The sequence below is a fragment of the Bradyrhizobium sp. CCBAU 11430 genome (assembly GCF_028128855.1).
Classification (GTDB): domain Bacteria; phylum Pseudomonadota; class Alphaproteobacteria; order Rhizobiales; family Xanthobacteraceae; genus Bradyrhizobium; species Bradyrhizobium ottawaense.
Genome location: NZ_LBJV01000007.1, coordinates 543,868 through 655,372, shown reverse-complemented (window position 1 = coordinate 655,372; position 111,505 = coordinate 543,868). Strand labels below are relative to the sequence as shown.

The 111,505-nt window shown below is 64.8% G+C and carries 110 protein-coding genes and 2 pseudogenes (2 of these 112 running past the window's edge); 40 read left to right on the top strand and 72 right to left on the bottom strand.

Annotated elements, in window-relative coordinates; translation table 11 throughout:
• Positions 1-769, bottom strand: the 5' portion of a protein-coding gene (locus XI04_RS07830; protein WP_038946486.1) for a peptide chain release factor 3. Its footprint begins 854 nt before the window's first position; the window shows 769 of its 1,623 coding nt (coding positions 1-769); it begins with the start codon at positions 767-769; its stop codon lies beyond the left edge, outside the window.
• Positions 770-943: 174 nt separating this feature from the next.
• Between XI04_RS07830 and sugE the strand changes: the two genes are divergently transcribed.
• Entirely contained in the window at positions 944-1,258 is a 315-nt protein-coding gene (sugE, locus tag XI04_RS07825) for a quaternary ammonium compound efflux SMR transporter SugE (protein WP_028145062.1), read from the top strand.
• Here the strand turns inward: sugE and XI04_RS07820 are convergent.
• The 7 genes from XI04_RS07820 to XI04_RS07790 all read right to left on the bottom strand — a co-directional run bounded on the left by XI04_RS07820 (position 1,251) and on the right by XI04_RS07790 (position 7,730).
• Positions 1,251-2,258, bottom strand: a complete 1,008-nt coding sequence (locus tag XI04_RS07820; protein ID WP_271608170.1) for an inorganic phosphate transporter — start codon at positions 2,256-2,258, stop codon at positions 1,251-1,253. The two genes, sugE and XI04_RS07820, sit on opposite strands and share 8 nt — an antisense overlap.
• Positions 2,259-2,269: 11 nt before the next feature.
• Positions 2,270-2,914 (bottom strand): DUF47 domain-containing protein, encoded by a 645-nt coding sequence (locus tag XI04_RS07815; RefSeq protein ID WP_018317614.1) that lies wholly within the window; start codon positions 2,912-2,914, stop codon positions 2,270-2,272.
• Positions 2,915-3,070: 156 nt separating this feature from the next.
• Positions 3,071-4,039: a branched-chain amino acid ABC transporter permease gene (locus XI04_RS07810; protein ID WP_028145064.1), complete on the bottom strand. Its 969-nt coding sequence runs from the start codon at positions 4,037-4,039 to the stop codon at positions 3,071-3,073.
• 1 nt (position 4,040) lies between these two features.
• A complete protein-coding gene (locus XI04_RS07805; RefSeq protein WP_018317616.1) occupies positions 4,041-4,904 on the bottom strand; it encodes a branched-chain amino acid ABC transporter permease in 864 nt (287 codons plus the stop codon).
• A gap of 72 nt (positions 4,905-4,976) precedes the next feature.
• Positions 4,977-6,200, bottom strand: a complete 1,224-nt coding sequence (locus tag XI04_RS07800) for an ABC transporter substrate-binding protein (RefSeq protein WP_028145065.1) — start codon at positions 6,198-6,200, stop codon at positions 4,977-4,979.
• Positions 6,201-6,235: 35 nt separating this feature from the next.
• Positions 6,236-6,982: an ABC transporter ATP-binding protein gene (locus XI04_RS07795; protein WP_271608171.1), complete on the bottom strand. Its 747-nt coding sequence runs from the start codon at positions 6,980-6,982 to the stop codon at positions 6,236-6,238.
• A complete protein-coding gene (locus tag XI04_RS07790; RefSeq protein ID WP_038946482.1) occupies positions 6,975-7,730 on the bottom strand; it encodes an ABC transporter ATP-binding protein in 756 nt (251 codons plus the stop codon). Before XI04_RS07790 ends, XI04_RS07795 begins: the two co-directional genes overlap by 8 nt.
• A 355-nt stretch (positions 7,731-8,085) precedes the next feature.
• Here XI04_RS07790 and XI04_RS07785 point away from each other — a divergent pair.
• Positions 8,086-8,732: pseudogene (locus tag XI04_RS07785) on the top strand (hypothetical protein).
• A gap of 3 nt (positions 8,733-8,735) precedes the next feature.
• Here the strand turns inward: XI04_RS07785 and XI04_RS07780 are convergent.
• On the bottom strand, positions 8,736-9,095 hold the full coding sequence (locus XI04_RS07780) for an ArsC family reductase (RefSeq protein WP_038946481.1): 360 nt from the start codon (positions 9,093-9,095) through the stop codon (positions 8,736-8,738).
• Between the two features lie 103 nt (positions 9,096-9,198).
• Between XI04_RS07780 and XI04_RS07775 the strand changes: the two genes are divergently transcribed.
• From XI04_RS07775 to XI04_RS07765, 3 genes are all read left to right on the top strand, one after another.
• Entirely contained in the window at positions 9,199-9,570 is a 372-nt protein-coding gene (locus tag XI04_RS07775; protein WP_038946480.1) for a tRNA-binding protein, read from the top strand.
• Between the two features lie 215 nt (positions 9,571-9,785).
• On the top strand, positions 9,786-10,418 hold the full coding sequence (locus tag XI04_RS07770; RefSeq protein ID WP_028145070.1) for a TetR/AcrR family transcriptional regulator: 633 nt from the start codon (positions 9,786-9,788) through the stop codon (positions 10,416-10,418).
• A 3-nt stretch (positions 10,419-10,421) separates the two neighbouring features.
• On the top strand, positions 10,422-11,204 hold the full coding sequence (locus XI04_RS07765) for a sulfite exporter TauE/SafE family protein (RefSeq protein ID WP_271608173.1): 783 nt from the start codon (positions 10,422-10,424) through the stop codon (positions 11,202-11,204).
• Between the two features lie 2 nt (positions 11,205-11,206).
• Here XI04_RS07765 and XI04_RS07760 read toward each other — a convergent pair whose 3' ends face one another.
• The 9 genes from XI04_RS07760 to XI04_RS07720 all read right to left on the bottom strand — a co-directional run bounded on the left by XI04_RS07760 (position 11,207) and on the right by XI04_RS07720 (position 18,020).
• The gene (locus XI04_RS07760; RefSeq protein ID WP_271608174.1) at positions 11,207-11,911 is read right to left on the bottom strand and encodes a glutathione S-transferase family protein; all 705 of its coding nucleotides are present in this window, start codon (positions 11,909-11,911) and stop codon (positions 11,207-11,209) included.
• A gap of 99 nt (positions 11,912-12,010) precedes the next feature.
• On the bottom strand, positions 12,011-12,238 hold the full coding sequence (locus XI04_RS07755; protein WP_271608175.1) for a hypothetical protein: 228 nt from the start codon (positions 12,236-12,238) through the stop codon (positions 12,011-12,013).
• Between the two features lie 34 nt (positions 12,239-12,272).
• Entirely contained in the window at positions 12,273-12,938 is a 666-nt protein-coding gene (locus XI04_RS07750; protein ID WP_271608176.1) for a DUF429 domain-containing protein, read from the bottom strand.
• A gap of 76 nt (positions 12,939-13,014) precedes the next feature.
• On the bottom strand, positions 13,015-13,536 hold the full coding sequence (locus XI04_RS07745; protein ID WP_028145074.1) for an RNA polymerase sigma factor: 522 nt from the start codon (positions 13,534-13,536) through the stop codon (positions 13,015-13,017).
• The gene (locus XI04_RS07740; protein ID WP_271593475.1) at positions 13,533-13,742 is read right to left on the bottom strand and encodes a YgaP family membrane protein; all 210 of its coding nucleotides are present in this window, start codon (positions 13,740-13,742) and stop codon (positions 13,533-13,535) included. Before XI04_RS07740 ends, XI04_RS07745 begins: the two co-directional genes overlap by 4 nt.
• 96 nt (positions 13,743-13,838) lie before the next feature.
• On the bottom strand, positions 13,839-15,023 hold the full coding sequence (locus tag XI04_RS07735) for a serine hydrolase domain-containing protein (protein WP_271623545.1): 1,185 nt from the start codon (positions 15,021-15,023) through the stop codon (positions 13,839-13,841).
• 74 nt (positions 15,024-15,097) lie between these two features.
• Complete coding sequence (locus tag XI04_RS07730; protein ID WP_271608179.1) at positions 15,098-15,790, bottom strand: GNAT family N-acetyltransferase; 693 nt, start codon at positions 15,788-15,790, stop codon at positions 15,098-15,100.
• A gap of 4 nt (positions 15,791-15,794) precedes the next feature.
• Complete coding sequence (locus tag XI04_RS07725; RefSeq protein WP_026201886.1) at positions 15,795-16,142, bottom strand: Lin0512 family protein; 348 nt, start codon at positions 16,140-16,142, stop codon at positions 15,795-15,797.
• 213 nt (positions 16,143-16,355) lie between these two features.
• A complete protein-coding gene (locus XI04_RS07720; RefSeq protein WP_271608180.1) occupies positions 16,356-18,020 on the bottom strand; it encodes an acetolactate synthase large subunit in 1,665 nt (554 codons plus the stop codon).
• Positions 18,021-18,224: 204 nt separating this feature from the next.
• Between XI04_RS07720 and XI04_RS07715 the strand changes: the two genes are divergently transcribed.
• The 7 genes from XI04_RS07715 to XI04_RS07685 all read left to right on the top strand — a co-directional run bounded on the left by XI04_RS07715 (position 18,225) and on the right by XI04_RS07685 (position 26,929).
• Positions 18,225-18,593, top strand: coding sequence for an MmcQ/YjbR family DNA-binding protein (locus XI04_RS07715; protein ID WP_271593472.1), 369 nt, complete (start codon positions 18,225-18,227; stop codon positions 18,591-18,593).
• 98 nt (positions 18,594-18,691) lie between these two features.
• Positions 18,692-20,080: an SWIM zinc finger family protein gene (locus XI04_RS07710; protein ID WP_271608181.1), complete on the top strand. Its 1,389-nt coding sequence runs from the start codon at positions 18,692-18,694 to the stop codon at positions 20,078-20,080.
• Entirely contained in the window at positions 20,073-21,500 is a 1,428-nt protein-coding gene (locus tag XI04_RS07705) for a DUF5691 domain-containing protein (RefSeq protein WP_271608182.1), read from the top strand. Before XI04_RS07710 ends, XI04_RS07705 begins: the two co-directional genes overlap by 8 nt.
• Positions 21,497-22,573, top strand: a complete 1,077-nt coding sequence (locus tag XI04_RS07700) for an ATP-binding protein (protein WP_038946470.1) — start codon at positions 21,497-21,499, stop codon at positions 22,571-22,573. Before XI04_RS07705 ends, XI04_RS07700 begins: the two co-directional genes overlap by 4 nt.
• A 16-nt stretch (positions 22,574-22,589) precedes the next feature.
• Complete coding sequence (locus XI04_RS07695) at positions 22,590-24,815, top strand: DUF5682 family protein (RefSeq protein WP_271608183.1); 2,226 nt, start codon at positions 22,590-22,592, stop codon at positions 24,813-24,815.
• Complete coding sequence (locus XI04_RS07690) at positions 24,812-25,993, top strand: VWA domain-containing protein (protein WP_271608184.1); 1,182 nt, start codon at positions 24,812-24,814, stop codon at positions 25,991-25,993. The genes XI04_RS07695 and XI04_RS07690 overlap by 4 nt, the downstream gene beginning before the upstream one ends.
• Before the next feature lie 63 nt (positions 25,994-26,056).
• Positions 26,057-26,929: a bifunctional helix-turn-helix transcriptional regulator/GNAT family N-acetyltransferase gene (locus XI04_RS07685; RefSeq protein WP_271608185.1), complete on the top strand. Its 873-nt coding sequence runs from the start codon at positions 26,057-26,059 to the stop codon at positions 26,927-26,929.
• 15 nt (positions 26,930-26,944) lie between these two features.
• Here the strand turns inward: XI04_RS07685 and XI04_RS07680 are convergent, their stop codons facing one another.
• Positions 26,945-27,670: an SDR family oxidoreductase gene (locus XI04_RS07680; RefSeq protein WP_028145085.1), complete on the bottom strand. Its 726-nt coding sequence runs from the start codon at positions 27,668-27,670 to the stop codon at positions 26,945-26,947.
• Between the two features lie 105 nt (positions 27,671-27,775).
• On the opposite strand from XI04_RS07680, the gene XI04_RS07675 reads away from it, so the two are divergent.
• The gene (locus XI04_RS07675; protein ID WP_028145086.1) at positions 27,776-28,666 is read left to right on the top strand and encodes a LysR family transcriptional regulator; all 891 of its coding nucleotides are present in this window, start codon (positions 27,776-27,778) and stop codon (positions 28,664-28,666) included.
• A 16-nt stretch (positions 28,667-28,682) separates the two neighbouring features.
• Positions 28,683-29,069: an ester cyclase gene (locus XI04_RS07670; protein ID WP_028145087.1), complete on the top strand. Its 387-nt coding sequence runs from the start codon at positions 28,683-28,685 to the stop codon at positions 29,067-29,069.
• Positions 29,070-29,090: 21 nt separating this feature from the next.
• Here XI04_RS07670 and XI04_RS07665 read toward each other — a convergent pair whose 3' ends face one another.
• On the bottom strand, positions 29,091-30,311 hold the full coding sequence (locus XI04_RS07665; protein ID WP_152103076.1) for an MFS transporter: 1,221 nt from the start codon (positions 30,309-30,311) through the stop codon (positions 29,091-29,093).
• A 241-nt stretch (positions 30,312-30,552) separates the two neighbouring features.
• Between XI04_RS07665 and XI04_RS07660 the strand changes: the two genes are divergently transcribed.
• A complete protein-coding gene (locus tag XI04_RS07660; protein WP_271608186.1) occupies positions 30,553-31,011 on the top strand; it encodes a cupin domain-containing protein in 459 nt (152 codons plus the stop codon).
• Between the two features lie 4 nt (positions 31,012-31,015).
• On the opposite strand, the gene XI04_RS07655 is transcribed toward XI04_RS07660, so the two are convergent.
• A complete protein-coding gene (locus XI04_RS07655) occupies positions 31,016-31,594 on the bottom strand; it encodes a DUF308 domain-containing protein (RefSeq protein ID WP_249162597.1) in 579 nt (192 codons plus the stop codon).
• Positions 31,595-31,678: 84 nt separating this feature from the next.
• Entirely contained in the window at positions 31,679-32,263 is a 585-nt protein-coding gene (locus tag XI04_RS07650) for a TetR/AcrR family transcriptional regulator (RefSeq protein ID WP_271608187.1), read from the bottom strand.
• A gap of 78 nt (positions 32,264-32,341) precedes the next feature.
• Here XI04_RS07650 and XI04_RS07645 point away from each other — a divergent pair, with 78 nt between their 5' ends.
• Positions 32,342-32,842: a peptide deformylase gene (locus XI04_RS07645; protein ID WP_028145091.1), complete on the top strand. Its 501-nt coding sequence runs from the start codon at positions 32,342-32,344 to the stop codon at positions 32,840-32,842.
• Positions 32,843-32,899: 57 nt separating this feature from the next.
• Here the strand turns inward: XI04_RS07645 and XI04_RS07640 are convergent, their stop codons facing one another.
• From XI04_RS07640 to XI04_RS07630, 3 genes are all read right to left on the bottom strand, one after another.
• On the bottom strand, positions 32,900-33,778 hold the full coding sequence (locus tag XI04_RS07640) for an AraC family transcriptional regulator (RefSeq protein ID WP_271608188.1): 879 nt from the start codon (positions 33,776-33,778) through the stop codon (positions 32,900-32,902).
• 180 nt (positions 33,779-33,958) lie between these two features.
• Positions 33,959-35,215, bottom strand: coding sequence for a serine hydrolase domain-containing protein (locus XI04_RS07635; protein ID WP_271608189.1), 1,257 nt, complete (start codon positions 35,213-35,215; stop codon positions 33,959-33,961).
• A 118-nt stretch (positions 35,216-35,333) separates the two neighbouring features.
• On the bottom strand, positions 35,334-37,337 hold the full coding sequence (locus XI04_RS07630; RefSeq protein WP_212436791.1) for a TonB-dependent siderophore receptor: 2,004 nt from the start codon (positions 37,335-37,337) through the stop codon (positions 35,334-35,336).
• Between the two features lie 524 nt (positions 37,338-37,861).
• Between XI04_RS07630 and XI04_RS07625 the strand changes: the two genes are divergently transcribed.
• Positions 37,862-38,212, top strand: a complete 351-nt coding sequence (locus XI04_RS07625; RefSeq protein ID WP_028145095.1) for an AraC family ligand binding domain-containing protein — start codon at positions 37,862-37,864, stop codon at positions 38,210-38,212.
• Positions 38,213-38,236: 24 nt separating this feature from the next.
• On the opposite strand, the gene XI04_RS07620 is transcribed toward XI04_RS07625, so the two are convergent.
• Both XI04_RS07620 and XI04_RS07615 read right to left on the bottom strand, forming a co-directional pair.
• Complete coding sequence (locus tag XI04_RS07620) at positions 38,237-38,599, bottom strand: ArsR/SmtB family transcription factor (RefSeq protein WP_028145096.1); 363 nt, start codon at positions 38,597-38,599, stop codon at positions 38,237-38,239.
• Entirely contained in the window at positions 38,599-39,261 is a 663-nt protein-coding gene (locus tag XI04_RS07615) for an SRPBCC family protein (protein ID WP_018317656.1), read from the bottom strand. Before XI04_RS07615 ends, XI04_RS07620 begins: the two co-directional genes overlap by 1 nt.
• A 297-nt stretch (positions 39,262-39,558) precedes the next feature.
• On the opposite strand from XI04_RS07615, the gene XI04_RS07610 reads away from it, so the two are divergent.
• A complete protein-coding gene (locus tag XI04_RS07610; RefSeq protein WP_271608190.1) occupies positions 39,559-39,906 on the top strand; it encodes a hypothetical protein in 348 nt (115 codons plus the stop codon).
• A 92-nt stretch (positions 39,907-39,998) separates the two neighbouring features.
• Here XI04_RS07610 and XI04_RS07605 read toward each other — a convergent pair whose 3' ends face one another.
• From XI04_RS07605 to guaA, 4 genes and pseudogenes are all read right to left on the bottom strand, one after another.
• On the bottom strand, positions 39,999-40,436 hold the full coding sequence (locus tag XI04_RS07605; protein WP_097668177.1) for a type II toxin-antitoxin system VapC family toxin: 438 nt from the start codon (positions 40,434-40,436) through the stop codon (positions 39,999-40,001).
• A gap of 3 nt (positions 40,437-40,439) precedes the next feature.
• The gene (locus XI04_RS07600) at positions 40,440-40,682 is read right to left on the bottom strand and encodes a type II toxin-antitoxin system Phd/YefM family antitoxin (RefSeq protein WP_097668176.1); all 243 of its coding nucleotides are present in this window, start codon (positions 40,680-40,682) and stop codon (positions 40,440-40,442) included.
• Between the two features lie 202 nt (positions 40,683-40,884).
• Positions 40,885-41,594, bottom strand: a pseudogene (locus XI04_RS07595) (HNH endonuclease); the annotation flags it as partial.
• Positions 41,595-41,645: 51 nt separating this feature from the next.
• Positions 41,646-43,244 (bottom strand): glutamine-hydrolyzing GMP synthase, encoded by a 1,599-nt coding sequence (guaA, locus tag XI04_RS07590; RefSeq protein WP_028145099.1) that lies wholly within the window; start codon positions 43,242-43,244, stop codon positions 41,646-41,648.
• A 150-nt stretch (positions 43,245-43,394) separates the two neighbouring features.
• On the opposite strand from guaA, the gene XI04_RS07585 reads away from it, so the two are divergent.
• The 3 genes from XI04_RS07585 to XI04_RS07575 all read left to right on the top strand — a co-directional run bounded on the left by XI04_RS07585 (position 43,395) and on the right by XI04_RS07575 (position 44,728).
• Positions 43,395-43,766 (top strand): nuclear transport factor 2 family protein, encoded by a 372-nt coding sequence (locus XI04_RS07585; protein ID WP_271608191.1) that lies wholly within the window; start codon positions 43,395-43,397, stop codon positions 43,764-43,766.
• Between the two features lie 153 nt (positions 43,767-43,919).
• Entirely contained in the window at positions 43,920-44,252 is a 333-nt protein-coding gene (locus tag XI04_RS07580; protein WP_028145101.1) for a DHCW motif cupin fold protein, read from the top strand.
• Positions 44,253-44,518: 266 nt separating this feature from the next.
• Entirely contained in the window at positions 44,519-44,728 is a 210-nt protein-coding gene (locus tag XI04_RS07575) for a cold-shock protein (protein WP_008141931.1), read from the top strand.
• A 216-nt stretch (positions 44,729-44,944) separates the two neighbouring features.
• Here XI04_RS07575 and XI04_RS07570 read toward each other — a convergent pair whose 3' ends face one another.
• Both XI04_RS07570 and XI04_RS07565 read right to left on the bottom strand, forming a co-directional pair.
• The gene (locus tag XI04_RS07570; protein ID WP_038972528.1) at positions 44,945-46,246 is read right to left on the bottom strand and encodes an RsmB/NOP family class I SAM-dependent RNA methyltransferase; all 1,302 of its coding nucleotides are present in this window, start codon (positions 46,244-46,246) and stop codon (positions 44,945-44,947) included.
• Between the two features lie 33 nt (positions 46,247-46,279).
• Positions 46,280-46,702 carry an MAPEG family protein gene (locus XI04_RS07565; protein WP_038972529.1) on the bottom strand — a complete coding sequence of 141 codons (423 nt, stop codon included), beginning with the start codon at positions 46,700-46,702 and terminating at the stop codon, positions 46,280-46,282.
• Positions 46,703-46,873: 171 nt separating this feature from the next.
• Between XI04_RS07565 and XI04_RS07560 the strand changes: the two genes are divergently transcribed.
• Both XI04_RS07560 and XI04_RS07555 read left to right on the top strand, forming a co-directional pair.
• A complete protein-coding gene (locus XI04_RS07560) occupies positions 46,874-47,488 on the top strand; it encodes an acriflavin resistance protein (RefSeq protein ID WP_271608192.1) in 615 nt (204 codons plus the stop codon).
• Between the two features lie 69 nt (positions 47,489-47,557).
• Positions 47,558-48,400, top strand: coding sequence for a metallophosphoesterase family protein (locus tag XI04_RS07555; protein ID WP_038946449.1), 843 nt, complete (start codon positions 47,558-47,560; stop codon positions 48,398-48,400).
• Between the two features lie 15 nt (positions 48,401-48,415).
• Here XI04_RS07555 and XI04_RS07550 read toward each other — a convergent pair whose 3' ends face one another.
• The 3 genes from XI04_RS07550 to guaB form a co-directional block, all read right to left on the bottom strand.
• Complete coding sequence (locus XI04_RS07550) at positions 48,416-48,715, bottom strand: hypothetical protein (RefSeq protein WP_028145106.1); 300 nt, start codon at positions 48,713-48,715, stop codon at positions 48,416-48,418.
• 170 nt (positions 48,716-48,885) lie between these two features.
• Complete coding sequence (locus tag XI04_RS07545) at positions 48,886-49,908, bottom strand: NADP-dependent oxidoreductase (protein WP_028145107.1); 1,023 nt, start codon at positions 49,906-49,908, stop codon at positions 48,886-48,888.
• A 243-nt stretch (positions 49,909-50,151) separates the two neighbouring features.
• Complete coding sequence (gene guaB / locus XI04_RS07540) at positions 50,152-51,642, bottom strand: IMP dehydrogenase (protein WP_028145108.1); 1,491 nt, start codon at positions 51,640-51,642, stop codon at positions 50,152-50,154.
• 474 nt (positions 51,643-52,116) lie between these two features.
• Here guaB and XI04_RS07535 point away from each other — a divergent pair, with 474 nt between their 5' ends.
• A complete protein-coding gene (locus XI04_RS07535) occupies positions 52,117-53,607 on the top strand; it encodes a DHA2 family efflux MFS transporter permease subunit (protein ID WP_028145109.1) in 1,491 nt (496 codons plus the stop codon).
• Between the two features lie 208 nt (positions 53,608-53,815).
• Here XI04_RS07535 and XI04_RS07530 read toward each other — a convergent pair whose 3' ends face one another.
• Both XI04_RS07530 and XI04_RS07525 read right to left on the bottom strand, forming a co-directional pair.
• Positions 53,816-54,511 (bottom strand): RlmE family RNA methyltransferase, encoded by a 696-nt coding sequence (locus tag XI04_RS07530; RefSeq protein ID WP_271593453.1) that lies wholly within the window; start codon positions 54,509-54,511, stop codon positions 53,816-53,818.
• Between the two features lies 1 nt (position 54,512).
• The gene (locus XI04_RS07525) at positions 54,513-55,586 is read right to left on the bottom strand and encodes a Ppx/GppA phosphatase family protein (RefSeq protein ID WP_095425957.1); all 1,074 of its coding nucleotides are present in this window, start codon (positions 55,584-55,586) and stop codon (positions 54,513-54,515) included.
• 209 nt (positions 55,587-55,795) lie between these two features.
• Between XI04_RS07525 and XI04_RS07520 the strand changes: the two genes are divergently transcribed.
• Complete coding sequence (locus tag XI04_RS07520; protein ID WP_271608193.1) at positions 55,796-58,168, top strand: xanthine dehydrogenase family protein molybdopterin-binding subunit; 2,373 nt, start codon at positions 55,796-55,798, stop codon at positions 58,166-58,168.
• A gap of 82 nt (positions 58,169-58,250) precedes the next feature.
• On the opposite strand, the gene XI04_RS07515 is transcribed toward XI04_RS07520, so the two are convergent.
• Positions 58,251-59,048, bottom strand: coding sequence for a hypothetical protein (locus XI04_RS07515; protein ID WP_212476948.1), 798 nt, complete (start codon positions 59,046-59,048; stop codon positions 58,251-58,253).
• Between the two features lie 104 nt (positions 59,049-59,152).
• On the opposite strand from XI04_RS07515, the gene XI04_RS07510 reads away from it, so the two are divergent.
• The 3 genes from XI04_RS07510 (at position 59,153) to XI04_RS07500 (ending at position 62,613) form a co-directional block, all read left to right on the top strand.
• The gene (locus XI04_RS07510) at positions 59,153-59,656 is read left to right on the top strand and encodes a YaiI/YqxD family protein (RefSeq protein ID WP_038972538.1); all 504 of its coding nucleotides are present in this window, start codon (positions 59,153-59,155) and stop codon (positions 59,654-59,656) included.
• Position 59,657: 1 nt separating this feature from the next.
• Positions 59,658-61,469, top strand: coding sequence for an ABC-F family ATP-binding cassette domain-containing protein (locus XI04_RS07505; protein WP_212476950.1), 1,812 nt, complete (start codon positions 59,658-59,660; stop codon positions 61,467-61,469).
• 64 nt (positions 61,470-61,533) lie between these two features.
• Entirely contained in the window at positions 61,534-62,613 is a 1,080-nt protein-coding gene (locus XI04_RS07500) for a D-TA family PLP-dependent enzyme (RefSeq protein ID WP_212476952.1), read from the top strand.
• 95 nt (positions 62,614-62,708) lie between these two features.
• On the opposite strand, the gene XI04_RS07495 is transcribed toward XI04_RS07500, so the two are convergent.
• The 8 genes from XI04_RS07495 to XI04_RS07460 all read right to left on the bottom strand — a co-directional run bounded on the left by XI04_RS07495 (position 62,709) and on the right by XI04_RS07460 (position 72,180).
• On the bottom strand, positions 62,709-63,929 hold the full coding sequence (locus XI04_RS07495; protein WP_038946441.1) for an NAD(P)/FAD-dependent oxidoreductase: 1,221 nt from the start codon (positions 63,927-63,929) through the stop codon (positions 62,709-62,711).
• Positions 63,926-64,843, bottom strand: coding sequence for an SDR family NAD(P)-dependent oxidoreductase (locus tag XI04_RS07490; protein ID WP_028145118.1), 918 nt, complete (start codon positions 64,841-64,843; stop codon positions 63,926-63,928). The genes XI04_RS07495 and XI04_RS07490 overlap by 4 nt, the downstream gene beginning before the upstream one ends.
• A 106-nt stretch (positions 64,844-64,949) precedes the next feature.
• Positions 64,950-65,429: a MaoC family dehydratase gene (locus XI04_RS07485; protein WP_028145119.1), complete on the bottom strand. Its 480-nt coding sequence runs from the start codon at positions 65,427-65,429 to the stop codon at positions 64,950-64,952.
• A gap of 129 nt (positions 65,430-65,558) precedes the next feature.
• Positions 65,559-67,274 carry an AMP-binding protein gene (locus tag XI04_RS07480; RefSeq protein WP_212476954.1) on the bottom strand — a complete coding sequence of 572 codons (1,716 nt, stop codon included), beginning with the start codon at positions 67,272-67,274 and terminating at the stop codon, positions 65,559-65,561.
• 128 nt (positions 67,275-67,402) lie between these two features.
• Positions 67,403-68,311 (bottom strand): 3-hydroxyisobutyrate dehydrogenase, encoded by a 909-nt coding sequence (gene mmsB, locus XI04_RS07475; RefSeq protein WP_312015367.1) that lies wholly within the window; start codon positions 68,309-68,311, stop codon positions 67,403-67,405.
• 6 nt (positions 68,312-68,317) lie between these two features.
• The gene (locus XI04_RS07470) at positions 68,318-69,385 is read right to left on the bottom strand and encodes an enoyl-CoA hydratase/isomerase family protein (RefSeq protein WP_212476958.1); all 1,068 of its coding nucleotides are present in this window, start codon (positions 69,383-69,385) and stop codon (positions 68,318-68,320) included.
• Positions 69,382-70,527, bottom strand: a complete 1,146-nt coding sequence (locus XI04_RS07465; protein WP_212476960.1) for an isobutyryl-CoA dehydrogenase — start codon at positions 70,525-70,527, stop codon at positions 69,382-69,384. Before XI04_RS07465 ends, XI04_RS07470 begins: the two co-directional genes overlap by 4 nt.
• Positions 70,528-70,683: 156 nt before the next feature.
• Positions 70,684-72,180 (bottom strand): CoA-acylating methylmalonate-semialdehyde dehydrogenase, encoded by a 1,497-nt coding sequence (locus XI04_RS07460; protein ID WP_038946438.1) that lies wholly within the window; start codon positions 72,178-72,180, stop codon positions 70,684-70,686.
• A 102-nt stretch (positions 72,181-72,282) separates the two neighbouring features.
• Between XI04_RS07460 and XI04_RS07455 the strand changes: the two genes are divergently transcribed.
• The gene (locus tag XI04_RS07455) at positions 72,283-73,197 is read left to right on the top strand and encodes a LysR family transcriptional regulator (RefSeq protein WP_028145124.1); all 915 of its coding nucleotides are present in this window, start codon (positions 72,283-72,285) and stop codon (positions 73,195-73,197) included.
• A gap of 103 nt (positions 73,198-73,300) precedes the next feature.
• On the opposite strand, the gene XI04_RS07450 is transcribed toward XI04_RS07455, so the two are convergent.
• Together XI04_RS07450 and XI04_RS07445 are read right to left on the bottom strand one after the other, a co-directional pair.
• Positions 73,301-73,918 carry a TetR/AcrR family transcriptional regulator gene (locus XI04_RS07450; protein ID WP_028145125.1) on the bottom strand — a complete coding sequence of 206 codons (618 nt, stop codon included), beginning with the start codon at positions 73,916-73,918 and terminating at the stop codon, positions 73,301-73,303.
• Between the two features lie 64 nt (positions 73,919-73,982).
• Positions 73,983-74,516: a PaaI family thioesterase gene (locus XI04_RS07445; protein ID WP_271608194.1), complete on the bottom strand. Its 534-nt coding sequence runs from the start codon at positions 74,514-74,516 to the stop codon at positions 73,983-73,985.
• Positions 74,517-74,668: 152 nt separating this feature from the next.
• Here XI04_RS07445 and XI04_RS07440 point away from each other — a divergent pair, with 152 nt between their 5' ends.
• The 3 genes from XI04_RS07440 to XI04_RS07430 all read left to right on the top strand — a co-directional run bounded on the left by XI04_RS07440 (position 74,669) and on the right by XI04_RS07430 (position 78,321).
• Positions 74,669-75,439, top strand: a complete 771-nt coding sequence (locus tag XI04_RS07440) for an enoyl-CoA hydratase (RefSeq protein WP_038946434.1) — start codon at positions 74,669-74,671, stop codon at positions 75,437-75,439.
• A gap of 277 nt (positions 75,440-75,716) precedes the next feature.
• On the top strand, positions 75,717-76,913 hold the full coding sequence (locus tag XI04_RS07435; protein WP_271608195.1) for an acetyl-CoA C-acyltransferase: 1,197 nt from the start codon (positions 75,717-75,719) through the stop codon (positions 76,911-76,913).
• A gap of 112 nt (positions 76,914-77,025) precedes the next feature.
• Complete coding sequence (locus XI04_RS07430; RefSeq protein WP_152103091.1) at positions 77,026-78,321, top strand: MFS transporter; 1,296 nt, start codon at positions 77,026-77,028, stop codon at positions 78,319-78,321.
• Here XI04_RS07430 and XI04_RS07425 read toward each other — a convergent pair.
• From XI04_RS07425 to XI04_RS07415, 3 genes are all read right to left on the bottom strand, one after another.
• Positions 78,318-79,688, bottom strand: a complete 1,371-nt coding sequence (locus tag XI04_RS07425; protein ID WP_370157315.1) for a carbohydrate porin — start codon at positions 79,686-79,688, stop codon at positions 78,318-78,320. The genes XI04_RS07430 and XI04_RS07425 overlap by 4 nt on opposite strands.
• 30 nt (positions 79,689-79,718) lie before the next feature.
• Positions 79,719-80,735: a transporter gene (locus XI04_RS07420; RefSeq protein ID WP_028145131.1), complete on the bottom strand. Its 1,017-nt coding sequence runs from the start codon at positions 80,733-80,735 to the stop codon at positions 79,719-79,721.
• 111 nt (positions 80,736-80,846) lie between these two features.
• Positions 80,847-81,626 (bottom strand): acetoacetate decarboxylase, encoded by a 780-nt coding sequence (locus XI04_RS07415; RefSeq protein WP_028145132.1) that lies wholly within the window; start codon positions 81,624-81,626, stop codon positions 80,847-80,849.
• 198 nt (positions 81,627-81,824) lie between these two features.
• On the opposite strand from XI04_RS07415, the gene XI04_RS07410 reads away from it, so the two are divergent.
• Positions 81,825-83,000, top strand: coding sequence for a patatin-like phospholipase family protein (locus XI04_RS07410; protein WP_271611568.1), 1,176 nt, complete (start codon positions 81,825-81,827; stop codon positions 82,998-83,000).
• Between the two features lie 1,426 nt (positions 83,001-84,426).
• On the opposite strand, the gene XI04_RS07405 is transcribed toward XI04_RS07410, so the two are convergent.
• A complete protein-coding gene (locus XI04_RS07405) occupies positions 84,427-85,221 on the bottom strand; it encodes a hypothetical protein (protein ID WP_271608197.1) in 795 nt (264 codons plus the stop codon).
• 185 nt (positions 85,222-85,406) lie between these two features.
• Between XI04_RS07405 and XI04_RS07400 the strand changes: the two genes are divergently transcribed.
• Positions 85,407-85,832, top strand: coding sequence for a YybH family protein (locus XI04_RS07400; RefSeq protein WP_028145136.1), 426 nt, complete (start codon positions 85,407-85,409; stop codon positions 85,830-85,832).
• 156 nt (positions 85,833-85,988) lie between these two features.
• On the top strand, positions 85,989-86,264 hold the full coding sequence (locus XI04_RS07395; RefSeq protein ID WP_018319867.1) for a DUF3303 domain-containing protein: 276 nt from the start codon (positions 85,989-85,991) through the stop codon (positions 86,262-86,264).
• Between the two features lie 193 nt (positions 86,265-86,457).
• Here XI04_RS07395 and XI04_RS07390 read toward each other — a convergent pair whose 3' ends face one another.
• The 5 genes from XI04_RS07390 to acuR form a co-directional block, all read right to left on the bottom strand.
• Positions 86,458-86,952 (bottom strand): hypothetical protein, encoded by a 495-nt coding sequence (locus XI04_RS07390; protein WP_271608198.1) that lies wholly within the window; start codon positions 86,950-86,952, stop codon positions 86,458-86,460.
• Between the two features lie 402 nt (positions 86,953-87,354).
• Complete coding sequence (locus tag XI04_RS07385) at positions 87,355-88,101, bottom strand: CoA-transferase (protein WP_271608199.1); 747 nt, start codon at positions 88,099-88,101, stop codon at positions 87,355-87,357.
• Positions 88,098-88,904: a CoA transferase subunit A gene (locus XI04_RS07380; RefSeq protein ID WP_271608200.1), complete on the bottom strand. Its 807-nt coding sequence runs from the start codon at positions 88,902-88,904 to the stop codon at positions 88,098-88,100. Before XI04_RS07380 ends, XI04_RS07385 begins: the two co-directional genes overlap by 4 nt.
• A gap of 111 nt (positions 88,905-89,015) precedes the next feature.
• Positions 89,016-89,591, bottom strand: coding sequence for a peroxidase-related enzyme (locus XI04_RS07375; RefSeq protein ID WP_038946427.1), 576 nt, complete (start codon positions 89,589-89,591; stop codon positions 89,016-89,018).
• A 7-nt stretch (positions 89,592-89,598) separates the two neighbouring features.
• Positions 89,599-90,285, bottom strand: a complete 687-nt coding sequence (acuR, locus tag XI04_RS07370; protein WP_440264955.1) for an acrylate utilization transcriptional regulator AcuR — start codon at positions 90,283-90,285, stop codon at positions 89,599-89,601.
• 193 nt (positions 90,286-90,478) lie between these two features.
• Here acuR and XI04_RS07365 point away from each other — a divergent pair, with 193 nt between their 5' ends.
• On the top strand, positions 90,479-91,954 hold the full coding sequence (locus tag XI04_RS07365) for an FAD-binding oxidoreductase (RefSeq protein WP_271608202.1): 1,476 nt from the start codon (positions 90,479-90,481) through the stop codon (positions 91,952-91,954).
• A gap of 98 nt (positions 91,955-92,052) precedes the next feature.
• On the opposite strand, the gene XI04_RS07360 is transcribed toward XI04_RS07365, so the two are convergent.
• The 4 genes from XI04_RS07360 to XI04_RS07345 all read right to left on the bottom strand — a co-directional run bounded on the left by XI04_RS07360 (position 92,053) and on the right by XI04_RS07345 (position 97,364).
• Positions 92,053-92,646: a hypothetical protein gene (locus tag XI04_RS07360; RefSeq protein WP_271608203.1), complete on the bottom strand. Its 594-nt coding sequence runs from the start codon at positions 92,644-92,646 to the stop codon at positions 92,053-92,055.
• Positions 92,647-92,933: 287 nt separating this feature from the next.
• Positions 92,934-94,631, bottom strand: coding sequence for a GMC family oxidoreductase (locus XI04_RS07355; RefSeq protein ID WP_028145142.1), 1,698 nt, complete (start codon positions 94,629-94,631; stop codon positions 92,934-92,936).
• 269 nt (positions 94,632-94,900) lie between these two features.
• The gene (locus tag XI04_RS07350) at positions 94,901-96,460 is read right to left on the bottom strand and encodes an acyl-CoA carboxylase subunit beta (RefSeq protein ID WP_028145143.1); all 1,560 of its coding nucleotides are present in this window, start codon (positions 96,458-96,460) and stop codon (positions 94,901-94,903) included.
• The gene (locus tag XI04_RS07345) at positions 96,390-97,364 is read right to left on the bottom strand and encodes an IclR family transcriptional regulator (RefSeq protein WP_028145144.1); all 975 of its coding nucleotides are present in this window, start codon (positions 97,362-97,364) and stop codon (positions 96,390-96,392) included. The genes XI04_RS07350 and XI04_RS07345 overlap by 71 nt, the downstream gene beginning before the upstream one ends.
• Positions 97,365-97,458: 94 nt before the next feature.
• Between XI04_RS07345 and XI04_RS07340 the strand changes: the two genes are divergently transcribed.
• The 4 genes from XI04_RS07340 (at position 97,459) to glsA (ending at position 103,260) form a co-directional block, all read left to right on the top strand.
• Positions 97,459-97,680: an acetyl-CoA carboxylase biotin carboxyl carrier protein subunit gene (locus tag XI04_RS07340; RefSeq protein ID WP_028145145.1), complete on the top strand. Its 222-nt coding sequence runs from the start codon at positions 97,459-97,461 to the stop codon at positions 97,678-97,680.
• Between the two features lie 317 nt (positions 97,681-97,997).
• Entirely contained in the window at positions 97,998-99,164 is a 1,167-nt protein-coding gene (locus XI04_RS07335; RefSeq protein WP_271608205.1) for a TAXI family TRAP transporter solute-binding subunit, read from the top strand.
• 150 nt (positions 99,165-99,314) lie between these two features.
• Entirely contained in the window at positions 99,315-101,390 is a 2,076-nt protein-coding gene (locus XI04_RS07330) for a TRAP transporter permease (RefSeq protein ID WP_271608206.1), read from the top strand.
• A gap of 22 nt (positions 101,391-101,412) precedes the next feature.
• Positions 101,413-103,260, top strand: coding sequence for a glutaminase A (glsA, locus tag XI04_RS07325; protein WP_271608207.1), 1,848 nt, complete (start codon positions 101,413-101,415; stop codon positions 103,258-103,260).
• A 136-nt stretch (positions 103,261-103,396) separates the two neighbouring features.
• On the opposite strand, the gene XI04_RS07320 is transcribed toward glsA, so the two are convergent.
• From XI04_RS07320 to denD, 10 genes are all read right to left on the bottom strand, one after another.
• The gene (locus tag XI04_RS07320; RefSeq protein ID WP_028145149.1) at positions 103,397-103,699 is read right to left on the bottom strand and encodes a nucleoside triphosphate pyrophosphohydrolase family protein; all 303 of its coding nucleotides are present in this window, start codon (positions 103,697-103,699) and stop codon (positions 103,397-103,399) included.
• Positions 103,700-103,725: 26 nt separating this feature from the next.
• A complete protein-coding gene (locus XI04_RS07315) occupies positions 103,726-104,253 on the bottom strand; it encodes a carboxymuconolactone decarboxylase family protein (RefSeq protein ID WP_028145150.1) in 528 nt (175 codons plus the stop codon).
• A gap of 481 nt (positions 104,254-104,734) precedes the next feature.
• Entirely contained in the window at positions 104,735-105,094 is a 360-nt protein-coding gene (locus XI04_RS07310; protein ID WP_038970916.1) for a Zn-ribbon domain-containing OB-fold protein, read from the bottom strand.
• A complete protein-coding gene (locus XI04_RS07305) occupies positions 105,091-106,227 on the bottom strand; it encodes a thiolase family protein (protein WP_038946419.1) in 1,137 nt (378 codons plus the stop codon). Before XI04_RS07305 ends, XI04_RS07310 begins: the two co-directional genes overlap by 4 nt.
• A 145-nt stretch (positions 106,228-106,372) precedes the next feature.
• Positions 106,373-107,572: a CaiB/BaiF CoA transferase family protein gene (locus tag XI04_RS07300; RefSeq protein WP_271608295.1), complete on the bottom strand. Its 1,200-nt coding sequence runs from the start codon at positions 107,570-107,572 to the stop codon at positions 106,373-106,375.
• 129 nt (positions 107,573-107,701) lie between these two features.
• Entirely contained in the window at positions 107,702-107,908 is a 207-nt protein-coding gene (locus XI04_RS07295) for a hypothetical protein (protein ID WP_028145154.1), read from the bottom strand.
• A gap of 122 nt (positions 107,909-108,030) precedes the next feature.
• Positions 108,031-109,200 (bottom strand): acetyl-CoA acetyltransferase, encoded by a 1,170-nt coding sequence (locus XI04_RS07290; RefSeq protein WP_028145155.1) that lies wholly within the window; start codon positions 109,198-109,200, stop codon positions 108,031-108,033.
• A 61-nt stretch (positions 109,201-109,261) separates the two neighbouring features.
• Positions 109,262-109,912 carry a bifunctional 4-hydroxy-2-oxoglutarate aldolase/2-dehydro-3-deoxy-phosphogluconate aldolase gene (gene eda, locus XI04_RS07285; protein WP_271608208.1) on the bottom strand — a complete coding sequence of 217 codons (651 nt, stop codon included), beginning with the start codon at positions 109,910-109,912 and terminating at the stop codon, positions 109,262-109,264.
• 13 nt (positions 109,913-109,925) lie between these two features.
• Positions 109,926-110,900 (bottom strand): sugar kinase, encoded by a 975-nt coding sequence (locus tag XI04_RS07280; RefSeq protein WP_271608209.1) that lies wholly within the window; start codon positions 110,898-110,900, stop codon positions 109,926-109,928.
• Between the two features lie 24 nt (positions 110,901-110,924).
• On the bottom strand, positions 110,925-111,505 hold the 3' portion of the coding sequence (gene denD, locus XI04_RS07275; RefSeq protein WP_028145158.1) for a D-erythronate dehydrogenase. Its footprint extends 406 nt past the window's final position; the window shows 581 of its 987 coding nt (coding positions 407-987); the start codon falls outside the window, past its right edge; the stop codon is at positions 110,925-110,927.

Below are 111,505 nucleotides of genomic sequence, written 5' to 3'. Positions count from 1 at the left end.
GGCCCTCGCGGAACGCGTCGAGCTCGAACGGTTTTGACGCTTCGGTGACGAGCTCGAGCTCGTCCTTGACCGCGGAGACGTCGAGATTGGCGTTGAGCTTGGCGAGCTCGGCGATCTCGATCTGCTGCGCCGCGCCGGTCTTGGCGCCGCCGCCTTCGAGCAGGCGCACGCCGCCATTGACGACGTCGTAGGTGCCGAGGAAGTCGCGGCCGCGTCCGACCGGCCAAGTCATCGGCGTGGTGTCGAGCGCCAGCGTCTTCTCGATCTCGTCGAGCAGCTCGAACACGTCGCGGCTCTCGCGATCCATCTTGTTGATGAAGGTGATGATCGGGATATCCCGAAGACGACACACCTCGAACAGCTTTCGGGTGCGCGCCTCGATGCCCTTGGCGGCGTCGATCACCATCACGGCGGAATCGACCGCCGTGAGGGTGCGATAGGTATCTTCCGAAAAGTCCTCGTGGCCCGGCGTGTCCAGGAGGTTGAACACGAGGCCCTCGAACTCGAAGGTCATCACCGAGGTCACGACCGAGATGCCGCGCTCGCGCTCGATCTTCATCCAGTCCGATCGCGTGTTGCGCCGCTCGCCCTTGGCCTTGACCTGGCCGGCGAGATTGATGGCGCCGCCGAACAGCAGCAGCTTTTCGGTCAGCGTGGTCTTGCCGGCGTCGGGATGGGAGATGATCGCAAACGTGCGCCGCCGCGCCACTTCGGCGGCAAGCGGGGAACGGGCCGGCGATTCGGCTGTGGTGATGGCGATGTCGGACATGGCGGGAGCGTGTGGCAGGGAAAACGGGCCTGATCAAGCCTCATTTGGTGATTGCGGAGCCCCCCGGCCAGCCCCATATCGGCCTTGGCCATACTGGCCTTGGGGGAGGACGGCCTCCCCAGCCCATCAGCACGTTAGCCGCGGGGACGACCCTGCCTTGAATGGAGGGTCGTCATGGCCTGGAGCATCCTGTTCGTCGCGGGCCTTCTCGAGATCACCTGGGCGATCGGCCTGAAATACACCGAGGGCTTTACCAGGCTTGTTCCGTCCGTCGTCACGCTCGTGGCCATGGCCGGCAGCGTCATCCTGCTCGGGCTCGCGCTCAAATCCCTGCCCGTTGGAACCGCCTATGCGGTCTGGACCGGCATCGGCGCGGTCGGCACCGCAACACTGGGCATCATCCTGTTCGGCGAGCCGGCCACGGCCCTCCGTCTTGCCAGCATCGGGCTGATCGTCGCCGGGATCGTCGGGCTGAAGCTCGTTACTTGACGAAGACCTTGACCGCCCACCAGGTCAGCGCCGCCACGATGGCCGAGGCCGGGATCGTGATCACCCAGGCGTAGACGATCGAGCTGGCAACGTTCCAGCGCACCGCCGAGACGCGGCGGGCGGCACCGACGCCGACGATGGCGCCGGTGATGGTGTGCGTGGTGGAGACGGGAACCCCGAGATAGGTTGCCATGAACAAAGTCGCGGCCCCGCCGGTCTCGGCGCAAAAGCCCTGCATCGGGGTCAATTTGGTGATGCGCAGGCCCATGGTGCGGACGATGCGCCAGCCGCCCATCAGGGTGCCCAGCGCCATCGCCGCCTGGCAGGACAGCACCACCCAGAACGGCACCGAGAAGTCGCTGCCCAGATGGCCCTGCGAATAGAGCAGCACCGCGATGATGCCCATGGTCTTCTGCGCATCGTTACCGCCATGGCCGAGCGAATAGAGCGAGGCGGAGGCGAATTGCAGGATACGGAAGGCGCGATCGACCGCGAAAGGCGTCGAGCGCACCGAGGCCCAGGACACGATCGCCACCAGCATCATCGCGAGCAGGAAGCCGATCAGCGGCGACAGCACGATCGCCAGCACCGTCTTGGTCAATCCGCTCCACACCGCAGCCGAGATCCCGGCCTTGGCCATGCCGCCGCCGACGAGCCCGCCGATCAGCGCATGCGACGACGAGGACGGGATGCCGAGCGCCCAGGTCACGAGGTTCCAGACGATGGCGCCGACCAGGGCCGCGAAGATCACCTGGGCATCGACGATCGAGGGATCGATGATGCCGGTGCCGATGGTCTGGGCAACGTGCAGGCCGAACACCATGAAGGCGACGAAATTGAAGAACGCGGCCCAGAATACCGCGAATTGCGGTCGCAGCACGCGGGTCGAGACAATGGTCGCGATCGAATTGGCGGCATCGTGCAGGCCGTTCAGGAAATCGAACAGCAGCGCGACGGCGATCAAGCCGACCAGGACGGGAAGACCCAACGCGGCATCCACAGCGGCCTGTCCTAAACTTGCTCGATGACGATGCTGTTGATCTCGTTCGCAACGTCGTCGAAGCGATCCGCCACCTTCTCGAGGTGGTCGTAGATCTCGACGCCGACGATGAAGTCCATCGCATTGCCGTCGCGATGCTTGAGGAACAGCTCCTTCAAGCCGATGTCGTGGAGATCGTCGACGCGGCCCTCGAGCTTGCCGAGCTCCTCCGTGATCGCGGTCAGCATGGCGACATTCGGGCCGATCGACTGCATCAGCGGCAGCGCGCGGCCGACCAGATTGGCGCATTCGATCAGAAGCCCGCCGATCTCGCGCATGGGCGGCTCGAAGGTGCGGACCTCGAACAGCATCACCGCCTTGGCCGTCTGCTGCATCTGGTCGATGGCGTCGTCCATCGACGTGATCAGGTTCTTGATGTCGCCGCGGTCGAACGGGGTGATGAAGGTGCGGCGCACCGCCGTCAGCACCTCTCGGGTGATGTTGTCGGCATCATTCTCGAACTGGTTGACGCGCTGGCAATAGACCGGCGTCTCCTCGCCCCCGTTCAGCATACCCTGGAGCGCGATGGAGCCCTGGATCACCGTCTGGGCATGCCGGTCGAACAGGTCAAAGAACCGTTCTTCCTTGGGAAGGAAAGCACGAAACCATCGCATCATGGGGGTAGGCTACCGGTTGGAAATGGCCCGGCCCTGTCGGGCCGTCATGAAACTGTCATAGACCATTTTCGATCCGCGCGCGTGTCATCTCACGCCCGCGGAGCCGGATCATCCACCGCTTTCAGGCGGGCAGTAAAACACTTTTGAATCAGCTACTTAGAGCGATCGCCGGAAGTAATGCGCGATTTCGCCGATGACGCCGCGGCGGAAGGTGAGCACGCAGATTACGAAGATCGAGCCCTGGATTACCGTCACCCACTGGCCGAAGCCGGCGAGATATTGCTGCATGGCGATGATCGCGAACGCACCGACCACGGGGCCGAAGATGGTTCCAAGGCCGCCAACCAGCGTCATCAGCACGACCTCGCCCGACATCGACCAATGGACGTCGGTGAGCGAGGCGTTCTGCGCCACGAACACCTTCAGCGCACCGGCAAAACCGGCTAGGGTTCCCGACAGCACGAAGGCCAGGAACTTGTACTGGTCGGTCCGGTAGCCGAGCGAAATCGCCCGCGGTTCATTCTCCCGGATCGCCTTCAGCACCTCGCCGAACGGCGAGTTGATGACACGGAAGATCAGCAGGAAGCCGGCGAGGAACCCCACCAGCACGACGTAATAAAGCACCGTCGGCTTGGACAGATCGAACACGCCGAACATGTGTCCCTGTGGGATGCCCTGGATGCCGTCCTCGCCGTGGGTGAACGGGGCCTGGAGGTAGATGAAGTACAGCAGCTGCGACAGCGCCAGCGTGATCATCGAGAAATAGATGCCCTGGCGGCGGATCGAGATGTAGCCGGTGATGAGCGAGAGCACGAAAGCCGCGGCGATGCCGACGAGGATGCCGAGCTCGGGCGGCAGCGCCCACACTTTCAGCGCATGCGCGCAGCAATAGCCGGCGGTACCCAGGAACATGGCGTGGCCGAACGACAACAGGCCGCCATAGCCGATCAGCAGATTGAAGGCGCAGGCGAGCAGCGCAAAGCACAGCGCCTGCATCACGAAGAACGGGTAGACGCCCGTGAATGGCACCGACGCCAGCAGCAGCGCCATCACGACGAAAGCGATCATCTCGTCGCGCATCGCGCGAGGGGTCACCGGCAGCGTGTCGTCCGTCAGGGTTGTCATATCAGGCCGCCCTTCCCGTCAATCCCGTTGGCTTCACCAAGAGCACCAGCACCATCAGCACGAACACGACGGTGTTGGAGGCCTCGGGATAGAAATACTTGGTCAGACCCTCGATCACGCCCAGCGCGAAGCCGGTGATGATGGAGCCCATGATCGAACCCATGCCGCCGATCACGACCACCGCGAACACGACGATGATGAGGTCGGCGCCCATCAGCGGCCGCACCTGGTTGATCGGCGCCGAGAGCACGCCCGCGAGCGCGGCAAGGCCGACGCCGAGACCATAGGTCAGCGTGATCATGCGCGGCACGTTGATGCCGAAGGCGCGCACCAACGTCGGATTTTCGGTGGCGGCGCGCAGGTAAGCGCCGAGCTGGGTCTTCTCGATCAGGAACCAGGTCGCCAGACACACGACCAGCGAGAACACGACCACCCAGCCGCGATAGATCGGCAAGAACATGAAGCCCAGATTCATGCCGCCCTTGAGCTGGTCCGGAATGGCGTAAGGCAGACCGGAGGAGCCGAAATAGTTCTGGAACACGCCCTGCACGATCAGCGCGATGCCGAAGGTCAGGAGCAGGCCGTAGAGATGGTCGAGCCCGGTCAGCCATTGCAGCATGGTCCTTTCCAGGATCATGCCGAAGATGCCGACGATCACGGGTGCGATCAGCAGCGCCCACCAGTAGTTGATGCCGCCGAGGCTCAACAGGAAATAAGCAACGAAGGCGCCCATCATGTAGAGCGCGCCATGGGCGAAATTGATGATGTTGAGCATGCCGAAAATCACGGCAAGCCCGAGACTGAGCAGCGCGTAGAACGAGCCGTTGATCAGTCCCACCAGTAGCTGAGCGTATAGAGCCTGCATCGATCCCGCACCCGGTCCCTTCGGCGTTCCCTGAAAGTCGCCCGCGGGCCTGATGGCCTGCGGGCGGTTATCTTACTTCTTCAAGAGCGCGCACTTGCTCTCGGACAGCGGCGTGAAAGCCTGATCGCCCGGCACCGTGCCGACCAGCTTGTAGAAGTCCCACGGCCCCTTGGATTCGGAGGGCTTCTTCACCTCGAACAGATAGGCGTTGTGGATGGTGCGGCCGTTGGGCTGGATCTCGCCCTTGCCGAACAGATCGTCCTCCGTCGGCATCGACTTCATCTTCTCGACGACCTTGACGCCGTCATGGGGATTGCCGCCGAGCGCTTCCAGCGCCTTGAGATAGTGACGCACGCCCGAATAGACGCCGGCCTGCACCATGGTGGGCGGTGCGTTGTTCTTCATCCTGTCAGCGAAGCGCTTCGAGAACGCCCGGGTCTGGTCGTTCATGTCCCAGTAGAAAGTCTCGGTGAAGTTGAGGCCCTGCGCCGTCTCCAGCCCGATCGCCTTGACGTCGGTGAGGAAGAGCAGCAGCGCCGCGAGCTTCTGGCCGCCCTTGCCGATGCCGAACTCGGCAGCCTGCTTGATCGTGTTGGTGGTGTCGCCGCCGGCATTGGCAAGACCGATGATCTTTGCCTTGGATGACTGCGCCTGGAGCAGGAATGACGAGAAGTCGGGCGTGTTCAGCGGATGCTTGACGCCGCCGACCACCTTGCCGCCGTTGGCGGTGACGACCGCCGTGGTGTCGCGCTCGAGCGCCGCACCAAAGGCATAGTCGGCGGTCAGGAAGAACCAGGTGTCGCCGCCGGCCTTCACCAGCGCCTGGCCGGTGGTATGGGCCAGCATGTAGGTATCGTAGGTCCAATGCACGGTGTTGGGGGAGCACTGCGCGTTGCTGAGATCCGAGGTCGCCGCGCCCGAATTGATGTAGACGCCGTTCTTTTCCTTGATGACGTTGTTGACGGCGAGCGCCACGCCGGAATTCGGCACGTCCACGATGATGTCGACCTTGTCGACGTCGAACCACTGCCGCGCGATCGCGGTGCCGATGTCGGGTTTGTTCTGGTGATCGCCGGAGATGATGTCGATCTTCCAGCCCTTCGCCGCCAGGCCGGAATCCTCAACGGCCATCTGTGCGGCAAGCGTCGAGCCGGGACCGCCGAGGTCGGCGTAGAGGCCGGACTGATCGGACAGCGCGCCGATCTTGACGGTCTTGTCCTGCGCGGAGGCGACGCCTGTTACGGCGAAGGTGAGCGCGGTGGTCAGCAGCAATGATGCAATCGACTTCGTCTTCATGCAACTTTCCTTTTTGAATTTTCTCGTTGGCAGTTCTAGACACCCAAATAGGTGTGGAGCTTGTCCATGTTCGCGGCAAGATCCGCATTGGAAAATCCGTCAATGATCTTGCCGTGCTCGACCACGTAGTAGCGGTCGGCGACGGTGGATGCGAAGCGGAAATTCTGCTCGACCAGGAGGATCGTGAACCCCTCCTTCTTGAGCCGCGCGATGGTGTGGCCGATCTGCTGGATGATGACCGGCGCCAGGCCCTCGGTCGGCTCGTCCAGCATCAGGAAGCTCGCGCCGGTGCGCAGGATGCGCGCGATCGCGAGCATCTGCTGCTCGCCACCGGACAGCTTGGTGCCCTGGCTGTTGAGCCGCTCCTTCAGGTTCGGGAACAGATCGAAGATCTGATCGAGCGGCAGCCCGCCTGCGCGGACCACCGGCGGCAGCATCAAATTCTCCCGCACATCGAGACTGGAGAATATGCCCCGCTCTTCCGGGCAGAATGCGATGCCCATGCGCGCGATCTTGTCGGAGGTCGCGCGGATGATCTCCTGGTTGTTGAACTTCACCGAGCCGTTACGCTTGCCGATGATGCCCATGATCGACTTCAGCGTGGTCGTCTTACCGGCGCCGTTACGCCCGAGCAGGGTGACGACCTCGCCCGCGTTCACGTCGAAGTTGATCCCGTGCAGGATGTGAGACTCGCCGTACCAGGCTTCCAGGTTGCGGATTTGAAGGATGTTTCCGCCGGTCGCAGCCTTGGCCGGAGCCTCGGCGATCGCAGTGTCAGGCATGACCGGCTCCCAGATAGGCTTCCTTGACGCGCTCGTCCTTGGTGAGCTCCGAGTAATGGCCCTGCGCGAGCACCTGGCCGCGCGTCAGCACGGTGATGATGTCGGACAGGTTGGCCACGACGCTTAAGTTATGCTCCACCATCAGGATGGTGTATTTCGCCGAGATGCGCTTGATCAGCGCCGCGATCTTGTCGATGTCCTCGTGGCCCATGCCCGCCATCGGCTCGTCCAGCAGCATCATCTCCGGGTCGAGCGCGAGCGTGGTTGCGATCTCCAGTGCACGCTTGCGTCCATAGGGCATCTCGACCGCGGGAGTGTTGGCAAACTCGTTCAGGCCGACATCGTTCAACAATTCGCGCGCGCGATCGTTGAAGCGGTTGAGCACCGACTTGGAGCGCCAGAAATCGAACGAAGAGCCGTGCTGACGCTGAAGCGCGACACGGACGTTCTCCAGCGCCGTGAGATGCGGAAACACCGCCGAAATCTGGAACGAACGGACCAGCCCCATGCGGGCCACGTCGGCCGGCGCCATCGCGGTGATGTCCTGCCCCTTGTAGAGGATTTTTCCTGCGGACGGTTTCAGGAACTTGGTCAGAAGATTGAAGCAGGTCGTCTTGCCGGCCCCGTTCGGGCCGATCAACGCATGAATGCTCCCACGGCGAACCCTGAGCGCAACGTCACGGACGGCGAAGAAGCCCGCGAACTCCTTGGTCAAGCCTTCCGTTTCGAGAATAAACTCATCGGCCAAACAGATTTCCCCCTGCCCGCGCGAGCCGCGTGGCTATCCTTGTTGCTTCGGCTTTCCGGGGGCCTTGGAGCCTATCCTTGGAGCCCATCCGGAACGCCGTCTCCGGGCGCGGAATATGCCGGAGGTGACGGGGGTTAGGCAAGGCGGAAAGCTGAGCAGATCAGGTCTCCGGCTGGGATACAAATGCTCCCTTAGTCGGAGATGTTTTGATGTCGTGCCTGCCCGGCCTCCCGGTTCGCAAGACACCGGTCATCAAGCCGTCGTTAACGGTCTTTCGTCCGGCGCGCCAGCCTTCATAGAAAATTTTCCCGCAGGAGACATCATGTGCTGGTTTTGACGTTCCGGGATTATTGTTTTGGATTTCGCAAGCGCCGCTCCGTCCGTCGTCAAGTCGATCAGGCAGCGTGATCTCCTGAACACGTGGCTGCGACTTTATGCGCGCCAGCAGATCGCGCCGGCGGTCTGGGAATATCAGCCTGCGCGGCTCGAGGAAGAGCTGTCCGATCTCATCTATTATACGGTGGACGTTTCGACGCCGGCGCCGCGCCTCACCATCCAGAGCGAAAACACGCGCATCTCCCGCGCCTATGGACATACCGGCAAGGGCGTTCTGCTCGACGATTATCTCGGGCCGCGGCTCGCCCCCTTCGTGATGCCGGTTTACTATGAATGCGTGGCACGCGGGCTGCCCGTCTACAGCGTTGCCGATGTCGACGACATCTACGGACGCATCGTCGCGTATGAACGGCTGCTGCTACCTTTCCAGACGGGCGGCCAAGTCTGCCACGTCATCGCCTCGGTCAAGACCTTCTGCGAGGACGGCGGCTTCGAGATCAAGAATCTGATGCGCGGAAATGACGCGCTGCCGCGCCCGAAACTGCGCGCCGTGATCGATCGCGATCTCTTCCATCGCGCGCCTGGCCGCATCGCAACGGCCGACGTCGTCGAGTTCGCGGACCAGCCGGCTCCCGCGTCACCAACGAGATCATCGAGCTGAACTAGACTCTAACGCGTCCTGGCTCCGACTTCCTTGGCATAGATGTCCGGCTTGAAGCCGACCAGCAGCTTGCCGCCGATCTCGAGCACCGGCCGCTTGATCATCGATGGTTGCGCTAGCATCAGCGCCAGCGCCTTCTTCTCGGTGACGCCATCCTTGTCGGAATCGGGCAGCTTCCTGAACGTCGTGCCGGCGCGATTGAGCAGAGTCTCCCAGCCGACCTTGTCGCTCCAGTGCTTGAGCTTGTCCTTGTCCACGCCCGCTGTCTTGTAGTCGTGAAATTCATATGCGACGCCATGGGAGTCGAGCCAGGCGCGCGCCTTCTTCATGGTGTCGCAGTTCTTGATGCCGTAGATGGTGTTGGGCAAGATGTTCCTCGCGCATGGCGTACGTGATGTTCGCAGCGTTGTACGAAACTCCGCCTCGCGCGACAATATTGCGAACGACGCCAACTCGCCGAACGGACATCCCATGCACGTCACCCACGATCCCGCAGCCGCCGCCACGCCGACCATCGACTTCAACAGCTTCCTCGCGGTCGATATACGCGTCGGCACCATCGTCGATGCGAAACCGTTTCCAGAGGCGCGCAAGCCGGCCTTTCGGCTGTGGATCGACTTCGGCCCGGTGATCGGCGTGCGCAAGAGCTCGGCGCAGATCACCGAGAACCATCCGCTCGAGACGCTGGTGGGACAACAGGTCGCGGCCGTCGTCAATTTCCCGCCGCGCCAGATCGGACCCGTCATCTCCGAGGTGCTGACGCTCGGCTTCCCCGATGCCGACGGCAAGGTCGTGCTGGTGCAGCCCAGCAGGCCGGTGCCGAACGGCGGACGGCTGTTCTAGCCGCGCGCGATCGAGTGCAGCGTCGCCTCTGTCGACGCATTCGCAACGACATCATCCTTCTCCTGCCAGGCCCCCAGACCAGCCAGACTTGACCAAAATCCTCTTCTGCATTAAAAATGACTGACTGATCGTTTTTTATTACGGTCCACTTATGTTCTGCCCAATTGGGATCAACGGTAAAACGATCGACCTGTCAGTTATTTAAGGACGGCGAGATGCCCAAGATCAGCGACAAGCAGCGCGAAAGTCGGCGGCAGCAAATTCTCGAAGCTGCCCTCGCCTGCTTCTCCGAAGACGGTTTTCACCAGACCGGCATGGCCGACATCGTGAAACGCTCCGGACTGAGCCACGGCGCGGTTTATCTCTACTTCCAGAGCAAGGACGATCTGATCGAGGCACTCGCCGACGACCGGCATCGGCGCGAAGCCGTGCTCAATTCGGTCGCGCAAGGATCCGGCGATCCGATCGAAGGGCTTCACGCGCTGATCCGCGTCTACGCGCAATGGCTGACCGACCCCGCCGGCGAACCGCGCCGCCGTGTCGGCATCCACGGCTGGGCCGAAGCCCTGCGCAACCGCCGCGTCCGCACCAGCGTCGTCGAAGGCATCGACATGCCGCGCGCGCTGATCGTGGCGCTGGTCGAGCGCGGCCAGCATGACGGCCTGATCAGGCGCGACCTCGGTGCCGAAGCGATCGCACGCGTGCTGATCGCGATCTTCCAGGGTTTTGTGCTGCAAAAATGCTGGGGCGAGGATTTCGACGTCGAGGCCTGCATGGCGGCGGTGGCCGGGGTGATCGACGGCTGTCGCACGACCAGGCCTGACATCAAGCGGCGAACCAGGACGTAAGCGATGTCAGGAATCCACGACCTGCTCGCTGGCGCCGGCGTCGGCCTGGTCAGCGGATTGACGTCGGGCTTGATGGGAACGAGCCCGGGTGGCGGGCTCGTGATCTTCAGCGTGCTGCTGTTTGGGGCCGAACAACACGTCGCGCAGGGCACCTCGCTGATCACCCAGATTCCGCCGACGGGCCTCGCCGGCGCGCGCCGCTATTGGCGGAGCGGCAATCGCAGCCCCTGGCCGTGGATCGTCTGGATCGGCATCGGATTTCTCGTCGGCGGTGCCGGCGGCGGTTACGCCGCGGCGGCGGTTTCCGACCGGGTCTTGCAATGGACTTATGTCATCTATCTCGCCGCGCTGATCGCCCTGCTGATCCTGCGCCGCGATCGCAAGGACGGCGGCCGTGAGGCCGACGACCAGGACCAGCAGCCCCGGCTACCCCTGCTGCTCATCGGCCTGCTCGCCGGATTTTCCTCCGGCTTCATGGGCATCGGCGGGGGCCTGGCCATCACGGTCGGCCTTGCTGCGGGCCTGCGCGTGCCGCAGCATCAGGCGCAGCTCGTCAGCCTCGTTTTCTCGGTCATCCCGACCAACCTGCCGGCGGCCTGGATCTACTGGAGCAAGGGCCTGATGGTCGGCTGGCCGGCCATCACAGGTATTCTGGCCGGCCTCTGGATCGGCACCGATCTCGGCGCACGCCTGGCCAATGGCGTCAGCAAATCGGTGCTGCGCCGGGTCATGATCGCCTTCGTCTCGCTGATGGCGCTCTACATGACGTACAAGGCGCTGACCTGATCTTACGGCCGCGGCGGAATGTTCAGCCCGCGCTGCACCGCCGGACGCGCGAGGCCCCGTTCGAGCCAGGCACCGACCGATTTGAACTGGGTGAATTCGACGAGCTCGCCGGCACCGTAGAAGCCGATGAGATTGCGCACCCAGCCGAGCATGGAGATGTCGGCGATGGTGTAGTCGTCATCCATGAACCATTGCCGTCCCGAAAGATGCGTCTCCATCACGCCGAGCAGGCGCTTGGCTTCGGCGACGTAGCGGTCAAGGGGCCGCTTGTCCTCAAAATCCTTGCCGGCGAATTTGTGGAAGAAGCCGACCTGGCCGAACATCGGCCCGATGCCGCCCATCTGGAAGTGCACCCACTGGATGGTCTGGTAGCGGCGCGCGGCATCCTCCGGCAGAAGCTTGCCGGTCTTCTCGGCGAGGTATTGCAGGATCGCCCCGGACTCGAACAGCGGCAGCGGCCTGCCTCCGGGACCGTTGGGGTCGAGGATCGCCGGGATCTTGCCATTCGGATTGAGCGAGAGAAATTCAGTCGTCTTCTGGTCGTCCTTGCCGAAATCGACGAGATGGACCTCGTACGGAAGTCCGATCTCCTCCAGCATGATCGAGACCTTGACGCCGTTCGGCGTCGGCAGCGAATAGAGCTGGAGCAACTCGGGATGTTTGGCCGGCCAGCGTTTGGTTACGGGAAAGGCGGACAGATCAGACATCGGGACTCCAGCTTCGCTCATGCGATGCCGCCTAATCTAGGCGAGCGGACGAACGACGCAAGGTCGAGCGGTCACATCATTTCCCGCACGGGGATGAGGTCACAAGGGCCGCAGCAAATGACTGGTGGCGTAAATCACATCGCGCTGGGCGCGCTGCTTGATGAAGAGCTGCCCGGTGACGAGCAGTGCGCCGGTGAAGACGAGCGCAAGCATCGCGGTCGCGAATTGACTGACATCCCTCATCGCACGAGCTTCTCTGTCATCGGTCCACACGGGGAACGCGGACCCGCCATCGACAGTTCCTGCATAGGTCAAATAAATTGCCACTTTTTCCCGATTTCCATCTCATGGGCTGGCAGCCTCAATAATTGATCTCCATACGCAGTCCGCGCGGATCGGTCTCCTCCCAGCCGACACGTTGCGTGCTGTCGCGCGCCGCGATGGCGCAGGCACAGGCGTCGATGAGATCGTCGCGGCCGATGCCGGTGCCATGTCGCTGCGTCAGCCATTTCGGCAAGCGCGTAAAGCCGCGTTGCGCCAGCAGCGCGACGCGCTGCTTGCGGCCGAGCGCGGATGCCTTCTTCGCAAGCCGGACTCGCCCTGCGAGATTCCAGAACACCAATTCCGGATGCGCTTCGCCGGTCGTTGCCTGCCGCGCCGGAGTCATGATCTCGTCGACCTCCCTGATCTTGTCCCTGATATTCCAGAGCTGCGCTGACACGCCCCTGCCCTTGCCTTCATGCGCCCAGTAGTAACGGTTGGCCTCGGCCATGTCGGTGAACGTCCAGAGATCGCGGCGCGCACCGAGAAACACGGCGGGGCCAATCAGCTCGCGCGCGCGCAGGTCGCACAGGCGATAGCCGGCCGGATTCAATCCGATCGGCATGTCGATCATCGCACGCACATGCGGCAACGCGAGCAAACGCGTCAGGCCCGGCGAATAGTCGAAGCCATGATCGCCGCGCTCGCCGATCCAGGCCGCGACCCAGCCGAAACGAAATCCGTCGATGCCGAGATAGTTATTCACGCGCGCGACGCCGCCGCTGCCGAAGTTCGTTCACCCCAAGCTGCCACCTCGATGTTGCAGGAACAGCGCTCACGTTTCATCTCGTCAGATATTCGCGCATCAGGGCGCGAGCGCGGTGCAGCCGGGCCTTTACGGTCTGCCGGGACGCGCCGAGCGCGACGGCGATTTCCTCGATGGTCATTTCCTTGACGTCGCGCATCAGCGCGACGTCGCGATAATGCGGCGGCAGTGCCTCGAAGGCCGCAGCCACGTCGAGTCGCAGATCGGCTTCAGGGCGCGTCAGCAGCAGCGCTTCCGCCTCGCTCTCATCGATAGGCCGCGCGAGGCCTGCTTTGCGCGCCAACCGCAGGCATTCGCGGCGGACCACGCTGAACAGCCAGGCCGAAAACGCCAGCAGCGAGCGGATCGTGCCGACGTGGCGGAACAGGATCCACAGCGCCTCCTGCGCCGCATCCTCGGCATCCGCCGAGCTGCGGCAGGTCGCGCGGGCGTAGCGGCGGATATCCGGCTGCGCCGTCTCGAGCAGCGAGGCGATCGCGTGGGGATCGCCGAGCCGCGCCGCTTCGAACAGGTTCGGCGAGATCGCCGCCGCACTCACGACACCCCTCCTCGCCCGATCCCCGCCATCGCGCACATCGGGCAATAGCCGACAAGGCCGGTCAGCGCGAAGCCGGCGCCACCCAGCGCGACCAGCCACGCCGTCGGGCCGGCCAGATAAACGGATGCCGCAACCACCACCGCGACTCCCGAGGCGATCCGCACTGTCTGGTGCAAGCCGCCGATGTTCTTCCTGTAAAATGCCATCGCATCCTCCGAGTTGAGCCGAGGCAAATTGCCTCGACCATCAAGAGGGCGCGCCGGCCGGAAAGGATTCGCGGGGCGCGTAATTTTTTTCGCGGGTCAGCCTCCGACGGCCTGATAGGCCAGGCGCTTGAACTCGAAGAAGAACGGATTCCAGAAGCCCATGTAACGTTGGGCCATCAGGACCCCCGCGGTATTGGCCTGCGGACAGATCCACCAATGCGTGCCGGCAAGCCCGCCCCACTGGAATTCCCCGGTCGAGTTCCGCGGATCAAACGGCGTCGGCGCGAAGGTAACCGCGCCGCCGAGGCCAAAGCCCTTGCCGGGGATCGGGCCGAGATTGGCGAAGCGGATGGTCTGCCCTGCCGGGAGCTGGTTCGTCATCATCAGCCGCAGCGTCTCCGGCTTCAGCAGCGCATCCGAACCGGGCAGCAGCGCGCGGACCAGCGCGAGCATGTCGGGCAGGGTCGAGACCAGACCGCCGCCGCCCGAGAGCCGCGGGAACGGCCGCCGATAGGCTTGCGGAAACGGCAGATTGTCGGCCCGCGTGAGGCCGGGCTTCATGGGGTCGAGCACATCAGCGCCATTGTAGAGCGCAACCAGCCTGCCCTGCTGCGCTTCCGGAACATGGAAGCCGGTGTCGGTCATGCCGAGCGGGTCGAAGATGCGCGCCTTCAGAAAGGCGTCGAGCGCTTTGCCGGAGACGACCTCCACGACACGGCCGAGCACGTCGGTGGCGACCGAATATTCCCAGCTCGTGCCGGGATGATAAGACAGCGGCAGATCGGCGAGTTGGTCGATCATGTCGGCGAGTGGCGTCAGCGGATTGAGTACGCGCGCCTCGTTGTAGGCCTTGAACAGCACCGTGCCGGGATCGAAGATGCCGTAGCTGAGGCCGGAGGTGTGGGTCAGGAGCTGGCGGATCGTGATCGGGTTCTTCGCCGGCTCGACATCGGCAAGGCTCGAGGCGCCCGGCTTCAGCACCTTGCGACCGGCGAGCTGCGGCAGGAATGTCTCGATCGGGTCATCGAGGCCGATGCGGCCTTCCTCGACCAGCAGCATGATCGCGCAAGTGATGAATATCTTGGTGTTGGAGAACGCGCGGAAGATATGGTCGGGACGAAGCGCGGTCTTAGCTTCGCGGTCGGCAAAACCGACGCATTGCTGGTCGACCACCTCGCCCCCGCGCAGCACGGCCCAGGATGCACCCGGAATGATCTCCTGATCGACGTAGCGCTGCATCGCCGTCCGTGCGGCGGAAAAATCGGTCGTTCTGGCGTCCATGGACTTCCCCCAAATTGTGGTTGGGACGGATATAGCGAAAATCGGCAGGAAATGAAGGCCGCCCCCGAGGGCGCCTATTCTTCCCTCATGAACGCTGTGACGTGCAGGCAACGGCGGATGCGCATGCCCTGTCGCTGGTACAGCGCGATCGCCGACGCGTTGCTCGAAAACACGTGGAGGAACGGAATTTCCCCGCGCGCCTCGATCCCGCGCGCGACGGCCGCAAGCAGCGCTTGCGCATAGCCGCGGCCGCGATAGTCGGGATGCACGCACACGGCCGTCATCTCGGTGAACTTGCCCGGCTTCATGCGCTCCCCGGTCATCGCGACCAATTGTCCCCCGGCGCGAATGCCGAGGAACGTACCAAGCTCATGGGTGCGCCGCGCGAACGGACCGGGCTTCGTCAGCTCCGTCAATGCCATCATGGCGGGGACGTCGTCGGCCCCCAGAGTGACGATCTCGGCATCGCGGAGCGGACTGACCGCGGGCGAGCCGATCATCTGCTCGCAAGGCCCGGCGATCACGACCTTGAAACCGGCGGGGACGTCAACCGGATCCGGCGTGAACAATGCTGCGACCTGCGAACCCGACAGCAGATCACCGAGCGCGACAAAGCTTGCCGCGGACATGTCGACCATGTCGGCAAACGGCGTCATGTCGACGGGATAGCGCAGCGCCCGCGGCCCGCCCTCGGCCAGATGCTTGTGACTGGTCGTCAGCGCGCTCCAGATCGGACGATCGAGCAGCGCCTCATCGCTGTCGGACACCGGCCTAGTCCTTGTCGAAGCTGACGATGACAGCGGCATTGGCGATGAGGATGGGATCGTTGGCCACTTCGGTCGCCGAGGGAATCTCCAGCCCGCCCTTGACCGCGGTGACGGTCACGGTGCCGTAAGGAAGCTCCTTGGCCACAGCCTCCTTGTCGACGGCTTCCGGATTGGGTACCGCGATCGTGACGTCGACGAACATGTCGTTCGCGGTCTTGCCGATCATCCGGAAGAAGCCGAGGCTCGAGTGCCTGATGGCATCCGACACCGCGCGCTTGGCCGCCTTGGTGGCGTCCCTGCCGTGGACATCGACGCCCATACCCATCTCGGTGACGCAGCGAACACGAGTCATTTTGTTGTCCTGTGCTTGTTCGGTCTTTGGGAGTGTGGGTGATCGAGTCTCTCCAGACAAGCCCTCTCGTGTCCCGGACGCGCTGCAACGCTTTTGCGTTGCTGCGCAGAGCCGGGACCCAGGAGGCGGCGAAGGTGGCTGACGCATGGGCCCCGGCTCTGCAGCGCAACGCTGAAGAAGCGCTGCGCTGCGTCCGGGGCACGAGACCAAACATCACCCCTTTGCCTTCTCATGGGCCCGCAGCTCGTCCACGAGCACCCGCACGTTCTCCGAATAGTCGATCGGGATCACGACCAGATGCACGCCGCCCTCCTTGAAAGCGGCATCCAGCGTCGGGCCAAAGCTGTCGATGCTCTCGACCCGATGCCCCTTCGCTCCATAGGCCTTCGCGTAGAGGACAAAATCAGGATTGCCAAAGGTCATGCCGTAGTCGGCGAAATGATCGACGGCCTGCTTCCAGCGGATCATGCCGTAGGCGTTATCCTCCAGCACCAGCACGACGAGGTTGAGCTTGAGGCGGACGGCGGTCTCCATCTCCTGGCTGTTCATCATGAAGCCGCCGTCGCCGGCGACCGCGAGCACGCGGCGGTCGGGATAGAGCATCGCGGCCATCATCGCCGACGGCAGACCTGCGCCCATGGTCGCCAGCGCATTGTCGAGCAGCAGCGTGTTGGCGACGCGGGTGCGGTAGTTGCGCGCGAACCAGATCTTGTACATGCCGTTGTCGAGCGCGACGATGCCGTTCTCCGGGATCACCTGCCGGATGTCGTGCACGATCCGCTGCGGCGTCGGCGGCCAGCGCGCCTCGGTGGCGCGGTCGGCGATGTGGCCGAGAATCTTCTCGCGCAGCGGCAGCAGCGACGCGGCTTGCGGCAGCTTGCCTTCGAGCCGGTCGGCAAGCAGTTCCAGGCTGGGGCCGACGTCGCCAATGACCTCCGCGTCGGGAAAATAGACCAGCTCCACACTGGCCGACGTGTAGCTGACGTGAATGACCTTCGGGCCTGACGGCCCCATGATGAAGGGCGGCTTCTCGATCGGGTCGTGACCGATCGCAATGATCAGGTCGGCGGCATCGATCGCGTCATGAACGTAGTCGCGTTCGGACAGCGCGGCGGTCCCCATGTAGAGATTGGTACCGCCGGGCACGGTGCCCTTGCCCATCTGCGTGGTGAAGAACGGAATGCCGGTCCGCCGCACGAAGCTGGCGATACCGTGGGTCGCGCGCGGCCGGCTGGTCGCGGCGCCCATCATGACCAGCGGATGTCTCGCCGACAGAATCATCTCGGCGGCGCGGTCGAGCGTGGTGCGATGAGCGACCGGTATTTCGATCGGATGGACCGGGATCACGGGAACGTCAGGCACTTCGTCACCCGCGATGTCCTCGGGCAATTCGAGATGCACCGGCCCCGGCCGCTCCTCCATGGCGACGCGAAAGGCATCGCGCACCACGGTCGGAATGCTGGAGGCGCTGACGATCTGCCGCGACAGCTTCGTCAATGGCTTCATGGTCGCGACCACGTCCACGATCTGGAAGCGCGCTTGTCGGCTGCTCATGATCGGCTTCTGGCCGGTGATCAGGATCATCGGCATCGCGCCGAGATGCGCATAGGCGGCGCCCGTTGACAGATTGAGCGCGCCGGGCCCGAGCGTCGAGAGACAAACGCCGGGCTTGCCGGTCAACCGCCCATGCGTGGCGGCCATGAAGGCGGCGGCCTGCTCGTGACGGGTCAGGACCAGCTCGATCTTGGAGGTGCGGAGCGATTCCACGAGATCGAGATTCTCTTCGCCGGGAACGCCGAAGATGCGATCGACACCTTCGTTCTCGAGCGCCGCGACAAACAGGTCCGATCCCTTCACCTTGCGCTCCTGTCCGCTCATGTCGCCTCCGCTTGTGCTCGCTGCCGTGTTCCACGGCAGTTGGCACATGGTAGCGGCCTGCGGCGCCGGCACAACTCACAAAGGGCGGCACACGGCATCAACTTCGCCCTTGCCGTGCGAACCAAGCGAAACAATCGAGCGTCTCTCCGCGAGGCCGTCAGCATGCACGTTGCAAGCCGCGCGCAGCCTGCTATCGCTCCGGCAATGACACCCAAATCCTTCGAAACCCGCTGCCTGCGCCTGCCCGCCGTCACCAAGGTGGTGCAATGGGAGGGCACCTCCGTCTTCAAGGTCGGCGGCAAGATGTTCGCGCTCGGCGGCGGCTTTGCCGCGCGCTCCGGCGGCTACATGTTCAAGACCGCGAACATGGCCTACGCCATGCTGATCGAGCACGGCCTGGCCCGGCCTGCGCCGTATTTGGCGCGCGCCAAATGGGTGCAACTCGTCAGCAACAACGCCTTACCCGATGCCGAGCTCATCCTGTATCTGGCGCAGGCGCACGCGCTGATCGCGGCAAAGCTGACGCGGAAGACACGCAAGGAACTCGGGCTCGCCTCACCGGAGCGATCATGACCATTCCCGCGTGCAGCACAGGGATCGCTCGCGGCGACATTGAGCTTTCATTGTTCCCCGTTATACTGCCACTTCTGGATTCGATTTAGGGCATCGGCGTGGCGATTGATCTGAAGGCGGTCGAGCAACTCGCTACCGATCAATCCTCACTCAAGGCCGCCGCCGGCCTCGCCAAGCCCGCCAAATGGTCCGGTGTCGGCATGAGCCGTGATGCCGCGCTGATCTGGGGCGAATGCGCGGGCTCCGGCGCCAATCCGTACCGCGTGATGGCCGATCTGCGCGACCTCGGCAACAAGTGCACCTGCCCCTCGCGCAAATTCCCCTGCAAGCATGTGCTCGGCCTGTTGTGGCTGAATGCAGAAGCGGTGGTGCCGTTCACGCCCGCCGACACGCCGGCTTGGGTCAGCGATTGGCTCGGCCGCAGGCGCGGCCCGTCCGCGGCAAAGCCTGCAACCAATGCGCCGCCCGGCGGCGACAAGGATCTGGGTGCCGCGCGCGCCGCCGAGCCTGAGGTCGCAGACGACCCGAAGGACGTGGCGCGGCGCGAGGCCCAGGTAGCCAAACGTAACGAAGAGACCGAGCGCGCCATTTTCGATGCGCTGGATGCGCTCGATCAATGGATCGGCGACCAGCTTCGCATGGGATTGTCAGGCTTCATCGATGATGCCACGGCGCGATGCCGGCGGATCGCGGCGCGGCTTGTCGATGGCAAGGCCGCGGTGCTCGCCGGCCGGATCGACGAGCTGCCGTCCCGCCTCCTCGCGCTCTCCGCAGGCGACCGTCCGCGCGGCGCCGTGGTCGAGCTCGGCAAGCTCGTTCTGCTCGCGCGCGCCTTCCGCGCCACCCCGCGCAATACCGCGATCCGGCGCGCGGTCGCCGCATCGGAGACGCGCGAGACGGTGCTGGCCGATCCAGATGCGCTACGGGTCGATGCGGATTGGGAGGTGCTTGCCGAGCAGGTGCAGACGCGCCGTGACGGGTTGGTGTCACAGACGACATGGCTGCTCAACCTCGCCGCGGCCGGCCCACGCTTCGCAATGCTGCTCGATTTTTTCCCGGCAAGCGCGGGAAGGCGCGGTTCGGTCTTCACGCCCGGCGAGCGCTTTCATGGCGAGCTCGTCTTCTATCCGTCGGCGCAGCCGCTTCGCGCCCTGCTCGTCCGGCGCGACGCCACGCACGCGATGCCGCCGCCGGCATGGCCCGCGCCGGATGGCACACTCTCCGAGGCGTTGACGCGACCGTTGCTGGCAGAGCCCTGGGTGATCGACATTCCGCTGCTGCTGCCGCAGGGGCGCATCGCGCGCGACGCTGCCGGACACACATGGTGGCGATCGGCCGATGGCCTCGCGACGCTGCCGGTGGCCTCCGAGGTCAATGGCATTCTGTGCGGCCCCGATCTCGCGCGCACCGCCGCGATCTGGTCGGGCAATCGGCTCGCGATCCTCGCCGCGCAGACCCCTTGGGGGCGGATCGGCGGCCATGACTGAGGCAACCAGGGCCGAGACGATCCTTGATGCGATGGGCGCGGTCCTCACGCGCTGGACCATGGGATCCGCGGCCGCGCCCGCAGCCACGTTCTGGCGTACCGAGCTCGGCGACGATCCCGCCGAAGCGGAATTGCGGCTGCTTGCGCTTTCGGGCCAGTTCCTCGGCACATCGGTGACGATGGAGCCGGCTTCAGTGCTCCGCGTCCTGCCCGATATCCCGACGCTTGCACTGCCGACGGTGCCCGAAGAGCTGCGTCCGCTCGTGCGCCGGATCCTCGCGGCGAAGAAACAGGCGCAGGCGGCAACCGAACTCGTCCATTTCCTGGCGGCGCGCGGCTGGACAACGCATCCGGCCGACTGGATGCCGGCAGCCGACGATGACGACGCGCCGGACGTCTATGCCAGCTGGCGCGACTGGGCGGCGCTTGCAGACTCCGACAGCGCCGCCCGGCAAACCAACGACAGCCTCACCGCCGAGAACTGGGACGATTTCTGGCCCGCTGCGCGCAAGGCGGCACTGACCGAACTCAGGCGGCGCGACTCGTCCGCCGCACGCGCGGTGCTCGAGGCCAAGCTCGCGAGCGAGACTGCCGACGCACGCTTGCGCCTGCTGTTGCTGCTGTCGGAGCGGCTTTCCGACGACGACATCCCTTTTCTCGAACGCATCGCGGCCGACGATCGCGCCCCCAAGGTCAAGGCGCTTGCGGCCTCGCTGCTCGCGCGTCTTGGCCGAGGCCCTGCGGCCGGCGAGGACGTCGCCGAACTTGCCGGCTTCTTTTCGGTCAAGACCAAGGGGCTGCTACGCCGCTCGCGCGTGGTCCAGGCCGAACCACTCAAGACGCCGGCGCAAGTGCAACGCCGCAAGGCGCTGTTCGACGGCGCCGACCTCGCCTCGTTTTCCTCAGCGCTGGGGCTTGCGCCGCAGGAGCTGATCGCCGCCTGGGACTGGAACCTGGACCACGCCGCCGACATGTCATTGATCAACCTGATCGTCGCGACCGGGACGGATGCGCTGGTCGCGCAAGCGGCGGATGCCGTCGATGAACGTGATGCCACGGGCCTCGTTGCCGCGCTCGCGCCACGCCTTGCGCCCGCCGAACGCACAGGGCATGCCGAGGCGGCGCTGCGCACCCACGGCATCAGCTTCGAACTGGCCCGACAACTCGCAGGCGCAGCGGCACGGCTGGACGATCCGCTCTCCGCGCCCGCCGGCAAGACCCTGCTCGCCGCGCTTCATCGCGATGACGCGAGGCCCGGCGATCAGGTCCCGGAGCTTCACGCGCTCGGCCTTCTCGCCTCGCGAGACGGCGCGCGACAATCACTGCAACGACTGACGGCTGCGGGCCTCCTGCAAGGAGACCCGCGCCTCGACATGCTGCGGCTCAACGCCGCGTTGGACGACAATGGAGCGAAACCATGAGCGAGAAACTGCGCTTGCCCGCCGAGGACAGCTATGCCGCCGAATTGAAGGCGCTTGCCGCGGGCGACGGGCATCGTCCGCCGGGCTGGGCGCTCTCGCCGCGGCAAGTGGTGACTTACCTGATGGGCGGAAAGGCTGCCGACGGGAGCGTGATCACGCCGAAATATGTCGGAGACAAGCGGCTGATCGAGACCGCCGTTGCAACCCTTGCGACCGATCGCGCATTATTGCTGCTGGGCGTGCCCGGCACCGCCAAATCGTGGGTCTCCGAGCACCTCGCCGCGGGCATCACCGGCGACTCCACACTCGTGATCCAGTGCACGGCCGGGACCGACGAGAACCAGATCCGCTACGGCTGGAACTATGCCCAATTGCTCGCGCACGGGCCGAGCCGCGAAGCGCTGGTCCCTACGCCGCTGATGCGTGCGATGGAGGGCGGCAAGCTCTGCCGTTTCGAGGAACTGACGCGGATGGGCAGCGATGTGCAGGACACGCTGATCACGGTGCTGTCGGAAAAGATGATGCCGGTTCCTGAGCTCAACACTGCCGTCTATGCCCAGCGCGGCTTCAACATCATCGCCACCGCCAACAACCGCGACAAGGGCGTCAACGAATTGTCGTCCGCGCTCAAGCGCCGCTTCAACGTCGTCGTGCTGCCCCTGCCCGACAGCGCCGAGGAGGAAGTGGCGATCATCGTCAAGCGTGTCGGCGAGATGGCTGAGAATCTCGATTTGCCGGCACCGAAGAACGTCGCCGACGAGGTCGCGCGCGTCGTTTCGATCTTCCGTGAGCTGCGCTCGGGCTCGACCGAGGACGGCAAGATCGCGCTGAAGTCGCCCTCGGGCGGGCTGTCGACAGCCGAAGCGATCGCGGTGATGATCGGCGGCATCAGCCAGGCGACCTTCTTCAACGACGGCAAGCTGACGCCGGAAACACTCGCCAGCAACATGATCGGCGCCGTCGTGAAGGATCCGGTGCAGGATACGGCCGTGCTCGGCGAGTATCTCGAGACCGTGCTGAAGAAGCGGCGTGGCTTCGAAGGCTACTATGCTTCGCTGACCGACCGGATCTGACAGCGCGGCGCGAGCGATGGCAGACCAGGTCTCCCTCTTCGGCATCCGGCATCACGGTCCCGGCTCCGCGCGGCGGCTGGTGGAAGCGCTCGACGCGCTGAAGCCGGTCGCGGTGCTGATCGAGGGCCCGGCGGATGCATCGGAGCTACTACCCATGCTCGCCGATCCCGACATGGTGACGCCGGTGGCGCTGCTCACCTACGCCGAGGACAATCCGGCCAACGCCAGCTTCTTCCCCTTCGCCGACTATTCGCCGGAATACCAGGCCGCACGCTGGGCGGTGCGCCACGGCGCGACCCTGCGCTTCATCGACCTGCCAGCATCGGACCGGCTGGGTGCCACCGACGGCGACATTGCGGAGGAGATTGCTGCAAGGGCGGAGGCCGATCCAGTCAGCCACGACCCGATCGGGGCGCTCGCCACCGCCGCAGGCTATGACGACGGCGAGTCCTGGTGGTCCGACGTCATCGAGGAAAACCCTGCAACGGGCCCGATCTTCGCCGCCGTTGCCGATGCGATGACGGCGCTGCGCGCAGACGAGAAATCGCTATCGGCCCGCGAGGCCGCGCGCGAGGCGCATATGCGGATCGAGATCGCGAAGGCGGCAAAGGACCACGATGGCGCCATCGCGGTCGTCTGCGGCGCCTGGCACGTGCCGGCACTCGCCGAGCGTCGCAGCCTTGCTGCGGATCGCGAATTGCTCAAGGGCCGGCCGAAGACGAAGATCAAGGCGACCTGGGCGCCCTGGACCGCGCCGCGTCTGGCGCGCGCGAGCGGCTATGGCGCGGGCGTGGTGGCGCCGGGATGGTGCGCTCATGTCTGGGACACGCGCGAGCGCGATCGTGCCGCGGAGTGGCTTGCCAAGGCGACCCGCGTGCTGCGCGATCGCGGCCATTTCGTCTCGACCGCCTCGGTCATCGAGGCGCAGCGGCTGGGCACGGCGCTTGCGGCGCTGCGCGGCCGCCCCGCGCCGGGTTTCGCGGAGCTGCGCGAGGCGGCGATCGCCTGCCTCTGCAACGGCGAACGCGCCATGTGGGACGACATTTCGGCCGAGCTGCTGATCGGCGCAGGTGTCGGCGCGATTCCAGCGACAACACCGCTCGCGCCGCTGCTCGAAGATCTCCAGCGGCAGCAGAAGGCGACGCGGCTCAAGCCGGAGGCGCTCGATCGGCCGCTGACGCTCGATCTGCGCAGCGAAAGCGGGCTGATGCGCTCCACGCTGCTGCACCGGCTGAACGCGCTCGACGTGCCCTGGGGACGGCTGACCGATGCGGGCCGCAGCCGCGGTACGTTTCGCGAGAACTGGCAGTTGCGCTGGGAGCCGGAATTCGCAGTCAGGCTCGTGGAGAATCTGCTCCACGGTTCGACCATCGCCGAGGCTGCCGGCGGACGCCTGATCGAAGCGATGAGCAAGGAAGCCGAGCTGGCTCCGCTCGCGACGCTGGTGCGCAACGCCATGATCGCCGACCTGTCCCGTGCCACCGCGTTCGGCATCGCGGCGCTGGAGACCAAGGCGGCGCTGACCAGCGACGGACAGTCTCTGCTTGGTGCGTTGCCGCCGATGGCCGACATCCTGCGCTATGGCGAGGCGCGCGCCGGCACGGTCGAGCATCTGGCGGCGCTGATGCCGCGCATCGTGGTGCAGGCCGCACTCGCTTTGCCCTATGCCGCGCGCAATCTGGACGGACCCGCGGCGGCCAGGCTGCGCGGCGCGCTGCTCGCAGCCGACGCCGCGATCCAGCTTGCCCAGATCGAGCCCGAAATCGTCGCCAGCTGGCGCGATGCGCTGAGCGCGCTGCTGAACGATGATCAGGCGACCCGGTTGATCGCCGGCACCGCGGCCCGGCTGCTCTACGAGGCCGAGCTCTTGACCGCCGATCACGCGGCAGACCTGCTGACGCGGATGCTCTCGCCCGGCACACCCGTGGCGGAAGCCGCCGGCTTCTTTGAAGGCTTCTTCGAGGGCGCCGGCCAGCGGCTGATCCACGATGCAACGCTGCGCGGCGCCGTCGACGCCTGGTTGATGACGCTGGACGAGGATGCCTTCACCGCGAGCCTGCCGCTGTTCCGCCGCGTCTTCTCGGCGCTGGACCGAACCGAGCGCAGGCGATTGATGGACGCGCTGTTCGCGCGCAGCACCGATGCCGCCAAAGGGTATCGGCTGCTCGCCGGCGCAGGCGAGATCTGGCCCGCGCATCAGGCCCGCGTGCTCGAACTTCTCACCTCGGGAGCTGCGCGATGAGCGAAGCCGATGAACGCAGCCGCCGCTGGACGCTCGCCCTCGGCGTCGACGCGGAAGGCGCCGAGAATGGCCCCGCCCTGTCCGCCAGCGATCGCCGCATGTCCGAGGCGCTGACGGCGCTCTATGGCGACGGCGACGAGGCGCCGAGGAAGGGCCGCGGCGGGCTCGGCGGCTCGGCGCCGCGCGTCGCAAAATGGCTCGGCGACATCAGGGAGTTCTTCCCCGCGCCCGTGGTGCAGGTGATCCAGAAAGATGCCTTCGAGCGCAAGGGCCTGCGCCAGATGCTGCTCGAGCCTGAATTCCTTGCGACCGTCGAGGCGGATGTGAGCCTGATCGCCGATCTCGTCGCACTGCGCGGTGTGATGCCGGAGAAGACCAAGGACACCGCCCGCATCGTCATCGCCAAGGTGGTGGCCGAGCTGATGGAACGGCTCGAGCGGCGCACCGCGGACGCGGTCCGCGGCGCCTTGAACCGCTCGCTGCGCACCCATCGCCCGCGCTTTGCCGACATCGACTGGCCGCGCACCATCAAGGCCAATCTGCGCCACTACCAGGCCGAGCACCGCACCGTGGTGCCCGAACGGCTGATCGGCTTCCTGCGCCAGCAGCGTCGCATCGTCGATCTCGAAGAGGTTACTCTGTGCGTCGACCAGTCGGGGTCGATGGCAACCTCCGTCGTCTATGCCTCGATCTTCGCGGCGGTGATGGCCTCGCTGCCGGCGGTCACAACCAAGCTCGTCTGTTTCGACACTGCGATCGTCGACCTCACCGAGGAGCTCGCCGATCCCGTCGAGGTGCTGTTCGGCGTCCAGCTCGGCGGCGGCACCGACATCAACCGCGCCGTCGCCTATTGCGAGGAGCGCATCGAACGGCCGGCGAAAGCGCATCTGATCCTGATCACCGACCTCTATGAGGGCGGCGATGCGGACGCGCTGGTCGACCGGCTGGCGCGGCTCGCGACGCGCGGCATCAACGTGATCGTCCTGCTGGCGCTGACCGACACCGGCCATCCCTCTTATAATCCCGCGCTGTCTGCGAAGGTCGCAAGTCTCGGCATTCCCGTGTTCGCCTGCACGCCGGATCAATTCCCGGATCTGATGGCAACCGCCCTGAAGCGCGAGGATGTTGCCGGATGGGCCGCCGACCAGGACATCAAGCTGATCCGGCCGGAAACCTAGCATCCAGCCCGATCAGCTCCCGCCCGATTGACAGACCACGATATCTGACTAAAGTCAGCTATCATGCTCGACCCCGTTTCCCGCGTCCGCCGCTTCAACCGCGCAGTCACCTCCGCTGTCGGCGCGCTCGATACCTCGTTTCTCGGGCGCGGCCGCCCGCTCGGCGCGGCGCGTGTGCTCAATGCGATCGGGCACGGGCGTTCGGACGTGGCCGAGATCCGCGATTATCTCGGCCTCGATTCCGGTTTGATGAGCCGGCTGCTGCGCAGCCTGGAAGAGGATGGCCTGGTCGAGACCGCCGCGCATGAGGACGATGCCCGCCGCCGGGTCGCGACATTGACGCGTGCAGGCCGGCGCGAGTTCGCAGCCTATGAGGCGCTGTCGAACACGCAGGCCGAGGGCTTGCTCGCGCAGCATTCGCAGGCTGACGCCCTGCTGGCGGCGATGGACCTGATCGCGTCCGCATTGACGCGCGAGCGTGTTGCGCTGGAGGAGATGGATCCGCGGAGCGAGCAAGCGCGCTACTGCCTCGGCGAGTATTACGCCGAGCTCGGCCGCCGCTTCAAGCAGGGCTTCGACGTTTCGCTGTCGCGCGACCCCGACGCCAAGGACATGCGCCGCCCGCGCGGCAGCTTCATCGTCGCGATGTCGGACACGCTGCCGATCGGCTGCGTCGGCCTGAAGGGAACCGATCACGGCTATGCCGAGATCAAGCGACTGTGGGTCGCGCCCGCCGCGCGCGGATTGCGGCTCGGCCGGCGCCTGATGGACGGGGCCGAGAGCGCCGCGCGCGAACTCGGCATCACGCTGCTGCGGCTCGACACCAACAGCGCGCTGCCCGAAGCCGGCCAGCTCTACCGCACAACGGGCTGGCGCGAGATCCCACGCTACAATGACGATCCCTACCCGGACCTGTTTTTCGAGAAGCGCATCTGATGCGGATGGGTATCGTCACCTCGTCCGCGTCGGCCGCACGACGATCTCGTTGACGTCGACGTCATCGGGCTGCTCGATGGCGAAGCGCACCGCGCGGGCGATGGCGTCTGGCTGAAGCGCAATCGCCCGATACGCCTTCATCGCCTCGGCGGCCACGGGATCGGTGATAGTGCCGGCAAGCTCGCTTTCGACCACGCCGGGATGGATGCAGGTGACGCGGATATTGTCGTGCTCCTGGCGCAGGCCATCCGAGATCGCCCGCACCGCATATTTCGTGGCGCAGTAGACGGCTGCCGTCGGCGACACGCTCAGCGCGCCGATCGAGGCGATGTTGACGATCTGGCCGGACCCGCGCGCCACCATCTCCGGCAGCACGGCGGCGATGCCGTAGAGCACGCCCTTGATGTTGACGTCGACCATCCGGTCCCACTCCTCGACCTTGAGCGAGGCCATCAGCGACAGCGGCATCACGCCGGCATTGTTGACGATGACGTCGACGCGGCCCCAGACCCCGCGCGCTGCGTCGGCAAAGGCGGCAACGCTGGCGCGGTCGGTGACGTCGAGTGGATGCGCGAGCACCGTTCCGCCCCGCCCGTTCAACTCGGCCGCAAGCGCATTCAGACGGTCGGTGCGCCGCGCGCCGAGCAGAATCTTCGCGCCGGCCGCGGCCAGCTCGCGGGCAATGCCGGCGCCGATACCGCTGGAGGCGCCGGTGATGAGAATGACTTTGTCGATTGGCATGAGGGTTCTTCCCGTTGCTTTCGGAGTGATTGCGGGAAGATGGACCGGCGCCATCGCTGTGATAAGACGACGATCCCTAACCACACTGACAAGCTACGCTAACCGATGGAACCAGACCTCAACGCCCTCGCCGTCTTTGCGCTGGTCGCCGAAGAGCGGAATTTCCGCGCCGCCGCCGACCGTCTCGGCGTAACCCGCTCGGCGGTGAGCCAGACAATCCGGCGGCTGGAGGAAACGCTCGGCATCGCGCTGGTCCAGCGCACCACCCGCAGCGTCAGCCTGACCGAAGCCGGCGAGCGGCTGCATGCGGAGGTCGCGCCTGCGATCGCGGACATGCGCGCCGCGCTCGACGGCACCGAGGCACTACGCGGGCGGCCGCGCGGTTTGCTACGCCTCGCCGTCTCCTCGATCGCCGAGCATTTTCTCTCGGGGCGCTTTCTTGCGGACTTCGCCGACGCGAACCCGGAGGTGCAGCTCGACATCACCGTGACGGATGCGGAATTCGACATCGTCGCCGCCGGCTATGACGCCGGCGTCCGCCTTGGCGAGGTCATCGAGCAGGACATGATTGCGGTGCCGATCGCCGGAGAGGAACGCCAGCTCGCCGTCTGCGCGCCGGATTTCCGCGACCGCTTCGGCGTGCCCTCGCATCCGTCCGAGCTTGCGTCCTTTCGCTGTATCGGCTGGCGTCCGGCGCCGAACGTTGTCCCCTATCGCTGGGAGTTTGCCGACGGCGGCAAGGAGTTCAGCGTCGCGGTCGCGCCCGAGATCACGACCAACGACATGGCGCTGATGATCAAGCTGGCGGTGGCCGGCGCCGGCATCACGTTCGGCATGGAGGCGAGCTTTCGCCCCGCGATCGCGCGCGGCGAGCTGGTGCCGATCCTGGAGGACTATTGCCCCTGCTTCGCCGGATTCTATCTCTACTACCCGAGCCGCCGCAACGTCGCACCGAAGCTGCGCGCGCTGATCGAGCATCTGCGGCGGCGCGCGTGAACCGGAAGGAGCCGGTATGGAGAAAGAAGAGCTCGCCGGCATCTACCGTGCCTACATCGCCTGCCTGAACCGGCAGGATTGGCCGGCGCTCGGCCAGTTCGTGCATGATGAGGTCGCCCGCAATGCCCGTCCGCTCGGCCTGTCCGGCTACCGCGCGATGCTGGAGCAGGATTTTCGGGAGATACCCGACCTGCAATTCCACATCGAGATGCTCATCATCGATCCACCGCGCGTCGCGGCACGACTGAAGTTCGATTGCACGCCGGTCGGGACGTTCCTTGGGCTTGCCGTCAACGGAAGGCGCGTGTCGTTTTGCGAGAACGTGTTCTACGAATTCGGCAACGACAAGATCCGGCAGGTCTGGTCGGTGATCGACAAGACCGCGATCGAGGCGCAGCTCTGACCTTGCGCCTCGATGTCGAACCTACGCCGCCGCCGGCGCCACCTCGCCTTGCGGCTTCGCAAACGGCCTGAAATTCATCGCCATCAGGAAGGCACCCAAGCCCATCGCCCAGGAAGCGATGTAGAGCCAGGCGTAGCTGGAGAAGGCGTCGTAGATCAGGCCGCCGGCGAGCGGGCCCGTCGCCATGCCGAGGCTGCCGGCCATCGCCGTGCCGCCGATCACCGTGCCCATCATCCGCAGCGGAAAGTTCTCGCGTATCAGCACGGCGTAGAGCGGCATGGTGCCGGCATAGATGAAGCCGAACACCGCGCCGACGGCGTAGAAGGTCGCGAGCTGATGGGCGAAGACGTAGGCGAGCGCGCCGAACGCCTGGAGCAGCAGCCCTGAGACCAGCACGCGCTTGGCCCCGAAACGGTCGCCCATCAGGCCGAAGGCGATGCGCCCGCCGAGACCGGCAAAACCCTCGATGCTGTAGATCGTCACCGCCGCGACCAGCGGGATGCCGCAGCTCACGGCATAGCTGACGGTGTGGATGATTGGACCGGAATGGGTGGCGCAGCAGAAGAAATTGGTCGCGAGCAGGATGAGGAATTGCGGCGAGCGCAGCGCCTCGCCCATCGACATCTCGCTCTGCGCGGCCCCCTCGCCCGTTGGTGCGACCGCCGCATTGGCGAGCGCTGGCGGGCGGCGCACCAGGAACGAGACTGGGATCATGATGGCGCCGACGACGAGCGCGATGATCTGCATCGAGGTGCGCCAGTCATGGTTCGAGACGAGCCAGGCCGCGAGCGGCGCCATCGTCATCGGCGCCACGCCCATGCCGGCCGACACCAGCGACACGGCAAGGCTGCGATGGGTATCGAACCAGCCGGTCACGGTCGCCATCATCGGCGCGAAGATCGCCGCACAGGAGGCGCCGACCAGAAGGCCGAACACGAACTGGAACACGATCAGGGAGGTCGCATGGCTCGCCGTGAACAGGCTGAGCGCCAGTACCGTCGATCCCGTCAGCACCACCGGCAACGGCCCGAACCGGTCGGACAGTGTGCCCCAGACCATGCTGGTGCAGGCCATCGCCAGAAAGCCGATCGTCATCGCGCTTGAGATGCCGGTCACGGACCAGCCGGTGTCCTTGGCGATCGGCTGCAGGAACACCGGCAGCGAAAACATGCCGCCGATCGCGACGCAGCCGAGCAGGCCGCCGGCGGCGACGATCACCCAGCGATAGTTGGAAGAAGTCATTTCGGTCTCCCGTCAGGTCTGTCTCACGTGGAAGACGAATGGGAACTGCGCCGGCCGACATGGCTCACCTCATTTTTGCCGCACGGGTTCGTGACCAGCCAACAAAAAAGTCGAAAAACGACCCCATGCAAAGTAGCCGGGCGCTGTCGGATCAATGACTTACGAGGCAGATGATTTGCGACAACCGTGACGCGATTTGACTCATCGGGCAAAACACCAGCACCATACCAGGGACAAATCCATGCCAAAGATCGACATCGCTGCCGTGCCATCGCGCAAAGGCTCCGGTTATCCGGCGCCCTTCAATGCGCCTTGCGCTGATCGCATCCGCCAGCGGCTGGGCGACGCCGGGGGCCTGAGGGATTTCGGGATCAATCTGATGCGCCTGCCGCCGGGCAACTGGTCGAGCCAGCGGCACTGGCATTCGCACGAGGACGAGTTCGTCCATGTGCTCGAAGGCGAAGTGACGCTGATCGAGGACGGCGGCGAAACCGTCCTGCGCGCGGGCGACTGCGCCGCCTTCCCGAAGGCAAGCGGCAACGGCCATCACATGGTCAACCGGTCAGATGCAACGGCCGTCTATCTCGAGATCGGCTCGCGCTCACCCGACGACCTCATCACCTGCTCCGACATCGACATGATGAGCCCGGCATCCGACGGCCGATTCCTGCACAGGGACGGCACGCCCTATCCGGCGTGACGTCTCACAGCGCCGCGCCACGGCGCCACGTGCCGACGGTGAGCCAGACCGCCGAGACCAGGAAGTACAGCGCGCCGACCGCAGCGTAGCCCGCGACGTTCGCGATCGACGGGATTGCGGGCATCGTAGCCTGAAAGATGAAGAAGCCGCCCGCCAGCGCCGACTGGCCACCACTGAGCACCATCGCCCATTGCGCGCCGTAGCTCCTCCAGCGCCGGACCGCCGTTCCGAGTTGAAGCAATCCGGCAAGGATCGCCCACGCGCCGAAGATCCCGAGCACCCAGTTCATGCTCACCCGCAAGGCCAGGATGACCGCGATGGTGGTCGCCAGGCTGACCAGCACGTTCAGTGCCTGGGTGCGGTTCTGGTTCAATCCGCCGCTGCAGAGCGCGTCAAGATAGTTCGCCGCGGCGTCCCATGCCGGATAGGCGATCAGCAACGTTGCCGCGATCACCGCAGATGACGGCGCGATGGCGAAGGCCGCAATGACCCAGGCGAGGGAAAACGCGGCGCGTAGGAAATAGTATTGCTTCAGCCATTGCGCGCGGTCGAACGTATCCGAAGTCATCTCAAGATTTCTCATGTTCTTTCCTTACCTACTAGTTGGTAGATTTCTTGCGAAGCGAAATCGCTGCCATTCACCTCGATTGCAGCGATGCTGATTGCGTCAGTGCCTGGGGGAAAGCCGATCCAGCAGCGGACGGGCGATGATCCCGAACATCTTTGGATCGCCATAGGCGCGCGCGGACAGCATCGCGCCGTGAACGGTCGCCATGAATCCTTCAGCCTCGACCCGGGCCGTGCCGGAGAGCTGAAGCCGCCCCTGCCGCTTGCCGCGCTCCATCACCGATGTCAGCCACGACGCCAGCGAGCGGAAGTGAGCCCGGACCTCGAGCGCGACCTCCTCAGGCAGGATCGGAAGCTCGCTGGCGAGCAGCGCGCAAACGCAGAACGGAGCCGTCGCGTCCTTGATGCACGCTTCCCAATACGCGACATAGCTCCTGAGCTGCTCGCCCGGGTCGGGGACGTTTCGCTCCATGGCCGCCAGCCCAGCCTGGGCCTCCTCGCGATATCGCGACACGAGGGTGCGGACCAGATCGACCTTGCTGGCGAAATGGTGGTGGATGCTCGGTTTGCGGATGCCGACGATCTCGGCCACATCGGCGTAACTGAAGCCGTTGTAGCCGCCTGCAATGATCAGCGTGCGGGCGCAGTCCAGAATGTCGTCGGCGGTCGAGGAAATCTTGGTCATGGCAGGTTAACTACCTTCCAGTTGGTAGGCCGTCAAGAACGGCGTGCTTCACCCCTCCGTGAGTGGTAGGAGCCCTGCATGACCATCCGCCCCATCGTCCGTTACCCCGATCGCCGGCTCACGATGCCGGCACGCACCGTCACCGCATTCGACGACGGCCTGCGCGAGCTTGCAGCGGATCTGCTCGACACCATGCGCGCCGCGCCCGGCATCGGCATCACCGCGCCGCATGTCGGCGTGCCGCTGCGCGTCGTCGTGCTGGAGCTCGATGCCAAGGACGGCCCCCTCACCTACGTCAATCCGGTCATTGAATGGACGTCACCCGAGATGATCCTGCACCGCGAGGGCAGCGTCTCGATGCCCGGCGTCAATGACGAGGTACAGCGCCACGCCCGGGTGCGGATCAGCTATTGGGATCTCGACGGCAAATTGCAGAGCGAGGAGTCCGAAGCCTTGCGCGCCGTCTGCCATCAGCACGAGATCGACCAGCTCGACGGCATGTTCTGGATCCAGCGGCTGTCGCGGCTGAAGCGCGAGCGGCTGGTGAAGAAGTTCGAGAAGATGTCGCGGAATATGTAGTACGGGTTGGCCGCGACTGCGCTTCGCGCAGCCGCGGGCATAATCCACCTTAGGCAATCATTTCAGCGGCAAAAACAAATCCGCGACCGTCTCGTGCTCGGGCACTTCCGGGAAGAAGCTCAGCCGTTGGCAATAGATCGGGAAGTCACGTGCCTCCTCGCCGCTGGCCGGAAGCCAGTCGCGATAGAGATAGAGCGCGGCGGGCTCCAGATTGTCGGTGTAGCCGACGATTCGCAGCACGGCGCAGCGTCCGCCGGGGATCTCGCCGGCCTTGATCTCTTCGCCATTCGCCTCGATCGACTGCTCGGCGCCGACACAAAGGTCCACGCTGTAATCGGCAGGCGATGAAGGACGCCGCTCGGAACGCCAGACATTGAAAGTCGGACTTGTCCGGGGATGCAGGCCGGCTGTCTTGCGCCAGGCGATGAAGCGCTGGATGGTGGCGCCAAGCGTCGCCGGGTCGCCCCGATGCTCCATGATCGCCACTTTCGTGGTGGGCACATCGCGGATCGTCACGTCGTCACTGCTAAACGTCTTCATGAGCTTGTTCCTCGCGTTATCGAGAGGCCCGAAGGCCGCAAGCCACGGCTCCCAGTCGGGAGACTTCCGGAACGACGACGGCGATTGCCCGAACCGTTGCCGAAAGGCGCGGGCGAAGGCGTCAGGCGTAGCGTAACCGGCATCCATCGCGATGTCGGTGACGCCAAGGGCGTTACCGTAGGCCAGCTGATGTGAAGCGCGCTTCATGCGGGCCAACTGGATATAGCGATGCACTGACAACCCGAAGGTCGCGGTGAATTGCCGGTGGAAATGAAACTTCGAGAACGCGGCAACAGCGCTTAACCCGTCGAGGGCCAGATCATCGTCGAGATGCCGATCGATATGATCCAGCACCCGTCGCATCCGGTCCTGATAGTTTTGCAGCGCCGCCTTCATCGTCCCTCCTCCGTGGCGGCTCCATCTAGCCGCAGAAGGCCGTGACACGCTCGACCGATCTTGCGGTTTGAGAGGATATCGCGGCATTCGCCGGCCCGTAGGGCGGATTAGCGAAGCGTAATCCGCCATCTTGAACGAGCAGCGGCGGATTACGGCTTGCGGCTAATCCGCCCTACGCACCTATCCCGCCATCAGCGCCTTCGCCAGCGCCATGTAGGCCGGCAGCGTCACGGGATCGTTGGCGGCGTTGCCCGCGACGGGATGCGAGGCGTAGCGCGCGATCACCATCTCGGCCTTCGGATCGACATAGATGCCCTGGCCGTAGACGCCGCGCGCCATGTAGGCGCCGTGGGCGTTGTGGCTGACCCACCATTGGTTGCGGTAGGAGGCGCCGGGCAAGGTGGTGTAGCCGGCGGGCTTGAACTTTTCGGGGTCGCCGCCGCGCGCGATGTCCTCGACCACGGATGATGGCACGATCTGGCGACCGTTGAAGCGGCCATGGTTGCGCATGGTCTCGCCGAAGCGGGCAAGATCGCGCAGTGTCGTGGAAAGACCGCCACCGCCGCTCTCGGTGCCGATGCGGTCGACGTGATAATACGCGTCCTCCTCCGCACCCATGGGAATCCAGATGCGCTCCGACAGAAGATCGGACAGCGTCATGCCGCTGGCGCGCCTGATGATCCAGGCCAGCACGTCGGTGTTGACGGTCTTGTACGCAAAGACCTTGCCGTGCTCGCCCTGCTTCTTCTGCGCCATCAGGAAATCGAAAATGGTGGTCGGGCCGTCATAATCGGGCTCGATCGGCGCCATGCCGTTGGCGCGCCGCAATCCCCACACGGCGGAATTCTTGTCGGTGTAGACCTCGGTGTATGCGAGGCCCGTGGTCATATCCATGACCTCGTGCACACGCGCGTCCCCGAACGGGCTGGCCTTCAGCTCCGGCACGTAGTCCGTGACGGGCGCCTGCGGATCGATCTCGCCCTCGCTGACAAGGATGCCGGCGAGCACACCGGTGAACGACTTCGTCACCGACATCCCGATATGCGGCTTGTGCGGCTTCAACGCGCCGAAATAGCGCTCATAGATCAGCTTGCCCCGATGCAGCACGGCGATGCCGTCCGCATAGGTCTCCTCCAGCATCTTTGCGAAGGTCATGGGCCGGCCGTCCATCGTGGTCGAGGCGACCGCGCCGATGTCACGGTCCTCGCGCGGCAGCAGCGAGGCCGGCCCTGCCCCGCGCCAGACGTTCACCGTCGGCACCAGCTGCCGGACATTGCTCCACGCCCAGCGCAACTCGGGAAAGCTGCGGAACGAGCCGTCCTGGAAGGTGATGGTGCGATCCGGCGCCGGCGGAAAGCCCTTCATCCAGCCGAGGGTCTCGGGATCGGTCTCGGCGGCGGTTGCGGGCTGTTGGCTGGGGGCGATCGCGGTGGACATGCAGGCTGGCTCCGGAGAGGGCGATGCGGATGTCGTATCACGGCCGAACGTGACGGACATCCGACGTTTGCGCCGGGTCCCTGCGCGCCGATCGGATCGGCGGCAGCGCCAGCCCTGCTCACCACCGCGCTGTCGCGCTCCCCAGCACGGTCCGTCCCTGCGTGAACGCGCAGGTCCCACCATTGCAGATCGGAACGCGCTCATCCGACAGATTGCGCGCATTCAGACCCAAGCGCATGCCGCGATAGTCGTAATGCACGCCCGCATCAAACGCCGTGACGGCCGGATTCCTGATCGTATTGACCTCGTCCGCCCAGGTCTGCCCGATCCATCGCGCACCGGCACCGACGCCAAAGCCTGCAAGCAGGCCATTCTGCCAGGTGTAATCGAGGAAGATCGCCGCCTGCTGCAACGGCACGCCGATCGGCACCTTGCCGAGATCAAGGCCATTGCTGCGCGTCACGATGGCATCGGTATAGCTGTAGGACGCGACACCTTTGAGACCCTCGGCCAGCGACAGCACGGCCTCGAGCTCGGCGCCGCGCGAACGAACCTGACCGGTCTGCACCGAAAAAGTCGGAAAGGCCGGATCGATGGTCAACACGTTGTCCTTGGTGAGGTTGAACCAGGTCGCGGTGAAGTAACTGTTCCAGCCAAGCGGCTGATACTTGATACCGGCTTCAAACGATTCACCCGTCGTTGGCGCGAATGGTGTACCGCCGCGCTGGGGTGCCGTCGTGCCGGTTAGCGGCAGAAACGATGTCGCATAGTTCACATAGGGGGCAAGCCCCGACTCGAACAGATACAACAATCCGGCGCGGCCGGTGAACTTGCTTGGCTCGCTGTTGCTCGTCACACCCGTCAGGTCGTTGCGGTTCGAGAGCTCGGCAAAATCCTGCCGGCCGCCGACGGTCAGCCGCCAGCCGCCCCACGCCATCTGGTCTTGTGCGTAAAGCCCGACCTGGCCGAGCGTTTGGCTGTTGGTGCTCATGAGCCCCAGAGGCATCGTCGGCGCCGAACTGCCGTAAACCGGATTGGTCAGATCGAGCGACGGCGCCAAGCCGGCATAATAGTCCAGCGTCGTGCTTTGCCGGAAATAATCAACACCCGCGAGGACCGTATGCTTGATCGGACCGGTGGCCAGCTTGGCCTCGATCTGGTTGTCGACGTTGAACGTGTTCAGCCGCTCACGGAAGGTCGCCGCGTAGCGATTGAGGGTGCGGCCATCCGGCGACAAACCGAGCGCATCGACCATGTTGCCCTCGAACGACACATGTCCGAGCCGGACATGCTGCCGGAACGCCAATGCCTCGTTGAAGCGATGCTCGAGCCTGTAACCGACCGAGGCCTGCCACTGCGTGAGCGCGTCGAATGCGGGATCGCCGAGACGAATATTGGTGACCACGCCGGTCACCGGGTTGCGAAGGTAATACGGCCACATCGACGTCTTGCTGCGCTCGTACTCGGCCAGCACGGTCAGCGTCGTATCCTCGTTCAGCTTGGCGGTCACGCTCGGGGCGAAGAACACGCGGTCGTCCCACGTCCCGGGAATCTGCGTGCCGCTGTCGCGCACCAGCCCGGTGAAGCGATAGAGCAGCTTGTCGTTATCAAGGCTCGGTCCGCTGAAGTCGAAACGTCCCTGATAGCGATCGAAATTGCCGATATCGAGGCCAACCTCGTTGAGCCGCTTGTCGAGCGGCATCTTGCTCACATAGTTCACCATGCCACCGGCTTCATTGGCACCGTACAGCACGGACGACGGACCGCGCATCACCTCGATGCGCTCGGCGCCATAGGGCTCGTTGCGGAAATAGGCGAACGAGCCGTTGCCCTGCCGCAAGCCGTCCCGATAATTGCCGTACTGGTTGGCCGCAAAGCCCCGGATCAGAAACTGATCATAACGCGGGTCGAAGCCGTATGGCTGCGTCTGCACGCCGGCGGTGTAGGCCAACGCCTCGCCGACGGTTCGTGCGCCGGTGTCGCGGATCTGGTCCTGCGTCACGACCGAGACGGACTGCGGCGTCTCGATCAGCGGCGTATTCGTCTTGGTGCCGGTGGCGCTGCGCGTTGCGACGAAGCCCTGGACCGGACCCATCGCACTCTGAAGAGTCGTGGCCGACACCGGAGCTGCTGCAGCAATCTGCGCCTCCCTGCGCGGATTCGGCCGCCGCACCGATCGTCGCATCTCGCTTGCGGCACCGGGCCGCGCGGACTGCGCGCGGCGGGCCTGCTGCGGCTTTGGAGCATCGACCGTCACTGGCGGTAGCTGAGATTGAGCGTAACTCTTGCCGTCAAGTCCTGCATCCAACACGAACAAACTGCAGGTCGCGAGAAAACCATGCCTCACGGCATTCAAACTCAGCATTCCAATCCCCGGTGAGCAAAAAATCAGACGCGGACTTATGGGCACACGGAAACGAGGAAGCGAAATTGAATGGGTCTAAAGAATGTCGTCTCGTCGCGACTGTGGCATTGTTGCGACTCCGATCCCGTATGCGCAGCGTGCGACAATCTGGACATCGCACCCCTTGATGGATGGCGCTGCGAGCGCTGCGTCAAACCGCCCCGCGGCGATGTTGAACAAACACCGGCGTCAGGCGTCTACCGTTTCACCCTGTCAACTCAGGCGCGGAACGGAAGGATCCCATGAAGGTTCGCAAGTTTGCCGTGGCGGATGCGTCGTTCGAACGCTCGCCCGGGCAGGACGGAGATATTTTCGCAGGCAATGTGATCGACCGGCGCCACGGCGGCCCGATCACCATCGGATACGGCCGCTATGCGCCGAACCAGAGCCTCGATGAAAAGCTCGCCGTGGACGATGTCATGCTCGTGCTGGAGGGCAAGCTATCGGTGTCGAGTGAAGCCGGCACCGTCACGGCAGGCCCCGGCGAGATCATCTACATGCCCAAGGGCGAGAAGGTCACTATCCGCTCGCACGAGCAAGGCGCCGTCACGGCCTACGTCACCTATCCACATTGGCAGGAGGCGCATGAGTGAGACGTTTCGGGTCCGGCACGGCTCTCAGGCCCTCTTGCCGCTCCGCTTGGTCAGCGGCGCATTGCGCCGCTCCCGCTTGCCGCGCACGATTTCCGTCGCCAGCGCGTCGAGCTTCGGCTCCCAGAAAGTCCTGAACCGACCGACCCAGGCATCCACTGCCTGAAGTCCGGCCACGTCGACCGAGTAGAGGCGTCGTTGCGCTTGCGCTCGAACGGTCGCAAAGCCGCTCTCGCGCAGCACCTTCAGGTGCTGCGACACGGCGGCTTGCGTGATGCCGAACTCGGCGCCGATCGCCTCGACGACTTCCCCGGAGGCCATCTCTCCCGGGGCGAGCAGTTCGAGGATGCGTCGGCGCACGGGATCGGCGAGGACTTCGAAGACGTGCATCAGCTTCCTGTGCCGGGGTGCGCGATGTCAGGCGGCATCTCGCCGCGATAGAAGGCAATGGTACGGTCCGAGCGCTGCTTCGCCGAGGCCGCATCCACCCCGCTCGCGACATGCGCTGCGCGCCAATACTCACCGCTCCCGGTCATGAATTCCTTGCCCTCGGGCGAGCCCATCCACGCCTCGGCCGTCTCGTGGTCGACCGATGCCCCCGTCGCAACGTATCGCTCGAGCCCGGCAATGGCGAGGTCCCAACCGATGCCGACCGCACCCGGACCGAACTGATTCCAATGATCCTCGATGATCGCGCTGTGCTCGAGCGTCAAGCGCGCCTGGCTCCGTTCTGCCGCCAGCGTGACGTCGATCCAGCTCACCGCGCCTGCAAATTCCCACGTCGCCGCAAAATGAGTTGGCGGCGCACAGGCCGTGATGGTGCCGCCCGCATTGCCCTTGAGCTGATATCTTCCGCCGAGCTGGAGATCTCCCTCGACCGGCAGAAACCAGCGCGGGATGCGTTCCCTGCTCGTCACCGCATCCCAGAGATCGTCGACGCTGGTGTCGTAGAGCCGCGTCAAGGTGACCGCACTGGCCGCCTTCCCGTCCTTCTCGAAATTGCGCACCGAACGCGTGACAAGCCCCAACACCCTGGCAACGTCGATCTCCATCCCGGACCTCCCTTTGATTTCGGGAAGGAATATCGGCATAGGCTTATATAAGTCAATACTTATATTACGGCATGCGACCGTCACCTTGCCATCGAGCACGATGGGTTCCGCCGCACACTTTGAGCGCGCCTGACGTCGCGCGCTTCATCCTCGACCTCAAGGACTTCAACCGGCGCTGACGAGGCCAGGGCGCGCTTGCGCTGGCGTTACCTCAGTACCGATGCTACGAGGCTGCACGCACAGGATGAATCACGGACGCCCCCTCAAGAACGTCCCATTCTCAAACGGAATCCAGGAATGAATGTAACTGTCTCGATCGTCGTCGTGGCTGCCGAGCTTGTCGTCAGCGCGCTGAGTGCCTTCATCTCAATTGCCGCGCTCGGATTCGCAGGAGAGGCCACGCGGTCCAAGGACCTGACGGCCTTCGGCTGGATCCTCGGAGCTCTCTACATCATCGTCGCCCTGACGCCCCTCATCGCAACCGCCTGGGTGGCCTACAGGCGGTTTGTTTCGGACAAGGCATTTCCCGTGCTCGAGGTCATCTCGTCCCCGTACCTGGTCCCGGTGGTGCTGTTAGTCGGCGCCGCGATCTTCTGCGTCGGGCTGCTGGCGTTCCAGAATGGCGCGGGGTTGGCGCCGCGATAGGTGCGACGCTTGAGACCTGTTTGAGAAAAGCTGGCACAGTCCGTCGGGATCGGTGGAGCGAAGCGATGCCCATCCTGCGAGCAGCGCGATAATCAGGACGGCGGCAACTCGCCGAAGGGATCAAGCACGGGCACGCCGAGCGGCACAAAATGCCTCGCGTTGCGTGAGAGGACCGTCAACGCGTGCTGACGCGCAGTGGCAGCAATGATGATGTCGGCAAAGCCCGGCGAGTGTCCCTGCCCCCGCGCCCGGTCTGACAGCTGCCCGGCGATCCGCGCCGTTGGCACGTCGAATGCCAGGATTCGATCTCCATAGAGATGCAGCACAGCGTCGAGCCAGTGGGTCAGGTCCCTGCTCTTGCGCGTCGCCTTCTCGCGCCGGAGTTTGGCTATTCCGTCCTCGATTTCTGCGATGGTCACAGCGGACAAGAATAGGGAACCGGATTGCGCATCCATCCACGCGACGACCGCCGCGGACACCGGCCGGTTCGGTGATGCGGCGGAGATAACGTTGGTGTCGACGAGGTACACGTCTCAGAAATCAGTCTTGCGCAGCTTGGACCGATTGCGCGGCGGTAAATCGCCCGCCCTCACGGGAGCCGCCATCAGCAGACGACCGAAGCTCGGCACCTGCGACAGCCGCTGCCACTCTTCGTAGCTTAGGACAACCGCCTGCTTCTTGCCGTGACGCGTGATCACCGCAGGCTTGCCGTCGATTGCCTCGTCGACGACCGCGGAGAGATTGGCCTTGGCATCACGAAGCTGGATTTCGCGCATGAGGACACCTATGTGACTACAGTGATCATATAGGAAGACGGCTCACAATTCAAAGAGATGGAGTAGATGACGGGAGATGGGTTTCGCTGCGCTCTACCCATCCTACGGGCCCTGCTGGCGTTCCAGAATGGCGCGGGGTTGGCGCCGCGGTAAGTGCCCATCCTACGCGTTGACCTCGCTCGCTTTCCCTATTGCTTGAAGCATGTTCGCGATGCCATTTCAGGAAGTGCGGGTGTGGGCGATCTGATATTCGCCGCGGCGCAAGTGCGTACCCCGTCTTATTGATGATTGATCGCGCGCCATTCCATTGATAAGCTTTAGCCCGGTGATGGCACAACGCTCATCGTAGGCGCGAAGCACGACGCGACGGAAGACTCGATCGCGCAAAATCCTAGATACTGTCACGCTAATACGCTCGCGCTGCTGTTCGAATCTGAACGGCACCGCCTCCTCGTTAAGGTCGAGTGGACGGACATCGTCATCGCGTCGCGGCAACAGCGGCGCATTCTCCGCCAAACCAAGTTCACATATTCTGTTGAAGTCGCCGGGGGAGATTGGACGGACTGCAGACTGAGCGCGTCCTGAAATTCGTCCCTGCTCATTCAGGACGCCGCGCTCTACGGGACCAGTTGGCCCGTTGAAGGGGACCGGATTGGCGAAATCGAGGTAACTTCCGGGTTCGATCATAGCCAAATACATTCCCGAAGTACCTGGATCGGGAACAACCTGCTGAACCCGCGCAATCGCAAAGTAGCCCCGCGTCTCAGCGACCTTGCTCGGTTCGTAGTAGATTATCCAATCACCGACGCAGGCTTCAACGCGGCGAAGATACTGGCTGGGAAATTGATATTGTTCAGCGGGGCTGTCATCGTAGATCGAGTCCGATCGATGGATGAATACCCCAAATCCCATGATCTAAGCGACGCCGCCTCCCCGAAGCGCTTGAGATTGAATAGGCACCCCCTACTCCCACTCAATCGTCCCGGGCGGCTTGCTGGTCACGTCGTACACCACCCTATTCACGCCCTTCACCTCGTTGATGATGCGCGTGGCGGTCTCGCCCAGGAACTTCATGTCGAACTGGTAGAAGTCCGCGGTCATGCCGTCGGTTGAGGTGACGGCGCGCAGGCCCACGACGTAGTCGTAGGTGCGGCCGTCGCCCATGACGCCCACCGTCTTCACGGGGAGCAGCACGGCGAAGGCCTGCCAGATCTCGTCGTAGAGACCGTGCTTGCGGATCTGGTCGATGTAGACGGCGTCCGCCTTGCGCAGGATGTCGAGCTTGTCGCGGGTAATGTCGCCAGGGCAGCGGATGGCAAGGCCCGGGCCCGGGAACGGATGGCGGCCGACGAAGATCTCGGGCAGGCCGAGTTCGCGGCCGAGCTTGCGCACCTCGTCCTTGAACAGCTCGCGCAGCGGCTCGACGAGCTTCATGTTCATGCGCTCGGGCAGGCCGCCGACATTGTGGTGCGACTTGATCGTCACCGAGGGGCCGCCGGTGAAGGAGACGCTCTCGATCACGTCGGGGTAGAGCGTGCCTTGCGCCAGGAAGTCGGCGCCGCCGATCTTCTTGGCCTCCTGCTCGAACACCTCGATGAAGAGGCGGCCGATGGTCTTGCGCTTGGTTTCGGGATCGGTGACGCCTTCGAGCTCGCCGAGGAACTGCTTGGACGCATCCACGTGCACGAGCGGGATGTTGTAGTGGTGGCGGAACAGGTCGACCACGGTCTTGGCCTCGTCGAGGCGGAGCAGGCCGTGATCGACGAACACGCACGTCAGCTGCTCGCCGATGGCTTCGTGGATCAGCACGGCCGCCACGGCGGAATCGACGCCGCCGGAGAGGCCGCAGATCACCTTGCCCTTGCCGACCTGGGCGCGGATTTTTGCGATCTCCTCCTCGCGGAAGGCGCGCATGGTCCAGTCGCCGGTGAGCCCTGCGATCTTGCGCACGAAGTTGCGGATCAGTTTCGCGCCGTCGGGCGTGTGCACCACTTCGGGGTGGAACATCAGGCCGTAATATTTGCGCGTCTCGTCCTGGATGATCGCGAACGGCGCGTTCGGCGAGGTGCCGGCAACGGAGAAGCCCGGCGGCATCTTGGTGATGCGGTCGCCATGGCTCATCCAGACCTGGTTCTTGCCGCCCGACGACCAGACGTCCTCGAACAGCTTGCTCGGCGCCTTCACCTCGACGTCGGCGCGGCCGAATTCGCGGTGATGGCCACCCTCGACCTCGCCCCCGAGCTGGGCCGCCATGGTCATCTGGCCGTAGCAGATGCCCATCACGGGCACGCCGGAATCGAAGATCGCTTGCGGGGCGCGGGGCGAGCCGGCCTCGTGGACCGACTCGGGGCCGCCCGAGAGAATCACCGCTTTCGGCTTCATCTCGTTGAAGGCGGCTTCGGCCTTGTTGAACGGGACGATCTCGCAATAGACGCCGTCCTCGCGCACGCGACGCGCGATCAGCTGCGTCACCTGGCTGCCGAAGTCGACGATGAGAATCTTGTCGTGCGCCGAGGCCACCGAGGGCGTCGACGCGGAGCGGTCGTTCTGTGCTGCTGTCATGGCCAGCAGATACGCGACGGGGGCTTTTCCCGCAACCGCGCGGGCCGCGCGCCCACATTCTTCTTTGGGTATGGACAAGGCGGATATAGGTAAGTATCATTGACCTAATATGCCCCACTCTTCAAACAGGGGCCGGTCAGGGAGAACGCCATGCCGCAGGATCATCAGCCTTCAACGCTTGCCGAGCTCGGCCGGACCTGGGTCGAGGCCTGGAACGCGCGCGATCTCGAACGCGTGCTCGCGCTCTATGACGAGGCCGCCGTGATGACCTCGGACCGCATTCCGGCGCTGGGGTTCGATGCCAGCGGAACGTTGCGCGGCAAGGACGCCTTGCGGGCGTATTGGGGCAAGGCGCTTGGGCTGCTGCCGGAGCTGCATTTTTCGCTGATCGAGCTGTTCGTCAGCCCCGATAGCGTCGTGGTGTTCTACGCGAACGAGCGCGGCAAGAAGATCTGCGAATATCTGCGGGTGAATGATGCGGGGCTGATCGTGCAGGGCTCGGCGAACCATTTGGTGCACTAGTCTATCCCCGTAAATTGCGAGCGCAGCGAAGCAATCCAGAATCTTTCCGCGGATACATTCCTGGATTGCTTCGTCGCAAGGGCTCCTCGCAATGACGAAGTTTGTTGCTAATAGCGAGCCAAGCAGCATCGCCCCCAATTCAGGACCTCCCTCATGAAGCTTCCCACCTCCCCGTTCACCGTCACCGACTGGAGCAAGGTCAGCCCGACCACACACCCCGGCGAGCATGGCGAGGCCATTTGGCGCACGCTCAACATCGGCGATCTCCGGGTGCGGATGGTCGAGTATTCGCCGGGCTATTTGGCCGACCATTGGTGCGATCGCGGCCACGTGCTCTACGTGCTCAAGGGCGAGCTCGACAGCGAGCTGCGCGACGGGCGCAAATTCAAGCTCACGGCCGGGATGAGCTACCAGGTCTCGGACTACGGCGACGCCGCGCACCGGTCCTCGACCGCGACCGGAGCGACCCTTTTCATCGTGGACTGAGATCCGCCGGGCGGTTAATTTGCACCGCAAAATAGCAAAGTCGCGCGACGCGCCGGCTCACGGGTGGTGCCTTGAACTGGCCCCAAATTCTCGCTATATTGTGATCATCGATACTTGGCCGAACGACTGGGCCGCTTCGCTTCGTTGCTGACGGGCGCGCACGCTTCAGATGAATTCTCCAAACATCGACTCATCAGGGACTATGGGCGCAATGCTGCGTACCGGTCCGCGTGCGTACTCAATCTAACTAACTAAAGGAAATTCCCATGGCTATGGGCACCGTGAAGTGGTTCAACACCCAAAAGGGTTATGGTTTCATCCAGCCGGACGACGGCCAGAAGGACGTGTTCGTGCACATCAGCGCCGTCGAGCGCGCCGGCCTCTCCTCCCTCAACGAGGGTCAGAAGGTCTCGTTCGACATCGTCGCCGATCGTCGCAGCGGCAAGTCCTCGGCTGACAATCTCCGCGTCGGCTAACGCCTACGCAGCGTTCTGACCACGGACGTACCGGCAGAACGTTAGAAAAATGAAAGCCCCGCGACCGGGATCCGGTGCGCGGGGTTTTTGTTTTTGGCTCCCCGTCATTCCGGGGCTCGCGAAGCGAGAGCCCGGAATCCATTGGACCGCGGAGACTGCCGCGCGATGGATTCCGGGCTCGCCCTGCGGGCGCCCCGGAATGACGGCGGAGTATTGTCAGCCCGCCTTCTTCAACACCGACACGAAGAACCCGTCCGTCCCAGTCCGCCGCGGCGTCATCAGCCAGCCCTCGGGCGACTGCAGCGCGGCTTCCCCAAACGCCTCCGCCTTGTCCCACAGCACGCTCGCGGTCTGCTCGGGCGGCACGGCCGCGAACTCGGGATGGCGCGCGACGAATGCCCTCACCTGCTCGTCGTTCTCTTCCGAAAGCACCGAGCAGGTGATGTAGGCAATGCGGCCGCCAGCCTTCACCAGCGGCACCGCGCGCTCCAGCACCTCGGCCTGGTCGCGCAGGCGAATCTCCAGCGCGCCCGGGCGCATGCGCCATTTGGCATCGGGGTTGCGGCGCCAGGTTCCGGTCCCCGTGCAGGGCGCGTCGATCACGACGAGGTCGGCAGAGGCGCGGATGTCGGCCAACGGATCGGCCTCGCCCTTGGGCGTGCGGACATCGGCATTATGGACCCCGGCGCGCGAGAGGCGCTCGTGGATCGGCGCGAGCTGGCGCTTGTCGCTGTCGGTCGCGATCAGCCGGCCCTTGCCCTGCATCAGGGCGGCGAGCGCCAGGGTCTTGCCGCCGGCGCCGGCGCAGAGGTCGATCACCTGCTCGCCGGGCTTTACCGCGGTGAATTGGGCGGCCAGCTGCGATCCCTCATCCTGCACTTCAATGGCGCCCTTGATGAAATCCTCCTCGGCCTGGATCCCGGGGTTGCGCGCATCGGCCGAAAGCGCGATGCGCAGGCCCGTTGCCGACCAAGGCGTCGGTTTCGCATGAAGATGAGCAAGCGACTGCAGCGCCTTGTCGCGGTTGGATTTTAGCGTGTTGACGCGCAGGTCGAGCGGCGCCCGGCTCGCCATCGCGGCCGCCTCCGCGGCACGGTCCTCGCCGAACACTTTTGCCAGGTGCGGATCCAGCCATTCGGGATAGTCGCCGGCGATCGCGGCCGGCGCGTCCTTCAGGGACCGCGAGGCGAGCGCGGCCGCTTCCGCCTCGGTCAGCGGCGCCGGCGCAAAGCGGCTGCCGTCGAACAAGGCGCCCATCGTGGCCGTGTCCATGTCGCGCTCGAGCCGGAGCATGCCGATCAACCTGGCACGCGCGGTACCGGACTCCATCAGGAACGCGCTCGAGGCGTAGCGGCGCAGCACGTCCCAGACCAGGCCGGCAATGGCGGCGCGGTCGCCCGAGCCGGCAAAGCGGTGCGCGGTGCCCCACTCCTTCAGCGCCTTGGCCGCGGGCACGCGGTCCTTCTCGATGGTGTCGATCAGTTCGATGGCTGCGGACAGCCGGGCAGCGGGAGTCATTTGAATCTTTCAGATTGGCATTGGCGGGCGCGCCTAGATCAGCAACAGCATTTTCAGCGCGAAGTAGATCCACATCGCCAGCAGCACCAGCACGCCGGCGAGCCAGATCGTGGAGCGCCGGCCGAGATCGTTCGAGGAGACAAACACGCCGGCATGGGCGAAGCGGGTCACCACGAACACCCAGGACATCAGCACGATGAAGAGATCGGCATGGCGCAGGGGCAGCGCCAGCGCAATCAGGACGTAGAGCAGGACCGGCAGCTCGAACTGGTTGCGGTAGCAATTGGCGATCTGCGTGGCGCCCTTCGGCCAGTTCGGCTCGCCGAGCGCAATGTCGCGGATCTTGGTCTCGCCGGAGACCAGCGTCTTGCGGCGCGCGAACACCATGCCGATCAGAAGCGCGAAGGTAAGGCCGACCTGCACGAAGACAGGGAGCAGGACCATTTGGACGGACATCGGAACTTTCCCGTAAGGCGGAACGCCGCGAACCGTCATTAGCCGCCGCTCCTCGTCCTGACAATCAACCAGTTGAACCGGCGTTCCCGGTCTTGCGACCAACCACCGATAGTTAAAGCGATTTCGGCTCCTTTTCGGGAGCCCAAGGCGAGATAGAGGCGAGATGGCGCCATGACCACCCTGTCCAGCCTCTGGACCGAATCCGCCGACGGCCAGCTCGGTATCCTGATGTCGGCCCTCTCAGGTATCGCGATGGCGCTTGCGGTCGCGCTGGCGATGACGGTCTACTTTCGCCTGAGCTACCGAACCTCGCGCGACGTCATCAGGCATGGCCTCGCCACTCTGGCCGCCACTGCCCTGTTCGCCTTCGCCGCCTACGACATGCGCCACGCCGCGCTCGCCTATCTCGGTCTCAATCCGTCCAAGCCCGCCGTGGAGTTCGAGATCCGCATGCCCCGGGCGATGCTGACGGCGATGACCGACAGCCAGATCGAGCTGCATACCGACCGCAACCAGACGCTGGCGCTGGTCGAGGGCGTGCGCGACCTCTCGGATGGCCGTGCGTTGCTGCGCGGCGCGGTCGTGCTCAACCACCGCACCGCGGACCGCGTGCTGGTCGTAAACCTGCCGGGCAAGGGCATTTTCGAGTTCCGCCTCCGTCTGCCCGCCGAGCCGCATCGCTCCCAAGAGTTCGGTCCCTGGCACCTCGCCGACCGCATCGCCTCGCCGCTCGCCGACACCGTCGCGCCGCAGGACGCCTACACGATCCGCTACCGCGTGCTTTAAACTTTGTTCGTTGCGATCCATGCCCGCGCCGTCATCGTTCCGACGCGCAAGCACGGGTACGGTGATCGCATGTCCGAATTTCGCCTGACGCAGATTTCCGACACCCATCTCGGCCGGCGCTTCCCCGGCCTGATCGCCAACTTCCAGGCGATCAGCGAACATATCGACGGCAACCGGCCCGATCTCGTCATCAACACCGGCGACGTCGCCTTCGACGGGCCGACCGGCCGCGACGATGTCGTCTTCGCAAAAGACCTGCACGAGGCCCTGCCCGTCGCCTGCCGTTACCTCCCCGGCAATCACGACATCGGCGACAATCCGACCGCGGTTGGCCCGGGGCCGAAGCCGCCGGTCACGGAAGCGCATCGCCGGCAATTCTGCGACCTCATCGGCGAAGACCATTGGTCATTCGAGGCCGCCGGCTGGCGCTTCATCGGCCTCAACTCGCTGGTGATGAATTCCGGGCTCGCCTTCGAGGTCGAGCAGTTCGACTGGCTGTCGCAACAGATCGCGCGCACGAACGGCAGGCCGGTCGCACTGTTCCTTCACAAGCCGGTGTTTCTCAACCTGCCCGACGATCCCGAGACGCCGGAGACCGCGATCCGCTACGTGCCGCAGCCGGCACGGGCACGGCTGATCGAGATGCTCGGGACGATCGACCTGCGCCTCATCGCCAGCGGCCACGTGCACCAGCGGCGCGACTTCACCTGGCGCCACACCCGCCATGTCTGGGCGCCGTCGGCCGGCTTCGTCATCAACGATCAGCGCCAGGACCGGATCGCGATCAAGGAAGTCGGGCTGGTCGAATACCGCTTCCGGCCCGACGGTTTCGAGGTCCGCCACGTCAGGGCCGCGGGCCAGGTCGATGTCGACATCGAGGAGTTGCTCGTCCAGATGGGCGGCGAGCATTAAGGCGCGCTGATCCGCTCAGGCGACGCTCTTGAGGTCCTGCTGGATCGCAGCGAGCAAGGATTGCAGCGCCTCGCTGTTCACCGGCTTGGCCGCGAGATCATTGGCAGGCGGCTGCCTGGCGGGCTGCACGGCCTTGACCGGGCGCTTTGGGAATGGCGGGGGCGGTGCCGGCATCGAGGGGCGCGTCAGATCGCCCTCCTCGTCGACATGGACGAACTTGCCATGGATGACGTCGTCGTGGCGGCCCATGACGAACATGGCCAGCCAATAGCCGGCAGCAAGCAGGATAACGCAGAAAACACTGATCTCTAACATCGCAGCACCTAAAATATGCCCGATGATTCAATGCCTTCGCGATCCCGTCAATGAACAGCCGGTCACACCTGCGGCTTTTGCGGGCAGGTGTGACCATTTGGTGACTCTTTCTTAACTATCCCGGGGCGGCATGTGGCTCCCGAGCCACGGGAGTCCCAGTCCCTGTCGCGCTAGGCCTTGTCCGGCCCGACCCGGACCAGCTGCTTGCCGAAATTAGCGCCCTTCAAGAGGCCCATGAAGGCGCCAGGCGCGCTTTCCAGGCCCTCGGTGACGAACTCCTTGTACTTGACCTTGCCGTCGCGGACCCAAGAGGACATGTCGCGCAGGAAGTCGCCATGGCGCGAGGCGAAGTCGGAGACAATGAAGCCGCGGAAGGTCAGCCGCTTCGTCAGCGTCGCTCGCATCATCGATGCGGCCCATTTCGGCGCCTTGGCTTCGGTGTCGTTGTAGTGCGCGATCAGGCCGCACACCGGCACACGCGCGAACGGATTGAGCAGGGGGAACACCGCCTCGAACACGGCGCCGCCGACATTCTCGAAATAGACGTCGATACCTTTCGGACAGGCCTCCTTCAGCTTGGCGGCCAATTCGGGATCGCGGTGATCGATGCAGGCATCGAAGCCGAGCTCCTTCACCACGTAGGCGCACTTGTCCTTGCCGCCGGCAATGCCGACCGCGCGTGCGCCCTTGATCTTCGCGATCTGCCCCACCGCCGAGCCGACCGCACCGGAGGCACCCGCGACCACGACGGTCTCGCCTGCTTGCGGCTTGCCGATGTCGAGCAGGCCCGTATACGCAGTCATGCCGGGCATGCCGAGCACGCCGATCGAGGTCGAGATCGGACCGAGCTTCGGATCGACCTTGATCAGGCCCTTGCCGTTCGAGATCGCATGCGTCTGCCAGCCGGTCCGTGCACGGACGATGTCGCCCTTGGCGAAATCCGGATTGTTGGAGGCCGCGACCTCGCTCACCGCCTCGCCTTCCATCACGCCGCCGACCGGCACCGGCGCAGCATAGGACGGACCATCACTCATGCGCCCGCGCATATAAGGATCGAGCGAGAGCCAGATCGTGCGCAGCAGGACTTCGCCTGCCGCAGGCGCCGGGACAGCGAATTCCTCGATACGGAAATCAGACGGCTTGGGCTCACCGACGGGACGCGCGGCGAGAACGATGCGCTTGGCTTGGGACATGATGGCTTCCTCCTGATTGTCTTTCGACGTGAACGGAAGCGGAGGGAGGTAGCTGCGTCAATACAAAAGCGGTGACGCGTGATGGCGTTTCACGCGCAGCTCTCGTGTCCCGGACGCGCAGCGTTGCTGCGCAGAGCCGGGACCCAGAAAGCGACACGGCAAAATGCCGAGACATGGGCCCCGGCTCTGCAGCGCATCACCGAAGAGGTGCTGCGCTGCGTCCGGGGCACGAGAGCGGAGTAACTAACCCCCGCCCGGATAGTTCGGGCTCTCGCGCGTGATGGTGACGTCGTGGACGTGGCTTTCGCGCAGGCCGGCGCCGGTGATGCGGACGAACTGAGCCTTGTCGTGCAGGTCCTTCATGTCCTTTGCGCCGACATAGCCCATCGCGGCGCGCAGGCCACCGGCAAGCTGGTGCATGACGTTGCCGACCGGGCCCTTGTAGGGCACCTGGCCCTCGATGCCTTCAGGCACGAGCTTGAGCGTGTCCTTGATGTCCTGCTGGAAGTAGCGATCGGCAGATCCGCGCGCCATCGCGCCGACCGAGCCCATGCCGCGATAGGCCTTGTAGGAACGGCCCTGCCACAAAAACACTTCACCGGGCGTCTCGTCGGTACCGGCCAATAGCGAGCCGACCATCGCGATGTCGGCCCCCGCGGCGAGCGCCTTGGCGAGGTCGCCGGAGAACTTGATGCCGCCGTCGGCGATGACGGGAATGTCGGCCTTCTTCGCCGCTTCCACCGCATCCATGATCGCGGTGAGCTGGGGAACGCCGACGCCGGCGACGATGCGCGTGGTGCAGATCGAGCCCGGGCCGATGCCGACCTTGATGCAGTCGGCGCCAGCATCGATCAGGGCCTGCGTGCCCTCGGTGGTAGCAACGTTGCCGGCAACGACCTGCACGGAGTTGGAGAGACGCTTGATGCGGTTCACGGCATGCAGCACATGACGGGAATGGCCGTGCGCGGTGTCGACGACGACGAGGTCGACGCCGGCATCGATCAGCCGCTCGGTGCGCTCGAAGCCGGTGTCGCCGACGGTGGTGGCGGCGGCAACGCGCAGGCGCCCCTGGGCATCCTTGCAGGCGAGCGGATGGGCGACCGCCTTCTCCATGTCCTTGACGGTGATGAGGCCGACGCAGCGATATTGCTCGTCGACGACGAGCAGCTTCTCGATGCGATGCTGGTGCAGCATCCGCCGCGCCTCGTCCTGGCTGACATTCTCGCGCACCGTGACGAGACCTTCATGCGTCATCAGCTCGGAGACTTTTTGCCGGCGGTCGGTGGCAAAGCGCACGTCGCGGTTGGTGAGGATGCCGACCAGCTTGCCCGGCGTGGACTTGCCGGCGCCGGTGACGACGGGAATGCCGGAGATGCCGTGATCGCTCATCAGCTTGAGCGCGTCCTCGAGCGAGGCCTCGGGGCTGATGGTGAGCGGGTTCACCACCATGCCGGACTCGTAGCGCTTGACCTGCCGCACCTGCGCGGCCTGCCCTTCGGGATCGAAATTGCGGTGGATGACGCCGAGGCCGCCGGCCTGCGCCATCGCGATCGCCATGCGGGCTTCGGTAACGGTGTCCATGGCGGAGGCCATGATCGGGATGTTGAGCGGTATGGCGCGGGTGACGCGGGAGCGGATGTCGACCTCGCCCGGCATGACGTCCGACAGGCCCGGCTTCAGCAGCACGTCGTCGAACGTAAAGGCTTCGCGAATGCCTTGTTGCACCGTGGCCATGTGCCAACTCCTTCCGCGGCCCTGCCGCAAATAGCTATGGATGAGCGCCGCCCTCGGCGTACCTTGCGGCATCGCCTTGAGAATCGGAGCCCATCGGTGGGGTTGACGCGGGTCGATAGCACGGTCGCGTGACGAATCAAAGCAATTCGGACCGCCGGCCAGCCATGCACAGGCTTTTTTGGCCAGTTCAGCGTGGATAGCCGGGGGCAGCCCCTTCTCGTCATTCCGGGGCGCGACGACGTCGCGAGCCCGGAATCCATCCCGCAGCGGTCCCTGCGGCCCAATGGATTCCGGGCTCGCGCCAAGTGGCGCGCCCCGGAATGACGAAGGAGCGCGACACGCAACCCTGGAGAGAGGTCACACCGTTGTTACGCGGGATCTAGGTGCTATGCGTCGATCCGCAATGGTCGGGGGCCGGCGGCGGTGATAAGCCGCAATTCCACCCTTCCTTCCGATTTTCATTACCAATCCGTCATGGTCGACAAGCAACGCGTCATTCCGCTGATCGTGGCCACCGCGCTTTTCATGGAGAACATGGACTCGACGGTGATCGCCACTTCGCTGCCGGCGATCGCAGCCGACATCGGCACCAGCCCGCTGACGCTGAAACTCGCGATCACGTCCTATCTGCTGTCGCTTGCGGTGTTCATCCCGGCGAGCGGCTGGACCGCCGACCGCTTCGGCGCGCGCATGGTGTTCGCGATCGCCGTCGGCGTGTTCATGGTCGGCTCGGTCGGCTGCGCGCTCTCCTCCTCGGTCACCGATTTCGTGTTCGCGCGCGTCCTGCAAGGCATGGGCGGGGCGATGATGACGCCGGTCGGGCGCCTGGTGCTGTTGCGCTCGGTCGACAAGAGCGCGCTGGTCAACGCCATGGCCTGGGTGACGGTCCCTGCCCTGATCGGTCCCGTGATCGGGCCGCCGCTCGGCGGCTTCATCACGACCTACGCGTCCTGGCACTGGATCTTCCTGATCAACATCCCGATCGGGCTGCTCGGCATCTTCATGGCGCTGCGCTTCATCGACCCGATCAAGAGCGAGGAGCGCGAGCCGTTCGACCTCTACGGCATGGTGCTCGCAGGCATCGGCCTCGCCGGCATCGCCTTCGGCCTGTCCGTTGCTGGTCTCAACCTGCTGCCGTGGAGCACCGTCGCCGCGCTGATCGCGGGCGGCGCGATCTCGATGACACTCTACGTCATTCACGCCCGGCGCACCGGCTCGCCGGTGCTCGACTTCTCGCTCCTGAAGCTGCCGACGCTGCGCGCCGCCGTGTTCGGCGGCTTCCTGTTCCGGCTCGGCATCGGCGCGCTGCCGTTCCTGCTGCCGCTCTTGATGCAGATCGGCTTCGGCCTGTCGCCGTTCCATTCCGGCCTCGTCACCTTCGCCTCCTCGCTCGGCGCGATGGGCATGAAGACGCTGGCGGCGCGCATCATCCGCACCTTCGGCTTCCGCAATCTGATGACGGTGAACGCGATCGTCAGCGCGTTCTTCCTCGCCGTCTGCGCGCTGTTCACGGTGACGACGCCGCTGCTCATCATCATGGTCATCCTGGTGGTCGGCGGCTTCTTCCGCTCGCTCGAGTTCACCGCGATCAACACGGTCGCCTATGCCGACGTCGAGACTGCGCAGATGAGCCGCGCCACCACCCTCGTCAGCGTCAACCAGCAACTCGCGGTCTCCGCCGGCGTCGCCGTCGGCGCGGCTTGCGTGGAAACGACGATGTGGTTCAACCATGTCAGCGAAATCGACGCCACCGTGTTCGCCCCCGCCTTCCTCGTGGTCGCGCTGACCTCGGCGGCGTCGAGCTGGTTCTTCTGGCAGATGCCCGTCGATGCCGGCCACGAGATCTCCGGCCGCAAGGCCGTGGAGATCGCCAGTCGCAAGGGTGCCGGCAAGGGTGCAGAAAAGGCGGCGGTCAAGGCGGCGTCCGAGGATACGCAGGACGTGCGGGATCAAAGGTTGGGGTGAGTTGAGCGAGCGGGCGCCTCACACTCGGTGTCGTCCCTGCGAACGCAGGGACCCATAACCACAGGGAGGAGACGTTGCGCGAGTCTGCCACTCCGAGTCTTCGCCAAACTTCTCCCTGTGGCTATGGGTCCCGGATCGGCGCTTCGCTCCAGACAACGCTACGCGTTGTCGGGAGCTCCGCTTGTCCGGGACGACAGCGGAGATTGGCTCAGGCAGCCCCGCCCCGAAATCCCGTCGCCAGCACGTAGCGTTCCGAGGAATCCTGCCGGCTCGCTGCCGGCTTGACGTGACGCACCGTCGCAAAATCGCGCTTGAGCTGGGCGAGCAGATCGGCATCGGCGCCGCTCTGGAACGTCTTGGCCAGGAACGCGCCGCCGGGCTTGAGCACGTCGCACGCAAACGCCGCGGCGGTCTCGACCAGGCCGACGATACGGAGCTGGTCGGTCTTGCGGTGGCCGGTGGTGTTGGCGGCCATATCGGACATCACGAAATCGGCGCCGCCGCCCAGCATCGCGGTCAGCTTCTCGGGCGCATCGTTGGCCATGAAGTCGAGCTGCGCGAAATCCACGCCGGGGATCTCCGGCATTTCCAACAGATCGATGGCAACGACCTTGCCCTTGCCTTCCACCGAGCCGACGCGCTTGGCCGCGATCTGGCTCCAACCGCCGGGCGCCGCGCCGAGGTCGACGACGGCCATGCCGGGTTTCAAGACCCGGAATTTGTCGTCGATCTCCAGAAGCTTGAACGCGGCGCGCGAGCGGTAGCCCGCCGCCTTGGCCTTCACGACATAGGGATCGTTGAGCTGCCGCTCCAGCCACAGCTTCGACGACAATTTGCGCTTGCCGCCGGTCTTGACCTTGGTCTTGACCTGGACGTGCAAGCGGCCGGTGGTGTCCTTGGCCATCTCACCAGCTCCTGAGCGCGCCGTCCTCGCGCATCATCTCGACCAGCATGCCCTCGCGCAGGCCACGGTCGGCGACGCGCAGGCGCGGCAGCGGAAAGGCGCGGCGGATCGCATCGAGGATGGCGCAGCCGGCGAGCACGAGATCGGCGCGCTCGACGCTGATGCAACTGTTGCCGGCGCGCTCCTCGTAGCTCATGCCGAGCAGCTTGTTGATGGTCGCGGTGATGTCGGAATCGTTCATCCAGATGCTGTCGATGCGGCGGCGGTCATAGCGCGCGAGGTTGAGATGGATGCCGGCGAGCGTCGTCACCGTGCCTGAGGTGCCGAGCAGGTGCATGTCGGCGAGATCGCCGCCGTGGACTTCGGCGAACGGCGCGACGTGGTTCGCCACCTCCTGCTCCATCGCGGCGTAGATCTCCGGCGTCACGTCGCGGCCGCCGAACTGCTCGGCGAGCGTGACCACACCGTAGGGGATCGACATCCAGGCCTTGATCCGCGGCTCCGGATTTTGCGGATCGCGCTCGATCCGCACCAGCTCGGTCGAGCCGCCGCCGATGTCGAACAGGATCGCGCCGCGGCCCCTGGGGTCGACCAGCGGCGAGCAGCCGAGCACGGCGAGCGCGGCCTCGGTCTCGCGGTCGATCACTTCGAGCTCGATGCCGGTCTCGGCCGCGACGCGGCTGCGGAACCCCTCCGCATTCGAGGCGGCGCGGCAGGCTTCGGTCGCGATCAGCCGCAACCGGCGCGCTTTGCGCAAATTGATCTTGTCACGGCAGATGCTGAGCGCAGCAATGGCACGCTCGATCGCGGCCTCGCTGATGCAGCCGGTCGACGAGACCCCCTCCCCGAGCCGGATGATGCGCGAGAAGGAATCGACGACGCGAAAGCCGTCCTGGGTCGGACAGGCGATCAGCAGCCTGCAATTGTTGGTGCCGAGGTCCAGCGCCGCATAGACGCCGGTTCCCGACGCCTGCGCGCCGACAGCCGGTTCGGTGGCCAACGCCACCGCCGCCATCGACCCCTCCAGCTCACCGTGCGGCGCATGGCCGTCGCGGAGCCGCGTGTGGTCATTCATACAAACTGTCTTTCCGCGGCCGGTCGGGCCGGTCTGGAATTGATTTTTCGCCTGAAACATTAGCAGCGCAGCCGGCCTGCGCAACAACGCATCACATGGGACCATGCCCATTCGTGCGTTGTCGTGAACGGAGTGGTGGGTTATCTCAATGGAGTCCGGTGCCCCGCTGCCGCGAAAATGCGCAAATGCCGGCTTTTCAGGTCAATTCCATGCAAGAACACACCAAATCGTCCACGCTCGAAAACGCTATTGCACTGCAAAAATATGGCGTCGGGCAACCCGTCCGCCGCAAGGAGGACGACACGCTGGTGCGCGGCAAGGGCCGCTATACCGACGATTTCAACCTGCCCGGCCAGGCCTATGCCGTGGTCGTCCGTTCCACCCACGCCCATGGAATCATCCGCGGCATCGGCATCGACGCCGCCAAGGCGATGCCGGGCGTGCTCGGCGTGTGGACCGGCAGGGATCTCGATGCCGCCGGCTATGGCCCCTTCACCTGCGGCCTGCCGCTGAAGAGCCGCGACGGCTCGCCTTTGCTCCAGACCAACCGCCAGCCGCTGGCGACCGACAAGGTCCGCTTCGTCGGCGATCCCGTCGCCTTCGTGGTTGCCGAGACACTGGCGCAGGCGCGCGATGCGGCTGAGGCGGTCGAGCTCGATATCGAGCCACTGCCAGCCGTGACGGATCCCGAGGAAGCGGCCAAGCCCGGCGCGCCGCAGCTCTATGAGCACATTCCTGGTAACGTGCCGCTCGACTACCACTATGGCGACATGGAGAAGGTCAACGCCGCCTTCGCCGACGCCGCCCATGTCACCAGGATGGACATCGAAAACACCCGTGTCGCCGTGGTCTCGATGGAGCCGCGCGTCGGCCTTGCCTCCTACGACAAGAAGACCGAGCGCTACACGCTTCAGGTGCCGACGCAGGGCGTCGCCGGCAACCGCGCCAACCTCGCCAAGAACCTGAAGGTGCCGAACGAGAAAGTGCGCATCCTCACCGCCAATGTCGGCGGCTCCTTCGGCATGAAGAACATCAACTATCCCGAGTACATGTGCATCCTGTATGCGGCGAAGGAATTGGGAAAGCCGGTGAAGTGGCTCGACGAGCGCTCGACCGCCTTCCTCTCCGACAGCCACGGCCGTGCGCAGAAGATCCACGCCGAGCTGGCGCTCGACGCCGAAGGGCATTTCCTCGCGGCCAAGCTGTCCGGCTACGGCAATCTCGGCGCCTACATCACCGGCGTCGCGCCGGGGCCGCTCTCGCTCAATACCGGCAAGAATTTTTCCAGCGTCTACCGCACGCCGTTGATGGCAGTCGACATCAAGGTGGTGCTGACCAACACCACGCTGATGGGCGCCTATCGCGGCGCCGGCCGGCCCGAGGCGAACTACTACATGGAGCGGCTGATCGATCGCGCTGCCGACGAGATGGGCATCAACCGGCTGACCTTGCGCAAGCGCAATTTCATCAAGCAGAACCAGATGCCGTTCGCGGCGTCCTCCGGCGTCACCTATGACAGCGGCGACTTCCAGGCCGTGTTCAACAAGGCGCTCGAAATCTCCGACCACGAGAATTTCGCCAAGCGCAAGAAGGAGAGCAGGAAGGCCGGCAAGCTGCGCGGCATCGCGGTCGGCTCCTATCTCGAGGTCACGGCGCCGCCGAGCCCCGAGCTGGGAAAGATCGTGTTCGACGCTGACGGCACCGTGCAGCTCATCACCGGCACGCTCGATTACGGCCAGGGCCATGCCACGCCATTCGCGCAGGTGCTGAGCGAGCAGCTCGGTGTTCCCTTCGAGAGCGTCAAGCTGGTGCAGGGCGACAGCGACATCGTCCATACCGGCAACGGCACCGGCGGGTCGCGCTCGATCACGGCAACCGGCCAGGCCATCGTGGGGGCTGCAAAGCTCGTCATCGAGAAAGGCAAGCGCGCAGCGGCGCATATGCTCGAAGCGTCCGAAGCCGACATCGAATTCGAAGGCGGCAGCTTCACCATCGCCGGCACCGATCGCAGTATCGACATCATGGAGCTCGCCAAGCGCTTGCATGACGGCAAGACGCCGGAGGGCGTGCCCGATAGCCTCGACGTCGATCACACCAGCGAACCAGTCGCCTCGGCGTTCCCGAACGGCTGTCATGTCGCCGAGGTCGAGATCGACCCCGAAACCGGCGTGGTGCAGATCGTGCGCTACAGCGCGGTCAACGATTTCGGCACGGTGATCAACCCGCTGCTGGTCGCAGGCCAGCTCCATGGCGGCGTGGTCCAGGGCATCGGGCAAGCGCTGATGGAGCACATCCGCTACGACGAGAGCGGCCAGCCGATCACGGGCTCGCTGATGGACTACGCGCTGCCGCGCGCTGAGGACGTTCCCAACATGACGGTCGGCGATCACCCGGTGCCCGCGACGACCAATCCGCTCGGCAGCAAGGGCTGCGGCGAAGCCGGCTGCGCCGGCAGCCTGTCGACGGTGGTGAACGCGGTGCTCGACGCGCTCTCGGACCACGGCATCAAGCAGATCGACATGCCGCTGACCCCGGAGCGCGTGTGGCGGGCCATTCAGGACGCGAAGGGCAAGGCGGCGTAAGGCTGCCCTTTCTCAGTCGTCATGGCCGGGCTAAACAACAAGCCCGGGCATGACGACGTGGTGACGATGTGCTTATTTCCGCCTACGCCGCCTGCTCGCGCGGCTGGGTGATCGCAATGTGCTGGCAATGCGCGAGCGGCGTCGTGCCGTTGGCGACGACGAGCGCGTCGAGCTCGACGAAGCGGTGGCCCTTCTTCTCGTAATTCGCCGTGACCTTGGCCCGCGCGGTGATCTCGTCGCCGGTGCGTCCCGCAGACAGCAGCTGCATGCGGCTGCCGACGTGGATCCACGGGCCCAGAATGGTGTTGTCGACCAGCACGCGGTTCATGACCCGCTGGATCAGGCCGGGATGGCCGAGCCCTTCGCGCGCAAAGATCGGATCGGTTTCCCTGACATCGGCGAGATAGTCGGTCGCGTCCTGCCCGGCCCACCGGCGCGGCTCGGTGCCCAGCCATTTGCCCGTCTCGAACGTCGCCGGACTGACCGGCTTGCGCTCGGCGACCACGGGGACCGCGACATAGTCGCTCAGCGACACCGCCGGCGCTGCCGCCGGCAGCGAGGCCGTGCCTGTCGCGCAGAGCTCGGTGCGGCTGAACACTTCGATCGTCAGCAAGCCGCTGTGCTCGGTCGCATCGACATCGGCGGGCTCGCCATCATAAACCGGCTTGATGAAGCGCGCCTCGACCAGCCCGCGGGACAGGAAATCGCGGCCCCAGCGAGCAATCGGCACGTGCATCATGTAGGCGAAGACATCGACGCCCGGGACCAGCCCGCCGGAAAAGCCAAAGCGGCGCGCCACGGTGTCGTCATGCATCTTGTTTTCGGATTGCTTGGCGGTGTTGTAGGCCTCGACGCGCCAGGTTTCGAGCCGGTCCGGCATGGGGACATCTTCCCTGTTCTTGTTGTTTCGGGCTGATCGTAGGCCCCAGGGAACACCGGTCAATCCCCTCGCCTTTGCGGCCCGAATGGGGTACCACGCGGCGAATGACTGACACCCCCACCCGCATCTATGTCGACGCCGACGCCTGCCCGGTGAAGGACGAGATCTATCGCGTCGCGCTCCGGCACGGCGTGCCCGTGAGCGTGGTCGCCGGCAATTTCATCCGTGTGCCGCACGATCCGCTGATCGAGCGTATCGCCGCAGGCGCCGGCATGGACGCCGCCGACGACTGGATCGTCGAACGCGTCAAGTCCGGCGACGTCGTCGTCACCTCGGACATTCCGCTTGCGAGCCGCTGCGTCAAGGCCGGCGCTGACGTGATCGCCCCGAACGGCAAGCCGTTCACGGAAGAGTCGATCGGGATGACGCTGGCGGTGCGCAATCTGATGACGGATCTGCGCTCGGCCGGCGAGGTCACCGGCGGCCCGCGATCATTCGCACCGCGCGACCGTTCCGCCTTCCTCTCGGCGCTCGACCAGACGCTGCGCCGGATCCAGCGCCGCCGCGCCGATCAGGCCGCTACGAGCCAGAATTTGAGTCAGGGCTGACATGGCGCCGCCGCTGATCCAACTCAAGGACATCAGGCTGACCTTTGGCGGCACGCCGCTGCTGTCAGGCGTCGAGCTCAACGTCGCGCCATCCGAGCGCGTCTGTTTGATCGGCCGCAACGGCTCGGGCAAGTCAACGCTGCTGAAGATCGCGGCCGGCCTCGTCGAGCCCGACGGCGGCACGCGCTTCGTGCAGCCGGGCGCCACCGTGCGTTACCTGCCGCAGGAGCCCGACTTCGGCGAGCACAAGACCACGCTTGCCTACGTCGAGTCCGGTCTCGCGCCCGGCGACGATCAGCACCAGGCGCGCTACCTGCTGGAGCAGCTTGGCCTGACCGGTGACGAGAACCCGCATAATCTCTCCGGCGGCGAGGCCCGTCGCGCGGCGCTGGCGTATGTGCTCGCGCCCTCGCCTGACATTTTGCTGCTGGACGAGCCGACCAACCATCTCGATCTCGCCACCATCGAATGGCTGGAACAGGAGCTCGACTCCAGGCGCAGCGCGCTGGTGATCATCAGCCACGACCGCCGCTTCCTCACCAATCTCTCGCGCTCCACGGCTTGGCTCGACCGCGGCAAGATCAAGCAGATCGACCGCGGCTTTGCCTCGTTCGAGAGCTGGCGCGACGAGGTGCTGGCGGAAGAAGAGCGCGACCAGCACAAGCTCGACCGCAAGATCGTCGATGAGGAGCACTGGCTGCGCCACGGCGTCTCCGGCCGCCGCAAGCGCAACGTCAAGCGCCTCGCCAATCTGCATACGCTGCGCGACCAGCGGCGCAACTATCGCGGCACCGCCGGCACCGCCAGTCTCGCAGCTAGCGAAGCAGAGCAATCCGGCAAGCTGGTGATCGAGGCCAAGGGCGTCACCAAGGCCTATGGCGAGCGCAAGATCGTCGAGAATTTCTCGACGCGCATCCAGCGCGGCGACCGGCTCGGCATCATCGGACCGAACGGCGCCGGCAAGACCACGCTGGTCAATCTGCTCACCGGCGGCGGGGAACCGGACTCCGGCACCCTACGTCTCGGCGCCAATCTGGAGGTAGCGACGCTGGATCAGCACCGCGAAAGCCTCGATCCGAAATCGACGCTGGCTGAAGCCTTGACCGGCGGGCGCGGCGACCAGATCATGGTCGGCGGCAAGCCGAAGCACGTCGTCGGCTACATGAAGGACTTTTTGTTCGCGCAGGAGCAGCGCGGCACGCCGGTGGAAGTCCTCTCGGGCGGTGAGCGCGGCCGGCTGATGCTGGCGCGCGCACTGGCAAAACCCTCGAACCTGCTGGTGCTGGACGAGCCGACCAACGACCTCGACCTCGAAACGCTCGACGTCCTCGAAGACATGCTCGGCGACTACGAGGGCACCGTCATCCTGATCAGCCATGACCGCGACTTCCTCGACCGCGTCGTCACCTCCGTGATCGCGCCCGAGGGCAACGGCAAGTGGACCGAATATGCCGGCGGCTACAGCGATATGCTGACCCAGCGCGGCGCGGATTTGAAGCGCGAAACGGCGAAGGCCCAGCCGGTTGCGGAGAAGAGAGAGGAGCGCGCCGCTGCTCCCGCCTCCACACCGAAACGCAAGCTGAGCTTCAACGAGAAGCACGCGCTGGAAACGCTGCCGAAGAAAATGGAAACGCTGCAGGCGGATATTGCAAAACTGCAGCGCGTGCTCGACGATCCCAACCTCTACGCCAAGGATCGCAAGACATTCGACGACACCTCCGCCGCTATCGCGAAGGCGCATGATGAACTGTCTGCCGCTGAAGAGCGCTGGCTCGAACTTGAAATGCTTCGTGAAGAAATAGAGCAGGCCTAGCGCGCATTCCGCAAAAGTGGGCACCGGTTTTGCGATCAGAATGCGCGCCAACTAAGAGACTCCCATGACAACTCCCCTCGCCGCAAAAATCGCCCGCGAATACGGCACGCCCTGCGCCGTCATCGACATGGACAAGGTCGAGCGCAACATCGCGCGGATCCAGAAGGCCTGCGACGAGGCCGGAATCGCCAACCGTCCCCACATCAAGACCCACAAGAACCCGACCATCGCCAAGATGCAGGTCGCGGCCGGCGCGAAGGGCATCACCTGCCAGAAGCTGGGCGAAGCCGAGATCATGGCCAATGCCGGCATCGACGACATCCTGATCAGCTACAATCTCCTCGGCGAAGAGAAGATGGCGCGGCTCGGTGCGCTGCAGGCCAAGGCCAACATGACGGTGGCCGCCGACAATTCGACCGTCGTTGCCGGCCTGCCCAAGGCCGCGGCGGCGTCGGGCCGTCCGCTCTCGGTCGTGGTCGAATGCGACACCGGGCGCAAGCGCGCCGGCGTCGAGACGCCGGCGGAGGCGATCGCGCTAGCACGCGAGATCGCGAGCTCGAAGGGGCTCGAATTCGCCGGCTTCATGCTGTATCCAACCGAGACCGGCTGGGCGGACGCGCAAAAATTCTACGACGAAGCGCTGGCCGGCGTGCGCGCGCACGGGCTGGACGCAAAAATCGTCTCGACCGGCGGTACGCCGAACCTGAAGAACATCGGCAAGCTCAAGGGCGGCACCGAGCATCGCTTCGGCACCTACATCTACAACGACCGCATGCAGGTCACTGCGGGCTCGGCGACCTGGGACGATTGCGCGCTGCATATTTACTCGACCGTGGTCAGCCGCGCCGCACCCGAGCGCGGCATTCTCGATGCCGGCTCGAAGACGCTGACCACGGATACCGGCGGTCTCGACGGCCACGGCCTGATCCTGGAGCACCCCGAAGCCAAGATCGCGCGCTTCGCCGAGGAGCACGGCTTCCTCGATCTCTCCCGCAGCAACACTCGGCCCAATGTCGGCGACGTCGTCCGCATCGTGCCCAACCACGTCTGTGTCGTCGTCAACATGATGGACGAGGTGGTGATGGTCCGCGGCGAGGAGATCATCGGCACGCTGCCGGTGGCGGCACGCGGGAAGTTGCGGTAGGCATTGCTCTGGTAGGGTGGGTTAGCCGAAGGCGTAACCCACCACTCCTCTCGATGCAGATACAGACGTGGTGGGTTACGCTTCGCTAACCCACCCTACGACCTGGCGAGCCACGCCAGCACGCCCCTGCCCGCGGCGGCTCCCGTCGCGAACGAGGCCTGCAGCAGATAGCCGCCGGTCGGCGCCTCCCAGTCCAGCATCTCGCCGGCGGCGAACACGCCGGGCAATTTTCGCAGCATGAAGCTGCCGTCGAGCTCATCGAAGGTGATCCCGCCCGCAGTCGAGATCGCGCGATCGATCGGGGCAACGCCGGTGAGCTGAACCGGAATGGCGTTGATCAGATGCGCAAGCTCGGCGGGCGAGAACGCGGCCAGTGGCCGGCCGGACACGATGGCGGCCTCCTGCATCAGACCGATTCCGACCGGCGACAATTGCGCCGCCTTGCGCAGGAAGTTCCCGAGCGATTGCTTGCCGCGCGTGCCTGATAGCCGCGTGGTCAGGGCGGCGGCGTCGAGGTCCGGCCGCAATGCGATCGAAAGCGTCGCCTGCCCGAGACTGAGCACCGCCTCCCGCAACTCCGCCGACAGCGCGTAGATCGCGCCGCCTTCGATGCCGCTACGCGTGATCATGGCTTCGCCCCGCACCGTATGCGCGCCGATCGTCAGCGCCACGCCCTTGAGCGGCTGGCCCTCGAAACGATCGCGGAACACATCGGACCAGGCGACCGTGAAGCCGGAATTGGCTGGCCGGAGCTTTGAGATGGCAACGCCCTTCGCGGCGAGGATGTCGGCCCAGCTGCCATCCGACCCCAGCCGCGGCCAGCTCGCGCCGCCGAGCGCGAGCACGGTGGCGTTGGCAGTGACGACCGCCACGCCATCGGGCGCTCGAAACACCAGCCGCCCCTCGTCATCCCAGCCGGTCCAGCGATGACGAAAGGCAAACCGCACGCCGCTCGCATCGAGCCGCCGGAGCCACGCGCGCAGCAAGGGCGAGGCCTTGAACGCTTTTGGAAACACCCGCCCGCTGGTGCCGACGAAGGTCGGCTCACCCAGGGCTTCGCTCCACGCGCGCAACGCCTCAGGCGAAAACGCCTCGATCGCCGCCTGCAGCTTCGGGGCCGCCTCGCGATAGCGCGCCATGAATTCCGACAGCGGTTCGCTGTGGGTGAGATTGAGCCCGCCGCGGCCGGCCATCAGGAATTTTCGGCCCGCGGACGGCATCGCGTCGTACACGGTGACGCGCGCGCCGCCCTGCGCCTGCACCTCCGCCGCCATCAGCCCGGCGGGACCGGCCCCGATGACGGCGACGTCGGTCAGAGCTTGATCCCCGCCCGCGCCGCGGCCTGCGCCACGTATTTCTGCGTCTGCTCGAACGCCCCGGTCAGCGCCTTGGCTTTCGACATGTCGCTGATCTCCGCGAAATGCGCGGCCACCGCGTCCGGCGTCCATTCGGTCTCCGGCAGGTTGATGCCCTCGCTCTCCACGATCTTGATCACCGCGAAGGAGCCAGCACCGGCGCCCATGATGGTACGGGTCGGAGCGTCTTCGCTGAGCATGTACTCGACCGCGGGCGTGATCGCGTTCGGCTTCATCAATTGCAGCGCCTGCGGCGGCAGCAGCTCTTCCGTCATGCGCGTCGCCGCCGTCGGCGAGATGATGTTGACGCGGATGTCGGACTTGCGGCCTTCCTCGGCGAGCACGTTCATCAGGCCGACCATGCCGGACTTGGCCGCGCCGTAATTGGCCTGGCCGAAATTGCCGTAGAGGCCGGAGGACGACGTCGTCAGCACGATGCGGCCGTAATTGCGGTCGCGCATGCCGGCCCAGGCCGCCTTGCAGCAATAGAAGGTGCCGACCAGATGCACGTCGAGCACTTTCTGGAAGTCGGCCGCTTCCATCTTGCCGAACGACTTGTCGCGCAAAATGCCGGCATTGGCGCACAAGAGATCGACGCTGCCCCATTCCTTGGTGGCGCGCTCGACCATGGCGGTGACCTGTTCGAAATTCGAGACGTCGGCGCCATCCGCCATCGCGGTGCCACCGGCTTTGCGGATTTCCTCGACCACGGTCTCGGCCGGCGACAGCGAGCCACCGGTGCCGTCACGCGCGCCGCCGAAATCGTTGACGACGACCTTGGCGCCGCGGCTGGCCAGTCCCAGCGCATGCGCACGCCCCAGACCATTGCCCGCGCCGGTGACGATGGCGACGCGTCCGTCGAACCTGATTGCCATGAGTGCTTTCCTACATGCTAGTCGTCATGGGCGGGCTCGACCCGGCCATCCATCAAATTGACAGGCTTTTGAGCAGCGATGGCTGGCCGGGTCAAGCCCGGCCGCCCTACGCGAAATAGATCAGACCCAGCCACTCCGCGACCAGCGCCGGCTTGTCCTCGCCTTCGATCTCCACGGTCACGTTGGTGCGGGACTGCAGCTCGTTGGGCTTGCGGAGCTTGGCTTCGGCCAGCACGAAACGGCCGCGGACGCGCTTGCCGGAACGCACCGGCGAGATGAAGCGCAGCTTGTCGAAACCGTAATTGACGCCCATCGTGGTCCCCGCGATCACGGGCATCACCTCATAGGACATGATCGACAGCAGCGACATCGTCAGGAAGCCGTGCGCGATGGTGGTGCCGAAGGCGGTCTCCTTCTTGGCCCGTTCAGGGTCGACATGGATAAACTGGTGATCCTCGATCACGTCGGCATAGGTGTCGATGCGCGGTTGATCGATCAGGTGCCACGACGATACGCCGATCTCCTTGCCGACCATGGCCTGATAGGCTTCCAAGGAAATCGGCGGCTTCTTCCAGACTTCGTTCATTTAGCAACTCCAAATGCCGTCATTCCGGGGCGCGCGAAGCGCGAGCCCGGAATCCATCGCGCCACGGCGTCTGTTGCAAGATGGATTCCGGGTTCGATGCTACGCATCGCCTCGGAATGACAAGCCTACTTAGGTCTCACTCCGTGTTTTCGGCAGTTCCGGAAAATCCTCCTCACGGAATTCCCGGCCGCGCAGCGGATCGTTGCGATCATCGTCGCGCTCCAGCCTGCGTAGCTGCACCCGGCGGATTTTTCCAGAGATCGTCTTCGGCAGCTCGGTGACGATTTCGAGGCGACGGATGCGCTTGAACGGGGCGAGCCGCGTGTGCAGGTGCTGGAAGATCGACAGCGCGGTCTCAGGCGTCCGCTCCGCGCCCGAGGTCAGCAGCACGAACGCCTTGGGGATCGCGAGCCGGATCGGATCCGGGCTCGGCACCACCGCGGCTTCTGCGACCAGCTCATGCTCGAGCAACACGCTCTCCAACTCGAACGGACTGATCCGGTAATCCGACGACTTGAACACGTCGTCGGAGCGGCCGACAAAAGTAAGATAGCCCTCGTCGTCTTCGAACACGACATCGCCGCTGCGATAGAGCTCGCCCTCGGCGCCGGAGAGCTTGCCGTCGTCGCTCTGATAGCCCTGCATCAGCCCGGCGGGGCGCTCGGCGCCGAGCACCAGTGTAACTTCGCCTTCCCTGGCGGGATGGCCGTCAGCATCGCTGATCTGCACGCGATAGCCCGGCAGCGGCCGGCCCATCGAGCCGATCTTGATCTTCTGGCCCGGCGAGTTGCCGGCGAGCGCGGTGGTTTCGGTCTGGCCGTAGCCGTCGCGGATGGTGAGCCCCCAGGCGGACTGCACCTGGTCGATCACTTCCGGGTTGAGCGGCTCGCCGGCGCCGCAGACCTCGCGCAAGCTCACCTTGAAGGAGGCAAGGTTCTCCTGGATGAACAGCCGCCACACCGTCGGCGGCGCGCACAGCGTGGTGACGCCACAGCGGCCGATGGTGGCGAGCAGGCCCTTAGCATCGAAGCGCGGCTGGTTGACCACGAACACGGTGGCGCCCGCATTCCACGGCGCGAAGAAGCAGCTCCAGGCATGCTTGGCCCAGCCGGGCGAGGAAATGTTGAGATGGACGTCACCGGGCTTCAGCCCGATCCAGTACATGGTCGACAGATGGCCGACCGGATAGCTGCGCTGGCTGTGCCGGACGAGTTTTGGTTTTGCCGTGGTCCCCGAGGTAAAGTAGAGCAGCATCGGATCGTCGGCATTAGTCGGGCCGTCGGCGCTAAAACTCTCCGGGGCCTTTGCGGCCTCATCATAGGAGAGCCATCCGTCGTGAGCCGTGCCGACCACGATGCGAACGATGTTCTCGGCACCAAGGTTTGCGAACTTCGCGACCTGATCCTCGGCGGCGATCACCGCCTTGGCCTTGCCGCGATCGAGGCGATCGCGCAGCTCGTCCGCGGTGAGCAGCGTGGTCGCGGGGATCACGACGACGCCGAGCTTCATCGCCGCCAGCATCGTCTCCCACAGCGGAACCACATTGCCGAGCAGCAGCAGAAGATGATCGCCGCGGTTCAGGCCCTGCGCGCGGAGGAAGTTCGCCACCTGGTTCGAGCGCTTCGAGAGCGCCGCGAAGGACAGTTTTGTCTGCCGGTCCTGCGCGGCGTCGACGATCCAGAGCGCGGGCCGGTCCTTGGCTTCGGCGTCCTTCGCCAGCTCGTCGAACCAGTCGAGCGCCCAGTTGAAGGGCACCGGATCCGGCCAGCGGAAGCCTTTAACCGCTGTCTCGTAATCCGTGCGGTGCTTGAGCAGAAACGCGCGCGCGTCCTGAAATGTCGTCATGTTCCGGGCCCGTCGAAATGATCTTCGAACGTAACCCGGATGGAGCGAAGCGCAATCCGGGGCCGGCTACGCCATTGGAAGCAGCTGACCCGGATTTCGCTTCGCTCCATCCGGGCAACGAAGCCTCGCTATTTTCCAGCGAGGCTGCGAACGTGCTTGATAATTCCGGAAAAATCCACCCCACCTTGCCCGGCTGCGTCGAAAGACTGATAGATCTCCTGCGCATGCTTGCCGAGCGGGGTGGCCGCGCCCGCAGCCTTCGCGGCGTCCTGCGCCAGCGTCAGATCCTTCACCATCAGCGCCGAGGCAAAGCCCGGCTTGTAGTCGTTGTTCGCGGGCGAAGTCGGCACCGGACCCGGCACCGGGCAATAGGTCGTCAGCGACCAGCACTGGCCGGACGAGGTCGAGGCAACGTCGAACAGCGCCTGATGCGAGAGCCCGAGCTTCTCGCCGAGTGCGAAAGCTTCGCTCACCGCGATCATGGAAATGCCGAGGATCATGTTGTTGCAGATCTTGGCCGCCTGCCCTGCGCCGGCGCCGCCGCAATGCACGATCTTCTTGCCCATGTTCTCCAGCACGGGCTTTGCCGCCGCGAATGCATTCTCCTCGCCGCCGCACATGAAGGTGAGCGTCGCGCCCTTGGCGCCGCCGGTGCCGCCGGAGACCGGCGCATCCACCGAGAGCACGCCGTGCTTGCCGGCGAGCGCATGCGCCTGCCTCGCACTCTCGACGTCGATTGTGGAGCTATCGATGACCAGCGCACCCTTGGTCATCGCGGGAAGGATTTCGTTCCAGACGCCGAGCACATGCTTGCCGGCCGGGAGCATGGTGACGACGACATCGGCGCCCTTCACCGCGCCCGCGGCGCTGTCAGCGATGCCGGCGCCCTCGGCCTTGGCCTGATTGCGGGAGGCTTCGACGAGGTCGAACGCCACCACCTTGTGGCCGGCCTTGACGAGGTTGGCCGCCATCGGGCCGCCCATGTTGCCCAGACCAATGAATGCGATCGTGGCCATTGTCGTTTCCTCCGCTTCAATCGTTGATTAGTTGAACTTCAGCTCGTCGACGCCGATCTCGGCGAGATACGGCGCAAGCATCTCTGGCGTCACATCCTCGATCCGCGGCGGCGACCAGATCGGATTGCGGTCCTTGTCGATCACGGCCGCGCGCACGCCCTCGCGAAAATCATCGCTGCGGAACACCTCGAGCGCGGCACGGTACTCGCGCACCAGGCATTCCTCCAGGCTCGACGCGGTGCGCGCCAGTCGCAACAATTTCAGCGTCACCACCATGCCGCGCGGCGATTTTTCGTTGAGCGTCTTCAGCGTCGCCAGCGCGAACTCCGAGCCGTCACGTTTCAGAGCGGCAAAGATATCTTCCATCCGGTCGAAGCCGAACAAAGCGTCGATAGCAGGCTCTTTTGCCGCGACCGGTCCCGCGGTCCCGCCCGTCGCAAAGCCGTTGATGAGCTTGCCAACATCGGCCGCAGTTACGCCTGGACGAACCTTGGTCAGCGCCTCGCGCAGCTCCGGCCATCTGGCCGTCGGCACCACGGCGTCGGCGAATTTGGCGTGGATCGCGTCGGGCCCGTTCATGGTCTGGCCGGTCAGGCCGAAGTAAGTGCCGATCTCGCCCGGCGAGCGCGACAACAGAAAGGTGCCGCCGACGTCAGGAAAGAAGCCGAGCCCGACTTCGGGCATCGCGAGCTTGGTGCGATCGGTGACGATGCGATGGCTGGCATGGGCGGAGAGCCCGACGCCGCCGCCCATCACGATGCCGTCCATGAAGGCGATATACGGCTTTGGGAATCTCTTGATCCGGGCGTTGAGGATGTATTCCTCGCGCCAGAGGATCTTGCCGAGGTCGCCGTTGACCTTCGAGCTCTCCCAGAGCGTGCGGATGTCGCCGCCCGCACAGAGGCCGCGCTCCCCGGCACCTTCCAGCACGATCACGGCGACGGCGGAATCGGCCTCGAAGCGATCGAGCGCCTTGTCGATGTCGCGAAACATTTCCAGCGTGACGGCGTTGATGGCCTTGGGACGATTGAGCCTGATCACCCCGGCCGCGCCCTCGACGCGCGCGACCAGATCGCCCTCTTCCACCGAACTCATCGCGCGCCCTCAATCAGTTTGCGCGCCACGATGAGCCGCATGATTTCATTGGTGCCTTCGAGGATCTGGTGCACGCGCAGATCGCGCACGATCTTCTCGATCCCATATTCGCTCAAGTACCCGTAGCCGCCGTGAAGCTGCAGCGCATGGTTGGCGACCTCGAAGCCGACATCGGTGCCGAAGCGTTTTGCCATCGCGCATAGCATGGTGGCATCGGGGTCCTTCCGGTCCAACGCCGCGGCGGCGCGCCACAGGAAGGTGCGCGCGGCCTCGAGCTCGATCGCCATGTCGGCGAGACGGAATTGCAGCGCCTGGAATTCGTCGAGACGCTTTCCGAAGGCCTTGCGCTCCTTCATGTAGGCGCGCGCCTTGTCGAGCGCGGTTTGCGCGCCGCCCAGCGAGCACGCGGTGATGTTGAGGCGGCCCCCATCGAGACCGGCCATCGCGATCTTGAAGCCGATGCCCTCCTCGCCGAGGCGGTTGGTAACAGGCACGCGGGCGTTCTCGAACATCACGGCGCGGGTCGGCTGCGCGTTCCAGCCCATTTTGCGCTCATTGGCGCCGAAGGTGACGCCCGGCGTCTTGCCGTCGATGACGAGGGTCGAGATGCCGCCCGGACCATCGCCGCCGGTGCGCACCATCGCGACCAGCAGATCAGTACCGCCGGCACCGGAGATGAACTGCTTCTGGCCGTTGAGAACGTAGTGATCGCCATCGCGCACCGCGCGGGTGCGGAGCGCCGCGGCATCCGAGCCCGCGCCGGGCTCGGTCAGGCAGTAGCTGGCGATCAGCTCCATCGAGCAGAGCTTCGGCAGCCATGTATGGCGCTGGGTGTCGCTGCCGAAGGCATCGATCATCCAGCTCGCCATGTTGTGGATCGAGATGAAGGCGGAGGTGGTCGGGCAGCCCGTCGCCAACGCCTCGAAGATCAGCGCCGCGTCGAACCGCGTCATCGCGGATCCCCCGACATCCTCACGGATGTAGATGCCGCCCATGCCGAGCGTGGCGGCCTCGCGCATCACGTCGACGGGGAAGTGCTTCTCCTCGTCCCAGCGCAGCGCGTGGGGCGCGATCTTCTCCGCCGCAAACGCCAACGCCATGTCGCGAACCGCGATCTGATCCTCGTTCAGAGCGAACTGCATGCTGCCGTTACCCTCTTGCCCGATCGTCATTGTGAGCGCAGCGACGTGTCCGCCGAAGCCTTTGGCGAAGGCGGAAGCAATCCAGGCTGCCTCCGCGGAAAGACTCTGGATTGCTTCGTCGCTACGCTCCTCGCAATGACGGGCCGGGCAACAGCCCTACTTCATCAGCGGGATCGAGAACTCCGCACCTTCCTTGACGCCGGACGGCCAGCGCGAGGTCACCGTCTTGGTCTTGGTGTAGAAGCGGACCGAATCCGGACCGTGCTGGTTGAGATCGCCAAAACCCGACTTCTTCCAGCCGCCGAAGGTGTAATAGGCAATCGGCACCGGGATCGGCACGTTGATGCCGACCATGCCGACATTGACCTTGGCTGCGAAGTCGCGGGCGGCGTCGCCGTCGCGGGTGAAGATGGCAACGCCGTTGCCGTAGTCATGCTCGGACGGCAGCGCCAGCGCTTCCTTGTAATCGTGCGCGCGCACGACCGAGAGCACCGGGCCGAAGATCTCTTCCTTGTAGATCCGCATATCCTTGGTGACGTTGTCGAACAGCGAGCCGCCGAGATAGAAGCCGTTCTCGTAGCCCTGCATCTTGAAGCCGCGGCCATCGACGGCGAGCGTCGCGCCTTCCTTGATGCCGATGTCGATGTAGCCCTTGACCTTCTCGACCGCCTCGCGCGTGACCAGCGGGCCGTAATCGGCGGACGGATCGATCGAGGTGCCGATCTTGAGCGACTCGACACGCGGGATCAGCTTTTCCATGAGACGGTCGGCAGTGGACTTGCCGACGGGGACCGCGACGGAGACGGCCATGCAGCGCTCGCCGGCCGAGCCGTAGCCGGCGCCGATCAGCGCATCGACCGCCTGGTCCATGTCGGCATCCGGCATGATGATGGCGTGGTTCTTGGCGCCGCCGAAACACTGGCAGCGCTTGCCCGTTTGAGCTGCGCGCTCATAGATGTACTGCGCGATCGGCGTGGAGCCGACGAAGCCGACGGCCTTGATATCGGGGTCGTCGAGGATGGCGTCTACCGCCTCCTTGTCGCCGTTGACGACGTTGAGGATGCCGGCCGGCAGGCCGGCCTCGATCATGAGTTCGGCGAGCAGCATCGGCACGCCGGGATCGCGCTCGGAGGGCTTGAGGATGAAGGCGTTGCCGCAGGCGATCGCGGGCGCGAACTTCCACATCGGGATCATCGCCGGGAAATTGAACGGCGTGATGCCGGCGACGACACCGAGTGCCTGGCGCATCGAATAGATGTCGATGCCGGGGCCGGCGCCTTCGGTGTATTCGCCCTTCATCAGATGCGGGATGCCGCAGGCGAACTCGGCGACCTCGAGGCCGCGCTGGATGTCGCCCTTGGCGTCCGGCACAGTCTTGCCGTGCTCGCGGGCGAGCAGCTCGGCCAGCTTGTCGTAGTCGCGCTGAACCAGCTCGACGAATTTCATCATGACGCGGGCGCGGCGCTGCGGGTTGGTCGCGGCCCATTCGGGCTGTGCTGCGCGGGCGTTCTCGACGGCGGCCCGGACCTCGGCCTTGGACGCCAGCGCCACCTTGGCCTGGACGTCACCGGTCATCGGCTCGAAAACGTCGGCGGTGCGGCCCGAAGTGCCCTTTACTTCCTTGCCACCGATGAAATGTCCGACTGAACGCATGGAATGATCTCCTTGAGGCCGAGCTTGAACGCTTTGACAAATCCTATCGACCTGCATTTTATAGGATTCAAGTCTGAGATAATGCACCATAGATGTGCGAAAATGCTGGATCAAGGCGCTATCGATTGGGACGACTTTCGCTTCGTGCTGGCCATCGTGCGGGGCGGCTCGGTTTCGGCTGCGGCAAAACAGCTCGGGGTCGACCATGCCACGGTGATCCGCCGCGTCGACCGGCTGGAGAAGCACCTCTCGGCCAAGCTGTTCGACCGGCGCAAGACCGGCTACCTCCTCACCGAGGCCGGCCAACGCGTCGCCGATAGCGCGGAAGCGATGGAATCGACCATCGTTGCCAACCAGGAGCAGGTCGGCGGTTCCGTGGCGCGGCTGACGGGGACGGTGCGGATCGGCGCGCCCGACGGGTTCGGCACGGCCTTCCTGGCGCCGCGGCTGGCCCCCTTTGCCGACCGGTATCCCGATCTCGATCTGCAACTTGTGGCCACCGCGCGGCTGTTCAGTCTCTCCAAGCGCGAGGCCGATATCGCCATCAGCCTGACCATGCCGAAGGAAGGCCGCATTGTCGGCCGCAAGCTGCTCGACTACCGCCTCGGCCTCTATGCCGCACCTGGCTATCTCGATCGCTTCCCCGCGATCACCTCGCGGCAGGATCTGCCGCAACACCGCTTCGTCGGCTACATCGAAGAGCTCTTGTTCACGCCAGAACTCGATTATCTGCCGCAGGTGTCGCCGCGGATTTCGGCGCGCTTCCGCAGCGCCAATCTGATCGCACAGCTCAATGCCACGCTGTCGGGCTTCGGCATCGCGGTGCTGCCGCACTTCATGGCGAGCGATTATCCGCAACTCGTTCCGGTGTTGCCCGAGGAGATCTCGATCACGCGGACATTCTGGATGCTGATGCACGCCGACAGCAAGGATCTGGCGCGGATCAGGGCGGTGGCCGATTACATCGGGGAGATCGTGGAGCGCGAGCGAGCGCTGTTTGCGGGACGCACTTCGTAGGGTGGGTTAGCCGAAGGCGTAACCCACCACGCCTGCCTCCGCGGAAATCGAAGAGGTGGATTACGCTTCGCTAATCCACCCTACGCATTCAATGGCACCTCGGCTAGCTCTTCGCCTTCTTTGGCGCAGCAGCCTTCGGTTCGCGCTTCGCGCCCTCCAGCGCACTGTCCCTGCCCACCTTCAACACCTCGTCGGAGAGCTCGCTCGACCCTGCAATGCGCGCCAGCAGCATGGTGCCGGCCATCGTCGCCAGCGTCGCAACCGCCTGCTTGCGTGCGGCCTTGCGCGGCATGTTCGGAATGTTGTCCGCTAGCACCTCGATCATCTCGTCGAGCTTGCCGGCAAAGGCCTTTCGCGCCTTCGGGCTCTCGCGGGCAATCTCGGCACCGAGCGCCGGGATCGAGCAGCCATGGCCGGGATTGTCGCGATGCAACGCCGACAGGTAGGCCTCCGCGATCATCGCCAGCCGCTTGTCCGGCGAAACCTCGTCGGTGATCTTGCGCCAGTGTTCCATCGAGCGGTCCATCGCGTAACCGAACGCCTCGATCACCAGCGCCTCGCGGGAATCGAAATGCGCGTAGAAGCCGCCATGGGTCAGGCCCGCCTCCTTCATGAGGTCGGCCACGCCGATGCCATGGGCGCCCTTTTCGCGCAGCCGCACAGAGGCCCTCTTCACGATACGGTCGTGGGTTTCCTGCTTGTGTTCCCGGGAGTAGCGCATGCGGTTCTCATTGAATGTCGATGGTCATCTCATAACACGCAAATGACGAAAAGGGTGCATTAATTCATGTTAAGTTGCTTCCGATCATGGAAAACGTCGCGGTTGCGTGCACCGCAAGGGCGCCCTTGCCGTCCCGGACGAAGCCTTCGGCGTAGCTGGTCTGCCGCCCCAGCTTGATCACCTTGCCTTCGGCCGAGATCAGGCCTGAGCGAACCGAGAGCGGACGCAGGAAGGTCATTTTCAGGTCGAGCGTCACGGAGCTCTGCCCGGCTTCCAACCGGGTCGAGATCGCACATCCCATCGCGGTATCGAGCAGCGCAGCTGCTGTCGCGCCGTGGATGAGGCCAATGGTATTTTCGAGATCCTCGCGCGGCTCCAGTTCCATGACGATCCGGCCCGGCTCGACCACCCCCACCGTGAAGCCGATCAGTTTTGCAAAAGGCGGCGGCGGCAGCCGGCCATCGCGAATGCCCAGCATGGCGTCCATGCCCGACAGGCCCATCGCTACTTTCGCGACCGGCGCCGGCACCTGCCAGTCCACCACGCGCTCGCGACGCTGTGCGGGCGAAAACAGATTGAGTTGGTCGGGTTCAGTCATGGGATCCCTTTTGTATGTTATTCGTCATACTATGCCACGGACTTCGCCCTTGCAACTCGCCCCACCCCGCTTGACAACAAGGACGTTTCGGCCCGGAAGTGGCACCGACCCGCGCGCCTCGCGCCTGTCCACGAAACCTTCGAGATGCCACGATGGAAATGCTCACCCCCCACTGCGGCGTGACGCGCGATACGCGCGGCGTCGTTCATGTCGCGATCTGCAACGCCGGCCCGCTCAATATTCTCGGCTCGCCGGTGATCGACGACGTGCGCGAAGGCCTGCAGCAGCTCAGCTCGGACCGCAGCATCCGCGTCGTGGTGCTGCGCGGCCATAGCGAGAGGAGCATGATCGGGGGCGCCGACATCAAGGAGATGGCCAAGCTCGACCAACGATCGGCCGAAGCCTTCATCAGCCGCCTGCGCGACCTCTGCGAGGCCGTGCGCGCCTTCCCCGCCCCGGTGATCGCGCGCATGCCCGGCTGGTGCCTCGGCGGCGGCCTCGAAGTCGCCGCCGCCTGCGATTTCCGGATTGCCGCGCATGATGCGCATTTCGGCATGCCGGAGGTTCGCGTCGGCATCCCCTCGGTGATCCACGCAGCGCTGTTGCCCCGTCTGATCGGCTGGGCCCGCGCGCGCTGGCTGGTGATGACGGCGGAGAATATCGACGCGCCGACGGCGTTCGCCTGGGGCCTGGTCGACAAGGTGGCGCCCGAAGACGGCCTGGATGCGGAGATCGAGCACTTGGTGAAAGCATTGCTCGAATGCGGCCCCGAAGCGCTGCGCTCGCAGAAGGCGCTGCTGCGGCAGTGGGAGGAACTGCCGCTGACGGAGTCGGTGAACCTCAGCGTCAAGGTGTTCGGCGAGTCGTTCCTGACGGACGAGCCGACGCGGCTGATGCAGGCGTTTGTGAACAGGAAACGGTAGGATGCAGGCTTCGGTGCCCCGGACGCAGCGCAGCGCCGCTTTGGCGGTGCGCTGCTGAGCCGGGGCCCACGCACCAACGAGGCCGGCGCGACTCTGGGTCCCGGCTCTGCGACGCGACGTTGCTCGCCGCGCCGCGTCCGGGACACGGATGAGGAAACAGCGCCGCAACAAATCTCATCCGACCCACGACATTTTCTCATCCCTGCCACGGTTGCATTTTTTGCGCCGCATCATATGATGATCATAATCCTACACATCACCTCCAGGGAGCCCCATCATGGCCGAAGCCGCCGATCCCGTCGTCATCCTCTCCGCCGCCCGCACCCCGCTCGGCCGCTTCATGGGCGAGCTCTCGCCGCTCCCCGCCCACAAGCTCGGATCGCATGTGATCGGCGCGGCGCTGGAGCGCGCAAAACTTGAACCCGAGAAAGTCGACGAGGTCTTCATGGGCTGTGTGCTGCCGGCCGGACAGGGCCAGGCACCCGCCCGCCAGGCGGCGCGCGCGGCCGGGCTGCCCGATGCCACCGGCGCGACCACGGTCAACAAGGTCTGCGGCTCCGGCATGAAGGCGACCATGCTCGCGCACGACATCATCCGCGCCGGCTCGGCCGAGATCGTCGTCTCCGGCGGCATGGAAAGCATGAGCAACGCGCCGTATCTCCTCGCCAAGGCACGCGGCGGCTATCGCGTCGGCCATGACCGCATCATCGACCACATGATGATGGACGGGCTGGAGGATGCCTACGAGACCGGTCGCTCGATGGGCGATTTCGGCGAGGCCACCGCGGAGACGTACCAGTTCACCCGCAAGGACCAGGACGCCTACGCGATGGAGACGCTGAGCCGCGCCCGCAAGGCGGTCGAGGGCGGCGCGTTCAAGGCCGAGATCGCGCCGATCACGCTCGCGGAAAAGGCCGGTCCCCGCATCATCGCCAATGATGAGCATCCATTGAAGGTCGATCCGGCGAAGATCCCGGGCCTGAAGCCGGCATTCCGCGCCAACGGCACCATCACGCCGGCCGCCTCCTCCGCCAATGCCGACGGCGCCGCCGCGCTGGTGCTGACGAAGCGGTCGCTCGCCGATCGGGGCGGCCTGCCCGTTCTCGCGGAGATCAAGGGCCACGCCACCCACAGCCAGGAGCCGCAATGGTTCACCACGGCGCCGATCCCGGCGATCCGCAAGCTGCTCGACAAGGTCGGCTGGGCTGCCTCCGATGTCGACCTGTTCGAGATCAACGAGGCCTTTGCCGTGGTGGCGATGGCGGCGCAGCGTGACCTCGGCATTCCCCGCGACAAGCTGAACGTCAATGGCGGCGCCTGCGCGCTCGGCCATCCCATCGGGGCCACCGGGGCGCGACTGATCGTGACGCTGCTGCATGCGCTCGAGGCCCAGAATCTCAAACGCGGTATCGCGGCCCTCTGCATCGGCGGCGGCGAAGCCACGGCGATCGCGGTGGAGCGGCTGGCGCGCTGAGCGCGGGTGTCCGAAATTAAGGGAAGTCTGTCATTTCAGACTTCTCCTTCCTGTGCCAGACTGCAACGATGACGCGGGTCCCTCGGGGCTCGCCAACCCACATTGAGGCCCAATGATCTCGAACTGGCTCGCGGCAGCATTGTCCCGCCGCAACATCCATTACGGCTGGGTGATGGTCGGCGTGACCTTCCTTGCCGCGCTGATCAGCGCCGGCACGGTCGGCGCGCCCGGCGTGTTCATCGTTCCCCTGCAAAAGGAGTTCGGCTGGAGCACGGCGGAGATCTCTTCCGCGCTGTCGATCCGTTTCATCCTGTTCGGGCTGATGGCGCCGTTCGCCGCCGCCCTGCTCAACCGCTACGGGCTGCGCAACGTCACGCTGGCGGCACAGCTGATCGTGGTCTCGGCGCTGGTCGCATCGCTCGGCATGACTCAGGTCTGGCAGCTCGTCGCCCTCTGGGGCGTGGTGATCGGCATCGGCACCGGCATGACCGCGCTGGTGCTCGGCGCGACCATTGCCACGCGCTGGTTCGCGGCACGGCGCGGCCTCGTCGTCGGCATCATGACCGCGAGCGTCGCCACTGGTCAGCTCGTGTTCCTGCCGCTGCTCGCAAGCCTCACCGATCGCTATGGCTGGCGGCTGGCGCTCGGCTTCGTCTGCATCATGCTCGGCGTCTCTGCGCTGGCCGTCCTGCTTGCGATGCGCGACCGGCCGAGCGATCTCGGCCTGCGCCCGTACGGCGACGAAGGCACCGAGCCCCTGCCCACCCCGCCCGTGAGCCACGGCTCGATCACGGGCGTGGCGCTCGGCACGCTGCGCGATGCCTCGAAGTCGACTGCATTCTGGATCCTGTTTGCGACCTTCTTCGTCTGCGGCGCTTCCACCAACGGCCTCGTCCAGGTTCACCTGATCCCGATGTGCCTCGATTTCGGCATCCCGCAGGTGCAGGCCGCGAGCCTGCTCGCAGCCATGGGCATCTTCGACTTCTTCGGCACCATCATGTCGGGCTGGCTGTCGGACCGCTACGACAATCGCTATCTCTTGTTCTGGTACTACGGCCTGCGCGGGCTCTCGCTGATCTTCCTGCCGTTCAGCGACTTCTCGTTCTATGGCCTTTCGATCTTCGCGATGTTCTACGGCCTCGACTGGATCGCGACGGTGCCGCCGACGGTGCGCCTCACCGCGCAGAAATTCGGACCCGAGCGCGCCAATCTGGTGTTCGGCTGGATCTTTGCCGGCCATCAGCTCGGCGCCGGCACCGCGGCGTTCGGCGCTGGTCTCTCGCGGACGGTCTATGAGAGCTATTTGCCCGCGTTCTTCATCGCCGGCGCGCTCTGCGTGTTCGCCTCGTTGATCGTGCTGGCGCTGTCGCGGCAACCCAAACTACAGCCGGCGACGGCCTCGGCCTAGTACCGGATCGTGGTGGTGACGCCGAACACCGCGGCGTCACCGATCCTGGAAATACCGCTCGGATCGTTCGGATTCGCGATGCCGCCGGAGGGACGGAACACATATTGAAAGTAAGGCGCGATCAGCCAGCCCGGCTTGATGTGCGCCTCGTAGATCATCTCGATCAGTGTCTCGTTGCTGCGCACCGGGCTCCGGATGCCGGTGAAGGCCTGCGTGTCGACGTCGAGATGGCGCGCGGTGTTCGAGATCCGCATATAGGCCATCGCCACGCCGAAGCGGTCGAGCGGGCGGCCCGGCGTGAAGCCGACGAAGCCGATGCCGCCGTCCATATAGAGGTCGATCAGATTGCGATCCGGCGGGCTGTGGGCGATGCGGCCGAACGCGGTGATGCCGGGGAGCGAGGCCGACGTGCTGGTCTCGGTCACCTCAGGCGGACGATACAGCACCTGCTCGATCACGGCGAAGATGCCGTAATTGCCTTTGAGCCTTGCGGGAATGCCGCTGCCGCCGGGATCGGCGATCGACATCCCCTCCGCCGTCAAGCGCTGGCTGTCGAACGAGCCGTAGTGCTTCCACGCGCCCGGCGTGAAATTGCCGGCGAGCGGACGGCCGCCGATATCGATGTCGTAGTTGAAGCGGACCTGCCCGATCACCCACGGCGGATCGTTGACGCGGAATGCCAGGCCATGATGATCGCGCAGCTGAGGATCGACATCGCCGGGCCCGGACGGATCGCCGTTGAACACCGCACCATACGCGGTGATCTTGTCGGTCAGTGCGGCCTTGATGCGAATGCCGGGCACCGCGATCGGCGGCGCCGGGCCGCCGGCCGGAAGGTTGGACGCCTTGATCGCGGGCCAGCCGAAGGTGCCGTTGATGAAGAGGTCGTCGGTCTGGCTGTCGAAGAACTCGACATCGGCGGCCTGCTGGCCGGCCCTGATGTTCAGGCGGTCATTGAAAAAGCTCTGCTCGAAATAGGCGTTGTAGAGCCGCTGGTCCGGCAGCGCCTCGATCTCGCTGATGGTGGCGAGGTTCATCACGTAGTTGCGGCTGAGCCCCTGGCCGTAGATGACGAGAGCATTGGCGTAAAAGCGGCCGCCGGTCCAGCCGACCAGTCTGTCGAGATCGGCATCGACCGACAGATCGAGCCGGCCGAAATGGATGGCGCCACGCTTCACGCCGCCGGCGGCGTTGGTGATATTGTCGGCGATATAGGTGGCGCCGAAATTCAGGCCCTTGCTGGCAAGGCCGTCGTGCCATTCGTTGAACCATTTGGGAAACAGCCATGCGGCCGCGCTTTCGTCCTTGGCACCGGCGAGCGCGCTCGTCGCCGTGCAGGCCAGGGCGATCGCGGCCGCCACGGATATTTGGGTCCCCCAACTCACGATCGACACACGCTACTTGAAGATACCGGTGCGCCGCATGAAGAGATAGGCCGCAGTAACCGAGCAGGCCATCAGCACTGCCGCCCACAAAAATCCGCTTTCGACCTCGGTCAGCGGCAGGCCCTTGGTGTTCATGCCGAAGATGCCGGTGACCAGCGTCGGCGGCAGCAACAGCGAGGTCACGATCGAGAGGGTGTGGAGATGGCGGTTGCTCTCCTCCTCGTTCTTGAAGCGCAGCTCTTCCTCGAGCAGGCGGCTGCGCTCGCGCAGCTCGACGATGTCGTGATCGAGCCCGTCGAGCCGCTGCGCGAGCTTGCCGGCCTGGATCCGCAACGCCGGCGACAAATGATCGGTGTTCTTCTGATCGAGACGGTGAAACAGCGTGCGCAATCCGGTGAGCTGCCGATGCAGCCGGACGCAGGTGCGGCGGAGCCGGCCGAGATTGCGGCGCATCTCCGGCCTCGCGTCATCGGCCAGGATGCGCTCCTCGATATCGTCGATCTCCTGGCCGAGCTTGTCGGCCATCCGGTCCAGCGTGTCCGCGACCTCATCGACGATCTTTTCGAGCAGATGAGCGACATTGTCGACGCGGTAGCCGCCTTCGAGCACCCGCCGCGTGGCGTCCGCCGAGCACAGCGCCTGATGGCGGCCAGAGACCAGCAGCCGCTCGGTCATGGCGAAGCGCAGGAACGCGGTCTCCTCCGTCGCGCTGTCGATCTCGCGCACGAGATCGGAGAACACACCATAGACGCAATGGTCGATGACGTGAAGCTGCTGGAAGGTGTCGCTCGACAGCAGCAGTTCGCGTGCAAGCGCCGGCAGCTGCGACGCCGCGATCCAGGGCCGCGCCCGCGCGTCGGTCAGGTTGAAATGCAGCCAGAGCCGGCCGTCATGGCTGAACTCGATCGGCTGGTCGACCGGCAGCGCCTCGGCACTGCCGTCGCTGTGCAGGCGGAAGGCCCAGACCAGGCCGGGAATGGCGGGTTCGGCGTTCGATAATGCGCTGGCAAGCTTTGCCGGCTCAGCCATGGATAGCCCCAACCGTCAACAACTGCCCCGTTTCGGAAGATGGCTGACGGCATCTTCCGGACCCCACGCGGGTACTCAATTACGCCAGTGTTACAGTTTGATGATGCCGCCCTATTCCGCCGCGAGCCCGGTCGCGGCCGCCTCGGCTTGCCTGATGTAGTCATGGACGACGCGGCCGAACGGCAGCGTCAGATCGGCAATGTAATGATGCGCGCCGAGGCAGCGGCGGACCGGGAAATCGGCGACCGGCGCATTCACATGCGGCACCAGGTGCAGCCGGCCCGGCCCCATCCAGGAGCCCTTCGGCACGATGTCGACGAGGTTGATCGCAACCAGCTGGCAGACCTCGAGACGGCCGTCGACGCCCGGGATCATCTTCAGATTGATCTGCGTCTTCGACAGCGTGGCGCGGGTGAGGTCGCCGTTGCCGGCCATGCTCTCGTGCTTGTAGCCCATGGTGCCCATGGCGACGAGCTGGCCGGCATATTCCAGCGTGCCCGTCAGCGTGTCCTTGACGATTTCGAGCTTGGGATGGGCGTATTTCTTGGGAAAGCCCCAGATCTCGCGGCCGGCGGCGATCGGCGGATCGTCGTCGAGATACATCTGCGAGACGAAGTTGACGTCCTCGCCGTTGAGGCGCGCGGGAATGACGAGGCCGGATTCGGTATAGCTGCCGAAGCCGGAGGAGTCAGGCATCTTGATCCACTCGTAATGCGCGATCGGCTGGTCGATCGGCTGCAACGGCTCAGGCAGGCCGGCACGGATCAGCTCCGGGTCGGTCTCGTAGGTGATGACGAGGAATTCGCGGTTGACGAACCGATACGGACCGGCCGGATAGCTCGGCCCCGCCGCGGGCATGGACGGAAGTCTCAGCACGTCTTCGCTTCGCATCGCTGGTCTCCTGTGTTCCTGATCGGCGGCAATTGCTAGCGATCCTCATTGACTGCGATGTGAAGCTTTTCCGTCAGGCGCACGACCCCTGCCGTTGCAGCGTGGTCGGTCTGCGTTGCCGGCGATGCATCGGCGCCGCCTTGTCATCACGCCGTCACCACGTGACGCAATCGTCTGGCGCAAGCAGGAGGCATCGCCATGGACGCCCGCACGTCGCAACCGACATATCAGAGCCATCAGGCGCCCTCGCGGGGCTGGCGGCCCGAGCGCTGCGATCGCGTCGCGCTGGTGCTGCAGGGCGGCGGCGCGCTCGGCGCCTACCAGGCCGGTGTCTACCAGGCGCTGCACGAGGCCGGCATCGAGCCGGACTGGGTCTGCGGTGTCTCGATCGGCGCGATCAACTCCGCCATCATCGCCGGCAACAAGCCGGAAAAGCGGCTCGAGGCGCTGCGCATCTTCTGGGAGCGCATCACCAACCGCAAGATCTGGCACTACACGCCCGACGGCGACATCTTCCGGCAGTGGCGCAATTTCACCAGCGCGTGGATGACGTCGGCGATGGGCCAGCCCGGCTTCTTCACCCCGCACCAGGTCAATCCCTGGCTCAGCCCGGTCGGCGCGCGCACCGCGACCAGCTATTACGACACGATGCCGCTGAAGGAGAGCCTGCTCGAGCTGGTCGATTTCGATCTCATCAACGAGAAGAAGGTCCGCTTCGCGGTCGGCGCGGTCAACGTGCTCTCGGGCAATTTCATCTATTTCGACAATTCCCATGACGAGATCGAGCCGGAGCACATCATGGCCTCCGGCGCCCTGCCCCCGGCGTTGCCGATGGTGCGGATCGGCACCGATCATTTCTGGGACGGCGGCATCGTCTCCAACACGCCGCTGCAGCATCTGCTCGACCAGGAGGACGCACTCAATTCGCTGGTGTTCCAGGTCGACCTGTTCAGCGCGCGCGGCGTGCTGCCGCGCTCGATCCAGGACGTGATGGCCCGCCACAAGGACATCATGTATTCCTCGCGCACGCGCCACAACACCGACGTCTATCGCCGCACCCACAATCTCAAGGTCCTGCTCTACAAGGCACTGGCGAAGCTGCCGGACGAGCAGCTGTCCGACGAGGAGCGCAAGCTGAAGGGAAGCCTGTGCAACATGCCGGAGATCGCGATCCTGCATCTGATCTACCAGCAGAAGGCCTATGAGGGCGACGCCAAGGACCACGAGTTCTCGGGCACCTCGATGCGCGAGCACTGGACCAGCGGCTATGAAGACACCAAGCGCACGCTGAAGCGCCGCGACTGGATCAAGATGCCGGAGGAAGGCATGGGCCTCGTCGTGCACGACGTGCACCGGGAGACGGAGAGCGCGTAAGGGCCGCTTGTGTCCCGGACGCGCAGCAACGCCTTGAGCGTTGCTGCGCCGAGCCGGGACCCAGAAGCTACACGGTTCGCCGCGATCATGGGCCCCGGCTCTGCAGCGCTCCGTCGAAGGGACGCTGCGCTGCGTCCGGGGCACGAGACTGCCCATAAACATGATCCATTCGGAAGACACACTTCCGCATTCTCGCGGCTCATTTCGCCCGAGCTTTGCTCTCGTCGTTGCCCTTCTTGTTCAGAAAGGGCGCAGGGAAGGCCGGGCGCCGGCTGGCACCCGCGGTCCCGTGTGCGAACAAGACGCGCACGGGTTGGACAACAGGTGTAGCCGGGCGACCGGCCTTCCCTGCGCGGATGGCTTTACGGCTTATGTCGCGCTCTCCCCGGGGAGCGATGCGCTATTGCCCCCGTCGCCTTGCGGATGACTGATGTGCTGACCCGGTTAGGCCGCAACATCACCGCAACACTTGACGCACAGACCCCGGGCGTCAGGACCACACGATTTTGCCGTCCGCGCACATCCCCGTTCCTGTCCCCGATGGCTTGCGTGCGCTCACCATCGTGGCCGAACCAAGGACGCCGTCAGCGCCGTGTCGTATCGCGCGTGCAGCTGCTCACGGGGATTCCCGCCCTGCAGCCTGCCCAGCGCGCCGACGCCGTCGCGGCCACCGCCTCCCGGCCCGCGTCTCGTGACGATCGCGAAACGCCCCTTATGGCGGGCGGGATGAGCCATTGATACGACATATCCGAAATTCGGTAAATAGGAATGTTCTTGCGTCGAGGGATTGACAGGGTGTTTTGCCCGACGGGCGGCGTGCCACCGTAACTGAATATTCGATGCGATGGTGTAAGGGCCTTCGGGTCCCTCTCGCAATCACCGGGGTGGAACAACAGCAGATCGTTTCGAGCAAGTCGCTTCCTGATGGAGGCGCCGGGCTCCTGGATGGCGGAGATCGCGATCGAATTGAACAAGGAAGCGAAGTGACGTCGATCTTCGCGCATGCGCAACAATTCTCCATACGCAGCAATCGTTCTCCGCTTGGTGGAGCGGCATCGCAGCCGCTATCGTTGCCTTCAGGCCCTAGGACTCCCCAAGTTCTCGCGCCTGAGGACCGCCGCCTCGGCCCCTGGACGTTGACAGTCCCCGAGCAGCTGGCGGCGGTCCTTTCTCCTGTCTCGGCCGCGCCCCGATTTGCAACAGTCGGTTGCTGAGACGGGCCGAGCCGAGGCAGACGATTTGCGGACCCGCTAAGTCATTGATCCCTTTTGTGACCCGAACTGGAAGGACAAGCCTTTTTCCGAGTCCCAATCTCTCGGCTTGGGGTAGAGGTCAGCCACCTCCGGACCCAAATCGGCCGTGCAAGGCCCCAAAACAAACCGCAGGAGGCGCCGCGGTAGGACGTCGATTGAAGGAATGTCGTTAGCTACCGCATCAGGTGGAAATCAGGGCGGGCTGGCGCTAACGGCGGCCACAGAAGCGCCCGAACGATGAGCGGAATACCAACGGCCAAAGGTATCAGCCAGTACATGAAATGAGGCAGGTCCTTCCAAAGTGGAAGCTGCTTTCCGTTGTCCACGTAGAAGGCAACCAGCATCAGGATATACGACAGGCCCATCCCCGCGATATGGACCCTGACCCAATACCGCCAGCGGTGCCGGAGCGCAGTGCGACCGATCCAGGCGCAGGCGAACGACAACGTACCGAGGACGAACAAGTGATAGTTTTCGGCCCAGCGCATAAGCGACAGTAACGTCGCGGACGCAAAGAGCGCCAGCAGACACCAGAAATAGATCGTTCCAAGCCTAGAATGACGCCCGCGACGCTTCTGACTCAACATTGCGATTGCGCCGATCGCAACGCTCGCAAGGCCCAGGGGGATATGCACCCCGAAGATCAACGCCAGAAAGAAGTGGTCGGTTGATGGAATTTCGATGCCCGCCACGATGGTCGTTTCTTCGCCTGTCATGGCGTTACTCCCATCTTGCAATTCAACATCGACTAAGCCGGCGAAGAGAGGCGTTTGACGGCGAACGCTACGGCGCCGCAGACAATGCAAAGCATGCAGCAGCCGATCGGGGACGACTGCATAGCTTCCCGTCCAATCGGCGCTTGCTGCGAAAGGCAGCGGGCCGAACGCTGCGCCGGCAATGCCAACCCCTTCGGGCCGCGCCCGCCAGGGACGAAGAGCGCGCCTGGTCAAGCGTTCGAGCCGCGACATGGAATACTCGTCAGGTCAATTGCCCGTCAATTTTCCCCTGCGCAGCTTCGTCAATGGTGCTGACGGTAATTCTCCGGAATTGCCGTTGCGTCTGTCCAGGTCTGGGATGGGCCATTCAATGCATCCACTTCGAGACGAGACGACTGCCCCTTTGTCCGCATCGTACATTGAGTCTGGAGATGATCATGCGCAACATTGCATCGGCGATTGCAATCGTGATCGCGTTGAGCGCGCCGGCTTTGGCTCAGAAGGCCGAGATCGAAGCGAACAATGCGAAATGGATAGAGATGTTCAACAAGGGAGATTTTTCCGGGATTGCATCCCTCTACAGCGCCGATGCGACCGCGCTCCCGCCCGGCTCCGCGATGGTGCAGGGCCGACCAGCCATCGAGGTCATGTGGAAAAGCATGGCTGAACAAGTGACCGATCCGAAGCTCACAACGGTGGATGTCAAGCCACTCGGTTCTTCCGCGGCCCGTGAGATCGGCACGTTCGTCCTGAAGACCAAGGGATCGACACCGCAGGAAGTGACCGGAAAGTATGTCGTCGTCTGGGAGAAGGTCGGAGACGACTGGAAGCTCGCCACCGACATCTGGAACGACGGCAAGTAGCCGTCTTACGTCCAAACCAGCGCTTGCGCAAAAAGCAGGAGGGATCAAACCGACGCGCGTGTTCATTCGCCGTTGTCATTCGATACGCAGGCGCTATCGTGCGCATGCGGCGCAGCCGCGACGTTCATCCGATAATTCTGGTCATGGGAGAATCGCATGAAATTCATAACCACCTGGAGCGTACCTCAAGGCACCTTCAATGCAGCCGTCGCCCGCTTTCTCGAGACCGGTGGCGCACCACCCGAGGGCGTCAAGATGCTGGGCCGCTGGCATGGCATGAATGGACAGGGATTTGCGATCTCTGAATCGAGTGATCCAAAAGCCATGTATCGTTGGCTCGCGCAATGGTCTGACCTGCTCCCGTTGACCGTCACGCCCTGCCTTGAGGACGGAGACGCGGGCGAGGTGATGGCGTCGCTTCCCAAGCGTTGATCATCAAGCGTTGATCATCAAGCGAGCGAAGGGTTTTCTGAACCAGATCATCCACTGAAGCGCGATGAGATGAGGATGAATCGTCATCGCGCTTTAGTTTATTGCTTGAGCATGCACTTTTCGGAAAACCGCTGCGCACTTTTCCGGATCATGCTCTAGGGTCCAGCCGTCTCCCAAAAACTCCGGAGAAAGGCTACTTCCCTTCCTTGTTCAATTCGATCGCGACCTCCGTCATCCAGGAGCCCGGCGCCTCCATCAGAAAGGATTGACGGTTGCTCCTGGTCTGGATCGTCACCAGTGCGGCCACTGTGTTTCCCTCTATTCGCGCCTCGATCAGGCCGTCCTTGTTGGTGCCGTAGACCTTGCCGCCCTGCCGGTACTCGCTCTCGAACCAGTTGCCGGAAAGCTCCGTCCCGCTCTGCTCGATGTTCGCGGACAGGACCATCTTGTACGCATCGCTTGCGCAGCGCAGGTCGAGTGTCAACGACCGTCCCGGCCTGGTGACGTTGTACGCCACCTTGCAGCGAACCTTCTCGCGCGGACCGTCCGACGGCTTCATGGTGCCGATGCCCGACCATGCGCCGGCCAGACCGTCGAACACCGGCTCTGCGCGCAGCGGGCCGGTGCCGACGAGCACGAGCCACGCCGCGCCAATGCTCATGCGCGCCGCCAAAACCTTCAATCGCATTCTGCCAATCCTGATCTGTAAAGTCCGAGCGCGTTCTACGCCCTGATGGCCGCGGGAAGTTGTCGAAGATGTTTAGAAATGTTGCAGAGATTGCCTGAACGTTGCCGGGATCGACACATCAGCCGGTAATGAAGCCGATATCGCCGCGGCAAGTTCCCGGCTGTCCCGCTCGGCCGCAAATGCCCCGCGGGAGCGCAGGGCAATCGCATACGGCATTTTCCGCCAGCCGAGCGCGCGCCTCGTCCTTCGAGACGACCGCTTTGCGGTCTCCCAGGATGAGGCTAAGCGGCATCGGTGCCCGTTGAGAGTGCTGCCGCACACTCCGTCCTCATCCTGAGGCCCGCCAACGGCTTGCGCCTCGAAGGATGGCCACAGAGAACGTCGCCGGAGCGAAATCCCGCCTCAGTTCGGACCGGGCATATTGCCCGCGAACTGCGGATAGCACTCGCGCAATTCCTCGCGGATTCGCCCCCGGATCAAAGCAAGCGTCGCCTCGTCCGGCAGCGGCGTCGTGACCTCGCATCTCTCGTTGTCGTACGAGAATCCCGTCGTGCCTCGAATGTCGCGCCAACCATATCCCGGATGCGTGCTCTCGAGGCGGAAACGTCCCGCTTCCCGGTCGAAGGAAAACAACGCCGCATTGGTCAGCAGGGCATGAGGGCCGCCTCGCCGATAGACCGTCTCGTCGGTAACTCCAGGCGCGGAGACGAAGTCCACGCGCTCCACCAGGGATCGCAGGCTGTGCTCTTCGCGGAACAGAATGACCCGCGGCACCAGGAAGTACAGATAGGCGGAGCCGAACGAGCCGGGCCACCTGACCGGATTGTTCGGATAGTCGCCGGTGCCAACGAGATTGACGTTGCCCTGACCGTCGATCTGGCCGCCGCCGAGAAAGAAGGCGTCAAGGCGCCCCTGCGCAGCGCAATCGAACAGCTCCTCGGCACCGCCAGTGAAGGAATTGTGCTTGACCGACCCGAGGATCGAGACCTGCACCTGCTCCAATCCGTCACGCTGGTTGAGCGCGCGCAAGAGCATCGCTCCCGCCGCCGGCATCGGCGAGGATTGGCCGACTGCAACATGCCGCACGCCCTTCAGCAACCGCGAGATCGTGTAGATCATCAACTCGCGGCTGGTGCACGCCTCGCTCATGCCGCGCTCCTCGCGCCCCGCATGTAGGCCTGGAACCCTTCCGGCGAGCGCGCCGCGCGCGCGTATTTCTCGACTTCCTGTCCATCCCTGGGATATTCGGCGTAAAGCCCGGTGGGCCATCCGCCGTTCTTCAGCTGTGCCACCGCGCTCACATAGATCGCGGGCAGGACGCCTGCGGCCATCTTCTCGTCCTCGAGCAGCGACGTCTCGGAGATGCGCTCCACGGTCACGAAAGCCTGCTTCGACGCATGGGCCAGCAGCATCGTTTCGCGCCGGCGGCCCAGCCGCACATTGCCGAACCTGTCTGCTTCAGGCGCATGAAACAAAGCGATATCGGGCTGGATCGCCGAGACCACGACGATCTTCTCGCCGTCGTCGAACGGATTGGACGTCACCTTCCAGTCGTCGCGCTTCTCCAGGACGTCGCTGCCGATGATGCCGCGGATCGGCATGAACGGAACGCCCTTCTCCGCGGCCGTCAACCCTGCGAACACCGCGGGACAAGTGGCATCACGGAGGCGAATGGATCCGTCGCGGACAGCCCGGCTGAAGCAGGGCGCGCCGCCGGCTTCGCCGAGACTGACGGCGCTCGTCTCCAGCGTTGCCACGGCGCCGGCGCCGATGAGCATGTCGACCTGCATGCCGCCGATCGGTGCGCAGACCACATGGAGATCGCGAATGCCGCGATCGATCAGCATCCGAACCAGTCCTGGTGCCGCGGCGTAGTCGTCCGGCGCCAGGCCGAGCTTGCACCCCGAGGGTATCATCTCCGCCATCTCTCGCGGCGTTACGAAGTCTGTCATCTCTTCACCTCTCCCTCGATTTCCAGTCAGGCCCATCGAACAAGATCGACGTCCGGACTCGTCCGCATCATCCGAGCCGTGGCGCCGCCGATTGTGAACATGCGGACCCGGTCAACCACGTCCCATGTTGTAGAACTCCGGGTTCGGACGCATGCTGGTGACGTTGGCAAGCCGGTTGGAGAGACCGAAGAAGGCCGAGATCGCGGCAATGTCCCAGATGTCGTCTTCCGTGAACCCGTGCGATTTCAGCGTGGCGAAATCGGATTCGGAAACCTTGTAGGCCTCGGTCGAAACGCGCACGGCGAAATCGAGCATCGCCTTCTGCCGGTCGGTGATATCCGCCTTGCGGTAATTGACCGCGACCTGGTCGGCGATCAGCGGATCCTTGGCGCGGATCCGCAGGATCGCGCCATGGGCGACGACGCAATACTGGCATTGATTGAGGTTGCTGGTCGCAACCACGATCATTTCCCGCTCGGCCTTGGTGGTGTTGCCGGGCTTGTCCATGAGCGCGTCGTGATAGGCAAAAAATGCGCGAAACTCGTCCGGCCGGTGCGCCAGCACGAGAAAGACGTTCGGGATGAAGCCGGACTTCTCCTGGACGGCGACGATGCGGGCGCGGATGTCCTCTGGCATGTCGGCCAGATCAGGGACAGGGAAGCGGCTGATGGCAAGTGCCTGGGTCATGGCCTGGTTATCCTCGGTACTCGTCGATGGAAATCGGTACGATCACGCGTTCCTTCGCCTGGATCATGGCGAGAAATCCTCGCGCGAAGACGTCGAGCGCGTCGGGGCGTCTTTCCAGCTTCGCCCGCAGCACCGCGCCCTCCCAGCCGATCCAGAAGAACTGCGCGAGGCTGTCGCAATCGACGCCTTCGGGGATGTCGCCCGCCTGCTGCGCCGCGCGGAGGCAGCGTGAGGTCCGCGCCTCCCAATCCCTGAAGACGGCGGCGAGGCGCTTTCGGAACGGCTCCGGCAGCGCCCCCATCTCTTGCCCGAGATTGCCGACGAGACAGCCACGTCGATAGCCGTAGCGAGCCATGCCCGACCGCGCGTCTGCGATGAAATCGCGCAGGCGATCCAGCGGAGCCCGCTCTATGTCGTCGAACCATCGATCCAGCTTGCGGGCGAAATAGGCGGCATAGGCATCGATCAGCTCGAGGCCAAAAGCCTCCTTGCTGCCGAAGTAATGATAGAACGACCCTTTCGGCACGTCCGCGGAATCCAGGATCTCCTCGACGCCGACGGCGCTGAATCCCTTCTCGGTCAGTATAGCAACGCCCGTCCGCAACAGACGCGCGCGCGGCGCATTCGGCTGCGACTGGTCCTTGGGAGGACGCCCCCGTCGGCGCGGCTCTGGAACCGAGGCTGCTCTATTCATAATGATTTATTAGACCGACTGTCTTGCAAAATCAACCGCTCGTCGTCCCAAGGCTCAACTCTCCCGCGGACCGCATTCGTCACCGGCTGCAGTTCGAGACATCTTGCCGTTAGACTCCCCGCGCCAAACGTGGACAATAACCCGGGCACGTTACGTGCGCAGTGCACACCAAGATGCGCCAGGGGAAACGAAAATGCCGGCTGCCTTTCCGTCGTCCGAACCCACCATTCCGACCGCTCCCTTGACGGCCGAGATGCGCGATGCGTTGCGCGCGATCGTGGGTGAGAAGGGCCTCATCGAGGACGCGCACGGCAAGCAGCCATTCGTGACGGATTGGCGGGGACTGCTGGTTGGCGGTGCCGGCGCCGTCGTCCGTCCTGGCAACACCGAGGAGGTCTCGAAAGTGGTCCGGCTTTGCCATGAGCACGGCGTCGCCATCGTGCCGCAGGGTGGCAACACCGGCCTGATGGGTGGGGCAACGCCCTGGCCTGCACACACCGGCATCGTGTTGTCGCTCGGCCGCATGAACCGCGTGCTGGACGTCGATCCCGTCGGCTATGCGATGACGGTCGAGGCCGGCTGCGTGCTGCAGACACTTCAAGAGACGGCAAGCCGGCACGACAGGTTCCTGCCGCTCAGCCTCGGCGCCCAGGGCTCGTGCATGATCGGCGGCAATCTATCGACCAACGCCGGCGGCGTGCAGGTGCTGCGCTATGGCAATGCCCGCAATCTCGTGCTGGGTCTCGAGGTCGTGCTGGCGAGCGGCGAGATCTGGGACGGACTGCGCGCGCTCAAGAAGGACAACACCGGCTATGACCTCAAGCACCTCTTCATGGGCGCCGAGGGCACGCTGGGCATCATCACCAAAGCCGTGCTCAAGCTGTGGCCGGCGCCGAAGGACGTCTCTACGTCGTGGCTGGCGATCCGCGATCCGCGCGCGGCCCTCGAGATCCTGTCGGAAGCGCACAGCGCGTCCGAGGACAATGTCGGCTCCTGCGAGCTGATGAGCCGGGCCGCCATCGACATGGTGCTGCGCCATATTCCCGGCACCCAGGATCCTCTCAAGGCCGACACGCCATGGTACCTGCTGCTGGAATGGTCGTCCTCGCGGGCGCGCCAGGACGGCGCGGAGGGCATGTCCGAGAAGATGGAGCAGTTTCTTGGCCATCAACTCGAGGCCGGCCGCGTGCTCGATGCGGTGATCGCCCACACGGTCGGTCAAGCGCGCAACATGTGGCGCATCCGCGAAAGTGTCGCCGAGGCCTCCCGGGCCGAAGGTCCGGGGCTCAGCTTCGATGTGTCGGTGGCCATCTCCAAGATTCCGGAGTTCATCGCCAAGGGCACCACGGCGGTGCTCGACATTCTCCCGACCATCAGGCCCTATCCTTTGGGGCACATCGGCGATGGCAATCTGCATTTTTCGTTCATGGGGCCATCAGGCATGGATCAGCAGACGCTGACCCAATACAAGGGGGCCATCACCCGGGCCGTGAACGATCTCGTCACCTCGATGGGCGGCTCGATCTCGGCGGAACACGGCATCGGCATCGACAAGCTCGACGAGCTCAGCCATTACCGCTCGAAGACCGAGCTCGACATCATGCGAACCATCAAGCGCGCGCTCGATCCGCAGAACATCATGAATCCCGGCAAGGTGCTGCGGCTGTGACCGACGCTGCGCCCCGCGCCGACGATCGGTCGAGCGTGGGCAGGTCGCAACGATGTTGCGACCCGTCCGCGATCTTGCGAGAGTGGTGTCCGCGGCCCTCAAGCCGCCGAACCGCCGCGCGGATTGACGATCGCATACCCTCGCAATGAACGTGCGTGGATTCGCGTGGCGTGTCCGCCCGAGTTGGCGTCATAGGCCATCCAGACATCGCCTCCGAGGTGCTGCTCCAGAACGAAAACGTGTCCTCGTCGCGCAGCAACCATTCCCGGTGCGGGTGATGTCCGCGGAAATCGCAGCCAATTGGCCGCAAGATTCAATTCCGGCACGATACGACCGAACACGCGCAGAGCCGCGCCGCAGCCGCAGAAGGACGAAGGGCAACCTGCCGGACGACCACCGACGACGCGAGCCCCGGAGGCACTGGAGACGGTCGCCGGCGTGGCGGCGCCCCCAGCATCGGTCACTGTCAGTTGCGTCGAGCGGTACGCTTGCAGTGACGGCCTGGAATTCAGTGAGTATCTGGAAGTAATTGAAGACTTGAAAGTCCGCTCGCGCTGCATCCGCGAATACGAGAAGTCGCAGGGCATGGTGACGTTGCATTCAGAAGCATGATGAATGCGATAAGGTCGCGCTTCCGAAGTGATAGAGCTCAAGGCAACGAAGAGGTACGCAGAAATTACTAGCCTGTACATTGCAGGACTCCAAAATAGAGTGGTCCTGCCCCAGGCAACGAGAAACCAATAACAGTTTGGCTGAAATGGGCCTAAAGAGCGGCTGAAAATGGCTGCGTCCGCGCGACGCTGTCTGCAATCATCATAGCCTACAAATAGCGACCGAAATGATTAACTCGCAGAGAACGAATGAGCGCTCCGCGCGTCCAACGCAGCGCATGCAATCAAGTCCGGTTCGCATGGGTCGTGGATTCCGCAGCAAGCTCTCCTCGTCACTGCGCTGCCCGTGATCGGCACGACGCCGCCAGTCACTGCATCATCGCTGCTGCGATCTTCTCCGCCGACATCAACACGGGAAAGTTGGTGTTGGCGCATGGCACCACCGGAAAGATCGAGGCGTCGACGACGCGCAGGCCCTGGATGCCCTTGACGCGGCCCTGATTGTCGACCACCGCCATCGGATCGTCGGCCCGGCCCATGCGGCATGAGCAGGAGGCGTGCCAGACGCCGATGGTCGCCTTGCGCACGAAGGCTTCCAGCGCCTCGTCGTCGTTCATCACCTGATCGAAGGTAAAACCCTCGACCACGAAATTGTCGATCATGTAGTGACGCAGCGCCGCCGGTCCGTCCATCAAGGTCGCGGCGATCTTGGTCAAGATCCTGTTCCTGGTGTTGACCACGCCGATCTTGCGGACCTTGTCCGTATAGGCGGCCGGGAACGGCTTGTCCGTCACCGCCTTGACCACGTCGCTCATCTGCACCGCCGCCATCTTGCGGAAGCCGCTCATCAGGCGATCGAGATCGCGCCGGTCGGACAACAGGTTGAACTCGACGATCGGCTCTGCCGACGGATCGCGCGAGGCCAGCTTGACCTGTCCGGTCTCGGAATAGGTCTTGTTGACGAAGGTCAAGAGCGAGCCGATCTGCTCGCCGACCGCATGCCAGGCCGACTTGGAGAGCAGGACGACGAACATGTCGCCCTTCGGCACACCTTCGAGACCAGACGAGTAGCGCAGGCCAAGCTGCATGTGGCGCCTGGTGTGCTCGTTCATGCGCGCGCCGCGGCGGACAAAGGACGACAGCGAGATCGAGGGATGATCCATCAGGCGCTGACCGACACCCGGCAGTCCCATCAGCACGGGAATCCCCATATCCTTGAGATGGCCGACCGGCCCGATGCCGGCGCGGAGCAGATGCGCCGGCGAATGGATGGCGCCGCTGGAGAGGATGATCTCGCGTCCACGGAATTCCTGCTCGCGTCCGTCCACGACGGCCTTCACGCCGACGCATCGCGTCCCCTCGAACAGCAGCTCGCGCACTTGCGTGTTGGTGGAGATCGTGAGATTGGCGCGCTGGCGGGTGTCGCGGTCGAGATAGCCCATCGCGGCCGAGACGCGCTGCTCGGCCTGATTGGAATGCGTCACCGGGAAATAGCCGTCGACGAACTCGCCGTTCTGGTCCGGCAGGAATCGGTGGCCGGCCTGCTGGAAAGCATCGGCGAAGGCCTGCGAATGCCGCGTCCAGTGCTCGCGCGGGATGCGGCGGACCGGGATCCGGCCATCCTTGCCATGGTACGGTCCGTCGAAATCGAGATCGCGCTCGACCTTCTTGAAGAAGGGCAGCACGTCGTTCCAGGTCCACCCTTCGGCGCCGCGCGCGTCCCATTCGTCGTAATCGGTGGGAGCACCGCGGTTGGCCATCTGGCCGTTGATCGATGAGCCGCCGCCGAGCACGCGCGCCTGCTCGTATTTGCGCAAGGGGGGCCGGCCCACGTGCGGGTTGTTGTGGCTGACGACCTGCGTCGTGACCTTGAGCTCGGTCCAGTGGAAGCGCGGATCGAAATAGGCCGTACCCGGATAGCTGTCCCTGATCTCGGCCGGCTCGTTGCCGGGCGGCGTGTCCTGCCCGGCTTCGCACAGCAGGACCTTGTTGGCACTTTTCGCGGAGAGCCGGTGGGCCAGCACGGACCCCGCCGAGCCGCCGCCCACGATAATGAAGTCATACACGATGGCGTTTCCTGTTGTTCTTGTTGGCGGAGCTTAACGCGTTATTGCTTTGCCGTGGAAGGGCTTTGGATCGCACCGGCGCAGCTTCTCGTGTCCCGGACGCGCCGCAACGCGTAGCGTTGCTGCGCAGAGCCGGGACCCAGGAGGCTCCGGACACGCTGTGGCATGGGCCCCGGCTCTGCAGCGCACCACCGCCGGACGATGCTTCGCATCTTCGGCGGCGCTGCGCTGCGTCCGGGGCACGAGCGTCACGGCTTGGCACACGGTGCCTACGGCCGGATCGAAAAGTTCTCCGGCGGCCCGGCTTTTCGCAGCGGCTCGGCGAGGCGCGCGAACTCGCACAGCAGCGACCTTGTCTTGCGGGGATCGATGATCTCCTCGACCCAGAATTTTTCGGCCGAGCGGAACGGCGAGCGCAGCTTGTTGAGGCGCTCCTCGATCTCCTTGAGCTTCTCCGCCTTGTCCTCGGCAGCATCAATGTCGGCGCGGTAGGCAGCCTCGATGCCGCCTTCGAGCGGCAGCGAGCCCCAATAGGCCGACGGCCAGGCATAGCGGATCGAGAAGCGGTCGGCCGGCTGGTGCACGACACCCGCAACACCAAACGCGTTGCGCAGGATCACGGTGCACCAGGGCACGGTGGTCTGGTTCACCGCAGCCATGGCGCGAACGCCGTGGCGGATGGTGGCGGCCTTCTCGGCATCGAGGCCGATCATGAAGCCCGGGCAGTCCATGAGATAGACGACCGGCAGATGAAAAGTTTCGGCGAAGTCGACCCAGCGCACCACCTTCTGGCAGGCATCCGCCGTCCAGGAGCCGCCATAATGAAAGCTATCGCTGGCGAGGACCAGCACCGCCCTGCCCTCGAGTCGCGCGAGACCGACGATGATGGGCTTGCCGAAATTCTTGCCGACCTCGAAGAACGAGCCCTTGTCCACGACGGACTCGATAATGGGCCGCATCTTGTAGACCTGCTTGCGGTTGCGCGGCACCGCGTTCATCAGCGCCTCTTCGGAGCGCTCGGGATTGTCGGTGCAGGGCAAGGTCGGCGGCAGCTCATAGACCGATGACGGCAGATAGGACAGGAAGCGCCGCGCGCAGGCGAACGCCTCTTCTTCCGTATCGACGGCATGATCGACCGCGCCGGCGCGGGTCTGGATGTCGGCGCCGCCGAGCTCCTCCTTCGAGAGGTCCTGCCCGAGCGCCTTCACCACCGGCGGCCCCGCGACGAACATCGCGGACTTCCTCGTCATGATCGAATAGTGGCTGGCGGCAAGCCGCGCGGCACCGAGCCCTGCGACCGAGCCAAGGCCAAGGGCGACCACGGGAACGCGCGACAAATTCTCCGTCGTGAAGCGATACCAGCGCGTGCCGCCGATGCCTCCAGGCAGATTCGCCGCGCCCTTGGTCTCGATGGTCTTGACCGAACCGCCGCCGCCGGAGCCCTCGATGATGCGGACGATCGGCAGGCGGAAATCATGCGCCATCTCCTCCGCCATCAGCGGCTTTGCGGAAATGGACGCATCCGCCGAGCCGCCCCGTACCGTAAAGTCGTCGCCGACCACAACCACGGTGCGGCCGTCGACGCGCGCACGGCCGAACACGCAGTTCGCCGGCGTCAATTTCTGCAGCTCGCCGCTGCTATCGTACTCACCGATGCCGGAGACGGCACCGATCTCGTGGAAGCTGCCGCGATCGATCAGCTTGTCGATACGCTCCCGAACAGTCAGCCGGCCCTGGTCATGCTGTCGCTTGACCTTGTCAACGCCGCCCATCTCCCGCGCGAAGGCTTCGCGCCGGGCGAGCTCGTCGAGTTCCGGCTTCCAGTTCATTCACTCCCTCCGAATTGATCGGCTTGTTATTGTTGTGCACGGCCATTGCGACCGGTTTACGCGGGATGCGGTTGTTGAAGGCGTCGCCTTCCGCGCCCTCCATCAGGCTGCCGAGCGAACGGCCGAGCTCGAGCATCAGGGGTGCGACTTCAGCATGCAGCCGCTGCTCGTCATACATCGTGGACAGAAGGCCGATCGTGATGACGACGTAGGTCTGGTACTGCGGCGACCAGATCGGCACCGCGAGCCCGTTGATGTGCGGGCTCCAGAGGCCACAGGCCACGACATATCCGCGCTCACGCAACATCTGCCGATTGGCTTCAATGCGGGGTTTCAGGATCTTCGCAGCCTCGGGCGCTTCCCGTTCCACGTCCGCGATGAAGGCATCGCCGATCTCCGGCGCCAGCGCCGCGGTGTAGGCCGCGCCCGCGGCGGTCGAGGCCATCGAGATGCGGCTGCCGGTGCCCTCGTGCAGGCCGAGGGCGGTCGGCGAGCGCGCGAACTGCAGATAGACCAGATGGAAGCGATCGGGCACGACGAGGCCGACTGTGCCCGGCAGCTGCTCGGCGACTTCCTGAAGCCGTTGCCGGATCATGCTGCGCAGCTGCGCGCCCTTCATCATCGAGGCACTCATCGCCACCGCGCTCGGGCCGATGCGATATTTCTGATCGCGCGGCAGGTAGACCAGCTGGCCCATCCGCGTCAGCGTGTGCGTGAGCCGCGACACCGTCGAGCGCGGCAGGCCGCAGCGATTTGAAATCTCGAGATTGCCGAGCCTTGCCTCGTGGCCCTCGAAGCATCGCAACACGTCGAACGCGCGCGAGACCACCTGGATGACATCACCCTCACCGGCATCGCCAGCGAGCACACCTTGCCTACTCAACCGCTCGGATCGTCGTCCCATGTTCCCTACCGTTTGTTCCGCTGTGCGGAATTAAATTCCACTTGCAGACGACGCTACCTCAGGCATTTTGCGACGACAACAAAAAGGCGATGGCATGCCAGAAATTAAGATCGTCACGGAGGTCGCCGGGCGCGTCTGCGCAACTCCCGTGCAAGTTGGAGGAACCGTTGCGGATGGCGATGACGTTGTAATCGTCGAAGCCATGAAGATGGAGATACCGGTATCCTCGCCCGCGAACGGCACCATCACATCGCTTCTGGTGAAACTCGACGACGTCGTTGCCGAGGGACAGGCGGTCGCGATTGTCGCGAGCTGAAGTGCGTTCTCTTCGTGGCCATCCTTCGAGACGCCCGCTACGGCGGGCTGCTCGGGATAAGGTCTGTTTTCGCCGCAGATTCGTAGACCTCATGGTGAGGAGCGCCGCTTACGGCGCGTCTCAAACCATGGGCCGAGCACTCCGTATTCGCCGCGAGGCCGCATCCTCCGCGACAATGTGTCAGTCCGATGCGGCGCATTCCCGGTACGGCGTTGCCATCGCCTGATGCGGGTGACATGATCCGTCGCAAACAAAACTCTGTTTCAAACAAAGAACGAAATTCTTCGCGGCAAACGCGACGATCATTGGAGGGAAACATGCTTCGTGGGCTGCTCATGCTCGCGCCTGCCTTGGTGGCGGGCATCTCTTTTGCGTCTACACGCTATTCGTTCGCCGAAGACATCAAGCTGCCGGCGACGTTGACGTTCACCGCCTATGACACCGGAACGGCCGGCTTCAACATCGCCGTCGGCGTCGGCAAGATGATGAAGGACAAATACGGCACCGATGTGCGCGTGCTGCCCGCAGGGAACGACGTCGCCCGCCTCGCGCCGCTGCGCGCCAAGCGCGCCGTATCCTCGGCGATGGGATCCGGCACCTACTTCGCGCAGGAAGGCATGTTCGAGTTCGGCGCGAAGGAATGGGGTCCGCAGCCGCTTCAGATCCTGCTCTCGACCGTCGACTGCAATTGCGGATCGCTTGGCGTCGCCGCCGACACCGGTGTGAAGGAGCTGAAGGACCTCAAGGGCAAGCGTGTCGGCTTCGTGGTCGGCTCACCCGCGCTGAACCAGAACTCGCTCGCAGTGCTCGCCTTCGCCGGGCTGACGCAGAAGGACGTCAAGGCCGTCGAATTCGCAAGCTACGGCGCGATGTGGAAAGGCCTGATCAACAACGACGTCGATGCCGCTTTCGGCACCACCATCACCGGCCCCGCCAAGGAAGCCGAGACCTCGCCGCGTGGCCTGATCTGGCCGCCGCTGCCCGCCAAGGACAAGGAAGGCTGGGCGCGGATGCAGAAGGTCGGCTCGTTCTTCTTCCCGCAAGTCGCGACCTGCGGGGCCGGCATCTCGCCGGACAAGCCGGTCGAGCTCGGCAACTACCCCTACCCGATCTTCGTCGCCTATGCCTCGCAGCCGGCCGACCAGGTCTATGCGATCACCAAGGCGATGATCGTCAACTACGATGCCTACAAGGACTCCGCGCCCGGCGCCGGCGGCCTCGCCGCCGACCGCCAGACCAAGAACTGGGTGGTGCCGGTGCATCCCGGCTCGGTGAAGGCGCTGAAGGAAGCCGGGCAATGGAGCGATGCGCAGGAGGCGCACAACAACAAGCTGATCAAGCGGCAGGAGGTGCTGGCAGCCGCGTGGGCCGATTACGGCAAGTCCAACCCGCCGTCCGACGACAAGGCGTTTCTCGACGGCTGGATGAAGGCGCGCGCGACGGCGCTTGCGAAAGCCGACATGCCGAACGGGTTCGAGGATTAGAGTGTGCCGACATTGAGCTTGACCGTTGCTTCGCGTCAGGTGCGCCGCCTCTCCCGCTTGCGGGAGAGGTTGAGCGAGCTCGCGGCCGCATTCGAGTCAACCAACGGCCATTCGCCTAATTAGTTACCAGCCCACGCGAGGGGTCGATTGATGTCTTCCGTTTCCACCTCCACTGCCCCGCAAGACGAGGCCAAGCGGGTCGTATTCGACGATCCACAAGGCGCGGCCGGCAACATGCAGGAGGCCGAAGTCACGCGCGTGCGCACCTTGCGCGGCGCCTGGCGCTGGACGCTGGTCGCGGCGACCGCGGCCACGATCCTGCTCTGCATCAACCAGCAATTCTCGTTGCGCTTCTTCATCGGCTACACCCAGCTCAACACGGAGTATTTCTATCTCCTGATCGCGTTGATGCTGCCCTTCACCTTCCTGATCTTTCCGGGCTCCGAGCGCGCCCCGCTCGACCGGATTCCCTGGTACGACCTCGTCTTGTTCGCCGCGACTTTCGCCGCAGCGCTGCTGCTGATGTCGAACGTGCGCAAGGCGGCGGAGGCCGGTTGGGAATTCGGCGGCGCGCCGAACAACGTGATCGCCGCGGGGCTCGTGATGTGGGTGATGCTGATGGAGGCGCTGCGCCGCACCGGCGGCTGGAGCCTGCTGTTGAGCGTGCTCCCCTTCACCGTCTATCCGCTGTTCGCCGAATCCAGCTGGCTCGGCCCTTTCCGCGGCACGCAATCGACGTTGGAGCAGGCGACCGCCTATCACGTGCTGTCGGGCGAGAGCCTGCTCGGCATTCCGATCCAGGCCTTCGCCGATACCGTGATCGGCTTCCTCGTATTCGGCACTGCGCTGATGATGACGGGCGCCGGCAAATTCTTCATCAACCTCTCTTTCGCGATGTGCGGGACGTTCCGCGGCGGCGCGGCCAAGGTCTGCATCTTCGCGAGCGGCCTGCTCGGCATGATGTCGGGCTCGATCATCTCCAACGTGCTGACCGCCGGCACCATGACCATCCCCGTGATGAAGAAGAGCGGCTTTCGCGCCTCCTATGCCGGCGCGATCGAGGCCTGCGCCTCGACCGGCGCGGTGCTGGCGCCGCCGGTGATGGGCGCGACCGCCTTCGTGATCGCGCAGTTCCTCAATATCAGCTACGCCGAGGTCGCGGTCGCCGCGATCATCCCGGCCGCGCTCTATTATGTCGGCCTGTTCATGCAGGTCGATACCTACGCCGCGCGCCACGGGCTGAAGGGGATTCCGCGCGCCGAGCTGCCGCGGATCATGGATACGATCAAGGACGGCTGGTACTACGTCTTCGTCATCGCCCTGCTGATCGTGATGCTGCTCTACTTCAAGCGCGAAAGCCATGCGCCGTTCTACGCGACCGCGCTGCTGCTGGTGCTCAACCAATTCTTCTCCAAGGACACCCGCTGGACCCTTGCGACGATCGGAAAATTCCTCGAGGTCAACGGCCGCACCTTCGTCGAGCTCGTCGGCATCCTCGCCGGCTGCGGTCTCCTGATCGGCGCGTTCTCGATGACCGGAGTGGTGTCGAGCCTTGCTAACGATCTCTTGCATATTGCCGGCGACAATCCCTTCCTGCTGCTCGGCATGTGCGCGGTCACCAGCCTGATCCTCGGCCTCGGGCTGACGACGACGGCCTGCTACATCTTCCTTGCCATCCTGGTCGCGCCCGCACTGGAGAAGCTCGGGCTGAACAAGATGGCCGTGCACATGTTCATCTTCTATTGGGGCATGCTTTCCTCGATCACCCCGCCGGTCGCGATCGCCTCCTTCGCGGCCGCAGGCATTGCCGGCTCGCCGGCGATGAAGACGGGCTGGGAATCGATGTGGGTCGGCAGCATCATCTATTTCATCCCGTTCTTCTTCGTGCTTAATCCGGCGCTGGTGCTGCAAGGGCCGAGCCCGTATCTCGCCGGTCTCGGCCTGATGGGACTTGCTGCGTTCGGCACGCTGTTCATCTGCGGCGGCATCCAGGGCTATCAGCCCTTCGTCGGGGACTTACGCAGCGCCGGCGGGCTGGAATGGCCGATCCGCGTTCTGCTGGTGATCGGCGGCTTCGTGGTGGCGACACCAGGCGGCGGGATCATGCCGCTGTCGCAGTTGCAGGTGACGCTGCTGGGCCTTGCCATCCTTGCACCCACGGTTCTGCTCGCCCTGCTGCTGGTCCGGCGGCAGGCCGTGGTACCGAACGGGTTGCGCATACCCTGATTGCGTTGCACAAAGAGAGGCGATGAAACCGCTTTCGCCCCTCGCCTCCGCCTGGAGCCGCTCGAAGCCGCCCTTGCTGCGGTTTCTGGACAATTGCCTCAACGAATTCTCGGCCGAGACCTCAGGCGCGGTCGCCGACTACATTCCCGAGCTGAGCAAGGCTGATCCTGCCTATTTTGGCATCAGCCTCGCCACGCTCGACGGCCATGTCTATGAGGTCGGCGACTCCAGGGTGCCCTTCACCATCCAATCGATGTCAAAACCGTTCGTGTTCGCGCTGGCGCTCGACCTGCTCGGCGCCGGCAGGGTCGAGAGCGCGATCGGCGTCGAACCGTCGGGCGATCCTTTCAACTCGATCCGGCTCAATTCCGAGAACCACCCGTTCAATCCGATGGTCAATGCCGGCGCGATCGCCTGCACCGGGCTGATCTACGACAGCAAGGGCGCAGATGCCTTCGAGCAGATACGCCTGGCGCTGAGCCGCTTCGCCGGTCGCGATCTCGCGGTGGACGAAGCTGTCTACGGCTCGGAGAGCCAGACCGGTGACCGCAACCGCGCGATCGGTTATCTCTTGAAGACCAACGCGGTGATCTCGGACAATGTCGCAGGCGTGCTCGACGTCTATTTCCGGCAATGCGCGGTGCTGGTCACCGCGCGCGACATCGCGGTGATGGCGGCGACCCTCGCCAATCGCGGCGTCAATCCGGTCACGGGCGAGCAAGTGCTGACGCCTTACGCGATCTCCCGCACGCTGTCGGTGATGACGTCCTCGGGCATGTACGACTATGCCGGCGAATGGATCTACCGGATCGGCATTCCCGCCAAGAGCGGCGTCGGCGGCGGCATCCTTGCCGCCCTCCCCGCCCGGCTCGGGCTCGGCAGCTATTCGCCAAGGCTCGACAAGCATGGCAACAGCGTGCGCGGCATCAAGGTCTGTGAGGCGCTGTCCTCACATTACGATCTGCACATGCTCAACCGCAGCGACGATGCGCGCAACGCCGTCATCGCCGACTACGATATCGGCAAGAGCCCGTCGCGCCGCGTGCGCCGGCCGCAGGAGCGCGAGATTCTCGCCGCCCATGAGCAGGAGGTGCGGATCATCGAGCTGGTCGGCACGCTGTCACTGTCCGCGGTCGACTACGTCTCCCGGCGGCTTGCGGGGCGGCCCCGTCCGCAATTCGTGATCTTCGATCTGCACCGCGTCACCTCCACCACGCGCGCCGGGGCGCGGCTCGTCGCCGAAGCGTTCGAGGAGCTCGCCGCGCTGAATGTCACGGTGGTGCTGTCGGGCGTCAGGCGCGCATCCAAGGAATGGGACACGTTGCGGGAATGGACGGCCGAGCTGAAGAACGTCCGCGACTTCTACCTGCTCGACACCGCGATCGAATGGGCCGAAGACCAGATCGTCTACCGCTACGGCGGCTCGATCGACTTCCACGAGACCACTGAGCTTGCCGAGCAACCGCTGCTCGAGGGCCTCGGCGAGGACGAGCTGACTGACCTCACCTCGATCTGCACCATCCGCACCTATCAGTCCGGCGCGAAGATTCTCACCACGGGCGATCCCGCCGATTCCCTGTTTTTCCTGCGCAGCGGCGCCGTGCACGTCACGCTGCCTGACGGCGTGCGGCTCGCGACGCTGACCGCGGGCATGGCGTTCGGCGAGATGGCGCTGCTGGAATCCACGCGCTCGGCCGACGTCTTCGCCGACATGGCAGCGACCGCCTATGAGGCTCCGCTGCAGGAATTCGAACGCTTCCGCCAGCGGCACCCTCACGCCAGCGAGCGCATCATGCGCAACCTCGCCCAGCTCCTCGCCGACCGCCTGATTGTCGCCAACGCCAAGGTGGATATTCTGACGTCGACGTAGAGCAGCTCATTCACAACAGGTCGTCATGCCCGGGCCTGTCCCGGGCATCCACGTCCATCGTGCTGCATGGCATGGCCGGGACGAGCCCGGCCATGACGCTGTGGAGGCTGTCGGTGTCCAGCCTACATCTCTTGCCCTACCGGCTCGCCGCCTCGCTCAGCCGCCGCTTGATCTTTGCCGCGCTCCTTTCGAGCAGCTCGGACGGCTTCTGGCCGGTCGTCGCGCAGAGGCAGGCCCAGTAATAGATGACGTCGCCGAGCTCATCGACGAGGCCAGCCTTGTCGAGCCAGTCATCGCGCAACAGCTTCTTGATGTGCTCGGCCACCTCGCCGGCCTCGCCCGCGAGGCCGAGACCGAGATAGGACAGCCGCTCGTTGGACGGATGTTCATCGACTTTCGCAACGCTCGCGGCCCAGGCCGCATATTCATCGATCGTCATTGGCATCCCTCGCCGCGGTGCTTCGATCAGCCCACCACTTCGGTAACGGGCTGGAGATCGATCTCAAACGTCTCCAGGAATTTTGACGTCATGATGTAGAAGCCGACCGAGAGCTGCAGCTCGACCAGCGCAGCCGGCGTCAGCTTCGCTGCGATCGCCTTGAAGGTCGCATCCGTCGGCTTCTTGAGTTTCACGATCTCGTCGGTGAAGGCGAGCGCGGCGCGCTGCACCTCGTTGAAGCACGTCGCCGCCTGCCAGTTTTCGAGCGCCTCGTTCTGCGCGTCGGTGACGCCGACATTCTTGCCGATCCGCTTGTGCGCGACGATCTCGTACGGCGCCTCGCACAAGATGCCGGTGCGGGTGATCGCAAGCTCGCGCACAACCGGATCGAGCTCGCCCTTGTGGCGGATGGCGCCCCCCAGGCGGCAGTACTGCTCGAAATAGCTTGGCGAGTGCGCCATCATGCGGAAGATGTTGGCGTTGCGGTTCTTGTCGAGAATTTCGCGGGTGCGGTCGGATGCCTTGGACGGGTCGCTGTAGTTGATGCGGGCCATGATTTTCCTGAAGTTTTCCCTGATTTTTTGATGCTTTTTGTCGTCGTCCGCGCAAGTTCCCAAAGACTCTATTCGCGCGAGGACGCAGGAGCAACATTATCGAGTCAAATTGCCGCCGCATTGCTGATCGACCCTGACACAGTCGATATTCGCCGCGTGGGGACAAATCACGGTGAATACTCGCAAATGGGGTGTTCCGAGTAAAACAATTGGCCGTCGGGTGCGCTAGCCGCACAACGATGAGTCACGCCCAAGTCTAGGGAGAAAAAGGCATGAAGGAAGCCACCAAGGGGGCGGCCTCGGGAGCGCTCGCGCATATGCTGGCGGTGACGGCGATGCTCGTCATCGCCAGCATCTTGTTCTACGGGCGTTAGTTGGAGTTCTAGAGTTTTCGTCATTCCGGGGTGGCCCTCGCACAGGCCAGGCCCAGAATACCCGTTCCAGGCTCGGTCCCATGACCGCCCCCGAATGACGAATCCCGTTACGTTTCCTTCGTGAAGAACGGCACGAGTTTCCCGGCAAACGGCTTGAAGCTCGCGATGACCGAATCGCCGATGACGAGTCCGTTGTCGCCATGCGCCATCATGCGAAAACCCTCGGCGCAATCGACCAGCAAAATGTTGTAAGGCACGTGTGCGCGCGTCTCGGGTGTGGCGGCGCGGCAGATCAGCGAGCTCGCATAGACCCTGCCCTTGCCGCTGGCGCGCTGCTCGCGCGGATCCGATTCGCCACAAGCCGCGCAGAAGGCGCGGTGGAAATACTGCACATGCCCGCATGAGTTGCAGGTCTGGTAGGTGATGGCCGCCTCGCCCTTGGTCCAGTCTGCCAGACGCCCGCTCATCGCACCCGCTCCAGGAACATGCTCACATGCGACGACAGCACGCCGCCGTCGCCATGCAGCAACGCGATCGAGGCGTCGCGCACCTGGCGGCAAGCCGCCCGCCCCGTCATCTGCAAATGCGCCTCGACCAGATGCGCCATGGCGCCGCCGACGCCGCAATGGCCATAGCTGAGCAGGCCGCCATGGGTGTTCAGCGGCATCGCGCCGTCGCGGCTGAAATGGCCCGATCGGACGCGGGCTGCGGCCTCGCCGCGGCCGGCAAGACCGAGGTCTTCGAGCAGCATCGCGAGCGTAATGGTAAAACTGTCGTAGATCGCGGCGTAGCGCACATCGGAGATCGCAAGGCCCGTGGCCTTCTTGGCGCGGGCGATGGAGATCTCGGCGCCGAGTTCGCTGAGCGCGGGCGCGGCCGTGACATGCTGATGGGTATGCGCCTGGGCGCAGCCGCGGATGCGCACGCCCGCCTCCCCCGTCCGCTCGCGGCTGATGATGAAGGCGGCGCCGCCGTCGGACACGGGGCAGCAGTCGAGCAGCTTGAGCGGCATCGCCACCGGCTTCGAGGCCATGACGTCGGCAACGGTGATCGGGTCGTGGAATTGCGCGCCGGGATGGGTGCAGGCGTGGCTGCGCATCAGCACGGCGAATTCGGCAAGGTCCTCTTCGGTCACGCAATATTTGTGCATGTACCTGTTAGCGACGAGGCCGTAATAGGCTGGGATCGTTGGTCCCAGCGGCACCTCGTAATCGGGATGGCCGACCTGCGCCAGCGCCTGGATCGAGGCATCGCGGCTCTGCCCGGTGAGCCGGTTCTCGCCGGCAACGACCAGCACATTGCGCGCGACGCCCGAGGTGACGAGGTGATGCGCCAGCATCGTCATCGCGAGTCCCGTGGCGCCGCCGACCTGCACGGCGTGAGCGTAACTCGGGCGGATTCCAAAGTGCTCGGCGAACACGGTCGCCAGCATGATGTGCGGCGAGACGGTGGAATAGCCGCAAAGGATGCCGTCGATGTCCGCACGCTTCAGCCCGGCATCGTCGAGCGCGGCTTGTGCCGCCTGGCTCATCAGGTCGAGCGAGGACGAGCCTTCATGCTTGCCGAAAGACGTGAGGCCGACGCCGGTGATGAAGCTCATCGTCTCTCCTCCTCGTCATTCCGGGGCGCGCCCCTTGGCGCGAGCCCGGAATCCATACTCCCGATCGTGGTTATGGATTCCGGGCTCGCGACTTCGTCGCGCCCCGGAATGACGGATGAGAGAGTTGTCGCCACCACTTCCTCCCCTACTCCGGCGGCGAGCGCGTGACGCCGTCGCGCACCATGGCGGCGATCTCGTCGGCGGAGTATCCGATCTCGCGAAGAATCTCCGCGCCGTGCTCGTTGAGCCGCGGCGCCAGCCGCACCGGCTCGGCCTCCGTCTCCGACCAGGTCGCGGTCACTTTCATGCTGCGGATCGGACCTTCGGTCGGATGGTCCACGACCGGAAAGAAATTCGTCGCCTCCAGATGCTCGTCGTGCAGGATCGAGGCGAGGTCGTGCATCGGCATGACCGGCACGTCGGCCTTGGTCAGCAGGTCGATCCATTCGGCGGTGGAGCGCGTCTCGAAGATGCGCGCGAGCTCGGCATAGACGACGTCGATATTGGCGGCGCGCCCCGCGAAAGTCGCGAATTTTGGATCGACACGCAGATCATCGCGCGCCGTCGCCTTGAAGAAATTCTCCCACTGCTTGTCGTTGTAGACGATGACGCTGAGATAGCCGTCCGAGGTCTTGTACGGCCTGCGGTCGCGCGAGAGGTGGCGGGCATAGCCGCCCTTGTCGAGCGGCGGCTCGTAGGTGAGCCCGCCCATGTGATCGCCCATGACGAAGCCGGCCATGGTCTCGAACATCGGGATATCGACGCGCTGGCCGCGTCCGGTGCGGTCGCGATGCACGAGACTGGCGCAGATCGCGCCGACGGCGGTGAGGCCGACGATGCGGTCGACCAGCGCGTTCGGCACATAGCGCGGCACACCGTCGCCGATCTGCGCCATCAGCGCCGGCAGCGCGGTGGCGCCCTGGATCAGATCGTCATAGGCGGGCTTTGCGGCATACGGGCCATCCTGGCCGAAGCCGAACACGCCGGCATAGACGAGGCGCGGATTGATGGCGGAGACGACGTCGTAGCCGAGCTGCAGCCGCGCCATCGCCTGCGGACGGACGTTGTAGACGAGAACGTCGGCGTCCTTCAGCAGCCGCAACACGGCCTCGCGGCCCGCGGGCTTCTTCAGATCGAGGCAGATCGAGCGTTTGCTGCGGTTGGTGTTGAGGAATACCGGGCCCATGCCGGCATGGCGCATCGGGCCGATCAGGCGGGTGACGTCGCCGTCGAGCGATTCCACCTTGATGACGTCGGCGCCGTAGTCGCCGAGCATCTGGGTCGCATACGGCCCCATCAGCACGGTGGTCATGTCGATGACCTTGATGCCCTTCAGCGGCCCCATCATTCGCTCCCGATTGCGCGGGGGGCTCAAGGCGCGGCCCCGCGATTTCGGTCCAGCTAAGGGCAGCGGTGCCGCGCGCGCAAGGGCGGCCGGCGTATGGCCGCATGCGCCGCGCGGTGATATCGGCCGCTATTTCTTCTGGCGGGATTCGCGGATCTTGAGGAGCCGGTCGAGCTCTTCGTTCTGCTGGCTGATCCGGTCGGCGATGCGCGACTCGTTCTGCTCGCCTGAGGCGGCCGCGGCCTGCTCGATGAGCTGCCTTATATTGTCCTCGAGGATCGCAATCCGACCGTTGAGTGCGTCCATCGACAGCGAGTCTTCGTAGTCAGTGCTCATGATGCATTTCCGCCAATCAATCAGGAGCCATAGGGTGGGCCAAGCGAAGCGGGCCCACCATGATCTAACGCAAGGAAGAGGGTGGGCACGGCGCCTTCGCGCCTTTGCCCACCCTACAAGACCTACTTCAGCGGCTCCAGCACCGAGACGTAGTTGGCGACCGCGGCGCCGCCCATGTTGAAGATGCCGCCGAGCTTGGCGTTCTTGAGCTGCATGCCCTCGGGCGCCTGGCCTGCGAGCTGCATCGCGGTCATCACATGCATGGAAACGCCGGTGGCGCCGATCGGATGGCCCTTGGCCTTCAGGCCGCCGGACGGATTGACCGGCAGCTTGCCGTCCTTGAGCGTCCAGCCTTCCTTGATGGCGCGGGCGCCCTGCCCCCTCGGCGTCAGCCCCATCGCTTCGTATTCGATCAGCTCGGCCACGGTGAAGCAGTCATGGGTCTCGACGAAGGAGAGATCGGACAGCGTCACCCCGGCCTTCTCCAGCGCGCGCTGCCAGGCAACGGTGCAGCCCTCGAACTGGAGGATGTCGCGTTTGGACATCGGCAGGAAGTCCTGGGCGTGCGCGGTGGCGCGGAAGCCGATCGACTTGGTCATGCCCTTGGCGGTCTCGGCGTCAGCCAGCACCAGCGCGGCGGCGCCGTCGGAGACCAGCGAGCAATCGGTGCGCTTCAGGGGGCCGGCGACGTAGGGGTTCTTCTCGCTCTCGGCGCGGCAGAAGTCGAAACCGAAATCCTTGCGCATCTGGGCGAAGGGATTGGCGACGCCGTTCTTGTGGTTCTTGGCCGCGATCAGCGCCAGGGCGTCGGACTGGTCGCCGTATTTCTGGAAATAGGAGCTGGCGATCTTGCCGAACACGCCGGCGAAGCCGCCGACGGTGTCGCCGTCCTCGGGCAGGTAGGACGCCTTCAGCAGGTTCTTGCCGATCTCGGCGCCCGGGGTGCGGGTCATCTGCTCGACACCGACGACCAGGACGATCTTGGCCGCGCCTGCGGCGATCGCGCGCAGGCCCTGGTGCACGGCGGCAGAACCGGTGGCGCAGGCGTTCTCGACCCGGGTGGCCGGCTTGAAGCGCAGCTTCGGGTCGGCCTGGAGCACCAGCGAGGCGGTAAAATCCTGCGCCGAGAAGCCGGCGTTGAAATGGCCGAGCACGATCTCGTCGACATCGCCGGCCGAAATGCCGGCATCGGCCATCGCCTCATTGGCGACGCGGGTGACGAGGCTTTCGACGGTCTCTGTGTCGAACTTGCCGAACGGCGTATGCGCCCATCCGACGATGCTGGCAGTCATGGTCATGTCTCCCTGGGGTCTCTCTTCCTGAGCTAAGTCTTAGCGCAGGGATGGCAAGACTTCACGCGGGTTTCAGGGCCTTGAGGGTGCGCTGGCAGATGGCAGTTATGCCGGCCCAGTTCCCGGCCTTGATCTCGGCCGTCGGGCACAGCCAGGAACCGCCGACCGCGACTACATTGGGCTCGGCGAGCCAGCTCGCAGCATTGGCCTCACCGATGCCACCGGTCGGGCAGAACCGCACGTTCGGGAACGGGCCGCCGAGCGAACGCAGGCCCTTGATGCCGCCGGCCTGCTCGGCCGGGAAGAATTTTGCGACGTCGAGGCCGTGCGACAGCGCCATCATCAGCTCGGACGCCGTGGCGATGCCCGGCGCGAACGGCAGGGAGCTGTGGGCGGCGGCCTTGAGGAGATCGGGGGTCAGGCCGGGGCTGATGCCGAAGGCGACGCCGAGCTTCTCGACACGGGTGAAGTCGGCCGGATTCAGGATCGTGCCGATGCCGACGACCGCCTCCGGGACTTCGGCCATCATCGCCCTCGCCGCCTCGATCGCAACCGGGGTGCGCATGGTCACCTCCAGCGTGCGGACGCCGCCGGCAACCAGCGCGCGCGCCAGCGGCACGGCATCCTGGATCCGCTCGATGGTGAGGACGGGAATGACGGTCGCCGCCTTGAACAGCGCGGCGAGGTGGTTCTGTTGGGCAGTCGTGGTCATAGGGTCTCGATCTTTACTTGGTCGCCTGGCGGGAGGTCGCCGGCCGGTGCCGTTTCTTCGGCGGCATGGCATAGCCCGGAATAATGGCGCCGGAATAGCAGATCACGAGGCTGGCGAGGCGATGCCCGGCCTGGGCGGCCTCGACCGGATCGGAACCGGCGAGCCGGGCCGCGATATAGGCCGCGGCAAAGCTGTCTCCGGCCGCCGTGGTGTCGACGACGGGCTTGGTCATCGGTTCGGCCCGGACCTCATGGGTAGCCCCGGGGAAACGCAGCAGGCTGACGGGCTCGGCGAGCCGGAACACCAGCTCGGGCGTCGCGATGCGTGCCATCAGCTGATCGTCGCTCTCACCAGGATAGAGCGCGAGCAGGTCCTCGGTCGAGGTCAGCACGATATCGGCGGCGGCGAAAGCAGCCGCAAACACCTCGCGCGCGACGTCGCGGTCCGGCCAACCCCGCGCGCGAAAATTGGTGTCGAACACAAAGCGGGTGCCGAGCAGGCGCGCGCGCTTGATCGCCGCGAACAGCCGCTCGCGCCCGGGCGCATCGTAGATCGAGAGCGTGATCGCGGAGAGATAGACGATGTCGTAGCTCATCAGCGAGTTGAGCAGCTCATCGGTCTCCGGCAGGTTCATAAGCTGGCGCGCCGCCGCGCTGTCGCGCCAGTGGAAGAACTGGCGCTCGCCCTTCGCATCCAGCTGGATCATGTAGAGGCCGGGTAGCTTGCCGGCCAGCCGCACGACACGCCTTGTGCCGACGCCCTCCGCATTCCAGGCCGCGATCATCTCTTCGCTGAGGCCGTCATCGCCGAGCGCGGTGAGATAATCGACCTTGACCTCGAGCCGCGCCAGATAGACCGCGGTGTTGAGGGTGTCACCGCCGAAGCCGCGCGAATACAGCCCGCCGCCCTGCCCTTGCCCGGCAGACGCGCCTCCTTGCGCCTGCCTGAGCTCGACCATGCATTCGCCGATGCAAGCAACGCTCGCCATCACCAGGGCTCGCTCAGTCAGAGATCATGCGACGAAGTTGCCGCCGAGCTCGTCTTCGATGTGAATGCGGATGATGTCGTCGAAGGTCTTCTCGGCGGTGGTGAAGCCGAGCTCGAGCGACCGCTTTGCATTGAAATTGCGCGGCCAGCCGCCGACGATGCCGACGATGAAGGGATCAGGTTCGTGCTTGATGCGCGCCGCGACTTTTTCGCCGGCAACCCGCTTCAAGGCGGCGATCTGCTCGCCGACCGTTGCCGAAAGGCCTGGCATGGTCAGATTGCGGCGCGGGCCGACGGTGGCGAGATCCATGGTGCCGGCATGGAGCAGGAAGCCGACCGCGGAGCGCGGCGTCGCGTGCCAGTGGCGAACGTCCTCGGACACCGGCAGCACCGCTTCCTTGCCGGCCAGCGGCTCGCGCAGGATGTTGGAGAAGAAACCCGATGCCGCCTTGTTGGGCAGGCCCGGCCGGATGCAGATGGTCGGCAGACGGATGCCGATGCCGTCGAGGAAACCGCGGCGCGAATAGTCGGCCAGCAACAGCTCGCCGATCGCCTTCTGGGTGCCGTAGCTGAGCAGCGGGGTGTGGAAGAACTCGTCCCCGATCG

Excerpts from the sequence above, each read along its gene's own strand:
- sugE (WP_028145062.1), top strand. The coding sequence starts at position 944 with ATGGCCTGGAGCATCCTGTTCGTCGCGGGCCTTCTCGAGATCACCTGG.
- XI04_RS07815 (WP_018317614.1), bottom strand. The coding sequence starts at position 2,914 with ATGATGCGATGGTTTCGTGCTTTCCTTCCCAAGGAAGAACGGTTCTTT.
- XI04_RS07810 (WP_028145064.1), bottom strand. The coding sequence starts at position 4,039 with ATGACAACCCTGACGGACGACACGCTGCCGGTGACCCCTCGCGCGATG.
- XI04_RS07805 (WP_018317616.1), bottom strand. The coding sequence starts at position 4,904 with ATGCAGGCTCTATACGCTCAGCTACTGGTGGGACTGATCAACGGCTCG.
- XI04_RS07800 (WP_028145065.1), bottom strand. The coding sequence starts at position 6,200 with ATGAAGACGAAGTCGATTGCATCATTGCTGCTGACCACCGCGCTCACC.
- XI04_RS07795 (WP_271608171.1), bottom strand. The coding sequence starts at position 6,982 with ATGCCTGACACTGCGATCGCCGAGGCTCCGGCCAAGGCTGCGACCGGC.
- XI04_RS07775 (WP_038946480.1), top strand. The coding sequence starts at position 9,199 with ATGCACGTCACCCACGATCCCGCAGCCGCCGCCACGCCGACCATCGAC.
- XI04_RS07770 (WP_028145070.1), top strand. The coding sequence starts at position 9,786 with ATGCCCAAGATCAGCGACAAGCAGCGCGAAAGTCGGCGGCAGCAAATT.
- XI04_RS07765 (WP_271608173.1), top strand. The coding sequence starts at position 10,422 with ATGTCAGGAATCCACGACCTGCTCGCTGGCGCCGGCGTCGGCCTGGTC.
- XI04_RS07760 (WP_271608174.1), bottom strand. The coding sequence starts at position 11,911 with ATGTCTGATCTGTCCGCCTTTCCCGTAACCAAACGCTGGCCGGCCAAA.
- XI04_RS07740 (WP_271593475.1), bottom strand. The coding sequence starts at position 13,742 with ATGGCATTTTACAGGAAGAACATCGGCGGCTTGCACCAGACAGTGCGG.
- XI04_RS07735 (WP_271623545.1), bottom strand. The coding sequence starts at position 15,023 with ATGGACGCCAGAACGACCGATTTTTCCGCCGCACGGACGGCGATGCAG.
- XI04_RS07725 (WP_026201886.1), bottom strand. The coding sequence starts at position 16,142 with ATGACTCGTGTTCGCTGCGTCACCGAGATGGGTATGGGCGTCGATGTC.
- XI04_RS07720 (WP_271608180.1), bottom strand. The coding sequence starts at position 18,020 with ATGAGCGGACAGGAGCGCAAGGTGAAGGGATCGGACCTGTTTGTCGCG.
- XI04_RS07715 (WP_271593472.1), top strand. The coding sequence starts at position 18,225 with ATGACACCCAAATCCTTCGAAACCCGCTGCCTGCGCCTGCCCGCCGTC.
- XI04_RS07705 (WP_271608182.1), top strand. The coding sequence starts at position 20,073 with ATGACTGAGGCAACCAGGGCCGAGACGATCCTTGATGCGATGGGCGCG.
- XI04_RS07700 (WP_038946470.1), top strand. The coding sequence starts at position 21,497 with ATGAGCGAGAAACTGCGCTTGCCCGCCGAGGACAGCTATGCCGCCGAA.
- XI04_RS07695 (WP_271608183.1), top strand. The coding sequence starts at position 22,590 with ATGGCAGACCAGGTCTCCCTCTTCGGCATCCGGCATCACGGTCCCGGC.
- XI04_RS07690 (WP_271608184.1), top strand. The coding sequence starts at position 24,812 with ATGAGCGAAGCCGATGAACGCAGCCGCCGCTGGACGCTCGCCCTCGGC.
- XI04_RS07685 (WP_271608185.1), top strand. The coding sequence starts at position 26,057 with ATGCTCGACCCCGTTTCCCGCGTCCGCCGCTTCAACCGCGCAGTCACC.
- XI04_RS07680 (WP_028145085.1), bottom strand. The coding sequence starts at position 27,670 with ATGCCAATCGACAAAGTCATTCTCATCACCGGCGCCTCCAGCGGTATC.
- XI04_RS07675 (WP_028145086.1), top strand. The coding sequence starts at position 27,776 with ATGGAACCAGACCTCAACGCCCTCGCCGTCTTTGCGCTGGTCGCCGAA.
- XI04_RS07670 (WP_028145087.1), top strand. The coding sequence starts at position 28,683 with ATGGAGAAAGAAGAGCTCGCCGGCATCTACCGTGCCTACATCGCCTGC.
- XI04_RS07665 (WP_152103076.1), bottom strand. The coding sequence starts at position 30,311 with ATGACTTCTTCCAACTATCGCTGGGTGATCGTCGCCGCCGGCGGCCTG.
- XI04_RS07660 (WP_271608186.1), top strand. The coding sequence starts at position 30,553 with ATGCCAAAGATCGACATCGCTGCCGTGCCATCGCGCAAAGGCTCCGGT.
- XI04_RS07655 (WP_249162597.1), bottom strand. The coding sequence starts at position 31,594 with ATGAGAAATCTTGAGATGACTTCGGATACGTTCGACCGCGCGCAATGG.
- XI04_RS07650 (WP_271608187.1), bottom strand. The coding sequence starts at position 32,263 with ATGACCAAGATTTCCTCGACCGCCGACGACATTCTGGACTGCGCCCGC.
- XI04_RS07645 (WP_028145091.1), top strand. The coding sequence starts at position 32,342 with ATGACCATCCGCCCCATCGTCCGTTACCCCGATCGCCGGCTCACGATG.
- XI04_RS07640 (WP_271608188.1), bottom strand. The coding sequence starts at position 33,778 with ATGAAGGCGGCGCTGCAAAACTATCAGGACCGGATGCGACGGGTGCTG.
- XI04_RS07635 (WP_271608189.1), bottom strand. The coding sequence starts at position 35,215 with ATGTCCACCGCGATCGCCCCCAGCCAACAGCCCGCAACCGCCGCCGAG.
- XI04_RS07625 (WP_028145095.1), top strand. The coding sequence starts at position 37,862 with ATGAAGGTTCGCAAGTTTGCCGTGGCGGATGCGTCGTTCGAACGCTCG.
- XI04_RS07620 (WP_028145096.1), bottom strand. The coding sequence starts at position 38,599 with ATGCACGTCTTCGAAGTCCTCGCCGATCCCGTGCGCCGACGCATCCTC.
- XI04_RS07615 (WP_018317656.1), bottom strand. The coding sequence starts at position 39,261 with ATGGAGATCGACGTTGCCAGGGTGTTGGGGCTTGTCACGCGTTCGGTG.
- XI04_RS07610 (WP_271608190.1), top strand. The coding sequence starts at position 39,559 with ATGAATGTAACTGTCTCGATCGTCGTCGTGGCTGCCGAGCTTGTCGTC.
- XI04_RS07600 (WP_097668176.1), bottom strand. The coding sequence starts at position 40,682 with ATGCGCGAAATCCAGCTTCGTGATGCCAAGGCCAATCTCTCCGCGGTC.
- guaA (WP_028145099.1), bottom strand. The coding sequence starts at position 43,244 with ATGACAGCAGCACAGAACGACCGCTCCGCGTCGACGCCCTCGGTGGCC.
- XI04_RS07585 (WP_271608191.1), top strand. The coding sequence starts at position 43,395 with ATGCCGCAGGATCATCAGCCTTCAACGCTTGCCGAGCTCGGCCGGACC.
- XI04_RS07580 (WP_028145101.1), top strand. The coding sequence starts at position 43,920 with ATGAAGCTTCCCACCTCCCCGTTCACCGTCACCGACTGGAGCAAGGTC.
- XI04_RS07575 (WP_008141931.1), top strand. The coding sequence starts at position 44,519 with ATGGCTATGGGCACCGTGAAGTGGTTCAACACCCAAAAGGGTTATGGT.
- XI04_RS07570 (WP_038972528.1), bottom strand. The coding sequence starts at position 46,246 with ATGACTCCCGCTGCCCGGCTGTCCGCAGCCATCGAACTGATCGACACC.
- XI04_RS07565 (WP_038972529.1), bottom strand. The coding sequence starts at position 46,702 with ATGTCCGTCCAAATGGTCCTGCTCCCTGTCTTCGTGCAGGTCGGCCTT.
- XI04_RS07560 (WP_271608192.1), top strand. The coding sequence starts at position 46,874 with ATGACCACCCTGTCCAGCCTCTGGACCGAATCCGCCGACGGCCAGCTC.
- XI04_RS07555 (WP_038946449.1), top strand. The coding sequence starts at position 47,558 with ATGTCCGAATTTCGCCTGACGCAGATTTCCGACACCCATCTCGGCCGG.
- XI04_RS07550 (WP_028145106.1), bottom strand. The coding sequence starts at position 48,715 with ATGTTAGAGATCAGTGTTTTCTGCGTTATCCTGCTTGCTGCCGGCTAT.
- XI04_RS07545 (WP_028145107.1), bottom strand. The coding sequence starts at position 49,908 with ATGTCCCAAGCCAAGCGCATCGTTCTCGCCGCGCGTCCCGTCGGTGAG.
- guaB (WP_028145108.1), bottom strand. The coding sequence starts at position 51,642 with ATGGCCACGGTGCAACAAGGCATTCGCGAAGCCTTTACGTTCGACGAC.
- XI04_RS07535 (WP_028145109.1), top strand. The coding sequence starts at position 52,117 with ATGGTCGACAAGCAACGCGTCATTCCGCTGATCGTGGCCACCGCGCTT.
- XI04_RS07530 (WP_271593453.1), bottom strand. The coding sequence starts at position 54,511 with ATGGCCAAGGACACCACCGGCCGCTTGCACGTCCAGGTCAAGACCAAG.
- XI04_RS07525 (WP_095425957.1), bottom strand. The coding sequence starts at position 55,586 with ATGAATGACCACACGCGGCTCCGCGACGGCCATGCGCCGCACGGTGAG.
- XI04_RS07520 (WP_271608193.1), top strand. The coding sequence starts at position 55,796 with ATGCAAGAACACACCAAATCGTCCACGCTCGAAAACGCTATTGCACTG.
- XI04_RS07515 (WP_212476948.1), bottom strand. The coding sequence starts at position 59,048 with ATGCCGGACCGGCTCGAAACCTGGCGCGTCGAGGCCTACAACACCGCC.
- XI04_RS07510 (WP_038972538.1), top strand. The coding sequence starts at position 59,153 with ATGACTGACACCCCCACCCGCATCTATGTCGACGCCGACGCCTGCCCG.
- XI04_RS07505 (WP_212476950.1), top strand. The coding sequence starts at position 59,658 with ATGGCGCCGCCGCTGATCCAACTCAAGGACATCAGGCTGACCTTTGGC.
- XI04_RS07500 (WP_212476952.1), top strand. The coding sequence starts at position 61,534 with ATGACAACTCCCCTCGCCGCAAAAATCGCCCGCGAATACGGCACGCCC.
- XI04_RS07490 (WP_028145118.1), bottom strand. The coding sequence starts at position 64,843 with ATGGCAATCAGGTTCGACGGACGCGTCGCCATCGTCACCGGCGCGGGC.
- XI04_RS07485 (WP_028145119.1), bottom strand. The coding sequence starts at position 65,429 with ATGAACGAAGTCTGGAAGAAGCCGCCGATTTCCTTGGAAGCCTATCAG.
- XI04_RS07480 (WP_212476954.1), bottom strand. The coding sequence starts at position 67,274 with ATGACGACATTTCAGGACGCGCGCGCGTTTCTGCTCAAGCACCGCACG.
- XI04_RS07470 (WP_212476958.1), bottom strand. The coding sequence starts at position 69,385 with ATGAGTTCGGTGGAAGAGGGCGATCTGGTCGCGCGCGTCGAGGGCGCG.
- XI04_RS07465 (WP_212476960.1), bottom strand. The coding sequence starts at position 70,527 with ATGCAGTTCGCTCTGAACGAGGATCAGATCGCGGTTCGCGACATGGCG.
- XI04_RS07460 (WP_038946438.1), bottom strand. The coding sequence starts at position 72,180 with ATGCGTTCAGTCGGACATTTCATCGGTGGCAAGGAAGTAAAGGGCACT.
- XI04_RS07455 (WP_028145124.1), top strand. The coding sequence starts at position 72,283 with ATGCTGGATCAAGGCGCTATCGATTGGGACGACTTTCGCTTCGTGCTG.
- XI04_RS07450 (WP_028145125.1), bottom strand. The coding sequence starts at position 73,918 with ATGCGCTACTCCCGGGAACACAAGCAGGAAACCCACGACCGTATCGTG.
- XI04_RS07445 (WP_271608194.1), bottom strand. The coding sequence starts at position 74,516 with ATGACTGAACCCGACCAACTCAATCTGTTTTCGCCCGCACAGCGTCGC.
- XI04_RS07440 (WP_038946434.1), top strand. The coding sequence starts at position 74,669 with ATGGAAATGCTCACCCCCCACTGCGGCGTGACGCGCGATACGCGCGGC.
- XI04_RS07435 (WP_271608195.1), top strand. The coding sequence starts at position 75,717 with ATGGCCGAAGCCGCCGATCCCGTCGTCATCCTCTCCGCCGCCCGCACC.
- XI04_RS07430 (WP_152103091.1), top strand. The coding sequence starts at position 77,026 with ATGATCTCGAACTGGCTCGCGGCAGCATTGTCCCGCCGCAACATCCAT.
- XI04_RS07420 (WP_028145131.1), bottom strand. The coding sequence starts at position 80,735 with ATGGCTGAGCCGGCAAAGCTTGCCAGCGCATTATCGAACGCCGAACCC.
- XI04_RS07415 (WP_028145132.1), bottom strand. The coding sequence starts at position 81,626 with ATGCGAAGCGAAGACGTGCTGAGACTTCCGTCCATGCCCGCGGCGGGG.
- XI04_RS07410 (WP_271611568.1), top strand. The coding sequence starts at position 81,825 with ATGGACGCCCGCACGTCGCAACCGACATATCAGAGCCATCAGGCGCCC.
- XI04_RS07405 (WP_271608197.1), bottom strand. The coding sequence starts at position 85,221 with ATGTCGCGGCTCGAACGCTTGACCAGGCGCGCTCTTCGTCCCTGGCGG.
- XI04_RS07400 (WP_028145136.1), top strand. The coding sequence starts at position 85,407 with ATGCGCAACATTGCATCGGCGATTGCAATCGTGATCGCGTTGAGCGCG.
- XI04_RS07395 (WP_018319867.1), top strand. The coding sequence starts at position 85,989 with ATGAAATTCATAACCACCTGGAGCGTACCTCAAGGCACCTTCAATGCA.
- XI04_RS07390 (WP_271608198.1), bottom strand. The coding sequence starts at position 86,952 with ATGCGATTGAAGGTTTTGGCGGCGCGCATGAGCATTGGCGCGGCGTGG.
- XI04_RS07385 (WP_271608199.1), bottom strand. The coding sequence starts at position 88,101 with ATGAGCGAGGCGTGCACCAGCCGCGAGTTGATGATCTACACGATCTCG.
- XI04_RS07380 (WP_271608200.1), bottom strand. The coding sequence starts at position 88,904 with ATGACAGACTTCGTAACGCCGCGAGAGATGGCGGAGATGATACCCTCG.
- XI04_RS07375 (WP_038946427.1), bottom strand. The coding sequence starts at position 89,591 with ATGACCCAGGCACTTGCCATCAGCCGCTTCCCTGTCCCTGATCTGGCC.
- acuR (WP_440264955.1), bottom strand. The coding sequence starts at position 90,285 with ATGAATAGAGCAGCCTCGGTTCCAGAGCCGCGCCGACGGGGGCGTCCT.
- XI04_RS07365 (WP_271608202.1), top strand. The coding sequence starts at position 90,479 with ATGCCGGCTGCCTTTCCGTCGTCCGAACCCACCATTCCGACCGCTCCC.
- XI04_RS07360 (WP_271608203.1), bottom strand. The coding sequence starts at position 92,646 with ATGTACAGGCTAGTAATTTCTGCGTACCTCTTCGTTGCCTTGAGCTCT.
- XI04_RS07350 (WP_028145143.1), bottom strand. The coding sequence starts at position 96,460 with ATGAACTGGAAGCCGGAACTCGACGAGCTCGCCCGGCGCGAAGCCTTC.
- XI04_RS07345 (WP_028145144.1), bottom strand. The coding sequence starts at position 97,364 with ATGGGACGACGATCCGAGCGGTTGAGTAGGCAAGGTGTGCTCGCTGGC.
- XI04_RS07340 (WP_028145145.1), top strand. The coding sequence starts at position 97,459 with ATGCCAGAAATTAAGATCGTCACGGAGGTCGCCGGGCGCGTCTGCGCA.
- XI04_RS07335 (WP_271608205.1), top strand. The coding sequence starts at position 97,998 with ATGCTTCGTGGGCTGCTCATGCTCGCGCCTGCCTTGGTGGCGGGCATC.
- XI04_RS07330 (WP_271608206.1), top strand. The coding sequence starts at position 99,315 with ATGTCTTCCGTTTCCACCTCCACTGCCCCGCAAGACGAGGCCAAGCGG.
- glsA (WP_271608207.1), top strand. The coding sequence starts at position 101,413 with ATGAAACCGCTTTCGCCCCTCGCCTCCGCCTGGAGCCGCTCGAAGCCG.
- XI04_RS07320 (WP_028145149.1), bottom strand. The coding sequence starts at position 103,699 with ATGACGATCGATGAATATGCGGCCTGGGCCGCGAGCGTTGCGAAAGTC.
- XI04_RS07315 (WP_028145150.1), bottom strand. The coding sequence starts at position 104,253 with ATGGCCCGCATCAACTACAGCGACCCGTCCAAGGCATCCGACCGCACC.
- XI04_RS07310 (WP_038970916.1), bottom strand. The coding sequence starts at position 105,094 with ATGAGCGGGCGTCTGGCAGACTGGACCAAGGGCGAGGCGGCCATCACC.
- XI04_RS07305 (WP_038946419.1), bottom strand. The coding sequence starts at position 106,227 with ATGAGCTTCATCACCGGCGTCGGCCTCACGTCTTTCGGCAAGCATGAA.
- XI04_RS07300 (WP_271608295.1), bottom strand. The coding sequence starts at position 107,572 with ATGGGGCCGCTGAAGGGCATCAAGGTCATCGACATGACCACCGTGCTG.
- XI04_RS07295 (WP_028145154.1), bottom strand. The coding sequence starts at position 107,908 with ATGAGCACTGACTACGAAGACTCGCTGTCGATGGACGCACTCAACGGT.
- XI04_RS07290 (WP_028145155.1), bottom strand. The coding sequence starts at position 109,200 with ATGACTGCCAGCATCGTCGGATGGGCGCATACGCCGTTCGGCAAGTTC.
- eda (WP_271608208.1), bottom strand. The coding sequence starts at position 109,912 with ATGACCACGACTGCCCAACAGAACCACCTCGCCGCGCTGTTCAAGGCG.
- XI04_RS07280 (WP_271608209.1), bottom strand. The coding sequence starts at position 110,900 with ATGGCGAGCGTTGCTTGCATCGGCGAATGCATGGTCGAGCTCAGGCAG.